This window comes from Pseudoalteromonas sp. NSLLW218 (genome assembly GCF_015864775.1).
GTDB lineage: Bacteria > Pseudomonadota > Gammaproteobacteria > Enterobacterales > Alteromonadaceae > Pseudoalteromonas.
This window is the reverse complement of record NZ_JADYWO010000003.1, coordinates 229,770-345,112: the sequence shown is the minus strand read 5'-3', so window position 1 is coordinate 345,112 and position 115,343 is coordinate 229,770. Positions and strand designations below refer to the sequence as shown.

The window sequence follows — 115,343 nt, the reverse complement described above, 5'->3', positions numbered from 1 at the left end:
TAGAAGTAACAGATGCGGTTATTGCAGCTGTTGGCAACGAGCGAACTGCACTTAGATTAACACCGGGTGCTTACTTTAATATGAGTGAAGATAACCGTGATAAAGCGGTATTTGACTACTTACTACCAGAACTAGAAAAAAGAGATTTAGCGTACTTACACGGCGGTATTTTTGACGACAGTACAGCGTTTGAGTCACTTGAGGGTAAAACTACATCTGAATTTTTACGTGCAGGCTACAAAGGTACATTAGTAGGTGTAGGCAGCTATAGTTTTGAGACAGCAAAAGAGGCCATTAACGACGCTAAGTTTGATTTAATCGCGATTGGTCGTCCACTTATTGCGAATCCTGATTACGTTAACAAAATTGCAAACGGTGAAGAACTAGTTCCGTACAGCGATGAAATGCTTGCCGAACTAAAATAAAGTACTATTTGTAAAAAGTTTAGAAAATAATTAAGACACTCAAGATAAAACCTTTGAGTGTCTTTTTTTGTACATATCCCCGCCATAAATCTCCCATATTTGTTTAACTTTTATGTAAATAAAGTTCATCCTCGTTGTCATATTTAAAATTCATACTGTGTCCGTTTTCATATTTCATAATTAAAATCAAACGGGACAACAATGTACGCTTTAAAAAACAAATCACTTTTGAGCATTGCTATTGCCATGGCTGTATCAACATCCGCTTACGCAAACGATAACGAAATTGAAGAAATTACAGTAACGGCAAAACCAACAAGTTACGCAAACAATGTTATTGAGCCTGCAATGCTTGAGCAACAAAGTTCGGTATCGAGCATATTATCGGTTATTGATAACTTACCGGGTATTAGTATTAACGAAGGTGATGCATTTGGTGGCGATGATTGGTCAACGACTATTACAATGCGTGGTTTTAGTATTGACTCAAACCAACAACAATTAGGTATGACTGTTGATGGTATTCCCAATGGTGGCTCTAATTATGGTGGCGGTGCTAAAGCTAATCGTTACTTGGAGAGCGAAAATTTAGCAACGGTAGAGGTTGGTCAAGGGACGTCTGACATTAAATCGGCTTCACTTGAAGCGCTTGGCGGTACATTTAATTTTGTAAGTAAAGCACCAAGTTTAGATAAAAGCACCACTTTTGCTTATACCTCAGGCAGTCACGATGCCACACGCTATTACGTTAAGCACGAAACAGGTACGATTTTTGATAATACACAAGCGTATGTAAGTTACTCGCAAACCGATACAAGCCGTTGGATTGGCTCAGGTAGTAATGGCGGGAAAGATAACCAACACGCTGAGCTTAAATTTGTAACTACGCTTACGGATTTAACCATTATTGGTCGTTTATCTTATGATGATGTAAGCGAGACAAACTACAATAGTGTAAGTATTGAGCAGTTTGAGCAAACACCAGATTGGGATCAGCTGACATGGAATTGGACTGGGGTCCCACATTTTGACCAAATGTTCGCAGAAGGCTGGGGTACGCTTCGCGAAAACACTCTAGCGTATTTAAAATTGGAATATGCACTTTCTCCAACATCACTTATTACCGTTAGCCCGTATTATCATAAAAATTCAGGGCGTGGGGATTGGATCCCACCGTATTTAACGACCCCTGTTGATGAAAATGGTAATCCAACAACTGAGGGCGGAACAAATGCTGGCTCTTACGGATTTGCTGATAGTGAAGGGAATCCGCTTGCACCAAACGAAGAATGTACGGCAAGTTTAAGCTGGCCATGGGAATCGGGTCCTGGTTTAAACCCAGCGTGTTACGACGATACAGCAACACCTGTTATGTCGTATCGCCATACGCATTACAAAAAAGACCGCCTCGGTTTAACGGCAAACTACCAAGCCACTTTTGGTATGCATGATATAGAAGCAGGTTTATGGTATGAACAAAGTGACCGTGAAGAATCTCGTGATTGGCACAAGGTAATTGATGCGCGTATTTATCATCACTTTGATAGCACTCCATACTGGACACAATACAAAAACACTTTTGAAACTGACACTCTAAAATGGTATGCGCAAGATTCAATGGCGCTTGGTGATTTTACACTTAACTTAGGTGTTAAAAAGTACCTTGTTGATATTGAAAAGTATGATCATTATCAAAATGCAACCACAGCAAAAATAAATAGTGATTCAGACATATTGTTCAGTGGCGGTATTTTGTATCAGTTAAATGACTCTACAGAGTTATTTACCAGTTACAGCGAAAATTTTGCGGCTATTAAAGACGGTGTACTAGAACGTGATAGCTCGGATTTATCAGCCATCGAGCCTGAAACCGCTGAGAATATTGACCTTGGTGTGCGCTATCAAAATAATGCGTTAAAACTAACAGCAACAGCGTATTCAATAGAGTTTGATAACCGTATTACCTTTATTGCACCTGGTAGCGATACAGGCGGTATTGATTACACAATAGGCACTAATGGCTCTTACTTAAATGTAGGTGGTATTGAGTCTAAAGGTTTAGAGCTTTCTGCAAGTTATATGCTTAATTCAGAGTGGAATATATATAGCTCGTATACAAATAACGACTCAGAGTACAAGGGCGACGCGCCAGGCTTTGAAGCAGGTGACAAAGTAATTGACTCAGTCGATGACTTATTCGTGCTATCGACAGACTACTACAGTGGGGATTTTCGTTTTGGGTTGTCGGCTAAATACACCGGCGAACGTGGTGAGGTTGACGGCTACACTGTGCTGGATTTAAATGCAGGTTACTCAGCAGAAGTAAATGCAGGCCCATTTAAAGCACTAGATATTGCATTTGTAGTTTATAACGTGACAGATAAAAGCTATCTAGCTGGCGGTACAGGCAATGGTACCACTTACTTTATAGGTGCTCCGCGTACAGCGGCAGTGACTTTAAGTGCTACTTTTTAATACTCAAAGTACGCAACTTATTATTCAATTATGTTAGTAAATCTCTTAACCAGAGTTCAGGTTAAATAGTAAATATTTTAAAGCCCATCACTGATGGGCTTTTTTAAAAGGTACACACATATTATGAACTCAGTAATAAAAGTAGTGGTATTTAGCTTAACTGTATTATTAAGCAATGCGGCTAATGCGGCGCAAAATGTAGTGCTGATAACGCTTGATGGAGTACGCTGGCAAGAAGTATTTAATGGGGCTGATAATAGCTTAATTAATAATACTGACTTTGTTAAAAAGCCAGAGCAATTAAAGACCCAATTTTGGGCAAAAACAGCGAATGAGCGCCAGCAATTATTAATGCCTTTTTTAACTCAAGTAGTGGCTAAAAAAGGGATTATAATTGGCGATAGAGCTAACGGCTCTACTATGTCGGTAAGTAACCCGTGGTATTTTTCATACCCTGGTTATAACGAAATACTCACCGGTGAAGTAGACGAAAATATAAATAGTAACAACAAATTGCTCAACCCAAATAAAACTATTTTAGAGCGTTTAGATAAGTTAACTGAGTTTAAAGGTAGCACAGCCTTATTTGGCAGTTGGGATGTATTTCCATACATTGTAAATACTAAGCGCAGTAACGTGTATGTAAATGCAGGTTTTATGTCAATTGAAGAGAATTTATTCACTGATGCGCCACTGTTAAATACGCTACAGAATGAAATCCCCAGTCCTTGGTATAACGTACGACTAGACAGTTTTACATATCGCTTTGCTAAAGCGTATATGTTGGCTAAAAAGCCTAAGTTGTTAGTGATAAGTTTAGGCGAAACCGATGACTTTGCGCATGATGGTCATTACGACCAATACCTTAAGTCGGCAAGGCAAAGTGACGCGTTTATAAAAGACTTATGGGCAACCATTCAAACTACAGCGGGTTATAAAGATAACACCACACTAATTATTACCACTGATCACGGGCGTGGCAATAATGCCAACGATTGGCAACATCACAGCTCTAAACGTGCACTTGCTGAGCTAGAGTTAGGTGCAAATACTTACCCAGAAGGAATTGTTGGCTCTGAACATATTTGGCTTGCAGCCATTGGTCCTGCAATAAGAGGCAGAGGCTTGATTAAAACTAAAAATGAGCTTAAACAAGCGCAAATAGCTGCGACCGTTTTAAAGGCGCTTGGGCAGAACCCAAATGAAATAAATTCAAATATGGCACCTGCTATTAGCGAGATTTTAAAATGAAGAACCTATTTAAACCATTGACCCTATCAGCCTTGGCGTTGAGTTTGGTTATTAGCGCGAATGTTACTGCCGCGCCATCTAAAATCCTGTTTGGTTCGTGTGGGCATCAAGATAAAAACATTCCCATATTTAATGCAATTAATAAAGAGCAAGGGGATTTGTTTATATTTCTGGGTGACAATATTTACGGCGATACCAACGATATGGATGTACTTGCCAATAAGTATCAACGTTTAGGGGCAAAGCCTGGTTTTAAAACGTTAAAAGCGCAAACGCCTATTATTGCTATGTGGGATGACCACGATTTTGGTCAAAACGATGCAGGTAAAGAGTATCCGCATAAAGAGCAATCACGCCAAATTATGCTTAATTTTTGGGATGAACCTGCAAACTCAGCGCGTCGCACTCGCCCTGATGGAATTTATACCTCGTACATGTATGGTGAAAATGAGCAAACCATACAAGTAATAATGCCTGATTTACGTTGGAACCGTGATGCGCTAAACCATGTAGGTGAGCTTGAATACTACACTAAGCGCAAACTTAATAACCAAGGCCCGTATAGTCCTAGTGAAGTGAAGGGCGCATCAATGCTAGGTGAAGCCCAGTGGCAATGGCTTGAGCAAGAGCTTAAAAAGCCCGCAGCAGTAAAGCTAATTGCCTCAAGCTTACAGCTTTTACCCGATTTTACAGGTTGGGAGTCATGGGCAAACTTTCCTGATGATAGAAACCGTTTATTTGCATTGATTAAAAAGCATAAAGTAAATGGGGTAGTGATTATAAGCGGTGACACACACTGGGGTGAAATATCTAAGTATCAGCAAAACCTTGATTACCCATTAATTGAGATGACCAGCTCTGGCTTAACTGAAAAGTGGAAAGACGTAAGCCCTAACAAACACCGAGTAGGGGACTTTACTCATAACGTAAATTATGGTGATTTAAGCGTAGACTGGCAACAAACAGATCCCGCTATTTCACTTAAATTAAAAGGCATTGATGGCGAAGTAATAATGCAAAGTGACTTTAGTTTATCAAGTATTAGCCCTTATAAATAAACTCACTACTACGCACAGTATATAAAATAGATGCTGTGCGTTTAAATTACTTGCTAACTCTCTGATTTATTAATACCAATTACCTGTTTGCGCTACCCCTAATATTGAAAATATCTTACACTGGTTTTATCTCAAGCAAGGTCAGTGTTATATGCTAAATATTATTCAATCAAACCGTATGGAAGCCCTGCAAGCGCAGTTCCACCAGCTGTTAAAAGTAAACCCATTGCAAAGCCCGTTCGACAAAGAAGTAGTGCTAGTGCAATCGCCGGGTATGTCGCAGTGGTTAAAAATAGGTTTGAGCGAAAACTTAGGGGTTGCAGCGCAGGTGGATTTTCCGCTGCCGTCGAGCTTTATTTGGCAGTTGTATCAGCAATTACTGCCAAATGTCCCTAAAGAGTCGGCATTTAACAAGCCCAACCTTGCTTGGAAACTATTTGCAATTTTACCAAACTGTATTGATGAGCCATTATATTTGCCGCTAAAAACCTATTTAGAGGGCGATATTGACGGGCAAAAAACTTTTGCGCTGTGCGAAAAAATAGCCGACGTGTACGACCAATATTTAATGTACCGACCACACTGGATAGCCACATGGGATAGCGGCAAAGATGAGCTTGATGATGTAGATGTAGCCATTGCACCATGGCAACCTGACTTATGGCGACGCATTGTAAAATTAAGCCAAGACCTTGGGCAAAGTCAATTTCATCGCGCTAATATGCAAGGGCAGTTACTTGCAGCGCTTGAGACTATGGATAATAGCTTACTGCCACAACGCATTAGCTTATTTGGTATATCTGCGATTGCCAGCTCCCAGCTAGACGTATTTGAAGCGCTGAGTAAAAAAACAGAGGTTATATTATTCTTTTTTAACCCAAGTGAGCATTACTGGGGCGATATTATAGATGAAAAAACAGCGGCTAAAATAAGCGCTAAATACGCTAAAATGCCGCTGGTGGAAGCACAACAAAAAAAACAAACCAATCCAGATGAAGAATACTACTTTATTGGTAATCCGTTGTTATCGTCGTGGGGTAAATTAGGCCGCGACTATTTTGAACAACTTGTACAGTTAGATGCCCGTTGGATTGATGGTTTTATTGATGTGTTTGACGACACCTTACTAGGGCAAGTACAAAGCGAGATTTATCAGCTTGCGTTTAAAGGTGAATCGCTGACCGATAACAAAGAGTGGTTTATAAACGACGAAGGTAAATTACCAATCAGCGCAACCGACACCAGCATTACGCTCAGCGATTGCCATACACCGCTCAGAGAAGTTGAGCGCTTGCACGACTACTTACTTAACTTGTTTAATCAAAACCCGGCGCTTACCCCCAAAGACATAATTGTCATGATGCCCGATGTAGGCACTTACAGCCCCTACATTGAAGCCGTATTTGGCGGGGCACAAGGCAGCCGTTTTATTCCATACGCATTGGCCGATTTAGCCATAGAGCAAGAAAAGCCCGTGCTTAGCTCATTTGCTAGTTTAGCTAACTTACCGTTTTCGCGCTTTGGTGTGTCGGATATTCTTGATTTACTGCAAGTAACGCAAATTGCCGAAAAATTTGGCCTTGAAGCGCACGAGTACGAGCAAATTCAATACTGGCTTGAGCGGGTGGGCGTAAAATGGGGTATAAATGCTGAGCATAAAAGCAGCTTTGATTTACCCGCTATTGATTTAAATACATGGCAACACGGGCTTAACCGCTTATTGCTTGGCATAGCGCAGCGCGACGAGCAATGCCCGTTTAATGGTATTTACAGCGCCGATGAAGTAGAAGGCATGGCGCTTGATACACTCAACAAGCTCGTGCACTTTATTGATGTACTGCAAAGCTTTAAAGAGCAGCTAACGCCTGATGATACGCTCACTAATAAAGCGCATATTTTAAGTGAGTTATTAAACGCGATATACGAAAGTGACAGCGATGACAGCTGGGATTTATTAGTACTTCAAAACGTGCTTGAAGAGTTACAAAAACACCACGACAATGGTGATTACAGTAAAGCGGTTTCGCAGCGTATTGTTAGTTACTTAATTAAACAAGGCATTCAAGAAAAAGGCGTTGGGCAGCGATTTTTGGTTGGGCAAGTAAACTTTTGTACGCTTATGCCCATGCGCGCCGTACCATTTAAAGTGGTATGCATGCTGGGCTTAAACGATGCTGACTACCCGCGTAACGTACAACCCATTGGTTTTGACTTAGTGCCTTACTCTAAAAAGCAAAAAGGTGACCGATCACGTAAATTAGATGACCGCTACTTATTTTTAGAAGCGCTACTGAGTGCCCGCGACAACTTATACATGAGTTACATTGGTCGCTCGTGTTTTGATAACCAACCGCGCATGCCATCAACGCTTGTAAGCGAGCTGTTAGAATATATTGGGCGTAGTTTTGTATTAAGCGAAAAGAGTGAAAAAGCGCTGCCCGCATGTCTAATTAATCAGCAGCATTTACAGCCCTTTAATAGCCATTATTATTTAGCAGACGAACAATCCAATACTGTGCTGAGTAACCACAGTTACAATCCAATTTGGCTGCCAAGTGAGTCAATTAAACCACAGCCGGTTATTGCACTTGATGTGACTGTGCCAGAACAGTTAGATCTCGATGTGTTTATTAAAAGTGTGTGCAGCGCACAAGAGAGCTTTTATCAACAAACATTAGGTTTACGCCTGCCACAATTTAACGAAGTAGCAAAAGACGAAGAACCATTTAGCCTAGATGCGCTGCGCCGTTATTTTTACCTTGATGAAATACTTAAAGCCAATATAAACGAGCAACCACTGAGTACCGAGCAAATACTGCAGCGGGGTGAGTTACCTCAAGCCAATGTAGGCAGTCTCATATTTGAGGGTATGGAGCACCGAGTTGACGCGCTTGCAGGGCAAGTTAAAGAGCACATTAAAGGCGGAAAAAGTGAGCCAATAGAAGTTTTGCTTACTATTGAAAATACCAAAATAGAAGGCTGGCTAAATCATGTTTATTTGCAAAAACAAGTGTTTTATCGCAGCGCGAGTATTAAAGCCAAAGATTTAATTAAAGGCTTTATTTATCATCTTGCAGCGCAAAGTATGGATCAACAAGTAGAAACATTGTTACTTGGGCTTGATAAGCAAATTACCTTTGCGCCAATTAATAAAGCTGATGCCGATGCACTATTAGCCGATTGGTTTGAGTTATACAAAGCGCTACGCAAAGAACCCGTGCCATTTTTTCCGGTAAGTGGTTATGAATACGTTAAAAGCGGCGGCGATATAACAAAAGCAATGAGCAAATTTAGCCCGCAATACATAGGTCGAGGCGAGGGCGAAAATCCGTATATTCGCTTGACGGTGCAATCGCTAAACGATTGCCAAGAAGAATTTATAAAATGGAGTGACAAATTGCTCACGCCTTTATTTGAACACGCAAAGGAGAGTGACCATGCAAGCGCTTAATCCTCTTACTATGCCGCTCATTGGCCAAAGTTTAATAGAAGCCAGTGCGGGTACTGGTAAAACCTATACAATTACGGGGCTGTATTTACGTTACTTGTTAGGCATGCAAATAGAAGGTGAGTTAAATACGCCGCTTAGCGTTGAGCAAATTTTGGTAGTAACCTTTACCGACGCGGCCACACAAGAAATTAAAGACCGCGTGCGCAGCCGAATTATTGCTGCGCGCGATGCACTGCTTGGGCAAGACCCAAACGACGAACTCATTGAAGGCGTAATTGCCAAAATTGATGATAAACACCGCGCCTTTGATTTACTCGATGCAGCTGCTAAATCAATGGACGAAGCCGCTATTTTTACTATTCATGGCTTTTGTCAGCGGATGCTAAAACAACATGCGTTTGAGTCGGGAGTGGCGTTTAATCTCGAATTTATTTTAGATGAGCGTGACATACTGCTCGAAACCATTAAAGATTTTTGGCGTGCGTTTGTATACCCACTTAATAAAGAACGCACCGATGCTATTTTAGATGTGTTTGCCGCACCCGAGGCTTTATTCGCTCAAGTGGCGAGCATTTTAAATAAAGCTAATGCGCACATTACGCCACAAATAAATTTAGATGATGTATGGAAAGCCCGTGACGAGTACATAACCCGTGTACCCGCATTTAAAAAAGCGGTGTTAGAGCAAGAGTTTATCGGTGCCATTAAAAGCTCGGGTTTAAGCGGGTCTAAAACGCCAGCACGAAAAGGCAGCCTTGGTGCGCTCGAGGCATTTTGTTTGGGCGGCGATTTGTTTTTTGAATTTGGCACTAACAAGTATTCGTTTGAAGTGTGGAGTACAGAAAACTTAAGCGATGCGAGCAATTATAAAAAAAATCAGCCATTATTTGTGCATCCATTACTGAGTCAGTTTGACGAGCTTGCCGCCCTTAATAACACCATAAACCAAGGGCTCAAAATAGCAGTTATACAACATGCAGCACGCTGGGTAAAAGCCGCAATAATTAAGCGCAAGCAAGAGCAAAGCGTTATCACCCCAGATGACTTATTGACCAATTTATACAGTGCGCTTAATAACGAGCAAGGCGACGTACTAGCACAAAAAATTGCGCAGTTGTTTCCGGTTGCCATGATTGATGAATTCCAAGATACCGATCCCATTCAGTACGGTATTTTTAGTAAAATTTATGGGCAACAAAATACCACGCTTGCCATGATAGGCGACCCCAAACAGGCTATTTATGGCTTTAGGGGCGCAGATATTTTTACGTATATTGGCGCAAAAGAAGCTGTACAGACTGATCAGCAATTTACGCTAGGTACTAACTTTCGCTCAAGCACCGATATAGTAAATAGCGTTAATAGTTTATTTGGCAAACACGCTAACAGCTTTATTTATAACGACGCCATACCGTTTAACGCAGTAGCTGCTAAAGGTAAAAAAGCGGAAGACTCTTTTTTAATTGATGGCAAACCCGCGACCGCATTCGAATTTAACGTATTTGTAGATGAAGCCGCAGACGAAAAAAACAAACCAACCAACAAAGGTGTAGGGCAAGCACATTTAGCCACTCATTTTGCTAATAAAATAGTGACCCTGCTTGAAAAAGCAAAACAAGGTAATGCCTGTATTGGCAGTACTCCTGTAAGCGCTGCCGATATTTGTATATTAGTGCGCGACCGTGTTGAAGCACAAATAATGAAAAAAGCGCTTAGCGAAGCCAAAATAGCCAGCGTGTATTTATCGCGCGAAAGTGTTTTTAGCCAAGAGCTTAGCCATCACCTACTTAACTTTTTAACGGCGCTGCATGGGCAATATGACGAGTCACTGCTGCGCGGTGTATTAGCTGGCCCGTTATTTTGTTTAAGCTATAACGAAATACACGCACTCGCCGATGATGAAAATAAATGGCAAGAGCATTTAAACTTTTTTGCACAGCTTAGCCACATTTGGAACAAGCAAGGCGCTATGGCTATGCTTGAGCGCTTAATGAGTCACAACCAACTTAGCGCTAAATGGCAAGGTTTAGGGTATAACGTAGAGCGTTGGCTGACGGACTTTAGGCATTTGGGCGAAATACTTCAACAAAAACAAATAGAGCTTGAAGGCACGCTACGTTTACTGCGCTGGTTTGCACAAAAGGTAAGCCAACAAGACGGTGAAACAGTACAAGTACGCCTAGAAAGTGACGCCAACTTAGTTAAAATTGTCACTATGCATGCCTCAAAAGGGCTTGAATACCCACTGGTATTTATGCCGTTTGCCAGTGGCTATCGCGAAACAAAAGAAGCGCTTTATCACGATAACGGCAAGCTAATTTACGATTTAAGTAAAGACGAAGATGCACTTCAAAAAGCAGAGCAAGAGCGCCTAGCTGAAGATTTACGCCTGCTTTATGTAGCTCTCACGCGGGCTGTGCATTTTTGTGCACTGGGTGTTTATAACATTGGGCAAGGGCAAAGTAGTCGCTTAGCTATGCAAAGTAGTGCACTAGGACACGTTTTATTTGCAGGGCTTGAGCTTGCCAGTAGCCAAACATGGCGCACGCATTTAAGTGAGTTTTGCGATGCTAATAGCGCGATGGGCTATCAGCAATTTACCTCACACACATTATTAGAGCAGGGAACACTTAGTTTTAATAATAGTGAAAGTGCGCAGCAAACATTAACTGTTAATAGTGTAACGGCAACTATTGAGCGTAATTGGCGAGCAACCAGCTTTAGTGCGTTGAGCTTTAAAAAGCATAGCGACCAATTAGCCCCAGGGCGAAGTGATGAAGATCACGAAAAAGACGAGTTCGCAGTGCAAGAGGACGAACTACCATCACCTTATAGTTTTCCTAAAGGGGCAAAGCCCGGTAGCTGTCTGCACGAAATATTTGAACAAATAGATTTTACTAGCCCAGTAGTTCATCCAACTAATACCGAGCAAAACTTATCTGAGGTAGTTAAGCGCAGCCTTGAAAAATACCACATAGGTGAGCAATGGCGAGAAGTGGCTGAAAAATGGGTGCTTGATGTTCTTGCGTGCCCCCTAGATAACAGCTCTCTAGAAAACAGCCTTCTTTCATTGGGTGTGCTTGCACCCAATGATTGCCTAGTCGAAATGGAATTTAATTTACCACTTGAGAGCTTAAGTGCACCTAAGCTAAACGAAATGTTGGTTAAACATTTTGGTTTTACGCAAAGTAAGCTTGAGTTTTCGCAAGTAAAAGGCTTGTTAAAAGGCTTTGTCGATTTAATATTTTGCTACCAAGGTAAGTATTATATTTTAGATTATAAGTCTAATTATTTAGGCAGTACGCCAGCTGATTACGAAGGCGATATGCTTGAGCAAGCGATGAGCAGTCATCAATATCATTTACAGTATTTAATCTACACGGTAGCGCTGCATCGTTTATTAAAACAACGTATAGCTGATTATTCAATTGAAACCCATTTAGGCGGCGTGTATTACACTTTTTTACGTGGAATGCCAGCAGGGCAAGGCGTGTACTTTAAAAAGCTAACTGTAGAACAAGTGATTATTTTAGATGGCTTATTTAGCCAAGGAGCCATGCTATGAGCGATTTAAATGAACAACCTGGCTTGTTTGACGATATTGATCAAGCGCCTAGCGATGAGCCTCTAAATATTCTTAAATCACAAAATGAGGTGGCTGTAAAATATTCAATTACCGAAGTGCCGTTACTTGAGTATTTATTAGTTGAAAAACGATTACGTGTAGTTGATGTTAAGCTCGCTGAATTACTGAGTACTAATGGCATAGAGCAAACACATAATGAACTATTTTATATTGTTTTATTACTGTGCTTATCGCAGCAAAGTCAGCACAGTTGTTTAACCTTAAATGAAGTTGATTGGAGCAATCCTTTTAACTTGCGCAAAGGTGACTTTAATAAACTCGATGGCAATGTACCCAGTACGCTAAGCCCGTTTAGTGATGACTTTGATGTACACACAGCGGTTAGTTATTTACAAAACCATGAAAGCGTTGGCGAGAGTAAGCCATTGCAATTATTTAACGAGCGACTTTATTTTTCGCGCCTTGCAGGTTATGAGCAAACACTTGCTGATAGACTATTAAGCATGAGCGAGCGAAAGCTCAATATTAATAATGAAGTATTAGCAGGGCTTTTAAATACCTATTTTCCTGCTGATTCAACTGTTGAAACTGATTGGCAAAAAGTGGCGTGCGCGATTGCGGCCACCAAAGGCTTTAGTGTGATCACGGGTGGCCCAGGTACAGGTAAAACTACCACAGTGACTAAGTTGCTGGCTATTTTGCAGTCACTTTATGAAACAGCACCCCTTAGTATTAAGCTGGTGGCCCCTACAGGTAAAGCAGCTGCACGTTTAAGTGAGTCTATTTTGGGCGCTAAAAATAAGCTCACAACGATTCCTGATGATATAAAAACACTGATACCGCAAAGCGCTCAAACGATTCATCGCTTGTTAGGTGTAAAACCGTTTACTAATAAATTTAGGCATAACAAAAGCAATCCGCTGCATTTAGATGTACTAATTATTGATGAAGCCAGTATGGTCGATTTATCGCTGATGGCTAAATTAATAGAAGCACTGCCCGCGCACGCGCGGTTAATACTCTTAGGTGATAAAGATCAACTTGCCTCAGTAGATACCGGCAGCGTAATGAGCGATTTATGCCAAGGTTTAACACTTGGACAAACGCCACGCTATTCGCAAGCACGTTGTGATGAGTTAAATAATTTATGCTTTAATAACGAGGCTAAACTTGCAGCGCAAAGTGCGAGTGAATTTAAACTCGCAGATTGCATTGCCTTTTTACAACACAGTTATCGATTTGACGCACAAAGCGGTATTGGTCAACTTGCACTTGCGGTAAACACCAATAACACCGGTATTTTAAATTACGTAGAACAAGAAAGTACTGAAGGGCGCTTTAACGATGTAATTTTAGATTACGACTTTGTAGCAAAACCGATTGAAAAACTCGTTAAAAGTGCAGCAAGTCATTATGCAAAATACCTTAACTTAATTGCCCAAGGTGCAGGTGTTGCACAAGTGCATGCTGCTTTTGCTAGTTATCAGCTTTTAGCTGCGGTACGAGAGGGCGATTACGGCGTGCATAGCTTAAATCAACGAATAGAGCGCGTGTTGCAACAGCAAGGTTTAATTACCGTAAGTCCTAATACTCACCACTATACGGGTATGCCTATTATGGTGAGCCAAAACGATTACCAGCTTAAGTTATTTAACGGTGATATTGGTATTTTAATGCCAGATGAAAGTAATCAACTCAAAGCCATATTTATTGATGAGCAAGGTAACCAACGAGCATTTTCGCCTGCACGACTCCCCGCACACGATAAAGTATACGTAATGACCATTCATAAATCACAAGGCTCAGAGTTTAACTACACCGCTATGGTATTGCCACCGCTAAAACAAGCGCGCATGGGTATAAACAGGCAATTAGTTTATACGGGTATAACCCGCGCTAAAAATACCTTTGAGCTGGTGGCTGATAAAAAAGTACTGCAATTAGCAATGAATAAAAGCGTATCAAGAGCATCTGGTTTATATGAAAGGCTAACTTTTTAAGCTGTTAGTAATAGCATAGCACCGAGACGGTTAGATAAATACATTCTCATTCATGTAGAAATTAATACGCGAAAGTGGTTAAAGTTCTTATTATTTATCGCGTTATGATAAATGTCTTCTATACTAAAATTAATTTTATATTGAATGTATTCGTAAGGATATTAATGTTTTTTTCTAAAAATAAACAAAATGAAATAGCCTCTTTAAAAGCAGAGCTCTATCCATTACAACAAGTGTGGGAAGGGCTTTACCGAGAGATGTTAGTACTGAACATTCTTTATGATGGCAGGATTTCGCACGCCAACGATAAATTTTTAGAAAACCTAGGCTATAGCGAAGATGAGCTAACTAATAACTCTTTTGATAATTTTATTACAGATTCGTCTCGACAATCTGTCGAATTTAAAAGCTTGCAACAAGCTATTAAAAAAGAAGGGCATTGGGGCGGTGCATTACAGGTTATGCGCAGCGATGGCAAAGCTGAATGGTTACGTTTAATAGTACATCCTGTAAAAGGTGAGCAAGATCAGTTGCTCTATTTTTCTATATTCGGGAGTGTACTTACAAAAACAATTACAGCTTCTCGCGAGCAAAGCGATACTATTAAAGCTATATATCGCTCTATGGCGGTAATTGAATTTGATTTAGAGGGCCATGTTTTAAAAGCAAATGAACAGTTTTTAGCTGCAATGGGTTATCAAGAAAGTGAATTAATAGGAAAACACCATCGCACATTTTGTGAGGCTTCAGAGTACAACTCCCAAGAATACCTGCAATTTTGGGATAAATTAAGAGATGGTCAATTTATTGCTGAGCGCTTTAAACGCGTAGATAAACACGGCAATATTGTTTGGTTAGAAGCGTCATATAACCCAATCTCAAATGACGCAAATGAGCTTTATAAAGTGATGAAGTTTGCCACAGTTATTACTGAACAAGTAAATCAAGAAATTGCAATCTCACAAGCGGCCGAGATTGCTTATAGCACCTCAACCCAAACGGATAAAAAAGCAGAACAGGGCGCGAGCGTTATACAAGACACTGTTGCAGTAATGACTGAGCTGGCTATTAACATGGAGCAAGCTGCGAATGAGATTTCAGCGCTTGATCAGCAGTCGCAGCAAATATCAAGTATTGTACAAAGCATTAGTAGCATTGCTGAACAAACAAATTTATTAGCATTAAATGCCGCAATTGAAGCGGCTAGAGCTGGCGAGCAAGGTCGAGGCTTTGCCGTTGTTGCAGATGAAGTTAGGCTGCTTGCATCGCGTACATCAAAAGCAACAGAAGAAATTGTAGAAGTTGTGCAACGTAATCAATCACAAACACAAAATACGGTTGCTGTAATAGAAAAAGGTAAAGAAAAAGCAGAGCAAGGCTTGGCGTTATCTAAAGAATCTGGTGAAGTGATGCAAGAGATCCAACAAGGCGCGCAAGAAGTTGTAAATGCGATTGGGCAATTTACCAGTGAGCTTAAAGCCAACGGTTAGATTAGCTTTGTCCTTATTCTATAGCGGGCACGTTTAATGGTGCTCGTTTTAATATTATACCTCAATATCCCCCTGAAACTCATTTAATAATTTCATATTTAACAACTATACCTTTGTTAACTCATTAATCAGTATGAAATAAATTCCCACCCTTCCTAAATGATAATAAGTTGTTGCATTTTTGTTCGTTGTTCCTAATACTAGTGAGCGCTTAGGCTGACAAGCTTACGCAGACCAACATGAATACCTTAAATGATAATAAAATATTAAGTACACAACATTAAGGAATTGAATGAACAACAAATACACACACAAATTAATTAAGCCAAGCCACCTAATCGGTGCGGGACTTGCTATGTTAATGAGCTTTTCTGCAGCGAGTAAAGACTACAAAATTATATTAATTCATGGCTTACAAACCTCGCAAATAACTAATAAATCGGGAAGTGATGTAATTAATGATGGTGAAACATATTGGCAATCGTACTGGAATAATCGTGCGGATGAGCGAATTGACTGGCCTGCTTATGAACGCGTTGAAGGTAAGATTGCTACCGATTGGGTATGGCCTAAATTAAAGCAAATTTCACGCTCTAATTTATGCAGTGATGGCTGTGTATTTGTAACACATTCAACAGGTGACTTAGTTGCACGCCATATTATTGATAATCAAGAAAACTGGTTAGAAAACGAAGGATTACAGCCGCTTAATATCGTGGCTACGTTTGATTTAGCAGGCGCGGGCGGTGGAAGTGAGCTTGCTGACGTCGCTGTTAGTGCTTTAACTGGCGCATCATGGAACTTTGCGGTCGATGCTGCACTCAAATGGTGGCTAGGAAGTGATGTAACCGAGGCCGTGGGCGTATTACACGATTTAAAAGTGAATAACGCCCGTAAAATATCACCATTTCCTGATGCACGTACACCTCGTTTACGCTTTGTGGCAGATGGTAATGCATACTTAGGATTAACCGGTGGATTTTTAAAAGGCAATGATGACTCGGTGGTTGCATCGCACTCTTCATGTGGTGCAAGTTCAGCTCGTTCATTTGGAAGTTGTAGTCAAAGTATTGATACTGATGGCCGTTTAAAATCGCAAGGTGATGCGGTAAATAGCTTTATGCCAAACCATTATCCAATGATGATGAGTGACAGTTATAGCCATAACGAAATACATAATGCCCAGCGCAAAGGTAATGTAACAATCGCCATGAATAACGTAAATGTTGAAGGTGACACGGTAGGGTTTAATACGTTTGATAAAACTACAGGTAGTTGGTTTTGGAAAAAACAATATCGTTATATTAAGGATTCAAATAATTTAAGCGCATCAGCACTTATTTATAATGTGATCCCATAACATGCAAGGCGTGTAGCTCAAAGCTATACGCCTTATAAAGGATTAAATTAACTAATGAAAAAATTTTATGTCGTTGCTTTAATTATTAGCGCTATTTTATTTTCGCTATGGTTTACAAGTAAAAATGACACTCATAAAGTTGTAGAGCCAGTGACAACGCAGGTTAAACAAGCCGCTAGCGTAGTTGATTTATCACCTGTAAAAGTGATTCCCATAGATGTACCTAAAAAAAATAAAACACAATCAAAAAAGCAAGTCGCGTTTAATGAAGACTTAACAAAAGCGGCGCAGCAAGTGGTTATGCAATACCAAAGCGCACTCAAATTTCCTCCTTATTCTCAACCATTAAGCCCACTAGATGAAGACCGATTAAAACCAAACCAGTTTTACCCTGTGTCGAGCCCTATTGACGAAAGTGGTGATGCTTTAACGTTAAGTATTAAGCAGTATCGTTTTGTATACCCAGAAGAAATAATAATAAGAGTAAGTGCTCAAGGACTTGGTAAAATAGTCGTTGAGCTTGCAAATACAGATACAAAAGAAGTATTAAATACTCATATAGGTAATGCACGTGAAGGTGAGGCAACTATCACCTTTAAAGGAGAGGATGATTACCCTCGTAGTTTGCAAGTGTTTGTAGAGGGTGATGTTGCTGGTAAAAAAGTCCCTGTAGTTGCACAAATTCAATACATGGCGCCGAGTGCGACTTTAACAGGTTTTGAAACTGCATATGCACAAGATGAAAACATGGTCGTGCCAGCTAATTTAACAGTGATAAAAAGCGGTTTGTATCGAGTTAGGGCTAACTTATACAGTGGCGATACACCACTTGCTCATTTAGTATCTAAAGAGCGGTTAGCACAGGGAAGCCAAACACTTAATTTGAAAGCTCACTGGTCGGTATTACCACAAGGTATTACAGATATGCGTTTAAGTGATTTTGTAATTGAGAAAATGTCCCCAAGCCCCGGTGAGCGTAACAGCTTTGGGAGTAGTGAAATAAGTCACTTTGATATTAACGATTTTTCGTACGATAGCTTGCAACAGTTGCCATACCAGGCTAATGCACAAGAAAAGTTAAGTTTAGAGTTTTTACAAGGTTTAGCTGAGAGTTAAAGTAAAGCTTAAGATTAAATTGGTAAATTAAAGGGTTTGTATATAAATACAAACCCTTAATTCTTTACTCTTAGCTAACTAAAAGTTAGCTAAGATTTATAGTAACTACACTTGGCACTTCTTGTTCATCAATTTCACTACTTACTGGTACTTTAGGTATGTCAGGTTTATCAAGGGCGATATCGCCACCATCAATTACTTCACCTGTTTGTAAGTTTTTAAAATCAAATAAGTCGGCATCAGCTAAATGTGAAGGCACTATGTTTTGCATTGCTGTAAAAATACTTTCAATACGGCCCGGGTGCTCCGCATCCCATTTTGCAAGCATTGCTTTTGTATGTTTACGCTGTAGGTTTTCTTGTGAGCCACAAAGATTACAAGGGATTATAGGGTAGCCTTGTGCAAATGCGTATTGGGCTATATCGGTTTCTTTGCAGTATGCAAGTGGGCGAATAACCATGTGCTCGCCATTATCACTCATTAATTTAGCCGGCATACTTTTTAGTTTACCGCCATAAAACATGTTCAAAAATAAGGTTTCAATCATGTCATCACGGTGATGCCCAAGGGCTATTTTAGTAGCGCCTATCTCATTTGCTGTGCGGTATAAAATACCACGACGTAAGCGTGAGCAAAGTGAACACGTTGTTTTACCTTCAGGGATAATATCGGTAACAATGCTGTAGGTATCTTCTTCTACAATTTTGTACTCAACATTTAGTTTATCAAGGTACTGGGGTAGTACATGTTCAGGGAAACCTGGTTGTTTTTGATCAAGATTTACAACAACTAGGTCAAACTTTATAGGTGCTACACGTTTTAAATGTTGAAGCATTTCAAGCATGGTGTAGCTATCTTTGCCGCCTGATAAACACACCATAATACGGTCGCCTTCTTCAATCATATTGAAGTCCATAACAGCTTGACCAGTTTGGCGACGTAAACGCTTTTGCAGCTTATTTAAGTTAAATTGAGCTTTAGCTTGATCTGAGTGTGACAATTACGCCCCCTAGTAAAACAATACAGCAAAGTTATTTGCTAAAAATAAAGGGGCGTATTATACCCAAACCACCTGAATATGCGAGTTTAGGATGTAATTAAAAGCAATTTAAACAGGGTATTTTTAGCAAGTAGTATATGAGCTGTTACTTGCTAAAAATCTTTTGGTTAATCTAGTTTTTTTGCAAGTGGGCTCACGTAACCATCGGGTTTGAGTGCCAGTACATCACAGTCTAGGCTATCAATTACATGCTCTGCTGTATTACCTACAAGAGCAGCACTTAAGCCGGTACGCCCAACGGTACCAATAACAACTAATTCGCTATTTAACCGCTTCGCTACATCAGGGATTACATCCTCTGGGAGGCCTTCTTCAATAAAACATTGCTCTGGGTTTAAATTAAACTCTGCAGCAAGTGCATTGGTTGATTCATGATGATGTTTTTTAACTGATTCGTTATAAAGCCCCGGGTTAAACTCAGGAATTTCGATTGCGATATTTATGGGCGTTGCAGGATAAGCATTAACTAAATTAAGTTTTGCGTTGGCAAGTTCACATAAAAATTGTGCGTCTTTAATAACGCGTTTATTAAGTGCTACATGCTCTTCATTTTCGCTAACTGCATTTACAGCAGCTAAAATATTACCGTTAGCAGGCCATGCCATTTCTTTTACAAATAAAACCGGAGCGGGGCATTTGCGTACTAAGTGCCAATCGGTCGGGGTAAAAATAACGGATTTAAGTGCACCATGTTGATGTGTGCCTTTAATTACTAAATCGTACTTTTCATCAATTACAGTATCAATTATGGCTTCGTAAGGGCGATTATGCCAAACCACTTGGGTTTCAATATTTATATCTTTGTAAGGAGAGACTAAATCGTTTAGCCATAGCTCACGATCTTTTAGTACAGCGTCACGCATTGCTTCGCGTTCATCGCCAGATAGCATGGTTGTCATTTCGTAAGAGAAGTCGTAAACCGTCATAAAAGCGGTAATACTTGCGCCAGACTTTTTAGCTAAATCTATTGAACGTGCTAAGCCGTGTTGATCGTCTTTGGTAGGGTCAATAACCGCAATAATGCGTTTAATAGTGTTCATATGCTACTCCATTTACATAACGGGTGTACATTTAGTGTAACGTAAATATAAAACAGTTAAAGGGGTAGCATATAAATTGTTGTTCTAAATCAAACTATTTAATTTGACGAGGCTTAACAATCGCCGCTGTTTTAGCCAAGGCATCATTATCTAAAATTGTAATAAATTTACCTTCTACTTTAATTAAGTCTGCTTTTTGAAAACGACTTAATAAACGACTAATAGTTTCTACAGTTAGGCCTAGGTAGTTGCCTATTTCACCGCGAGTCATCGTAAATCTAAATTCCTTACGCGAAAAACCACGCTCACCAAAGCGCTCAGATAAGTTATAAATAAAACTAGCTAGGCGCTCTTCTGCTGATTTTTTATTGAGTAGCAACAGCATTTCTTGGTCGTATGTAATTTCACTGCTCATTAAGCGCATTATTTGTTGGCGAAGTTTAGGTAATTTCCCTGATAGTTCGTCAAGAGTATCGAATGGGATTTCGCAAACCATTGACGTTTCAAGTGCTTGTGAGAAACTTGGATGAGTCATTTTATTTATCGCATCAAAACCAACTAGATCGCCAGCTAAATGAAAACCAGTAATTTGCTCATCACCTCGCTCTGATAATGTGTACGATTTAAATGAGCCTGAACGTACCGCATAAATAGCCTGTAAAGGTGCGCCTGATTCAAATAAGTAGTCGCCTTTATGGAGAGGTTTTTTTCGCTCAATAATTTCGTCTAGCTTGTCCATTTCTTGGCCATTAAGTGAAAATGGCAAACACAATTGACTAATACTGCAGTTATTACAGCTAATAGCACAATTACCTTTAGTACGGCTTTGAGAGAAATCCATAATTTAATCCGTTTAAATTTTTATTCACGACATTGTGTAGATTAATGTACCAACTTGTCGGTTGCAATAATCAATAAGTAGATACCATACCAAATTATAACACTGCCTAATACAATTCGGGTCCATGGATGGTTAATAATAGTATTTAGTTTTTGCGCTGCAACGCCTAACGTGATCATCGCGGGAAAAGTACCCAGAGCAAAGCAAAGCATAACTAAAGCACCATCTAAAGCACTAGGACTAGTCATCGCCCATGTAAGCGCTGAATATACTAAACCACAAGGCAGCCAGCCCCACAAAGCACCGTAACCTAAGGCTTTAAAAGGAGAGTTGATAGGCATTAAATATTTATTTAGTTTAACAATGTGTTGCCACACTAAAGTTTTGCCAATTCTTTCTAACCACTGCAAAGTAGGGCCCAAGCGCATTATATACACGCCAACGAGGAGCATAAAAATAGCAGCAATGAATGAAAGGGCTAAAGAAAAGGACGTATTTTGCCTTGCAAATTGGCTACTAATTCCTGCAACAAGTGCGCCTGCTGCCATGTAGCTCAGGGCACGTCCAACATTATAGGCAAATGAATAGGTAAATGTTTTGCGTTTGTCACTAGCCAATTGTAATGAGCTTGCAATACCGCCACACATAGCAATGCAATGACCGCTACCGATTAGGCCCATTAAAAATGCGCTGGTATAAAGAGGGTCAATCATTACTTTTATTATGTTGCTCTTTGTCGTCTTCAAACAAAATACTATGACCTTGCTTGTTTAAATCCGAAAACTGCTCACTTTTTACGGCCCAAAAAAATACGCCAATAGCAATAATGACAAATAAAATGGCAATAGGGATCAAAATGTAAATTATGCTCATAACTTTAATAGCCTTAGTGAATTACTAATCACAATAATTGAGCTGGCAGACATGCCAATAACAGCCATCCATGGGGCTACTAAGCCCAGCGCTGCCAATGGTAATATGGAAGCATTATACAATAAAGACAGCGCAAGATTTTGTTTAATAATACGTCTGGTTTGTTTGGCAACATTAAGTAAATGACCAATGGAGGCTAAATCGCTATTAAGAAGCACTACATCAGCGCTATTTTTTGATATGTCAGCACCGGTTTCCATAGCAATTGATAAATGCGCGCTGGCAAATACTGGGCTGTCGTTTATGCCATCACCGACCATAGCAACCACTTCGCTTTGTGAAGACCATTGCTCAACTGCGGTTTGTTTATCCTGTGGGGAACATCCTGATTGTACGCTTTCAAGTTTAAGCTGTTTAGCTACTTTTTGCCCTGCATCTGACGCGTCACCGGTCAACATATGACACGTTAAGTTTTGCGATTGAAGAGACTCTATAAGCTTTTTCGCATCGCTTTTTACTTTATCAACAAAGTAAAAACGTGCAACAACTTGTTTATTTATATATAAGCTTGCTTGTGCATTCGATTTTTTGCTATCAAACCAGCCACTTTTACCAATTGCGTAATGATGAGTTGCATCTTGTGCGCTAATTCCTAGCCCTGGATGTACTTCAACGTTATCAAGAGTATTATGAACGGGCGTGATTTCATCAAAAGCGCTGGCAATAGGATGCTCAGAATAACGCTCTAGCATGGCTGCCATATCTAGCACTTGCGTTTTTGTATATTTTTTATCGATTATATCTACTTCATCAAGGCTAAATTTACCTTGCGTAAGTGTGCCTGTTTTATCAAATGCAAATAAAGTGATTTGTGAGAGTGTTTCGAGCACATGTGCTTGTTTTATTAATACGCCTTTTCGAGTAAGTGTTGCCACTGCACATGTAAGCGCGGTGGGTATCGCTAAACTCAGCGCACACGGGCAGGTAGCAACTAAAACCGAAATGGTGATCCAAAATGCGTGCTCAGGATCAATTTGGTACCAGCCGATCGCTGTAAGTGAAGCAAATACAAGCAAACAAGCTATGAACCACTGCGCAACTTTATCAGTAATTTCAACTAGTTTAGGGCGCTTGGTTAATGCGTTATGTTGCAGGCGTATTATTTGATTCAAAAGTGTATTTTGGCCAATTTTATTAATTTTTATTTCAATAACGCCGTCGTGGTTAACGCAACCAGCATAAACATTGTGACCAATAAATTTAGTTACAGGTTGATGCTCCCCCGTCATCATTGACTCATCAACGGTGGTTTTACCTTTAATTAGTTCACCATCGGCAGGAATCGTTTCACCCGCTTTAATAAGTACTACGTCATTAAGTTTTAGTTTTTTGGCTGCAATTATAAGCTCTTCGCCACTTTCGTTAATGGTGCGGGCTGTTAATGGCAATAGTTTTTGTAAGTTGGCAGTAAACTCACTCGCTTTTAAACGCGCTCTAAATTCAAGATATTTACCCAACAACAGTAAAAAGGTAAACATGCACACAGATTCAAAATACACTTCGCCGACTTGCATAAATGTGGCGTAACAACTTGCACCAAATGCGCCAAAAATGGCCAGTGATACAGGTAAATCCATATTGAGCTGTTTTGCTTTTAAGCCATTTATAGCGTTGGTTAAAAAGGGCAGAGCACTATATAAAATAACTGGTGAGGCCAGTACTAAGCTGATCCATCTAAAATACTGCTCAAAATTACTGTCCATGCCTGAAAACATGCCAAAGTACATGGCAAATGCAAACATCATTACTTGCATGGTCATTAAACCGGCAACACCTAAACGGCGAATATAGGCTTTTGCTGTTTGTTGCTTTTGTTGGGATTCAGTATCGGCTTGAAACGGGTAGGCTTTATAACCAATCTTAGCAAGCGCAGTAATTATTTCGCTTAATGGGGTGCTGGTTTTATCCCATTGGATCATAGCGCGGTTAGTGGATGTGTTTACATCAACACGTTTTACTGAGATTAAATTTAATAGTTGTTTTTCGATAAGCCACGCACAAGCGGCGCAGGTTATACCTTCGACACTCAGTAATACTTCTGAGATATTATCGTTAGTGGCTATAAATTCGTCTTGAATGTCTTCGTTGTCATAACTTTTTATAAATGCGAGTTGCTCGGGTACCAATTGTTCCACTTTACCTGCACGTACGGTCCGATATTTGTAGTAATCGGTCATACCTTGGTCAACGATGTTTTGTGCAACAGCTTGGCAGCCAATGCAACACATTGGCTGGGCTTTATCGTCAATTATAACGCTTGCACTAAATCCGTTTGGCACATTTTCAAGGCAATGAAAACAAGAGTTAGACATAGTTATACTACTTATAATTAGGAGTAACTAAAACAGTTTGTTCGGTTGGTAACGTTATATTTTCTTTCATTTTCCAACTGCCATCTATAGGCTCAATAAATACTGAGTAGGCACCTGGTGTGTACTTATCAAGTAGTGCTGTAAATTCTTGATTGGCATTAGGGGTTAGAGTAGCGGTAAAGTCATGTGCTTTAATTGTGCGGTGGTAAAAAGAGAGTTTTAATACATGCACATTGCTGCTGTCGCCTTTTGTAAATTTAAAGCTTACGCGCTCATTGGTTACATTTAATCCGCCATGCAGATAAAGCGCTTTTGCTTTTTCAAACTTAGTAAGTTCTAAGTTGATTGCTTTACCTTTTTTGTAGTAGTCGTCAACAACCATATCTGGACCGTTACCTATTGCCGTAATAAATAGGCTAATACAGCCAATAATGGCCACTAACGGAAAAAAGATTAAAAACCAAGGCCAAAAATTCTTATACCACGGAGTAGGTTGCATAGTTGCTCTAAATTAGTTTAGGGAGGTTTATTTTATAGGATTTATACGTAAAAGACTAAAAAAAAGCCTCACAGTGGAGGCTTTTTTGATCTGGATTAATCTATTGAATTAAATAAATTAATTTATAAACATTTTATTAACCGCATGCTTATTTATCTTGCGATAAACTGTAAACATAGGCTGTTAATAAGTGAATTTTTTCTTCACCTAAAATGTCTTTCCATGCAGGCATTACACCAGCACGACCATGGTTAAGTGTTTCTTCAACTGCACGTTGAGAACCACCATATAACCAAATGTTATCTGTCAGGTTAGGCGCGCCAAATGGTAGGTTATGTGCAACCGACCCTTTACCGTCAGCACCGTGACATGCGGCACACATTGCAAACTTAGCTGAACCTGCTGCTGCATCTTTTTGGTTAACAGTACGGCCAGAAAGGCTTAGCACATGTGCTGTCATTTCTTTAACGCCTTGCTCACCAAGAGCATCGCCCCAAGCTGGCATTGCAGCTATACGACCATTAAGGAGTGTTTCTCTAATTTTGTCTGGTGTTCCGCCATATAACCAATCTTTATCAGTTAGGTTAGGAAAGCCGGTACCACCACGCGCATCAGAGCCATGACATTGCGCACAGTTTTGTGAGAACAAACGCTGACCAATTTCGATGGCTAATTGACCATCTGTTTGCTCGTGTTTGTCGCCATTTTCTAGAGCAACTTGCTGCGCTGCATCACCTTCAAACTTAGAATTAACTAAATCTAAAACCGGTACTTGTGCCAACTTATTAAAAATAGGACCGAAGCGTTCTTCTGCAGCTTCATACTCTTTATCAAGTTTAACAAAGCGACCTTCTGCTTTGGCCTCTGCAACTGCTTTTTTAGATTCAGCTAAAGACGTAATACCTTGGTTAGAACTCGTCCATTTACCTAAACCTTCCCAGTTGCCTAAACCTGGGTAAGCTGCAAGGTAATATACTGACCAAATAAAAGTTGCGAAAAACATGTAAGTCCACCATTTTGGTAGTGGATTATTTAGCTCTTCAATGCCGTCAAATTCATGTCCACAGCTTTCACCTTCTTTTACGCCAGCATAGTTTTTTAAGTTCCAAACTAATAGGCCAAAGATGATGCATAAGCATGCAAGGGTTAAAACAATAACCCAAATACTCCAAAAGCTAGTCATTTTTCAGACTCCTTTTCCTCGTTAGAGAGTGTGTTGTCATGTTTTTTTTCATCTTCGAAAATGGCATTAGCTGCGCTATCAAAACGGGTTTTGCTTCGCTTACTATATGCCCATGCAACAATCACAATAAACAATACTAAAATTACCAGAGTCAAAATGCCTCTGTATGTTCCGTAATCCATAATTTTTACTTCAAGTGGGTGCCAAGTTGCTGTAAATACGCGATTAGAGCTTGTATTTCTGTTGCGCCTTTGCCGTCATTCATAGCATTAACTTTATCAACATCAGCTTGAAGCTCTTCGTCGCTGCCATAACCTAAACCCGGATGTTTTGGGTTTTCTGGGTTAATAGCAAAAGTATCACGGAAAATTTGTAGTTTTTTCAGAGTAAGGCTGGTATCAACCGTATTCTCTGCTAACCAAGGAAAGCCTGGCATGTTTGACTCAGGAACCACAGCGCGTGGGTCAACTAAGTGAGCATAGTGCCAGTCGTCCGAGTAGCGCTTACCAACACGAGCCAAATCAGGACCAGTACGCTTAGAACCCCATAAAAACGGGTGATCCCAAACAGATTCACCGGCTACAGAGTAATGACCATAACGCTCAACTTCATCACGAAAAGGACGAATCATTTGTGAGTGACAGTTAGAACAACCTTCACGCACGTAAAGATCACGGCCTTCCATTTCTAAAGCATTAAGAGGGCGTAGGCCTTCTACTGGTTTAGTTGTATCGTCTTGGAACATTAGCGGAGTGATCTCAACTAGTGCGCCAAAGCTAATAGCAAAAACAGTCAGAATAGCCATAAGGCCAACGTTCTTTTCTACTATTTCATGTTTGTTTTGCGAATTTTTCTTGCTCATCATCTCACTCCGTTATGCTAATTGTGCTTGCGCGTCTAGTTTCAGAGATTCTTTCTCAGCTGAAATAGTGCGGTAAACGTTATAAGCCATAACTAACATACCTGTTACGATGAATACACCGCCTACAAAGCGCATGATATAGAAAGGATGCGACGCTTCTAAAGACTGCACAAAGCTGTACATTAATGTACCGTCAGCATTCACTGCACGCCACATTAGACCTTGCATTACACCAGAGATCCACATTGCAACAATATATAAAACAACGCCTACAGTGTGTAACCAGAAGTGGGTGTTAACCAATTTAACGCTGTACATACGACCTTGCGCGAATAACGCAGGAATTAAGTGGTAGATAGCACCAATTGAAATCATAGCAACCCAACCTAGTGCACCTGAGTGTACGTGGCCGATTGTCCAATCTGTATAGTGAGATAACGCATTTACAGATTTAATTGCCATCATAGGACCTTCAAACGTAGACATACCGTAGAAAGATAATGAAACAACTAAGAAACGAAGTACTGGATCGGTACGTAGTTTATGCCACGCGCCAGATAGCGTCATAATACCGTTGATCATACCACCCCAAGACGGTACGAATAGGATAATAGACATAACCATACCTAAACTTTGCGTCCAATCAGGAAGCGCTGTGTAGTGAAGGTGATGAGGACCAGCCCAGATATATAATGAAATTAGAGCCCAAAAGTGAACTACCGATAAACGGTATGAGTAAACTGGGCGACCTGCTTGTTTTGGTACAAAGTAATACATCATACCCAAGAAACCAGCAGTAAGTAGGAAACCTACAGCGTTATGACCGTACCACCACTGAACCATAGCATCTACCGCACCCGCATAGATTGAATATGATTTAGTTAACGACACAGGCACTGCCATACTGTTTACAATATGAAGTACTGCAACAGTGATAATAAAGCCAGCGTAGAACCAGTTAGCAACATAAATATGCGACACTTTACGCTTAATTAAAGTACCAAAGAATACAATAGCGTAAACAATCCAAACCACAGCGATTAAAATATCGATTGGCCATTCAAGTTCTGCGTATTCTTTTGAGCTAGTAATACCAAGTGGTAATGTAATTACTGCTAATACAATAACTAGCTGCCAGCCCCAAAATGAAAAGGCGGCGAGTTTGTCTGAGAAAAGACGCGTTTGACAAGTACGTTGTACGACGTAATAAGACGTCGCAAAAAGTGCACTGGTACCAAATGCGAAAATTACTGCGTTCGTGTGTAACGGACGTAGTCGAGAGTAAGTTAACCATGGTGTATCAAAGTTAAGTGCTGGCCAAGCTAATTGGGCAGCAATCAGAACCCCAATACTCATGCCAACGATGCCCCAAATCACTGTCATAATAGCGAATTGGCGTACAACCTTATAGTTATACTCAGTTTGTGATGCTACTGTTTGGCTCATTTTCTGGCTTCCGCTGCAATAAATGCGTTTAGAAATGAATTACCCACCTTTAAAAGTGGGGCCTACTATTTTCTCAAGCGTGTTATCTAAAACTTTCAATACATGAAAGCTTCAGAAAAAAAACTTGAGAAACCCTTATTTTTTGCGGGTGAAATGATAAATTTTTTGGCCTAAAAAAGATAGGTCAATTACATAAAATTATGACATCAATCAATGTTTGTGAGCTTGTTGTTTATTTTTTGATACAGTTTGTGCCTAATTTGGCTTAATAGTAACACTCACACTTGTTATTTGCAGTCGCGATTATTAGTATTTGCTTTTATTTAGTGCGAAATTGTTATGCTTATATATAAGTTAAGTTTATTCACCGCGGTATTTTTTTTATTAACAGCGTGTGATTTTTCCAAAAATACAGATGAAAAATTTCTAAAAAATGCCACATGCACAGCCAATTTGCCTTGTACTTTTTCAAATGATGTTAAAGTATGGTTAAGCGAGAAAACTCTTTCTCCCGAAACCCCATTTACTATTTTTAGTGATTTACCAATAAATATTACAATTGAAGATGCCAAGCTCAAAGGCATTACTATGTATATGGGTTACATTCCTCAGCAATTTAAAAAACATAATGGCCTGTGGCAGAGCAATACCATGGTTGGCATTTGTTCTGAGCAAAATATGCTCTGGAATTTAGAGCTAACAGTCAAAGATAATACAACCTCTTTAATACAAACACTAAATTACTCTTTTTATGTAACGTATTGAAGTTGCGACTGGAAGCTTCTGCATACAACGTACATTTTTGGTGTGAATTTGCTTTCTCATACATACGATTATTTGAGTGACTAGATCAATTAAATTATTTTTTTAGATTTTGAGACTTATAAACTTCAATGATAAATAAGTGCTCTCAAAAAGTTCAACTTTAATTGCGACTGAATAAAAAATCTAATCAAAAAACTTTCCAAAGTGGCTAAATAAGACTATTTAAGCACCAAGTATGCATAAATATGGTTATTAATTAACATTTAGTTTTGCGGTTTTAATAATGTGCTGTGATTAAGTTGTTAATTTGTCTGTTTTTGGTACACAGCTCAGTTAATTACATTTGATTACAAAGTGAATCACTTTGGTTTCAGATGTGTTTCTAATGTTTCTGTATTTTCTCATGCTTTTGTTTTTAAAGTGTATTTATTAATTAACACTGAAACATAATGTAACCTATGTACCTAAAATGTTTTATCCACATTATTGCTTGATATAAATTGAGCTTCCGTTAAGTTTTCGTTCAGTTAAAAGCGCCTAAGTTGCCCACCTGACTCACTATTCTAATAAAAAGTGAGCATTACCAATAAAGGTAAATTTCCAACAAGTAGGGTTCTTTCATGAAAAAATCAACTCTTGGTTTAGCTGTAATTGCAGCATTTCCAATGTTCTCAAGTGTGCAAGTTCTAGCTGCTGGAGACTCAGCACAAGCAATCGAAAAAATTCAAGTAACGGGTTCTCGCATTAAGCGCGCAGATATGGAAACCGCTAGCCCAGTTACTATAATCGGTGCTGACGATATCGCTGCTTCAGGCGCTGTATCAGTAGATTCTGTACTACAAAAAATGACCGCTACAGGCGGCGCAATGACAAACCCAGGTATCAATAATGGTTCTGGTGGTAATGCATCTATTGATTTGCGTGGTTTAGGTTCACAACGTACTTTAGTACTTGTAAACGGCCGCCGTATGATTAACTCAGGTACAGGCGCTGCTTCTACAGTTGATTTGAATACTATACCGGTATCTATGATCAAGCATATTGAAGTACTTAAAGATGGTGCATCTGCTGTTTATGGTACTGATGCTGTTGCGGGTGTTGTAAATATTATCTTAAAAGATAACTTTGAAGGTTTAGACCTTAATGTTAAATCAGCAATCACTACTGAAGGTGATGCAGATGAAACGTCTTTTGATATTACAATGGGTGGAAACTTCGGTCGTGGTAACGTTGTAATAGGTTTACAGTACACAGACCGTGGCGATGCTTCTCAGGCTGATCGTAGCTTTTCTGATTGTCCGTTAACTGAAGATGGCGATGGCAGTGCTCCATACTGTTCTGGTTCTTCTTACACTCCTAATGGCCATGTTTGGTCAGGTGATGAATCTTTGCAAGGTCAGGCTGATAATGGTTGGCACGACTTTGGTACTAGTGATGCCTACAACTATTCTCAATCTAGCTACTTATACACGCCAATGCGTCGTTTAAACCTTACTGGTATTGGTAGCTTTGATTTAACTGATGACACGCGTTTATACTCTGAGTTTACATACTCAAAACGTTGGTCAGAGCAGCAATTAGCGCCACAACCAGTATGGTTCGACTTTGACTACGCAGACTGGATGGGCGATTCTTTAATTGACCAAAATATTAACTACGGTGATGAAGTTTCTTACGGTCGCCGTATGGTTGACACTGGTACACGTGACTCATCTCAAGTAGTTGATACAGTTCGTTCTGTTATCGGTGCTGCAGGTTATTTAGATAATGGCTTAGAGTGGGATACATCAGTTATTTTTGGTCGTAATGACTCAGTAGATCGCTTAAGCAACCTTCACAATATGGGTTCAATTCAAAGCGAAATTGAAGCTGGTAACTTTAACCCACTTTCACAAGCTTCATGGTCAAGCAGTAGCTTTAGTGACTATGTTTACACTGAGCAAAACTCAGGCGGCAGTCAATTATTTATGATTACAGCTGCGCTTTCTGGTGAGTTAATGGAAGTACCTGCGGGCTTTGTAGGTTTTGCTGCTGGTCTTGAACGCCGTGAAGAAAAAGCGTGGTACACACCAGATTCGATCACTTCACAAGGTCTTGCGAATGACCCACGTGTTGATGCAACAAGCGGTCGTTTTGATGTAAACGAAGCATACCTTGAGCTTGCTATTCCTTTAGTAGCAGATGCTTACTTAGCACAAAATGTAGAATTAAGCGCTGCGATTCGTGCTTTTGATTACAGCACATTTGGTTCTGATGAAACGTGGAAACTAGGTTTAACATGGCGTGTAAACGACGAACTAATGTTCCGTGGTGTTCGCTCTACAGCTTTCCGTGCTCCTACAGTTGCTGAGTTATACTCAGGTGATTCTCCATCTTATGAGCAAGTTAGTTTTACAGGCGCACAAGATCAGGCTGAAGTAACCGTTGGTGGTAATGATGAATTAACACCTGAATTAGCTGATACAGTTACCGTTGGTGTAGTTTACGAACCAGAATGGTTTGAAGGTTTCTCAATGACGTTAGATTACTACGACATTGAAATCGAAAACGCTATTGCTACAGTAAACAACCAATACATTGTTGATTCATGTCTTGCATCAGATGGTTCTTTAGCGAATCAATCAACAGCACTTTGTAGTTCAGCAAATATCGATTTTAACCAAAGCACAGGTCGTATCGCGTTTAATAACCAACTACAAAACGTAGGTTATGAGCAAACAAAAGGTTATGACTTAAACTTAAATTACAAATTTGATTTAGCTGGTCTTGCTTGGAATACGTCATTAGATGTTACTTACCTTGACGAGTACACTGTTGATGTTATTGAATCAAGTATTGATTACGCTGGTTTAATTACTTCTGGTATCGGTGGTTATGCTGACGTAAAAGCAAACTTTGAGCTAGATGTTAAAGGTGATGCTTGGTCTGCTAACTACAAAGCACGTTACATTGCAGGAATGGATAGCTACAGCTGTTTAGGTAAAGAATCTACTTGTTATGCACCAACAACACCATCTGTTGTTTACCATGATGTGAGCGGTTCTTACTTTATCAGTGAAATGGTTTCGTTAACTGCTGGTGTAAATAACTTATTTGATAAGCAACCACCATACTACTCAGGTAACAACGATTCTAATACTGACCCGTACACATATGATGTACTTGGCCGTCGTGTATTTGCTGGTGTAAACGTTAAATTTTAACTAGCACATTAATCGTATTAAGGCTCAGTATTTACTGAGCCTTTTTTATTGAACAAAACAAAGGAGACAAGTACACTAAAACGATATTTTAGAAGGAGAACTGATTGTTAAAACAAGATGAAAACTTATCTTTTGTCATTGAACCAGAGCTTACTCCTCGTTCTGAACAGCGCATAGATCTGTATTTTTCTATCCCTAATGAAATGGGGATTAATCCGCAAACGCTCACCGAAGAATCTTACTTTAATAACCACTTTAAATCACATTTAGCCTACAACGCTAACAACATACACTTGCCTTTAGTACGAAGCCGCTTTGTTAGTAAAAACAAAGGTGAGCAGCAAGATTATCGTCAAAACCTTAATTTATTTTGTTACCAAGTACGTTTAGCCCTTGATGCCGACATTAAAGATGCGTTAAAAATTGATGAAGCAGAAGACTTTTATAAACGCGCTAACGAAGTATATGAACAAAGTGAAGGACTTCTAAAAAAGCTGCGTCGCTATACGCCAGATGATGAAAAACTACTGCCATTTTTTACCAATGCTGATAACTATTTAAGTTGGCATGTTGAGCAATCATTTTTAAAGCTTTTAGATGAAGGCCCACGTAGTAGCGATTATGCAAAAGAGCGTAACGATTTAATGCAGTTTTGTAAAAACGAAAATGCGTACCGGGCTGACAAAAACTATAATTCTGAAACCACAATGCAAGACGCTAATCGAATAACAAATAAAATGCGCTTGCTGCAACGCTTAATTGAGCATGGCGTTATATTACAGCGCCAAACACGGTTTCTTAACAGCTATCTTAAACGATTAGTTAAAGGCACTGTAACGGCAGTTATCATGGCATTCGTGATGGTTGTTATACTTAATGCCCGCTCAACGTTTACTGAAGTCACCGCGACGCTTATTTTAATTTTAGGGGTTATTTACGGGCTACGTGAAATATTTAAAGAAGATATTACGCGTATGATTTGGCGAGCTATTGTACAAGGGCGACCTAAGTGGAGATTTAGTTTTAAAAATAGTATTACTAAAGACAAAATAGCGAGTCAGCTAATTTGGCTTGAATACACACGCTTTAAAAAAATCCCTAAAGAAGTAAAATCTATATTTTCAAAACGTCGTCAACAAAATAAACAAGCTGCGCAGTGGTTACACTTTGCAAGTGAGACACGGGTAAGCGCGAAAGAATTTTTACCTGGTTACGATACCTTGCAGCAAACGCTACAATTTAGTCTTGCGCCATTTGCGCGTTATTTAAAACGTGGTGAAGGGAAGTTATATCATTTAGACAGTAATAAAATTTCTAAGCAGGCGGTTGAACGGCGCTACCAACTTAACATGGTGCTTGTGCTAACCGAGGAAGATAGAACACTTTATCAACGCTATAAAATAACGTTAAATCGAAGTAAAATCGTTAATATTGAACTTATCTACTCCAAAAAATGAATTTTAGTAATTAAAAAAGGGACTGATAAAATCAGTCCCTTTTTTTAATTTATTTATTAGCTAAACCATGTTTACTATATAAAGTTACTTTGTTTGATACTAGCGTGATCTCGATATTTTTTGCTTCGTCGCCCCACACACAATTAGTATGCAGTGTTTTTTCAACACAGTTGTCCGCAGTGCCTAAAATGGTTTCAACTTCAGTCTTATCCATACCTACTTTGATTTTTTCGTAACTCTCAAGACTTACCTTAGAACAAGCCGCAAGGCTTAATGTAGCTGCGATGATAAGGAGTTTTTTCATTGTTATATCCTACTTAGTATTAATGTTTGAATTTTCTGATTTGGACAATCATGCCCATTCGTGGGTGGTCAAAGTAATGTACTTCACCACTTATTACACGTCTAAACTGAGAAAAGCGGGCTGACTCTATATCGCCATTTTCTAGCTTTTGGCTAATATCAAAATTAGCTGTAATGTATAAATAATGTCGTAAGTGTATTTTAAATAAACCGTCTAGTTCCCATTCTGCTTTTGATTGATCCGGGTCGTTAAATAGTTCAGGTTGTGAATTTAATAAACTTACAAAATCAGGGTTTGAATAGCTAGGGGTTACGTTAGGGTCACTTTTAAGGTGTTTACCTGCGATTAAATGCATGCTTGGTGCCCGCGACTTACTTGCGCCTTCAAAGCGCCAGCCTGTATGTAGAATAGGTGTTAATCCTTTGCGATCTAGCTGTCGGTACTGCGCTTTAAATTGCAGCTGTTCTGGCGCTAATAAATAAGTTTGCTGCATATCATCTTTAGCGGGCGCTAGAGGTGTAACAGGTAGCTCATCATAGCTTTGTAGGTAGTTTGTACTGTCACCACATACACCCGATTGCGGGTTTGAATTAACTAATGAATCTGTAAAAGAGCGTTTTTGAAAACGCTCATCACCATCTATACAGGCTTGCATTGCTTGCTCTGTATAAAGAGGGGTCATTAAATCTAGAGAGTTTTTATCCTCAATAGCTTTGTGCTTAAGTGTAAAATCTTCTTGCAAATACGGAGCTGGGCGCTGTTTAAATACAAGCACCTCAACCTCAAACCAGCGTTCTGCAAATGCAGTGCTGCTAAACAAGCAGCATAAAATAACCAGCGATTTTTTTAGCAACATTAATGGCTAACCTTTTTTTCGAAATCTGCAATCATTGCAGTGACCATTTTTAAGCGTTCGCGAGCGTTAGCTTCACTAATTGCAAAGCGCAATTTATTTGCGCTATCCATTTTGTACACCTTAGGCGCACTTTGTATCAAACCAATGATGAAGCTAGGGTTAACCTTGGTATCTTGGCTAAATTCAAAATAACCACCTTTTGGGTTTGCTTCAATTTTTGTTATACCCAGATTACTGGCCTGCATTTTAAGCTGTTGCAAGCTGAACAAGTTTTTGGCTGCATCTGGCAGTAAACCAAAACGGTCTATAAGTTCTACCTGTAATTCGTCCATGTCGTCAAGGTTAGCACAACTTGCAACGCGCTTGTACATGCCTAAACGTGCATTTACATCGTGTATGTAGTCATCAGGTAATAGGGCAGCTAGTTTTAAATCTACTTCGGTTTGTTTTTGAAGTAGGTTTTCAAGCGTTGGCTCTTTACCTTCACGTAGTGCATTTACGGCCTGCTCGAGCATTTCCATATACAAACTAAAGCCTATAGTTTGCATTTGACCTGATTGATCGTCGCCAAGTAACTCACCGGCGCCACGAATTTCTAGATCGTGTGTAGCGAGGGCAAAACCCGCGCCTAAATCTTCCAATGATTCGATTGCTTGTAAGCGTTTACTCGCATCTTTAGAAAGTGCTTTGGGGTCACCTGTGAGTAAATAGGCATACGCTTGGTGATGGCTTCGGCCAACTCGTCCACGTAATTGGTGTAACTGTGCAAGGCCAAGTTTATCAGCTCTATCCATAATAATGGTGTTGGCTGTAGGTACATCGATACCGGTCTCGATAATCGTAGTACATACAAGCACGTTGTATTTTTGATGATAAAAGTCAGTCATTATTTGCTCAAGCTCTTGCTCGCGCATTTGGCCATGGGCTGAGGTTACGCTTGCTTCCGGCACCCATTCACTAATTTCTTGCGCAACACGCTCAATAGTTTCTACATTGTTATGCAAAAAGTAAACTTGACCACCGCGTTTAATTTCACGCAGTACGGCTTCGCGTATTAGTTCTACATCGCGTTGGCGTACAAAGGTTTTAACCGCTAAACGTTTAGCCGGTGGCGTTGCAATAATTGATAAATCGCGCATGCCGCTCATGGCCATGTTAAGTGTACGCGGTATTGGCGTTGCAGTTAGTGTGAGTATGTCTACATCGGCACGCAGAGCTTTAATTTTCTCTTTTTGGCGAACACCAAAGCGATGTTCTTCATCGACAATGAGTAAGCCTAAATCGTTAAACTTAATATCTTGCTGAATAAGTTTATGTGTACCAATAACTATATCGAGCTTACCGTTTGCCATTTTTTCAAGCGTATCTTTTTGCTCTTTAGTGGAGTTAAAGCGCGAAAGTACACCTACTTCAATAGGAAAATCAGCAAAGCGGTCTTTAAAGTTTTCATAGTGCTGCTGAGCCAGCAAAGTGGTAGGCACTAAAATTGCCACTTGTTTATCATCGTTAACCGCTACAAAAGCAGCGCGCATGGCCACTTCTGTTTTACCAAAGCCTACATCACCACATACTAAGCGGTCCATGGCTTGCTTTGATTGCATATCACCTAATACCGCTTCTATGGCGTTGCGCTGATCGTCAGTTTCTTCAAACGGGAAGCTATCGCTAAATTGGCGATATGCAGGGGCGTCTAGCGTAAACTTATTACCGGGTTTTGCTTGGCGCTGTGCATAAATGTCGAGTAATTCTGCTGCTACGTCGCGAACTTTTTCAGCCGCACGTTTTTTTGCTTTTTCCCATGCATCTGAGCCAAGCTTGTGCAGCGGGGCGCTAGCTTCTTCGCCACCAGAGTAACGGCTCAGCATATGCAATGCAGACACTGGCACGTATAGTTTAGCTTCACTTGCGTAAGTAATCGTAACAAACTCAGTAATTACACCTGCAGCATCAATTGTTTGCAAACCTTGGTAACGCCCAACACCGTGATCGAGATGCACAACAGGTTGGCCCTCTTTAAGCTCGGCTAAGTTACGTATTAGTGCATCTTGGCTGGCTTCGTACTTGTGCTTACGGCGTCTGCGCTGAGATACTTTTATACCTAGCAGTTCTTGCTCGGTAATAATAGATAGGCTTGGTTTAGTGCCAAGTACGACACTTTGTTCAAGCGGGCTTACTATTAAACCTACATCACTCGCGCTTTTTGTAAATTGTTCGAGTGTTTCAAATTCTTTAAATTTTAAACCGCTTGGTTTTAAAATGCTCAGTAATGATTCGCGACGACCATCGGATTCAACACTGAGTAATATGCGGCCTTTTTTCTTTTTTTGCTCTGCTACATAATTTATAAACGCGCCATAAGGTTCATGCTGCTTATGATCAATTCGAATAGCAGGCAGCTCGCTAACGCTTAAGTTTTTATTGCCCGCTTTAGTACCAAGCTTTGCAAGCGATAAACGAATACGTGCAAAATTGCCTAAATTAGAAAACAGCTCTTCAATAGGCTGATAAAGCGCATTGGGTTCTAGTAATGGGCGAAGTGGGTCAACTCTGCGGTTCTCATAGCGTACATTTACATCGTGCCAAAAGTTATCTGCCGCGTGCTCTAAATCGCCCAGTTGCATAACGGTAGTTGTTTCTGGCAGGTAGTCAAAAATAGTCGCGAGCTTTTCAAAAAACAACGGCATGTAGTATTCAATACCGGCAGGCCAGTTACCTTTGCTTACTTGCATGTATACAGAGTCTTGCTGCGAGCTTGCACCAAATTTTTCACGGTAGCTTATTCTAAAACGTTCAATATCAGCGTCGTTAGTAGGAAATTCATGTGCTGGAAGTAGCTCAATTTTATCTACTTTTTCATCAGAACGCTGCGTTTCTACATCAAATAAGCGAATAGTGTCGAGTTCATCATCAAAAAAGTCGAGTCTAAATGGATGCGGGCTACCCATTGGGTATAAGTCAACGATAGAGCCGCGTATAGCGTATTCGCCATGTTCCATTACTTGTTGAACATTTAGATAACCGGCTTGCTCTAAATTGTCACGAAAGTTATGTGTGTCTAGCTTGTCGCCCACTTTAAAGTTTATTGTCGAACCGTAAATAAACGAGGCCGGGGCTGTGCGCAACATTAAGGTAGATACAGGTACAATTAACACACTTTGTTGTTCTTTTTTTAAGGTGTTTAAAGTGGCTAACCGGGCTGAAATAATATCTTGATGGGGAGAAAAGTGATCGTATGGCAGAGTTTCCCAATCAGGAAATACCATTACTGGGTTATCGGGTAATAAATATTCTAGCTCTGTTTCAAGGCGCAGTGCGCTTGGTGTATCAGGCGTAACAATCAAGACTAAGTTGTCTTGCTGTTTAACGCCTTCAGCAATGGCAATACTTAAACCACTTCCGCTTAGCTGGCCCCATTGAATTTTATCTTTATGAGATTTTACCCAAGGCAAGGCTGCCCATTGCTCAAACGCCATTTATTACTCCATTTATAGTTGGCTCTTAGCAAGTAAGAGCCATCTTGAGTTAAGTTTACTTAGTCTCGATATATTTTTGTTAGGTCTTTATAGTGATCAATTCGTCGATCACGCAAGAACGGCCAAATACGCCTTACGTTTTCTGAGCGTTTTTGATCAATTTCAACCACTAAAATTTGCTCATCAGTATTATTAGCCTCTGCTAATAATTCACCTTGTGGGCCAGCAATGAACGAATTCCCCCAAAACGCAATACCATCGCTTTGCGCACTTGGGTCACTTTCATGGCCGACACGGTTACAGCTAATTACCGGTACACCATTGGCAACAGCATGGGCACGCTGGCTAATAACCCACGCATCTTTTTGACGAGTTTGCTCAGCAATGTCGTCGTTAGGATCCCAACCGATAGCGGTAGGGTAAATTAACACCTCAGCGCCTGCCATTGCCATTAAACGTGCAGCTTCAGGAAACCATTGATCCCAACATACTAGCACGCCTAATTTACCCACCGAGGTTTGAATAGGCTCAAACCCGATATCACCTGGGGTAAAGTAAAATTTTTCGTAAAAACCAGGGTCATCAGGAATATGCATTTTGCGGTATTTACCCGCAATACTGCCATCTTGTTCTAATACAACTGCGGTGTTGTGATAAAGGCCCGTAGCGCGCTTTTCAAATAAAGAAGCGACAATTACAATACTTAGCTCTTTAGCAAGCTCACCTAAGGCATTACTGCTAGGGCCTGGAATGGTTTCGGCTAAATCAAATACATCAACATTTTCGGTCTGGCAAAAATAGAGGCTTCGGTGTAGCTCTTGGAGTACAACCAGTTTTGCACCTTTTTGAGCTGCTTCACGAATGGCACTTATTGATTTTGCCATATTGTGCTGAGCGTTATCGGTATTGCTTTGTTGCACTAATGCAACGGTTAATTTTGCAGGGCTTGTCATTGTGCTGCTCCAGATAAAAATCCACGAGGTAATTGCATTGTAATACAGTGCAGGCTGCCAAATTGTTCAATTATTGGTTGGCAATTAACGCCAATAATAGTGTGTTGTGGGTATGCTTTTTGAACTTGAGCAAGAGCACGTTCATCATTGGCATCATTATACGTTGGCACAAGCACAGCATTATTAATAATTAAGTAGTTAGCGTAGGTAGCCGGTAAGCGTGTTTGCTCATTGTCATAAGCGGCTTTTGGCCACGGTAACTCAATTAAGGTATATGGGGTGTTATCCGCAGTTTTAAAGGTTTTTAGTTGTTTTTCCATTGCATCAAGTGCGCTAAAGTGCTCATCAGTTTTATCATCACACTGCACATATACAAGGGTATTATTTGGAGCAAAACGCACTAAAGTATCAATGTGGCTGTCGGTGTCATCGCCCGCTAAATAGCCATGATCAACCCATAAAAAACGTGTCGCGCCCAAGTGCTCTTTTAAAAGTACTTCTATGTCAGCAGGATTTAAATCTGGGTTGCGGTTTTTGTTAAGCAAACATTCGCTGGTTGTTAGCAACACACCATGCTCGTTTATTTCAATACCGCCACCTTCAAGTACCATATCGAGCGCTTGGTATTGGTTGTTTGTGCTACTTAGCTCTTTTACCAAAGTACGATTAATTTGATTATCTAATGCGCTTTCAAATTTATTGCCCCAACCATTAAAAGTAAAATCATATACTTTTAGTTGCTTTGGTGAATCAATAGCGGCGCAAGTAAGCGGACCATGATCGCGAGCCCAGGTATCGTTGGTAGGTGTTACTACAAAATGAACACGATTAAGAGAGACGTTAGCGCTATTTAGCAATGCTGTAATATGCATTTTTAGGGCACTGTTGTGCGCCACAATAACAAGCTGCTGTTGCGCTGTTATATGCTTAGCAAGCTCAATATATACAGGTTCTACACGTGCTAAATTATCAGCCCAATCGGTGTCTTTGTGAGGCCATGTAAGCATAACAGCGTCTTGCTCGGCCCATTCTGGTAAAAGTCTAAAGTTCATGAATTTTATATACTAATTAAGATGACGCTAGTTTAGCATTTTACATAAAGATGTCAGCTAATTATCACTGTTTAGGTCGGCCTGGTTTTGATCAAGTTCTTGACGTTTTTTAAGTTGGCGGGTTTGAGCATGTAAACTCGCTCTAACAATCAGTTCTTGGTCAGTGGTTCTAATTGCGCTAAAGAGCATGGTGTATTGATAATGTTCGCTATCTTGTTTTTCTACTGCCACAACTTCGGTGTAACAATAAACCGCAGAGGCTTCGTGGTGCAAAAATAGTTTTGTTCTAAACGCTTGGCCAATTGAGTGTACTTCGGGTGATGTAAAGCGAATACCGCCACCGCCGTAGCTATCACATTGAATTGCATTATCTTGCGCTTGTTCTGAGGCCAAAATATGGCTCATTATTAAATCTATTTTACGTGACTGGGCTTGTAAAAATGTAGCAAGCTCTTGTGCTATATCGCCCAAGTTACGCAGTGGGCGTAACGAGCTTTGCTCAAGTTCACTTACTTCATTTGCTAATCTAAATAGTGGGGGAATGTCGTCTTCTAGCTCAAGCTGCGATTTAGGAACTTGTTCGTTCGATACAGCGAATAAATTCACTCTTATACTTTCATTAATTTGAAAGTACTGCTCAAACTCACCTAATCTTTCACTATTCATTATGTTCTCCACCACGTATTTATTTAATAGTAGCGTTGTGAGTACTAAATTGCTAGCAGATAAAATAACTCATACTGGGCTAAATGCTTTGTTTACATTCAATTTTTAACATACTGATTATGAAAATAATTACACTAAGACATATTTAGGGGTAGTTATAAAAAAGCGGCCAATGTCATCCTAACATTGGCCGCTTGGGTATTGATTCATCAGCGCGTACTTATTTAAGTAGAGCGGCTAATTCATGTAAATCTTTCACAACGTGATCTGGTTTTTTAGCTAATGGGTAAAGTGCTTTACCTGGGCGTGCAATGAAAGTGGTTTGTAGGCCTGCTTCTTTTGCGCCAGCAACATCCCAACCATGGGCTGCAACCATCATTGCTTCATTTGGTGCTACGTTTAGCTTTTTAAGTACCCATTCATAAGCACGTAAGTCTGGTTTGTAAATTTTAATATCTTCAATGCTGTAACGCGCATCAAAGTAAGACATTAAACCAGCGCTTTCAAACTGTGCCTTTACACCTTTGTTTGAAGAATTTGTAAGGCTTACTAATTTATAGCCCTGAGCTCTAAGTTTTGCCAGTCCTTCTTTAACATCGCTGTGTGGAGGAAGCGTTAAAAGAGGCGTAACAATAGCTGTTTTAGCTTGTTCACTAGTAATATCAATATTGTTATTTTGAGCAACCATAAGAAGTGACGCCACCCCAATTTGCCCAAAGTCGTGATAGCTACCGCTTACTGTATCTACTAATGAATGGTGCAGCATAGTCGAAAACCAAAGTGGTAATAAATCTTCACGTCCGCCTAGTGCTTTACCAATAGAGGTACGCATTGACGTTAAATCAAGTAGGGTTTCGTTTACATCAAAAATAAGCACTTTGGGCTTTGCTTGTTCTTTTGGTTCATCAGCGACTGCATAACCAGATACAAGGCTTGTGCCTACAAGTAGTGAAAGAGTAAGTGTTTTTAACGATTTTAAAATAGACATTAGTTATTCTCCGATTCAAGTGCTGCCATAATATCAGTAGGTTCTGCGCGTAGGGTGTAGTCTTCGTTTAAAAATGCATATGTAATAACACCTTCTTGGTTTATCACATAGGTAGCCGGTAGCGGCAATTTAAAGCTTTTATCGCCGTAGTAGTGTTCAAAATCAATACCAAATTGTGTGTATAACGCTTGAATACGTTCATCAAGTGTAAACAATAGACCAAATTGCTCAGCTACTTTATTACTGATATCTGACAGCACATCAAATTCAAGGTCGTTTTTTTGTGCAGTTGAGAGAGTTTCATCAGGCAGTTGTGGTGATATTGCCACTAACTGAGCACTTTGAGTTTTAAATTGAGGTAAGTAGTCATTAAGTGCTTTTAGCTCTAAATTACAATATGGACACCAGCCACCACGATAAAAGCTAATAATTACCGGACCTTTTTTTAATAAATCCGCAAGCTCAATGTTTTCGCCGTTATGGTTGGCTAGGCTGAAGTTTTCTACCTTTTGACCAATTTGCAACGCATTGTCTTTAATATGCTGTGCAATAAGCTCTTCGTTTGTAGTGTTCATTAATGCTAAAACGTCAGCCGGTAACTTGGCATCTTTTTGTACGTTATAGGCATCTATTTGCGCTTTTAAACTCATGATTGAACCTCAATAATTAGACTATTTGCAATTATAGTGTTTTACATATTTAAATAAACATTGCAAAACTGAAAGCTTCATTCGAAAATGTTAAACATTGAAAAGTGCACAATGGCATCTTTATGTATAATTTAAGCGACCTAGAAACATTTATAGCAGTAGTTGAAAATAAAGGAGTGCTTGCTGCTGCTCGCGAGCAGCGTTTATCGCCTGCAACGGTAAGCCATCGCTTAAGTAAATTGGAGCGTGAGCTTGCAACAGTACTTGTTTTTAGAGATAGCCGACGAGTACGGTTATCTCCCGCAGGTGAAATATTTTATACGCGAGTTGGCGCTATAATTGAGGCATTGCACGACGCTGAGCATAGTATTGGTGCACGTAGCTCATCGGTAAGTGGTTTATTACGCGTGACTATGCCCCCTTGGATTTTTTCGAAATACGTAATGCCAAGGCTTAACGAGTTAGAGCAGGCCTATCCTGAACTAAAACTTGATTTTTTAATTACGGATCATTTTGTAAATGTGGTTGATGACGCACAAGATGTGGCAATTCGTGTAGGGCAATTAAATGATTCCGGTTTACTGTCGCGAAAAATAGTAAACAACAAACGTATACTTTGCGCAGCTCCTAGCTACATAAAAAAATATGGTATGCCTAAAAGCTTAGCTCAATTAAGCGAACACTATTGGGTTTGCCTGCCGTGGCAGCGCCAATTAAAGCTTTTTGATGAGCAGGGTAAAATACATACTTTTAATGCGAGAACACGCTTTACCATTTCTAATTCCGATAATATGACTCAAGCAGCTATTGCGGGTCATGGCATTGCAATTAAATCAATGATAGCTATTCATGAAGATATTAAAAATGGCATTTTAGTTGAAGTTATGCCCGGTGTAATGGCACAAGATGATGCTCCAGTTTGGTTTTTGCGTCCGCAAAATAGCTTAACTACCCGTAAAACCGATGTGTTTTATGATTTTATGAAATCACTATTTTTGAGCTGCGAATAAGCGCTTGAATGAGCGTTTTACTCCAGTTAACAACAAATAACCAGTAAGCTCGGCAAGTAAGGCAATTATAATGGCTGCAATAATGGCGGCTATTATAGAGTCTTTTTTTAAAATGATTTGACCTTCAAAGCGTTGCCACACTTGTTGCTTTACATCGCTCATGCCACTGATCAATGTAAAAATATATGGAGATTGCGCAAACCTATTTACAGCGATTTGTAAATCTTGTTGTCGCGTGTAAAGTGTACTGATATTGCTTGCACCTTTATTCACAATCCCATCATCAATATTTTTATAGTGTTTTATTAGCTTATCTAAATCATTATTAAAATACTTAGCGGCATCGTTTTTAAATGGTGCAATGGCATTTTTAGCTTCAATTAATTGGGCTGATAATGCTTGGCCAAAATCGCTTACAAATGCAGGAATTTGCACTCCAAGTAGTAAACCGAATGCAAAGAAGCTAAGTCGGATGTAATCTAAAAATTTACTCATTTATCTTCCTATCCATTTAAATAACCCAGAATTAACATTTGAGCTTGTTTTTATATCAAAAACTCGTAACCTGTCGGTAATAAAAATAACAACAGGTGTATGTTAAGGATGACGAAAAAAGTAAAGTTCACGTCAACATTTGTTGATATTTCTAAACAGCTCAAACGTTTTGTATCGCGCATAGTTCAACCCGACGATGTAGAAGATATTGTGCAAGAAACCTTTGTAAAAAGCTATGAAGCTGATTTAAAGCAAGACATTCAGTTTACCCGCAGTTATATGCTTAAAACAGCAAAACACCTAGCACTAAACCATATAGCAAAGTGGGACAACAAATTTAATGATTCGTTAGAAAATGATAACGAATTACCCGTACTACTCAAATCAATGAAGCTTGAAGATGAATACACATCTAAAGAGCGCTTCTTACTTTTTTGTAGAGCTACTGAGCAACTAAACTCATCAATTCGTAAATGCTTTATATTAAAAAAAGTTTATGGCATGAGCCAAAAAGAGATCGCAGATCAAATGCAGTTAAGCCAAAGCACTGTTGAAAAACACATTGCAAAAGGATTATTACAAACCATGTTGTACATGCGTGAACATGAGCAAAGCTCTCAAATACATCCTAAAGCTCAAGCACACCCTATATCAGTTAAGAGGGTCGCAGAATGAGTAATGTTCATCAATTTAATTCAAAAGATTTAATTTTAGAAAAGTCATGTGAATGGATAAGCGCTATTGATCGTGGTTTAACTGATGATGAAAAGGAGCAATTTAAATTATGGATGATGCAAAGCACCGCCCATCAAGACTCTATATATGAGCTTGCTCAGCTTTGGGATGAACTTTCGGTATTAAATGAATTAAGTCATTTATTTCCTCAGCGTAACAATACTAAAGCATCAAAAAATAAGTGGATGTTTTCTTACTCAATTGCAGCGAGCTTATTTGCAGCGTTAATGGTATGCAGCTACTTATTAATTAATTTAGAAAATGGCTATAACCAAGAGCTTGCAAAAGTTAATTACACTAAAATTTACAAAACAAAAGTAGGCGAGCAAGCAACGTATGTGTTGCCAGATGGCACCATAGTGCAGCTTAATACTAATAGCTTGCTAGAAGTTGCTTATAGCAAAGGCCGCAGGCAGTTATTACTTAGTCGTGGAGAAGGGCGCTTTAATGTAGCAAAAGATGCCACGCGTCCGTTTAGTGTTATGGCAGGCGACAAAAGCTTTACCGCACTCGGTACCGTATTCAATGTACAGCGTAATACCTCATCAGATTTAGAGCTTGTTGTTACCGAAGGCAAAGTGATGATCACCGACCCTAGTGTAGCGGTTGATGCAAATGACTTTAAAGATTATCAACTTGCAGATAACAGCACGCAAAAAATTCGTCAAATTAATGCCAACATTGTTACCTCAGGCGAAAAGGTAGTTATAGAGCAGAGTGTTACAAAGCCAATTACCCAATTATCAATGAACGACGTACAACGCGATTTGGCATGGCAAAATGGCATGCTTATTTTTAACGGAGAAGAGCTAAGCGATGCTTTAAATGAAGTAAGTCGTTATACCGCGACACGTTTTGAGCTTTCTTCAGCCGAGCTTGCCAGTATTAAAGTAGCTGGGGTATTTAAAGCGGGTGACGTTGAAGGTTTACTAGAAAGTTTACAAACTAATTTTTCGATTGATCATGAGCGTTTAGGTGAGCATGTAGTAACGCTAAAACACCATACAGAATCATAAGTAGACGTTATGCAAATCAGACTAATGTTAGATAAAGTTGCATCAATAAAGATTGAACGTAAAAAAAACATTAAAAAAAAGAGACAAAGCCATAGAGGATTTTTGTTTGTCAGCTGTTTATATAAGTTGCGCAGTAACCAAACGCATTTATTGAGTGGATTTAGTGTGCTTGCACCGGCTATTTTTAGCTTGAGTGTACAAGCAGCAACTCAAACCACTGGGCAAATGGTGCAATTTGATATAAAAGCGCAGCGAGCAGACAAAGCCTTAATTGAATATGCTAAACAAACAGAGCAAACCGTGGTGTTTTCTTATGAGTTGGCAAAGCAGTATGACGCAAATTCAGTTTATGGATTTTACACTCAACTAGATGCCCTAGAGGCATTACTAGGTGGGACAGAGCTCGATGCGGTTGTTGATCAAAATGGTTTACTGAGTATAAAACTCAAACAAATCAACAGGAATGATAACAACATGATGAAGCTTTCAGCGGTCAGTGCAGCAGTATTACCAGCTTTACTTGCAGTTAATTCGCAAGGTGTAAACGCAGCAGAAGAAGTCGCTCAAGAAAAAATTGAAAAAATTGCTATTGTCGGTAGCCGTGTAGCAGGACGTTCAGTTGAAGATTTACCCGTTCCAGTAGATATCTTAAGTGCAGAAGCGCTTGAAAATACAGGCCAAACAGAAGTTGGTCGTATGCTACAGTCTATCGCTCCTTCATTTAACTTTTCAAGCTCTGCAATTAGTGACGGTACTGATGCTTTAAGACCTGCGACACTTCGCGGTTTAGGCCCCGACCAAACATTGGTGTTAATTAACGGCAAACGTCGTCACCAAGCAAGTATTATTCATATTAATGGCTCTGTTGGGCGTGGTACTGCAGGTACTGATATGAATGCAATTCCAGCCTCTGCAATTAAACGCATTGAAGTATTACGTGATGGCGCTGCTGCTCAGTATGGTTCTGATGCCATTGCTGGTGTTATTAATATTGTACTTAAAGATGGTAGCGAAGGCGGTAAAGCGGCTATTAACTACGGCCAATATTCAGAAGGTGATGGCGAAACAATTAACCTTGATTTTAATAAAGGCTTTGCGCTAGGTGATGACGGTTATTTAAATACAACTATCAATTACCGTGACCGTGCACCGACTAACCGTGCAGGTTTACATGGCTCTTGTCAGTTTTACGGTTGTACAGAACTAAGTGACGGTACTTTACTTGCTGGCGATCCGCGTGAACTGACAGCCGATCGTGATACTTTTAGAATCGGTGATGCTGATTCTCAGCAGTTTGGTTTAACAATTAATACTGGTTACGAGTTAGGTGATGGCGAGCTTTACGGCTTTATTACTTACTCAACACGTGAAAACGAGTCGGCTGCATTTTTCCGTCATAATGCAAATGCAGGTGGTAACCCAGTACTACAAGATAACGATGCGACAATTCCGCTAGGTTTCTTACCAAAAATTAATACAACTATCGACGATATCTCATACAACTTTGGTTATAAAACTGAGTTTGATAACGATGCAAGTCTTGATTTGTCTTACACCTACGGTGAAAACAGCATTGATTATACGACAAGTGACACTATTAATGCCTCATACGCTAACTTTTTACGTTATGACCAAGGTTTGAGTGCAGCTGATATTCGTACAACTATCCCACGTGAAGCGTACGCTTACGGCATGGAATTATCACTGCAAACAATCAACATTGATTTTACGCAAAACTTTGATGATTATTCGTTAGCGATGGGTGCTGAAATTCGTACTGACGAATACCGTATCTTAGAAGGTAGTGAATATGCATACCGCGATTACGATACGACCAACGGTGTAAGTATTTATAACGGCTTAAGTGGTGGTGTTGGCTCTGAAGATGCATCAGGTGGTTCACAAGGTTTTGGTGGTTCGTCTCCTGCGTCATCAGTTGATGAGTCGCGTGATGTAATCTCATTTTATGTAGATGCAGAAGCTTATGTGATTGAAGATGTAATTTTATCGGGTGCACTTCGCTACGATAACTACAAAGGCTTTGGTGACACAGTAAACTTTAAGCTTGCTGGTAACTGGTCTGTAACCGACGATATTTCACTACGTGGTGCATTAAGCTCAGGTTTTAGAGCACCTTCAATGCAACAGCTTTACTTTAATAATGTAAGTACGCAATTTGTTGTTGATACTAATGGTAACCTAGTTGCAGAAGAGGTTGGTACATTTAGAAATGATTCAACACTTGCGCAAAGCTTAGGTATTCCAAAGCTTAAAGAAGAAAAATCACAAAACCGTAGTTTAGGTATTGTGTATAACGTTACAGATAATATTAATGTAACCGTTGATTACTATTCAATTGATATTGACGACCGTATTGTAATTAGTGACCGCTTAGGTAAAGGTTTATCTACAAGCCTTGATGCTGCATTAAATAGTGCGGGGGCTGGCGTAGGGCAGTTTTTCTTAAATGGTGCTGATACTGAAACTCGTGGTGTTGATTTTGTAGCAACGTGGAACACTGAAGGTTTAGGCGGTACGCTTGATTTTACACTTGCAGCTAACTTCACTAAAACAGATGTTGTATCGTTATTTTCTCCTGCTGGCTCAAGCCTTGAGACAGTAAGTGTAGACGATATATTTTCAGCGGAAGATATCTCTATTATAGAAGAGTGGCAACCAGAGGATCGTATTAACTTAAGTGCACTTTATCAACGTGATGATTGGACAGTTAACCTGTCACTTAATCGCTTTGGTGAGTACACAGTAGAAGATGGCGGACGTCAAACGTATGGCGCAGAAATTTTAACTGACGTTAAAGTTAACTACTTCGTTACTGAAGATTTGTCGGTAAACATTGGTGCAAATAACTTGTTTGACGTTTACCCAGATAAAAACGAAATAGGTAACTCTCGCTCAGGTACTATTGTGGATGCTAGTGGCAACACAGTAATAAGTAGCTCAGGTGTGTTTGACTACTCACGTCGCTCGGCTCCATTTGGATTTAACGGTGCTTACTACTACGTAGGTGCAGAATACCGTTTTTAATTAATAACCTCCCTTTCGTTATTTAACTCAAAGGGCCGTAAGGCCCTTTTTTTGTTTTAGCTTGGGCTGATTTTATTTAGAAATCAAACTTATTGAATAATCATCGTATTGCTTAATATTATTCATTACACTCATTAAAGTATTATGTGTACTGTTTTCGTCTGCGGTTATAAGTACCGAACTTATTTCATATTTAGCCGCGAACATCGCTAAATTAGACGTAACTTGCTCTAAATCAATTAACCTCCCTGAAAAATATACTCCGTTACTTTCATCAATTCTAAATAAAGCATTTTTAACAGGCTTATCTATTTGAGGGCTGTCGAGTGGTCGGTTTAATTCAATAGCCACAGGTTTTACAAAAGATGTAGTTACAATAAAGAAAATTAGTAATATGAACACTATGTCTAACATCGGGGTCATATCAACATCAGCATTATTTTGCAGTTTACTTAGTTTACTTTTCATATTGGACCTTATTTTTAATTAAATGCTGTGGCGCCACAGCAAGGTTTTAGGTACCTAATAACAAAATTAGCACAGCAAAAATAAAGCGTGGTTAAATAAACATTCTAATAACATTAAATTTTTGTATTTATTATGTATTTAAAATGTGGCGAAATAAGGTGGTGTTTATAGCAATCTGCTTATATATGGGGTCTATTTAGCATCGTTATAGAGTAATTTAATTCGTTAAATTGCTTAAGGGTTTATACAGATTGGTATTAGAGGCAATAAAAAACCCAGCGCTAGGCTGGGTTGTATTTATGAGTTATGTAAGCTTACTGCTTTTGCATACGGCTCATTTCTGCATGGCAGCTTTGCATCGTTAATAATGTTTTAGCCAGTGCTGCTTCGCAATCAGCTGGTTGCGGTTTATCCATAGCGGCTTTAATTTCTTCAAGCGTTTTATCTTCTACTTCTTCAAGCTCTTTAACATACGTGCTGTCATTATGTGAAGTGAAAGTAGTCAATAGGGCTGTATATGCACGTCGTGCTTCAACTGCGAAAGATGAACCATCTTCGCGTTCGCCTTTTTCATTAATTGCATATGGCTGCAAGCGCTCAACACTCACTTTTCGGGCATCTATCATACGCTGAAAAAGTGCGCCAATAGCAGGGTCTTCAACTTTTTCCTGTGCTTTTTGATAAAAATCGATGCCGCTGTTCATAACTTGAATGATGTCAGTAATATGATTTACTTCTGATCCTTGATGGGTGTTCATAATGACCTCTTTTATTAAATTAATGTATAGTTCAATTTAATAAAAGCAATGTACGTTCCACGTTTTTATTTTTATGTAGTCATTTGATTTTATTGGTTTAATTTTATTACAGGAAGGGGCTAAGTTAATGAGGAAAGTATTAACCTAGCAATTTTTACATTGTATTGTGTAATAAAGTTATTTTAGCTCTTCAGCTACCTCAGCTACTTTTTGGCGTAACCAGATATGGCTCGCATCGCGATGCAGCAGTGGGCTCCAAATCATATCAAGCTCAAAAGGAGGAATTGGAAACGGTGGCTCTAAAATTTTAAGCCCCGGATCATCTAAGTATATATTTGCGGCTTTTGAAGGAAGAGTCGCAATCAAATTTTTCTCTTTAGCTAAATGAATAGCTACATGGTAATTACGTGTAAAAGTGGCAATGTTACGATGTTTACCAAAGTGGGCAAGTGCTTCGTCAACCCAGCCGAGTTTTTGCACATCTTTAGGGTCCATGCCCACACCTACACCAAAACCTGTTTTACTCACCCATATATGGCGTGCTTTTAAGTAGCTGTCGAGGCTAAAGCTCTCAATAATAGGGTTGTCGGCCTTAACTAAGCAGCAAAAACTGTCTTTCCAAATACGTTTATGATGAAAAGACTGAGGTAAGTTTTCAAAGCGGTTGATTGCCATATCTACTTTACCGTTTTCTACGTCATGAAAGGTTACGTCACTTGGTGTGAGTATATCTAAAGTAGTATCGGGGGCTTCTTCGTGTAGTTTACTTAAAAGCTTTGGCGCTAACGTACTTGCAGCGTAATCACTGGCCATTATTCTAAATACACGTTTACTCTGGCTTGCCTCAAATTCTCTATTAGGTGCTAGAGTTTCTTCAAGCGTCATTAATATGCCACGAATAACGGGTTGTAACTCTAAAGCGCGCTCTGTCGGGACCATACCATCGCTGGTACGAACTAAAATAGGGTCGTTAAATAGGTTACGAAGTCGTTTAAGGCCATTACTCATTGCGGGTTGCGTAATACTCAATTGATTAGCAGCGCGTGTTACGTTGCATTCTCGAAGCAATGTATCGAGATAAACGAGTAAATTTAAATCTATTTTACTTATATTCATTGTGTGTGTCCTTTAGCGCTTACCAGTGGTGAATAAATCGCTGTGCTGTCGGGTATGGGTAAATATGACTTACCTGACCATTTTTTATATTTTGTTGTGCCTGCTTCCAAAAGCTAACATCTATAAGCTCTGGATGAGTGCTGAGGAAAAACTTTTTATACATAGGGTTAGGCATTACAAAGGTACATAACTGCTCTGGAAATACGTCTTGTGGTGCAACAGAGTAACTTTGCTCATCCATTAAATAATCATCGTAACTCTTTGCTTTTGGTAATGCTCTAAAGTTCATATCGGTTAGGTATTGAACTTCATCGTAATCGTAAAAAATAATACGTTTGTGCTTACTTACACCAAAGTTTTTTAAGAGCATATCGCCAGGAAATATATTAACGGCAATCATTTCTTTTAAGGCTTGCCCGTATTCTTCAATTGCGTCAGCGGCACTTTCTTCATCAGCATTTTCTAAAAATAAATTGAGTGGTGTCATGCGCCGTTCAATATACAAATGCTTGATGATCAACCATTCGCCTTCAATTACCATTGATGAGCCAATTGTTTTATGCAATTGCGCAAGTAAATTACTATCAAAACGTGCCAAAGGAAATACGACGTTAGAATACTCTATGGTGTCGGCCATTCTGCCAACGCGATCATGGTTTTTTACTAGTTGATAGCGCTTTAATACCGTATCACGGCCAAAGGGCTTACTTTCACCAAATTTGTCTTTTATTATTTTAAAAACATAACCAAATGAGGGGAGGGTAAATACCATCATCACCATACCTGGTGTACCCGGAGCAATTGTAAACTCATCACTTGAGTGAGATAAGTGATTTAAAAACTCTCGATAAAACTCAGTTTTCCCCTGCTTATGAAAACCCACTGCATTATAGAGCTCAGCAAGTGTTTTGTTTGGCATAAGCTGATTCAAAAACCGGACAAGTGCTGAAGGCGCATGAGTCTCTACCATAAAGTAGGCACGGGCAAAGCCAAAAATAACACGCATTTGAGATGACTTAGTTAAAAGTGCATCTAAATACAATCCGTTATCTTCATCGTGTAATACGGCGATTATAAAAGGCTGCACACCACTTTTTGAAACAACACGACCTACTATATAAGCAGCTTTATTACGATAAAAAGGCGTGTGCAAAATATCAAAGCGCATTTGCCAAGGTTGGTGATGTGTATCGGGTGCTTGTTTATAAAATGCTTTAACAAGAAGGCGAATATCACGCTCTAAATTTACAAATGGGGCTTTAAAATCAAAATGATTAATAATGCGCTTTATTGTTGGCTTTAGGCCATCAACTACTGGAAAGTATGTCCTATATTCGGCCTCAACAGGTACTGAAGGAGCATCTTTCAAAGTTGCTTCTACAAATATAAAGTCATTATGAAAATAGCGCCTATGGTACAGCCGGCAAAATACAGAGTTATAAAAGGTTTCGGCTAGTTCAGCTTGGGGATGAAAACATAAAAAATGCTGGTATATCTTTTTAACTTCAAGCCATAGGCTTTCATCAAGTTGCTCTGTTGGGGTTTCTTTTTTTAGCGCTTGCGTAGTTTCGTTAACACGATCATCATAATAGCTGATACGCAAACGGCTTATGTCATTAATTGCTTGCCAATCTTTTTTTGCAAAGGCGAGGGGAGCTTTGGCCGTTGTTTTTTGAAATAGTTGATAGTGCCTTTTAAAACCCGTTAAAATTAATTCAGCAATATGGCGAGGCTGCATTTGCACTCCTTAATAGTCCCTAGAGCTTATACTCTATTGTGTTAAGGGTATGTTATTTTAAGTTTAAAACCAAGATAAATATTGCTCATTAATTTGGAGTGATTTATTGGTATTGATCTATCTTTTTTTCGAGTATTTTAATTTGTTTAGTAATAACAGATACATCTTTTTTATACTCTTTATTAATTACTTTTAGTTTTTTAGTAATGTCTTTGGTAATACGGTTTTTGTCTTCAACGGCTAGAATATGATTTAACCGTTCTTGTTGTTTATATTCAGCACGCTGCTTATTACGATCAAGTATAGTTAGTTTGTGGTTATTACTACGTAACTCAGCCTGTAAACCTGACAGGAGTTTTTCACGTTCAAGTTCGTTCAGTTGTTTAGTGTAATCAACTTTGGGGCCTGAATACTGATTACCTGTTGTGTTAACTTTATAAGCTGTTGCTTCGTCGTCACAGGGCAGTTGAGAAAAGATTGTGCCTTTCTCTGTTACACATTTATAGTAAGTGGTATCGCTAAAGCTAAAAAAACTAATAAGTAAAAAGCCAGAGTGGACAATATAACGAGAAGTTTTAAACATACATGTCATCCTTGATTTTTATATCTAACAACAATATAAAACTATAACCTAGCTTGGTGGTATAGCAAGCTAGGTTAGGATAACGGCTATTGGGTGAAGGTTTTAAGCTTTTTAATACTCTGCACTAAAAATGGTATATCTAAACCTTGTTCAATAGAAAACCCCTCAGCGGCAGAGATATTTTTAAAGTTACCATCTGAATCTATTAAGGTAATCCTATCTTTTTTATAGGCTATAACGACACCCTGAGAGTAGTTAACGCCCATATCATCTTTTTTCTTGTATAAATTAACGCCCAGCATTGTTTGCTTGGCAATGGCTTTACAATTTAAATATTGGCCAACACTTGTGGCAATTAAATCGCTAGGTTGAATAAGTCCATCTACTTTAGAAATACGTTTGTCGGAGCTATATAAAGTTGATGTTGTTACTACTTCTTGCTTGTTATTGGCAAGACTAAAAGCAAAAACCTGGGTTTTATCATCTCGTACAACGGCATTATCGCTACTTTTAATAACTCTAATTGCGCTAGAGCTGTGGGCTTGATCATTTATAAAACTAAGTTCTTCCACGCCCGTTACTTCAATGCTGCGGCGCTGACTTTGCCAAGCAGGAAGAGTTTGCTCTCTTAAAATTGCTGCTTTATAAAAAGCTGGCAAACCATACACTAAGCTAAATAGCATATCGTCATGATTAGTTGGCTGTAAAAACTGCTCTGTTTTGTGCAAATTTTTATTATCGGCAACAAATTTAGCGAGTTGTTGCTGGGTTTCAAATACAAAAATATCTACATTGGCTTGTGTGTAGTCTTCACACTTATCAAGCGGGCTTGGCATTTGATAACTAATATTTTGGTTATTAATTTTTACGTTATGTGCCTGCTTATAGCTTTCTATATCAAGTAAGTCATTTTTAGCTAATAAACTTTTAGCGGTAGTAGGGTATGAAAGTGGTAATACATTATCTTGCTTCGTTACATCAAAGTTTAAATTTGCGTCAGCCCAGATATGAATGCTGTGGCTAAGTGAAAAACACACTATTAAAAATGAAATTGCGTAACGTGCAAATTTATATTGTTTTAGGCGCTCAAGGTGTTGCCATGTGTAATTACTCACAAGTAGCTGAAAGCCTAAAATAAGTAATACAATCCCACTGGCTAAAATGGTTGTTAAAGCAGGTGAACTGGTTAAACGATGCCACAGTAGAGAAATAATCTCAGGTAAGGCAGATATACTTAGGTGATAACCCAAATTAACGTAAACATAAGCATCAAGGGTAAGCAGTGACGCGCCTAGTGTGGCTATTACAGCCGCCATGCCTCGTATATGTCGTGGGTAGGGGAATATTAAACTAAGCGGAAATACCGTCAGCACAAACGCTAAAAAGGCGATAAAACTAGTGTGGCTTAACCACGTTACTAGCATATAAGTAATGCCCATAAAGCTTGTTGGTGGCGAGTCGGCAAATAAGTAGCTTAAGCTAATAAATAGCGCCAAGCCAATATTGGCAAAAGTAAACCAATGGCCCCAGCTTAATAGCTGACTCGCTTTTGATGAAAACTGATTGTGCTGCGATAAATTCATAGAGTTTATTTAACCGACTGTGATAGAGCTTTTGCAAAGTTCTCAGTTACGGCTTGTCTTTTCCCTGTTGGTACATGCTCTTTTAAGATATGCGTGATAGAATTTCCTAAACACATAAGGCTTAAATCTACTGGCGCATTGTGTTTAGTTAGCACATCAATAAGCTGATCGACGATTTGTTCTACTTCTTCATTAGAGTATTTTGATAAGATTGGCATCAGTTGGTTCAATAAAATAGTTATATTCTCGTATTTTAACACTAGAGGCGTGAAAAACAAAGATGACAACAGACGTTAAAAAATTAGTCGTTCATTATGTAGACAAAAAAGACGACGATACGCAAATTCACCTTCGAAATGATGAGATGGTAATTAACGATAAAGTAGCCGTTTTTATCGAACAATTACATCATGCATATAATGGTAAACCTGGTAAAGGTTACTGTGCTTTCAGTGGTGATAAAAACAGTGTTGTAGCCTCTGCAATGCAAAGCTACCGTAACGATGAGCTAGGCTTTTGGCATATGACAGAGCAAGCTTCAACGGTTTTAAAAGAAGAACTTGATAAGTACGCTTTTAGTGAAACAGGTTATTTAGTATTTTGTCATTATCAGTATGTTGCTACCGATTACATGTTAATTGCGATGATTAACATTAAAGAGCATTACTCTATGACCTCAGAGCTTGATTTAGCGGCTTCTCGCCATTTAGACATATCTCGTATGCAACTCGCTGCTCGTATCGATTTAACAGCGTGGGATACGCAAGCAGAAGATAATCGTTATATTTCATTTATTAAAGGACGTGCGGGTCGTAAAGTTGCTGACTTTTTCTTAGACTTTTTAGGCTGTGAAGAAGGTATTGATTCAAAACAGCAAAGCCAAGTAATGCTTAGCGCAGTAGAGGATTATTTATCAGAGCAACAGTTTGATAAATCAGAAAAAGACGATTTACGTAAGCAAGTATTTGATTACTGTAATGATTGCGTAACCACAGGCGAAGATGCAAGTGTGAGCGATCTATCTGCAACGCTTACAAAAGGCGATGACAGCCCGTTTGATAGTTTTTGCAAAGAGCAAAGCTATGACTTGGAAGAAACTTTCCCCGTTGATAAAAAAACAGTAACCAGTATGGTTAAGTTTTCAGGCCTTGGCGGTGGAGTTAGTGTAAGCTTTGAACGTAAGCATTTAGGTGAGCGTGTTACCTATAACGAAGCAACCGATACGTTAGTTATTAAAGGTATTCCGCCAAACTTAAAAGATCAGCTACAACGTTTTATGGAAAATGAAAGCGAGTAAATTTCACAAGTTGAAAAGCTGATTTAAGAGCGCGATATTTATATCGCGCTTTTTTGTATCGGTATATAAATTCGTTGCATCGGAACAAAACCATTAAATGATTTATTTCACAAAGAGAAGTGAAAGAGGAGTAAATGAGAAAACACAAGCTAATCTTATTCACGGTTTTAAATTTCGGCTGAAGTCGTAAAGCTTGCTTACGCGAGAAGCAACGCTTCTTTTTATTTAATTTTTTTGCTAACAAAACCACTAAAAGATCTATTTCACAAAGAGAAGTGAAAGAGGAGTAAAAGAGAAAACACAAGCCATGCTTTATTGGCAGGCTTAGCCTTTTTACTACCTCTAAAAGCGCAGCGTCTCTTAACCTCTTTGTGAACAAATTACTTTTACGGGCTTTGCCCATCACGCCAACAAGTTGAGCGTCTACTCGTTAATCTTATTCACGGTTTTAAATTTCGGCTGAAGTCGTAAAGCTTGTTTACGCGAGAAGCAACGCTTCTTTTTATTTAATTTTTTTGCTAACAAAACCACTAAAAGATCTATTTCACAAAGAGAAGTGAAAGAGGAGTAAAAGAGAAAACACAAGCCATGGTTTATTGGCAGGCTTAGCCTTTTTACTACCTCTAAAAGCGCAGCGTCTCTTAACCTCTTTGTGAATAAATCGCTTATTATGAGCGTGAAGAAACTTTAATAATTATTCAAAGCATGTAAACAAAAAAGCCCCGCTATTTATTAAATAGCGGGGCTTTTTAATAAGTGTTAGTTATTAATCAACACTCATTGTTTTAGTCATTGCAGAGCTTGCACGACCAGCAGGTTTGATAGAACCCGCACGTAAACCACTGTCTGGCACTAGTTCACGTTTATCGTGAGCCATTGCTACAGATGTATGCTTTACTTCGCTATCAGCTACAGGAGTAGGCTGTGCCATTGGCGCACTTGCAGACCCTTGAGTTACCGATGTTTTAACATGCGGTGCTGATTTCTCTGCTTTTGCTGGAGCTTCAGTTACTACTGGAGTTTCAACTTTAGCTGGCTCTTCAGTTACTACTGGCGTTTCAACTTTAGTCGGCTCTTCAGTTACTACTGGCGTTTCAACTTTAGTCGGCTCTTCAGTTACTACCGGAGTTTCAACCTTAGCTGGTGCTTCAGTTACTACTGGCGCTTCAACTTTAGCCGGCTCTTCATTTACTACTGGCGCTTCAACTTTAGCTGGCTCTTCAGTTACTACTGGCGTTTCAACTTTAGCTGGCTCTTCAGTTACTACTGGCGTTTCAACTTTAGCAGGCTCTTCAGTTGCTACTGGAGTTTCAACTTTAGCAGGCTCTTCTACAGCTTCAACTTTTGCTAAGTCTTCAACCGCGACGGCTTGTTCAATTTGCTGCGCTGCATCCACAGGTGTTTCTTCAGATTTAGCTTTAAGCTCTGCTTCATATTCTGCAGCAGCTTGATCAGCAACTGGAACAAATGCAGGGGCTTCGTCAGATTTAACTTCTGCTTCACCTTCAGGACGTCGACGACGTTGGCCTGATGCACGAAGATGACGAGGAGAACGGCGTGAACGAGTACGTGTTTGCTCTTGCTCGTCTTCAGTAGTTGCTGTTTCATCGTTAGAATCAACAGTGTCAACTTTCTCTTCTTTAATGTGCGCTGTTTTTTCTGCCGGAGCTTGTGTTTGCTTTTCTGCAACAGGTGCTTGCTCTTGAACTTGTGGAGTGTCAGTCACTACCGCTTGTTCAGGTGTTTGCTCTGTTGAGTTAGCTTGCTCAGCGTTTTCATCTTGCAGACGTACTTTTTTACGTATGTTACGACGTTGACGGCGAACTTTAGGCTTTTGCTCTTTAGGCTCTGCAGCTTGAGCTGGCTTAGAATCAGTTTCTACTTCTACTGCTGCTTTTGCAGGAGCTTCGGTTTTAACTTGATCTTTTTCTTCGCTTTTATGCTCTGGGCGCTTACGAGAGTTAGGGTTACGACGACGCTTATTACGGTTCTCGTTTCTCTCTTGAGTCTCGGTGCTTGCTGCTGGTGAGTCAGTTTTAACTTCCTCTTCAGCTGCAGGGCGCTCGTTGCGTGGTTTATTAGTGCGCGGGTTATTGTTACGACGACGTTGATTGTTATTACGACGACGATTATCGTTACCACGACGAGCGTTATTACGCGCTTCTTGCTGCTCTTTTTCTACAGCTTCTTTTTTATCTTCTTCAGATTCACTTGCAAATAACGACTTAAACCAATTACCAATAGCAGCTAGTAAGCCACCTTCAGTTTTAGTTTGTACAACAGCCGCTGGTGCTACTGCTTTAGCTGGAGCTGCTTGTGGAGCTGGAGTAGAAGGCATTACTACGCCTTTCAACATTGGCTCTTCACGTACTGGAGTACTTGGTGATTTTGACATCTCAAATACTTCAGGCTCTGGTGCAACAACTTGTCCGTAGCTTACTGTTTCAAGTGTTTCGTCTTTACGTAAACGCATAACTTCGTAATGTGGTGTTTCCATATGTTGATTTGGAATAATCACTACGTCACATTTGTGATGCTTTTCAATGCGGTGAACACTACGACGTTGCTCATTTAACAAATAAGCGGCAACGGCAACAGGCACTTGTGCATTTACTTGTGCTGTGTTGTCTTTAATTGCTTCTTCTTCAATTAAACGAAGAATAGAAAGAGCAATTGATTCGTTTGAACGAATAGTACCTTGACCACTACAACGTGGGCATGGACCTTGGCTTGCTTCACCTAATGAAGGACGCAAACGCTGACGCGACATTTCAAGTAAACCAAAGCGTGAAATTTTACCAATTTGAACGCGAGCACGATCTGGGCGAGCAGCATCTTTTAAACGATTTTCTACTTCACGCTGATGGCGTGGAGGCGTCATATCGATAAAGTCGATTACAATTAAACCGCCTAAGTCACGTAGACGTAATTGGCGTGCAATCTCATCGGCCGCTTCTAAGTTAGTATTAAGTGCAGTCTCTTCAATATCGCCGCCTTTAGTTGCTTTAGACGAGTTGATATCGATAGATGTAAGTGCTTCAGTTGGGTCAATTACAATTGAACCACCAGAAGGAAGACGTACTTCACGCTGGAACGCAGACTCAATTTGGCTTTCAATTTGGTAATGCGTAAATAAAGGAGTGTCGCCTTGATAAAGCTTAACACGGCTCATAAAGTCAGGACGAAAACGCTCAATGTGCGCTTTAGCTTCTTCAAAAACACGTGGTTTATCAATTAAAATTTCGCCAATATCGCGACGTAAATAATCGCGTATTGCGCGGAAAATCACGTTGCTTTCTTGGTGAATTAAAAACGGTGCTTTAGCACTGTCAGCTGCTTGTTTAATTGCATCCCAATGTACTAATAATGCTTTTAAATCGTAGTTAAGTTCTTCAAATGACTTACCAACACCCGCTGTACGAACAATTAAGCCCATACCTTTAGGAAGTTCTAAACGACCTAATGCTTCTTTTAGTTCAGTACGCTCATCACCTTCAATACGACGAGAAATACCGCCAGCACGAGGATTGTTAGGCATAAGAACTAAATAGCTACCAGCAACACTGATAAAAGTAGTTAACGCTGCGCCTTTTTGGCCACGTTCTTCTTTATCAACTTGTACTATAACTTCTTGACCTTCTTTTATTACGTCGCGGATGTTTGGGCGACCATGAAAAGTGTAACCTGCAGGGAAGTAAGTACGTGCAATTTCTTTTAAAGGAAGGAAACCATGACGGTCAGCACCGTAATCAACAAATGCTGCTTCAAGAGATGGTTCAATGCGAGTGATTTTGCCTTTATAAATATTGGCTTTTTTCTGTTCGTGACCTGGGCTTTCGATATCTAAATCATAAAGGCGCTGGCCATCAACCAGTGCTACGCGCATTTCTTCTTGCTGCGTTGCATTGATTAGCATACGTTTCATATTGTTACTCTACTTATTTATGTCGCTGACATGACGATGTTTTTCTCGCCTGTTCAGTTGTCCCTATTTTTAGAATGTGCAGCCTCACGACTGGGTCTTTAACGGAACGGCTCTGTTTCTCGTATGCAGTATTTTAAATGCTGGCAAACAATAGCGATTATTATCGCTATTAAATTCTTAATGGTGCTAAAACTGTCGGCTTTTCAGCTACGTTTACAAGTTTTACCCAGAAGTCGGCCTGTCATATTAATCTTACTAAATATCATTCATATTAGGCGCGTAGGGCTCATTAAGTTGGTGAGCAATACATACTGATGTATCGCTAATATCCGTTTTAAGAGCAAAAATCGCTGCCGATGTTAATGAACGCTTATTTATTAGATTTTTTTAGTTCTAAATAAGCTGCTATACGGTACTACAATAATTGAGCTAGTGCTGAACGACGTTTTTTACGTCGTCACTATCAGACAAATTATCTGTTCATTGCTTTCTCTAGCACGTTAAAAATCGCTTCATGTTCAAACTTAACCAGCAATATATTACGCGCATTGCCGTTAATTGATCGCACGTGTTAACTGAGGAGGCATAAAAGCTTTGGAAAACTTAACTCGGATCTGTATGATCGGCTACCCAGAATGTGCATCACGAATGTTTTAATGTGTTAAAAAGCACCGTTGTTATTTGCAAATACTAAATATTTGCGCTGCTGATTATCCCACTATTATTACAGTGTTAGCAACTAAATTATTTTACTTAAATTAGTGATTAGGCAATGTCAGAAAAAAACGACTTACAAGTAACTTATGTCACGATCAACGAAGACCATTTAGGTCAGCGTATTGATAACTTTCTTATTACCCATTTAAAAGGGGTGCCTAAAAGCGCTATTTATAAACTTTTGCGCAAAGGTGAGGTACGCGTTAATAAAAAGCGTATTAAGCCTGTATATAAACTGCAGCTTGACGATGTACTGCGTATTGCACCTATCAGAGTTGCTGAGCGTGAAGAGTTTGTACCATCAAAGTTAGACAAAGTAACTCGCCTAGAAAACGATATTTTATTTGAAGATAAATACCTTATCGTCATAAATAAACCTTCAGGTATGGCTGTTCATGGTGGCAGTGGTTTAAGTTATGGTTTAATTGAAGCACTACGCGCACTTCGCCCAGAAGAGCGCAGCCTTGAGCTAGTTCATAGGCTTGACCGTGATACATCGGGTTGTTTACTTATAGCGAAGCGCCGTTCGGTGTTAACAGCATTGCATGAACAACTTCGTGAAAAAACAATGGAAAAAAATTACTGGGCACTTGTAGAAGGGCAGTGGGACTCTAAAACTAAAAACGTAACCGAAGGGCTACGTAAAAATACACTTAAGTCGGGCGAGCGCGTAGTACGTGTAGATAACACTGAGGGAAAACCTTCACATACTCGTTTTAAAGTACTTGAACGTTTTAACGATTGCTCACTTGTACAAGCATCGCCTGTTACAGGGCGCACGCACCAAATTCGTGTGCATACGCAGTGTAAAGGTCACCCAATAGCATGCGATGATAAATACGGCGATCAGGGTTTTGATGAATCTATGCGTAAAGTTGGTTTAAATCGATTATTTTTACACGCACACGATTTAACTTTCTATCACCCTAAAAACGAAACAACCATGCGTATTGAAGCACCGCTAGATAAAACGCTTAAAAATACACTACTAAAACTACGAGATGCGAAACTGTGATAAAAGTAGCCCCAATTAAAAAATATAAGCTCGTCATTTTTGATTGGGACGGCACTGTTATGGATTCAGTGACTAAAATAGTTAACTGTATTCGTAGTAGCGCAGAGTCACTTAATATAGTGCCACCTAGTGATGAAGCCATTAAAAACATTATTGGTATGTCGCTTGAAAAAGCAATTGACGTTTTATTTCCTGATAATGTAGCGCAGCACCAAGCGTTAATTTCAGGTTATAAATATCAATACAGTGTGGATACTACTCCCACGCCTGTATTTGCTAATGTTGTCGGCGTTTTAAATGCATTAAAAGAGCAGGGCATTGTTTTAGCGGTTGCAACAGGTAAAGGTAGAGGTGGGTTAGAGCGTTTGCTTGATCAAAGCCAACTTAGACATTTCTTTAGTGCAACGCGTACAAGCGACGAAGCGCAATCAAAGCCCTCTCCAGATATGTTGTATCAATTGCTTGAAGAACTTGGCATAAGCGCTCAAGACGCTGTAATGATTGGTGACACTCAAATAGACATGACCATGGCAAAAGCTGCTGGCATGGATAGAATTGGTGTAACAATGGGTGTACATAACGCACAGCAGCTAAATAAGCTTAGCCCTGTTGCAACAGTAGATAACTATCTGCAGCTGCAACAGGTTTTGCTTGGCTAATTTATTTAACTAAAACTTGTTTTGAGCAGTAAGTACATCAATACCAAACTCAGTCAGTAGCTGGCTGAGTTTAATTAATGGTAATCCAATTAAGCTATTAGGATCGTCTCCGCTTAGTTTTTCAAATAAACAGATGCCTAACCCTTCACTTTTAAAGCTGCCAGCACAATTATAAGGCTGCTCAGCATCGCAATAAGCACTAATTTGTACATCACTAAGGATTTTAAAAGTAACATCAAAGGGTTCAACACACGTTTTTTTAGTGCCAGTTACAATATCGTAAACACAAAGCCCAGTTAAAAATGTTACAGTATTACCGCTAAATAAATTTAGTTGTTTTACGGCATTTTGTTTATTATGTGGTTTACCTAAAATTTGATTATTAAACACAGCGACTTGGTCTGATCCAATAGCTAACCCTTTGTTAAAGTGTTTATTAGCCGCTGAGGCTTTTAATTCACTTAAACGCTTAACCAGTTCGGTAGGTGTTTCGCATTCAAGTGCTGATTCGTCAATGTCTGGTGAAAACGTATCAAATGGTAAATTAAATTTTTGTAATAAAGACTGCCTAAAAGGCGAGCTTGACGCTAAAATGAGTGGATGCTTCACGGACTGTTTTCCTACGATAATTCAGATTGAGTTAGGATAAATCAGATCCGAGAGTAAAACACGTTAAAAACCAAGTAAAAATGGTTTTTTACTTTGACTAACAAACTAACTATCTATATGATGCAGCCCCTATGCAAAAGGTGAAAATTCCCATCACTCTTCATCCAGGCAAAGCAGCGCAGCACCGTTTAAAGTATGACGGAATTGTACCGCTTGAAAAACTTACTCGTTTAGAGAAAGTTGTGCAGGAAGAAGTAGGTGAAATAGCGGTAAAAATACATTGCAAAAACGATGATCAAGGTTTCGCTGTGATTAGAGGCAATTTGTCCACACACGTTACTGTCATTTGTCAACGTTGTAATGGTGATTTAGGGTTGGATTTGGTTCAAGACTTTGCATACTCACCAGTAGGTGAAGATACAGAGTTAGATATTTTTCCAGAAGACTACGATGAAGTAGCGCTTGATGAAAATGGTGAAGTTAACGTTTTTGATTTAATTGAAGACGAGCTAATTTTAGCAATTCCATTAGTGGCTACCCACAACGAAGCTTCATGCAGTTATTCAGCAAAGCCTGCCAGCTTTGGTGTATTAAAGGCGGAAGATGATAAACCTAATCCATTTGATATTTTGAAACAACTTAAGAAAGATTCTTAGGAGAAGACTATGGCTGTACAAAAAAGCAAAAAGTCTCGTGCAAGACGCGGCATGCGCCGTTCACACGATGCGATCAGTGGTCCAACTTTAACTGTAGATCAAACATCTGGTGAGACTCATCGTCGTCACCATGTGACTGCAGATGGTTACTACAAAGGCGTTCAAGTAATTTCTAAATAAGAGATTACTTATATGCTGAAAGATCTAACCATAGCGTTAGATATGATGGGGGGCGATTACGGCCCCCGTTCATCTATTCCTGCTGCCGTTTGTGCGGTAAATGCTCATGCCAATTTAACTCTCATTTTATGTGGCAATGAACACGTTATATCTAAAGAACTCGAATCTCTCGATTCTCTACCTCATCCTAGACTCATAATTCGTCACTGTAGTGAAATAGTCACTAATGCCTGTGAACCTGCAATTGCTGTGCGTTCAAAAAAAGACTCATCTATGCGTGTTGCCCTAGATTTAGTTAAATCGGGCGAGGCTCAAGCATGTGTTAGTTCAGGTAATACCGGCGCTCTATTTTTTATGGCTCACTATGTATTAAAAATGCTGCCAGGTGTTAAACGTGCCGCACTCATTTCATCTGTTCCTACAGAGCTTAAAAACCCAGTATATTTACTCGACTTAGGTGCTAATGTGCATTGTGATGCGCAAATGCTCTATCAGTTTGGCATTATGGGCTCTATTGTTGCCGGACAAGCACTTGGTTTGGACAATCCTCGCGTTAGTTTATTAAACATTGGTGCTGAGGACATTAAAGGCCACGACGACATTAAACAAGCTGCACAACTAATGCAGCAAAGCCCACATATAAATTATATTGGTTACAGCGAAGGTAGTGATATTTTTTCGGGTAAAGCTGATGTTATTGTATGCGAAGGATTTGTTGGCAACGTGGCACTTAAAACATGCGAAGGCATTGCCAAGCTTATTATGAATAAGTTTACAACCGCACTCGAAAAGCACCTTTTATATAAATGTATGGCGTTTATGTTGCGTCCAATAATAAAAAAACTCTATAAAAGGGTGAACCCCGACCAGTATAACGGTGCTTCTCTGGTAGGATTGCGCGGTATTGTCGTTAAAAGCCATGGAAATGCGTCAGCTAAAGCATTTCAAGCAGCTATTGATGAAGCGGTAAAAGAGGTTGAACGTCAACTTCCTGATAAAATAGCCGCTATTTTCGAAAACACACATTCTAAAGACACGGCGGTTAATCAATAATTGATGTGCCGTGTATTTCATTATTTATTTGTTTAATTAAAAAGAGCAAAGTATGGCACAAAAAATTGCACTTCTATTCCCAGGTCAAGGCTCGCAAAGCGTTGGTATGTTACAAGAACTACTAGAGAGTTCTGACATTGTTAAAGCAACATTTGCAGAAGCGTCAAATGCACTGGGTTACGACTTAGCAGAGCTAGTTCTTAATGGCCCAGAAGAAAAATTAAATCAAACCCACCGCACACAACCTGCATTACTAACTGCAAGTGTTGCTATTTACCGTGATTGGTTAGCAGCTAACCCAGATGCCGACGTTGTTATGGCGGGTCACAGCCTAGGTGAATACTCAGCGCTAGTATGTAGCGACGTATTAAGCTTGAGCGAAGCCGTAAAGCTTGTTGAAAACCGTGGTTTATACATGCAAGAAGCCGTGCCAGCAGGCGTAGGTTCAATGGCCGCTATTATTGGCCTAGGCGATGAAGAAATTAAAGCGGCTTGTGCTGCCTCAGCGCAAGGTGAGGTTGTATCGCCAGTAAACTACAACTCTCCTGGTCAAGTTGTTATTGCAGGGCATAAAGCGGCAGTAGATAGAGCATCGCAAGCATGTAAAGATGCCGGTGCTAAACGTGCATTACCACTTTCGGTTAGCGTACCTTCACATTGTGAGTTAATGAAGCCAGCAGCTGAAAAGCTTGCAGCAGATTTAGCCGCTTTAACATTTAATACACCTAAATGTGATGTAATTAATAATGTTGATGTAAAAGCTGAAACGTCAGCTGATGCAATTAAAGATGCATTAGTGCGCCAGCTTTACAGCCCAGTTCGCTGGACAGAAACAGTACAAGCCCTGGTTGCGCAAGATGTAACACAAAGCTACGAATTTGGTCCTGGTAAAGTATTAACAGGACTTGCTAAACGAATTGATAAAGCAATGATCTGTGGCTCAGTAAACGACGCCGCTTCAATTGATGCAGCTAAATAAGAGTATATAAAATGTCTAATTTATTTTCATTAGAGGGCAAAGTTGTCCTAATTACTGGCGCCAGCCGTGGTATTGGTAAAGCAATTGCAACAACATTAGTTGCACAAGGTGCAAAAGTTGCAGGTACTGCGACAAGTGAGTCAGGCGCTGCTAAAATCAGTGAGTACCTAGGTGACAGTGGTAAAGGTTATGCATTAAACGTAACCGACCCAGCATCTATTGAAGCAACACTTGCTGCAATAAAAGCTGATTTAGGCGATATTGACGTACTTGTAAATAACGCAGGTATTACACGTGATAACTTATTAATGCGTATGAAAGAGACTGAGTGGGACGATATTATCGACACTAATTTAAGCTCAGTTTTCCGTTTATCTAAAGCGGTACTTCGTCCAATGATGAAGAAAAAGAAAGGCCGTATTATTAACATTGGCTCAGTAGTGGGTACTATGGGTAATGCAGGTCAGGCTAATTATGCAGCGGCTAAAGCGGGTGTAATTGGTTTTTCTAAGTCACTAGCGCGCGAAGTTGCATCACGTGGTATTACCGTTAACGTAATTGCACCTGGTTTTATTCAAACAGACATGACTGATAATTTAACTGACGAGCAAAAAGCAGCAACACTTGCAAATGTTCCAGCAGGGCGTTTAGGTCAACCTGACGAAATTGCGGCTGCAGTATGTTATTTAGCATCTGACGCGGCTGCGTATGTATCAGGCGAAACTTTGCATGTAAATGGCGCGATGTACATGGTTTAATAACCATAGTACCTAAATTACTGCTTGATAAAGTTAAGTAAGTTACCTCAAAAACATTGAATTATTTGTGAACTTGCTTTAAACATACTTGAAATCGCTGCGAAAATAAGCGATAAAAGACAAAACACACACTCAGAGGTTTGACCAGACAATTATTTATGGTCAAATCATTGAATCAGAGAATTATGCCGCGTAAACTACGCGGCAATCTGAAAATAACGCATCGGCGTTTTTAATAAAGGAAAGAAGAATGAGCGATATCCAAGAACGCGTAAAGAAAATTATCATTGAACAACTAGGTGTTAAAGAAGAAGAAGTTAAAAATGAATCTTCTTTCGTAGATGACCTAGGTGCAGATTCTCTTGATACTGTTGAACTAGTAATGGCTCTTGAAGAAGAGTTTGATACTGAGATCCCAGATGAAGAAGCTGAGAAGATCACTACAGTACAAACTGCTATCGATTACGTTACAGCACACGCTGAGTAATTAATCGCACGTTAAAGGCAGCATCCGCTGCCTTTAATTTTTTATATCCAAACCACCTCAAAGTTCATGATTCAAAACTTAAATCTCGATGCTCAATTTTAGCTAAAAATTAATTTTGATTGTGTTATGCGTTTTTAATCTATTTTGGGACTAGCACTTTGAGGTAGCTTGGGTATGATCACCCCCTTGTAAAATATCCCTTATTGGAGGCAAACCGTGGCTAAACGTCGAGTCGTCGTAACTGGCTTAGGAATGTTGACGCCGCTAGGTAATGATGTTCAATCAACCTGGCAAGGCTTATTAGATGGTAAAAGTGGCATTCAAACAATAACGCACTTTGATACATCAAAATTTGGTACTAAATTCGCGGGTTTAATAAATGACTTTGATGCAACTGCATACATGTCAGCGAAAGATACTAAAAAAATGGACTTGTTTATTCAGTACGGCATTGCAGCGGGTGTTCAAGCCTTTAAAGATTCAGGCCTTGAAATCACCGAGCAAAACGCAGCACGCATTGGTGTAGCTGTAGGTTCAGGTATTGGTGGGCTTACGTTAATTGAAGAAAACCACATTAAGCTATTAAATAGTGGTCCGCGTAAGTTATCGCCATTTTATGTGCCGTCTACCATTATCAATATGATCTCAGGTCATTTATCAATGATGCATGGACTTCGTGGTCCAAATATTTCAATTGTAACTGCCTGTACTACTGGTTTGCATAATATTGGCCATGCAGCGCGCATGATTGCCTACGGTGATGCAGATGCAATGGTTGCTGGCGGTGCAGAAAAAGCGTGTACCCCAATTGGTATGGGTGGCTTTAATGCTGCACGTGCACTTTCAACACGTAACGACGATCCACAAGCGGCTTCTCGCCCTTGGGATAAAGACCGCGATGGCTTTGTGCTTTCTGACGGTGCTGGTGTTGTTGTGGTTGAAGAGTACGAACATGCTAAAGCACGTGGAGCTAAAATTTATGCTGAGCTTGTAGGCTTTGGTATGAGCGGCGATGCGTATCACATGACATCACCACCAGAAGATGGTGCGGGCGCTGCACTTGCAATGCAAAACGCACTAAATGATGCGCAAGTAAACGCTGAGCAAATTGGTTACATTAACGCACACGGTACATCTACAAATGCAGGCGATAAAGCAGAAACTGCCGCTGTTAAGTCTATATTTGGTAATTCAGCCAAAGATGTAATGGTAGGCTCGTCTAAATCGATGATGGGTCACTTGTTAGGTGCTGCTGGCTCGGTTGAATCGATTATTTCGATTTTATCGCTGACAGATCAAAAAGTGTCGCCAACTATCAACCTTGATAACCCAGACGAAGGGTGTGACTTAGATTATATTGCGCACACTGCACGTGATGCAAAGTTAGACTTTGCACTGTGTAACTCGTTCGGTTTTGGTGGTACTAATGGCTCGTTGCTATTTAAAAAGGTATAATCTTTTTTAACAACGAATCAAATTATAAGAGCTCAGTTGTTTAACTGGGCTTTTTTTATATGCCAAACAAAATGCAAACAATAATAGCAGCAGATCAAAATAGCACTTTAAGTACGCGTGACAGGGGCTTAAATTACGGTGACGGCTTTTTTACAACCGCTAAGGTTGTTGATGGGCAAGTACAGTATTGGGCTCATCATAAAGCGCGTTTGATTGAATGCGCACAGCGTTTGGGTTTTCCTGAGTTAGACTTTAATAGCCTTGAAAATCAAATTGCCCTGCATATTAAAGCTGCACCACTGAATGTGCTTAAAATACTTGTAACGCGAGGCGAAGGCGGACGTGGTTATGGGTTGCCAAGTGAGTGCAATGTTACTATTTTATTGAGTGTATTAGATTACCCTAGTAATTACGAAGCGCTTGCTAAAAAGGGTGTAACTCTCGAAATAAGCCCGATTAAATTAGCGGCGCAGCCATATTTAGCGGGTCTTAAAACATTAAACCGACTTGAACAAGTGCTAATTAAAAAAGCGATGCAAACGCAAAACTGCGACGATGTGTTAGTGCTTGATTACAGTAACAATGTAATTGAAGCTTCAGCAGCTAATATTTTTGCGATTAAAAATAAGTGTGTGTTTACGCCATTGCTTGATGAGTGCGGAATAAAGGGCGTTTATCTACAATCGTTATGTGATAAATTGCCTGTTGAATTTAAACGCGTAAAAGTAGAAGATTTAACCCAAGCAGACGCCGTATTTGTGTGTAATAGCTTAATGGGAGCAGTACCTGTTAAAAGTATTGAGCAACAGGTATTTAATACAGATGACAGCCACGCATTATTAACTAAATTATTAGCCAAGGAGGCTGAGTGTTAAAAGTTATTTTATCGGTACTTTTTTTAGCTGTTATAACCACTGCTATTGGTTACCAGCAATTACAAGCAACAATAAATAGCCCGCTAAAAGTAGCCCAAAACACACAATTTGAAGTTAAGCATGGCACTGGCTTTAATAAGTTATGTCAGCAATGGCAAGCTAATAACTGGGTAGAAAGTTGCTGGCGTTATCAAGTCATTGCAAAATTAGATCCCACACTTACCGACTTAAAAGCGGGGCTTTACGAGCTAACAGCCGATAGCGTTATTAATAACGTAAAAAAAATTAACCAAGGCCAGCAAATCAATTTTAGTTTTACCATTATTGAAGGGCAAAACTTACGTGAAGTACTAAGTGCTATTAAAAAAGCCGAGAATTTACAAAATGATTTAAAAAGTGATGAACTAAGTACACAAATACTGGGCAATAATACGCACTTAGAAGGCTGGTTATTCCCCGATACTTACCATTACCATAATAACGATACAGCGAGCAGTTTATTAAAACGTGCAGCGCAAAAAATGCAGCAAACGTTAGACGACGCTTGGCAGCAACGTGCAGCTGATCTCCCTTACAAAACTGCATACGAAGCACTTATAATGGCCTCAATTATTGAAAAAGAAACAGGCCTTGCTAGCGAACGTCCACTAATTGCATCAGCGTTTGTTAATAGATTAAACACTAATATGCGCCTACAAACCGATCCTACCGTAATATACGGACTAGGCGCCGATTTTGATGGCGATATTAAATACAAAGATTTACGCGATTATACGCCTTACAATACGTATCGTATTAATGGCTTACCGCCAACACCGATTGCTATGCCATCTAAAGCCGCTATTTTAGCTGCAGTTAATCCGCCGCAAAGTGAATATGTTTACTTTGTATCAAAAGGCGATGGTAGCCACCAATTTTCAACCACGTTAAAGCAGCATAACGCGGCAGTTAAAACGTATATATTAAATAAAAAGAATTAAGTTTTTATGAAATCAAAATTTATAGTAATTGAAGGGCTAGAAGGCGCAGGTAAATCAACCGCTATTTCGTTATGCCAAGACTTTTTAAACAAACAAAAAATAGACTTCATTAATGTCCGCGAACCTGGCGGCACGCCACTGGCTGAATCGCTTCGTACGCTTGTAAAAGCAGAGCACGAAGAAGAAATTGCCTTTGAAACCGAGTTGCTTATTATGTACGCAGCTCGCTCGCAGCTAATGCACAATGTTATTACCCCAGCGCTTGATAAAGGCCAATGGGTACTTGCCGATCGTCATGATTTATCGTCCCAGGCGTATCAAGGTGGCGGGCGTGGTATTAGCTCAAATACATTAGCTTCACTTTCGTCAATGGTATTAAAGGGCTTAAAGCCTGATTTAACTATTTACCTTGATATTGACCCAGTGATAGGCCTTGAACGTGCAAAAGGGCGTGGTGAGCTAGACCGTATTGAGCAAGAAGCCATTGAATTTTTTCAACGTACACGTATGCGTTATGTTGAACTAGCTAATGACGACAACACCATTAAAACGGTCGATGCAAACCAAAGTATTGATAAAGTACATCGCGATATAACCAATGTACTGCATTCATTTTTTGAAGGCCTAAAATAATATGCCATTGCCTTGGCTACATGATACTCAAGCACGTTTAGCGCAAAGTTATCGTGCAGAGCGTTTTCATCATGCGCAATTATTTTGTGGGCCTGTTGGCGTAGGTAAATTTGAGTTAAGTGATGAGCTTGGCAATGCTTTGTTATGCCAAAATATAGCTAAGCAAGTAGCTGCGAAAAACAGTATGCTAACACCTTGCGGACAGTGTAAGAGCTGCTTACTTACTCTTGCGGGTACTCATCCCGACAAGCGCTTAACGCAAGTTGATGGACAAAGTATTGGTGTAGACGATATACGTGGTATTAGTGATTTTATGAATCACTCTGCAGCGCAAAATGGCAATAAAGTAGCAATAATCGAAAATTGCGAAAAAATGACCACAGCAGCAGCTAACGCATTATTAAAAACACTTGAAGAGCCAACTAATAGCCGCTTTTTAATATTAACGACAAGCCAACCAGAACAGCTTCCTGCAACTATTTTAAGTAGATGCGCTAAAAGTGACGTAAAAATAACTAATACAGCACTTGCCCAGCAATGGTTAGAAACATTAGATATTCCTAACTATAGTTGGTTAGCACTTTTTTATAACCAACCGCTGCAAGTAAAGCATTGGCAACAGCAAGACCAACTAAAAAATATTGATACACTTTATAAGTTTGCAACTGAGTTTAAACAAAGCCATAATTTCAAAGCGTTAGTCGATATAATAAATAAACAGCCTGAGCTTGTTCGTATATTTACTTTGTTTTTAAGCGTGCAACTAAAGCAGCAATTACTGCAAGGTATGAGTTTTGACGCTTATCAAAGTGCGCAAAATGCATTAGGCGAGTTTTTACAAAATAACACACAAGTACTTGGCCTTAATTTACCGCTTGCTGTATCACGATTAGCATACACATTGCGAAATTCTTAAAAGGATTAATCATGCAAGAATTACTAGTAGACATAGACGATTTAGACGAGTTATACCGTTGTTATATGCCTTACTTAAAAAAAGGTGGCTTATTTGTACGTACTAATATGCGTTACGAAGCAGGGCATTCATTAGCACTTAGAGTTACCTTGCCCGATGCCTTAGAAGATGATGTAGTAACAGGTAAAGTGTCGTGGATCACGCCACAAGGGGCACAAAGCTCTAACCCTCCAGGTATTGGTATTAGCTTTTTAGACGATAAAACAAACCTAAACGCTAAAATCGAAAAGCTACTTGGGACTATGTTAAACTCAGGCGATCAAACATATACCATGTAGTTATAGGGTCGGTTTTTCATTGAGATTAACACCGCCCTATATTGGGTTCTTTTAATTGCTAACATAATAAATTAAACGAACAAATTTAAACCCTGAACATAATACAGGCCTTATAGTGATTGTAGATTCTCATTGCCATTTAGATCGTCTTGATTTTGATAAATTAGACTTAAACCTTGACCAAGTTCTTGATAAAGCGCGTGCAAAGCAAATAGAGCATTTTTTATGTGTAAGCGTAACGCTTGATCAGTTTCCAAGCATGCTTGATAAAATTAAGCATTACGACGATGTATCAGCCTCATGCGGTGTACATCCACTTGATCAAAAAGACGCCCTTAATAAACAGCAACTAATCGACTTAGCCTCACACGAAAAAGTTGTTGCCATTGGCGAAACGGGTCTTGATTACTATTATTCAAAAGATACTCACGCAGTGCAGCAAGCCAGCTTTGTTGGGCATATTGAAGTGGCTAACGAATTACAAAAGCCGTTAATTATCCATACTCGTGATGCCCGCGCCGACACAATTAACTTAATGCGTGAGCACAAAGCCGAAAACTGCGGTGGCGTACTGCATTGCTTTACTGAAGACTGGGATATGGCAAAAAAAGCCATAGATATGGGCTTTTATATTTCTATTTCGGGCATTGTTACCTTTAAAAATGCTATTGAATTAAAAGAAGTAGTAAAACAAATACCGCTAGATAGATTACTAATAGAAACCGACTCGCCTTATTTAGCGCCGGTACCGCATCGTGGGCAAACAAATCAGCCAGCGTACGTAGAAGATGTTGCTTATTACATTAGCGAACTTAAAGGCATTAGCTTTAATGAACTTGCTAAAGCGACTACCGAGAACTTTTATTCTTTATTTAAATTAGCAGCTAAAGGCTAAATACATGATTACTCACACGGCAAACCTTCCTATTTTACTAATGGGGCCAATGGTGCGCCGTGCAGAGCAAACTGGAGTCTGCATTCAGTTTGCTACCTCCAAGCCTGCAAACTGCCAAATAACACTTATAAATTACGAATGTTATAGCGATCAACACACTGTTTCTTTAGGGGAACATTTGTACCTGCATTTCGTGATTATAAAGCCAGTAGATAATAAACTTCCCGTAGATAGCTTATTAAGCTATGAACTCATAATTGACGATACAGCAATTGATTTATCGCCGTGGCGCTATAGCAATCAAACAACGCCTGCATTTGTAATTCCCAATAAACTCAGTGATATTTTGCATGGCTCGTGCCGTAATGCACATCATCCAGCAAAAGACAGCTTAGTGTCTGCAAGTCAATGGCAAAATACTCAGCGTGGTAATAATAATCAAGGCGCGCAATTGCTATTACTCAGTGGTGATCAGGTTTATGCCGACGACGTAGCTGGCCCCATGTTATTAGCTGTTCATCAGTTAATTAAAGCCTTAGGTATTTATAAAGAGCAACCACTTGCTATTGAGCTACCCGACGATATAAATGAGCAACTTTATAATCGCCATGTGTTCCTACCAAAAACGCCGTGGCAAAAACGCTCAAAGTTAGGTGTTGGTTACTGGCTAAAAAAAGACGAACCTCACTTTTCAAGTGTAAAAGCATATAACCACCTTATCCACTTTGAAGAATATATAGCACTTTATTTATTAAATTTTAGTGCTGCTGCTTGGCAATGCGTTGATACACAAAACACAACGTATCTAGGTCAAAGCGAGCAAAACAAAATTATTTTTAACGCTGAAAAAACAGCATTGATTGATTATGCAAAAGGCTTGAGTGAAGTAGAGCGGTTGTTTGCCAATGTATCGACATTAATGATGTTTGACGATCACGATGTAACCGACGATTGGAACCTCACCGCAGGGTGGGAGCAAGCTATAAATGAAAATCCAAGTAGTAAACGAATCATTAATAACGGTTTAATTAGTTATTGGCTATTCCAAGGAATGGGGAACGATGCACTAAATAAAACGGGCGAGCTACTAACACCTTTTAAGCAAAGCCGTACTGCTAATAATTTATGGCAGTTTAAAGCATTTGATAAACCACTAAACGATTTTAGCTTTTGGCATTACGAACTGACTACAATACCCAAAGTAGTGGTGCTAGATACGCGCACGCACCGCTGGCGAAATGAGCAAAACTTTAATGAGCCTTCAGGTCTACTTGATTGGGAACGCCTCACAGAGCTTGAAGAAAGCCTATTAAGCCACGACCAAGTTATTATTGTATCGCCAGCTCCTGTATTTGGTGTTAAATCAATAGAAGCCATTCAAGCCATGTTTAACATATGTGGCCAACCTCTCATGGTAGACGTAGAAAACTGGATGGCACACGAAGGTTCAGCCAAAAAGCTACTCGATACTTTTAGACGAACCGACACCCCAAACGAAACCCTGATTTTATCGGGAGACGTGCATTACTCATTTTGCTTTTCGGTGCAAAAGCGTTTTGGCGATCATCCCAATCGAATTTGGCAACTTACCGCCAGTGGTATTAAAAACGAGTTCCCGCGTAAGTTAATAAACATTCTCGATAAGCTCGACTCAATTTTATACGGCCCAAAAAGTCCCTTAAACTTTTTTACCAAACGTTGGCATATGGAAGTAGATAAGCACCAAACCATAGGCGAAGGGCAAAAATACTTAGTGAGCGACTCAGCTATTAGTTTAATAACACTAGAGCAAGGAAATTTAGCCCGCTACCAGTTAATACACGGTGAAGGGCATTTAACCGAGTTTGATTTAGAAGAACAGTAATTCTTAATCAATAATTAAATAAATTAAAGGCCTATTTGCACAAAGAGAAGCGAAAGAGGAGTAAATGAGAAGACACAATGCCAATCAGAATACAGTTTCGGTGTTTATTTTCTTCTCTAAAAGCGCAGCGCCTCATAACCTCTTAGTGAATAAATTACTTATAACGGAGTAAGGTTGTTAAGAAAGCAGCGCTTAATTTATTTAAAAATAAGCTAAAGATCTATTTTCACAAAGAGAAGCTAAAGAGGAGTAAATGAGAAGGCATAATACCAATAAAAAACGTGTTTGGTGTTTGTTTTCTTCTCTAAAAGCGCAGCGCCTCATAACCTCTTAGTGCATAAATTACTTATTACAGGCTTTGCTTGTCACGCCAACAAGCGGAGTTTTTCAAGTTAACCGTGAATTGTTGGCATAGACGCTGAGCTTGCTCGCGTGAGAAGCGCAGCTTCTAATCACTCTATATTAGGTAATTGCTTGGCTTTGTATTTAACCATGTTCTTTTCGGCTTCGTTTAGACGCAGGTAATTTACTACTTAATATTGCCAAGCATAAAATAGTCATAAACAACATTGAGTTTGCACCCGCTTGTAAAGAGTAATCTACCAACGAATGCAGCAGCATATCTATAACTGCAATGGCACAACCAAAAGAAACGCCTTGAAACAACGCTGTTTTACGTTTTCGCATAGTCGCTATACATAACCATAAACAATAAAGTATAAGTGAGCCCAGTGCAGCTGTAGTGGGTATACCCAGCTCTACTGCAAACTGTATGTAATCGTTATGAGCATTATCGTAATAACCCGAATAAGGCTCAGACTGATACGCCGGAAACGCAGTATAAAATGTCCCCCCACCAGAGCCCAACAAAGGCTTATCTAAAATAAGGGGTATTGAATCACGTACAACTTCGTCACGGGTTTCTGATGAAATACTGGTTTCGCTAATACGCTGTTTAACTTTTTCTACATCAAATATAGCACCAATGATAATCAAATCGATTATAAAAAAACTTATTATAAGTAGTTTGAACGCTTTAGGTTTTTGCCTGTAAATAAAAAACGCGAGTAAGCTAACAACCATTAATGCAATAAAAAACGCTGAGTTACCCATACGGCTACGGGTTAAAATAAGCGCCACAATAATAATAATTAACGAAATACGTAAAATTATTTTTGAGCTTAAAAGTATTTCAGTCCACGCCCGAAGTGTTTGTTTTAATGTTTGTTTATAGTCGCTAGTTGAGCGTTTTAGCTCGCTAACTAAAACACCAATACCTAAACACAAACATAAAGCTAAAAAGTTAGCCAAAAAGTTAGAGTAAGTAAACGTACCAATAGCACGCTCGGTATGTTTATAGCCAAATAATGGGCTAATTATATCTGGCGATAAATTTAAATAAGTGGCATATAAAGCCTGAAAAACGCCTGCACTTATAATTGCATATATTAAATTTTTAATACGCTTTTCAGTATTACAATAAATAAATAGTAGCCAGCAAAATAAAATCATAAAACTTGTTTTAATAAGCATTTGTTTAGTCTGAAACGGGTCAACGCTTACGGTAAATATTTGTACAGCGCATACGCCCGCAACTATACTGAGTACAGTAAATAAGGGCCAAGAATATAAAGGAGGGTATAAAGGGTGCTCGTTATTAATACTGCTGTAAACTAAATGGATGAAAAAGGTAGCACTAATTAATATCCCCATTGCTAAAATTGCCCAAGGGCGGTAACTACCTAATGGTAAGGGCAGCAAAAATAAAATTGCGCAGAGTAAAAAAAATATAAAACGATTCACAGGATTCTCTAAACTAAGAGCCTAAAAAGAAGGGCTAAAAAAATAAGCCATATAAAGTAAAACGCAGCCAAAAGGCTGCGTTTTTATTATTTTATTAACGGTTAGTTACCGACTTCAGATATACCTGCATCGCCACCAGTGCCGCCGGCACCTTGAGGTACTGCAGTTGTTGGTAAAGTAACAATTACCGGAGCAGCAGGAGCTGGTGCGCCACCGGGGCCAGCTGCTGTTGCTTCAGAGGCAACAGTGGCATCAACGCCAGCGGTAATAGCAGCAAGTGTAACGGTATCGCTGTCAACGCCAGCGGCTACAAGTGCAGCTAAAAAATCAGCAATAAGTGGGCTATCAGCACCAATAGCGCCTACAACTACAGTCATCATAGAATCAACTTGGGCAGCAGTACAATTTGTACATACGCCTTTAATAGCCGCTACTAAGTCTGCTTTAAGCTGATCTGGAGCTGTTTCAGCGGTTACGCTATTTAAAACGTTGACTAAATCAGTCATGCCTTCAGTTTGTACTACTGCATCAGTATCCGTTTGTGCATAACTTGGTAAAACTGTAAGTGCAGATGCACCAGCTATTAAGCTGGCTAATATAAATGATTTCATCTCTTGTCCCTTGGTCGAGTATTAATTACAAAATTTTAGCGCATCGGTGCAAAAAGTAAACTCTTTATTTTCGCCATTATCATTAGTTTTTATTATTTTGGTTGGCGGCATTATTAAATTGCCCTGTACGCCATCGCAACCTAAATCTTCAAGTACCTTTAAAGTTTCAGGTTTTTCAATTAAACAAGCTAAAACTTTAATACCAAAGCCATGACAAATATTATTAACGGTTTGAATAAAAAATTGGCTTTGAGTGTTATCTAATAAATCTTGAATGTAGCTACCATCTATTTTTATATATTCTATATCCAACCCTTGCAAGTATCTAAACGAGGTTAAACTAGTACCAAAGTGTTCAATACACACACTTATGCCAATATCTTTTATTGCATCAATATGTAAAGAGGCAACATGCACATTATAAAGCAAGCTAATTTCATGTAATTCAAAAATCAAGTTTGTTTTAATAATTGCTTTAGTGTGAGCATAAAGAGTAAGCCATTCAATAAAGTCAGTTGAATACAACGAAGCCTTACTAATATTTAACGCAAATGTATCGTCTGGGTGTTGCTCTTTAACGTTTACAAAGTTACGAATTATTTTTTTGTCTAACTCTTCGGTTAAGTTAAGCTTTTCGGCCATAGCAAATAAATGGCCATTATTAACCTTTTCGCCTTCATGCGTAAAATGAGCAAACACCTCAAAATAGCACTGCTTGTTTTGTGAGTTGGTGCGTTTAACTGGCTGCACCGAAAAACTAACTTCACCAGTAGCAATAATTGACTGAATAAGCGAACGCCACTCTTTAACACTAAACAAAGTATCTCTATCTACTTTATTTACAGCCGAATCGCCAATAGTACAGCCAGTATCAAGCGCCGAAAGCACACTCCCGATAGATGAGCCTTTATCAACACTTACTAACGCTAAGTTAGCAAAACCATTCACGTGTAAGCTGTTTTTCTTTTTACTAAAGGCATCATTTATATCGAGGCGTGTTCTACTTAAAAATTGCATATCGAATGGGACTAAAGCAATAAAAGTACTACCGTTAAGTCTAAATATTTTAGAGTTGATTAAAGCACCAATCACATTTTGCAAAGTAACGCTTACATCATGTACGTGCTCGTCACCATCTTGGTAACTTACAGTTTGGTTAATATTAGCAAGTGAGGGGAGAGTAATCATCATTGCAGTGATTGGAGTGTCGCTAGTAATGGTGTCAACCACTGAGTTAAAGTGGTTCTCAAACGAACGGCGGTTACCCAGTCCTGTGAGTGAGTCTACATATACTTCATCGGTAAGTGCTTGTGTTTGCTTTGTTAAAGAGTCAAAGGTGCTTTGCAGGTTCATTACCATATTATTAATGGCTTTAGTCACAGTACGTAGCTCGCGCGCAACAGGTATTTCGTCGTTTAATGTAAAGCGTTTACGCGTTACCAAGTGAGCTTGGTTTTCTACTGCTTTTAAAGGTTTAAACACAGCACGTAATATCAAATATGCTACAGCAAGCGACGCTACTAATAATAATAAAGAACCATAAAAGCTGCGTTTAGTATGTTCCCATAGCGTTAAATACGATTGCCCAACATGGCTTGTTACTTCAAGCACTCCCGCCATGATCCAGCCATTGTTTAATTCTGATTGCATAGTAGGGGCGTTGAGCTTTACTGCTGTAATAAACCAATTAGGTACAGACTCAACGCGTTTTGGGCTTGTTAGGTTAAATACCACGTTACTATCGGCGTTAGTAAATTTTATTTGTTTGTAATAACCAGAGTCAAAAATAGCGGTTGCCATGGTTTGGGCAATCATTAAGCTATCTTCTTCAAGGTAGGGCGAAATAGAAAGCCCTAAGCTTGTTGCTGTATCTTGCGCGTGGCTACCCATTTGCGTTTGTAAGTATTGGCGAGTGGTATCAACGTCAGTAATTACGCGTACAAAAAACGAAAGTACCGAAATCAATATAATAAGGCCATATACTTGGGTTTTTAAACTTAATCCATTTTTAAAAAGTCGAGACATAACTCGGTGTTCCTTTATCACTTTTGGCGGGCGCAAGCTCACCTTGTTCAATTCGCTCTAGCATGGTGTTCCAGGCAGAAACACCACGGCTATTTTTTACTTTATTGCCTAACCCTTTTGATTTAGCTAACCATAAACCTTGGCCATTAAAACTATATATAGGTGTTAAATCAGGGCGTTTATTAGCGGGCAGTAGTTTAGTATTAAAGTTACCTAAAACAAAGGGGATTTGATTAGGTGTTTCAATATATATCAGCACCATGTGAGGTTGATTAACTGTTTTTTGACGTACATACATTAAACGTACTTTATCTTCGGGTACGCCAAGCGCTATTAACGTAAAGTATTTGGCAATTACGTAGTCTTCACAATCACCCATACCCACACCTAAGCTTTCAAGCGGGGTAGCCCAATAATCTTTTTGGTGCCAAAGCTCATCATCGGTTTTGTATTTAATGTGCTTATTAAAAAAGTCATTCACCAAATGGATTTTTTGCCATTCACTTTTATCAGCCGATTCATCTATAAAACTTAGCCAGTTTTTAATGCGTTTATGTCCTTCATCACCATACTGTTTTTGAGCGCGCGCAATTATATCGCTATTGCGTAAATACAAAAGCATATCTTGTGCGCATACAAAAAAAGACACTAATAATAAAATGTAAAACCCTAAACGCACAAATGTTCCTTCAAGTCTGTGATCCCTAATAACCAAACAAGCCTAGTATAGTATTGGTAGCTTTGGAAAGGTAGATCACTATAAAGTATGAGAGCACTAAAATAGTGCAATGCGACCCAATGTTGTGCAACATAAAATTAACAAAAAAACAATCAAAAAGTACTCTTTAATTATTGAGTGCACTATTGTGTTGTGTATAATAGCAAGCTCACACGGCATGTGAAACGCTCGAAAAGGAATTTTAGTTTAGCAGTTCCTTTTTTATTGTTTAACAAAAATAATGAAAGGAATTAAAGTGAAAGTTTTAAAAGCAGTATTGCCTGTAGCTGGTCTTGGTACGCGTATGTTACCAGCCACAAAAGCCATCCCTAAAGAAATGCTCCCTCTGGTAGATAAACCTTTAATTCAATACGTAGTTAACGAAGCCGTAGCAGCTGGCATTAAAGAAATTGTGCTCGTTACACACGCTTCAAAAAACTCAATTGAAAACCATTTTGATACAAGCTTTGAGCTAGAAGCCACACTAGAGGCACGCGTAAAACGTAGCCTGCTAGAAGAGGTTCGCTCAATAGTGCCAAAAGATGTAACCGTAATTTCGGTTCGCCAATCGGCACCACTAGGCTTAGGCCATGCTGTTTTAGCAGCGCGCCCAATTGTTGGTAATAACCCATTTGCAGTAATGTTACCTGACGTAATTATTGATAAATATAAATCAAATTCAAAAACTGACAATTTAAGCCAAATGATCGACCGATTCGACAAAACGGGCTACAACCAAGTAATGGTAGAGCCCGTACCTCAAGAGCAAGTACATCAGTATGGTGTAGTTGATATCGCCGGTAAAAAAATAAATGCCGGCGAAAATGCTGCAATTAAAAACATGGTCGAAAAACCGAATAACGATGAAGCACCGAGTAATTTAGCTATTACAGGGCGTTATGTTGTATCTACAGCAATTTGGGATTTACTAGAATACACCCCACCTGGTGCAGGCGGCGAAATACAACTTACCGATGCATTATTACAATTGCGCCACCTAGAAACGCTTGAAGCCTACCACCTAAAAGGTAAATCTCATGATTGTGGTTCTAAATTAGGTTATATGCTTGCCAATGTAGAATATGCAATGCAATCAAGTCATATGGGTGAAGAATTTAGTCGGGAAGTTAAGGCTTTATTATCTTAATTCATTAGCCAAGTATTTATTTAAGTTGCAGGTTAATAATTGAAAAATTCATCTACTATTGGAAAAAAGTTTTTAAGTACGGCTTCGCTACAAATAGTCAGTAGAGGGTTGTCTGTGCTTGCGGGACTTATATTAGCACGTTATTTAGGCCCTGAGGAATATGGTCTATATACATATATTTTATCTATTATAGCTATCGTTACTATTCCAGTAATTGCTGGTCTACCACAGCTCTTAATAAGAGAGGTAGCGCACATAGAAGTAGAAGAAAATTGGGCTGATTTAAAGGGATTATTTAGGTGGTCTTCAGGCTTTGTAGTTTTGATTTCATCACTTGTGATGTTGGCTGTTTTGCTTGCACTATTATTTGAGCTTGTTACGGAAACTACGGCTCATTTACTTTGGTTTGCTATGTTATTAATTCCTATAAAAAGCTTTTCATCGAAGCAAGGAGCTATATTAAATGGTTTGAGTAAACCTATACTAGGACTACTTCCTGAATTTATATTAATGCCTTTCATGGCTATATTTATTTATACATTTTTTATTCTTTTTAATACAGCTTTTACAGCGTTGCTATTGATTAAAGTGCAAATTTTTACATCAGTATTAACGATGTTGCTGGGGCTATATTTAATTCATAAAAATACGCCAAGAGAAATTTTTAAAGTTGAACCTAATTATAGTTTTAAAAAGTGGAATCGCGCATTACTTCCATTCTCTCTAATGTTTTTTATTAGCACTATGAATTCTGAACTGGCTAATGTGGTATTGGGATATTTTAAGGAAAAGGAAACAGTTGGTTTTTTTAAAGTGGCTCTTCAGGGGATTACATTAGTTACATTGGGCATGACCGCTGTGAATAGTATATTAGGACCTAAAATAGCAAAAAGCTACCGGAAAAATAATATTGCTGAGGCTCAAGAGTTACTAAAAAAATCTGTACGACTTAATGTTTGCTTTTCTATTCCTATTGCGTTGTTATTAATTGTTTTTGGTGAATGGTTGATAACGATCTTTTTTGGGGAAAACTTTAAGCCGGCCTATCAAATATTATGTATCTTATGTGTAGGGCAAATAATAAATATTTTTCTGGGGTCTGTAGGTTTGGTGTTAAATATGACAGGTAATGAAAGAAATTCATTAAAATCATTGTTTATAACATTAGTAATTAACATGATACTGCTTTTTACATTAGTCCCTATTTATGGCTCTGTTGGAGCTGCACTTTCCGTTTCTATTAGTTTAGTTATTTGGAATTTGTTAATGAGTTTTGAAGTTCACAAATTAACAAAACTTAAGACTTGGCTTACATAGCTTTATATATAAAAGGTTTTTAATGACTAGTTTAAAGAGGTATAAAGTGATTGAATTATCGATAATTATTCCAACTTACGGTAGGGCGAATAAAATTAAAATTGCGATTGATAGTGCAATTATTGATTGTGATTTTGAAGTTATTGTTGTTGACGATAATGGAATAGGCAGTAAGCAGCAAATCGAAACACAAAAAGCTTTAGAGGGCTATATTAAAGCAGGTTTAATTAAGTACCTTCCGCTTAAAGATAACTCCGGTGCTTCACTTGCTAGGAATGTCGGAATAGAAGAAGCAAGTGGTAGATATATTACTTTTCTTGATGATGATGATTATTTTTTACCTGGTGAACTAATTGCAAAATTAAATTACTTTAAAAAAGAACGACCTGACTTTGATATATGTGGTAGTGATATGAAAGTAAAGGAAAAAAATGTTTTTATTGAAACCGGTGATGAAAAATTTATAGGTGAGAATGCAAAAAAATTTTTATTACATGGGAGCTCATATACTTCCATGATAATGATAAAAAAGTCGTCTATTCAAAAAATTGGTGGCTTCTTAATAACACCTTACTTACAAGATCATACTCTAATGTTAAATGCATACATCAATGATCTAAAAGTATGTGTTTATAACAGGGCCACTTTTGTTCATACAATACATGAAGGAGGCACGATAACTAATGGCACTCGCCCTATAAGAGGGGTTGAACTGAGGTGTGAATTAGAAAGAAAGCTGAGTGGTAAGTTGGTCTTAGATAAAAAAGATGTTAGAGATTTGTATTATCGCTGGAACACGATCGAGTTTTATAGAAGGTGGCTTGAGTCTGGAAGAAGTTTGTCTTTATTAAAGTTTTTGTTAACAAAGATTTTTTTCTATTCAAATTCTAAAATTGATTATGTTGATTCATTTAAGCTTTTAATAAAGTTTTTAATAAAATACCAGTATTATAGTAAGTAAGAAGAAAATATTTTGAAAAGTATTATTTTTAAAAAAGAATCATTGTTTATTTTCTTTGCTTTTTTTGTTGCAATTATCCTCCCATTTTACATCGGTTTTTTGAGTATATTTGCTTATGTAATTAGTAAGAAAAAAGAATGGATACACGTATTTTATATTAGTTTTTTACTATTGTTTTGTAATATGAACCTTCACAAAGAAGTGTGGGCATTTGGTGATTTTTTGGGAGTCGGAAATGACCTAGGTTGGTACTCGACGCAGTGGTTCTCATTTAATAATTATGAACATGGGTTTTCAAGTATATTCAACGAAGATTATTTGATTTTTATAAATGATGGTTTTTTGGTTCAGCCTAAGATTACTGAGCCTGTTTATCACAGCTTCTCATATTTTTTTTCAAAACTAACTGATGGTAATTTTACTTTTTACACCTATTTTTTGACCTTTTTCATATATTTTCCTGCTTGTATCGTGATATACAGAGTGTTGAGTATCTCGCGTGCGAGTGAGGTTTTGATCGCATTGACGTTAGTTTTTTTTATTTTCTACTCAATGAAGTTTACAAACATGTTTAATATGATAAGGCATTATTGTTCAGGTTCTTTTCTGATATTAACTTTATTTTTTTTGTATAATAAACAACTTCGTTGGGCTTTTATTTTTGGGGTCGTTGCTTGCTTAACACACAATGCAGCTGTTATTGTTTGCGCTATATATTTTGTAGTTTTTAATATTGATAGGTTGCCACTTAGAAATGAAAAAATTAAAATTATATACATATTTTTAGCATCATCAGTTGTTTCTCTATTATATATGTCTGTGTATTTTGCAACCTTTACGAATTATGAGGAGTTAGATGACAGAGGGTCAGGTTTATTATTCAAGTTTTTAGATGTAATTATAATAATCTTATCTTTTTTTTGTTATAAATATAGAAGCAAGTCTTATCTAGATAATTTATGGCCGTATTATATAGGTATGATTGTTTTAATATCATTTATGCATCTAACTAGCTTTTTACAACTTCGGTATTATGCATATTTTGATTACTTTAGATGGATAGGTGTAGTCTATATTTTTTCTTTTATACTCAGGTATACTAAGTTGAAGTTACTCCTATTTTCAGTTTCATTTTTATTTTTTGTTTCATTTTTATGGGTAAGAATATATATATCTGATTTTGACTTTGATGGTCTTTTTCATAATTATTTTATCATAAAAATTTAATTTTTTATTTTTTGGGTGCTTAATGAAAACTCTTTTGTTAACAACATGTATTTGTAGTGTAGAAAATTTTAAAGATTTACGAAGATTAATAATATCACTAAACAAGGTGGACTCAGTTTTTTTTACTCATTATATATTACTTCAAGATGTTGATAATGTAGATTTTGATGAGAGTGAATTTATGACTTTAGCTGTTAACTATAAATTAGTTATTGAAAGAAGCTCTAGTATAATTTCATTATCTAAAGCTAGAAACTTGCTGATCGGTATGGTGAAAGAGTCTTATACTTTAGAAGAATTTGATTTTATATCCTTCCCAGATGATGACTGTTGGTATCCAGATGGTTTTTGGAATAATTTTGTTAATATTGAGAAAGAGTATAGCGTTGATCTTTTTTATACTGACTTTTCTTCAACACCTGCATTGATTGATTTCCTTCCTAATCAGCACAATACATCAAATTTAATTCGTTACGCTTCATCTAATACGACTATTTATAAATCTGAAGTATTTAGCAAGGTTGTTTTTTTTGATGAAGATTATGGAGTAGGCGCAAAGAATAACGGTGGTGAAGATCTGGATTTTGCAATTAGAGCTAGTTTGGAATCGAATAACCCTTACTTTGTTAATTCTCCTCTTATAGGACATCGCAATCCTTTACCTGAGTTTAGATATAAATATTTTAAAGGTTCATTTGGAATACTAAAAAAGCATAAGTTTAAAAATAAAAGCCTTTTTTATCATTTTGCTAGAAAATTTCTAATTGGTATTGTTTTTTTATTTAATAGAAAGATAAAATTTTCTGATTTTAAAGTTACTTCCTAGAGGTTTTATGGATCCTATCCTAAAAGTTATGACATTAGTCGATGAAAACGAATTGGATGTAATGTTAGACGAATTAAGTAAAACGAAAAAGGCCGTGTCACTAGGCTTTTTAAATCAACATGGATATAATTTAATACTTCAAAAAAAAGAGATTGAAGACTCTTTTTTGAATTTAGATTATTTATTGAGAGATGGCAAAGGTATCGAGTTAGCTTGTAGATATAATAAAATATCTCCAAAGCTTAATTTGAACGGTACAGATTTCATCCCTTTGTTGATTGACCGATTGTTGAAATTAGAAAATAAACCAGCATTTTTTGCATATGGTACTAGCAGTCCCTGGCTCGAAAAGGGGGCTCAAAGTTTGTTTAATGATAGTTTTGTCCATTGTCTCGATGGCTTTCAAGATTTACCAACTTATAAAGAGCATTACTTAAAAAATAAAACAAACGGATTAGATGTGATCGTCCTCGCAATGGGGATGCCAAAGCAAGAGATATTAGCATCAATGCTTAAAGCAATAGCTGTCAGCAAGACAATAATAATCTGTGGCGGAGCGATATTAGACTTTCAAGCGGGAAAAGTACGACGTTGTCCAAAAATGTTTCAGCAGTTAGGCCTGGAATGGTTTTACAGGCTTCTCAATGAGCCTAAAAGATTGTTCAGTCGATATGTAATTGGTATACCGCTCTTTTTTAAGAATGTTTTTATTTCAAAACTAAAATAGAACTATTCTTACTATGTATAATTGCTTTTTAGATTATGAATAAGTGTTTGAGATTTTTCTGCTTGTAAAGGCCAAGGCTTACTTACATAATTTCAATATTCAAGATTGAGCGAGCTTATTATTTAGTATAGTTTCTAGATATTATTCTTTATTACTCGTAACTTTGATGCTTCTCTTTTACATAAAATTATAGTTAGGAAAGTTATTATGTAAAAAGTAACAGTGGTTTAAAGTTTTATGCTAGTTTTATCTTGTAAATATAGTGTTGTATTTATGTTTAATAATTTCAACGGTTAAGTTTATGATAGGTTAATCTTAGTTTTAACATATTCATTTCTTTCCTGAGAAACCATTTAATAAAAATTTCACTTTATCGATTCTCTCAACAAACCGAATATGAAAATAATAAATAGGAAAATAAGTGAGAGTTACTATTAGAGAATATTCAAACCACGCAGGGTATGGTGTTTTAGAAAATATAAAAGCATATAAAACAATGATCAATGGTTGATGAAGTAAATAAATTGTATAACTAGCTCTTGATATTTTCCCCATTAATAATGACTCTCTACTTCCAATTCTATAAAAAAAGGCTATTGCTGAAATAGTGAGCAATGTTGAAATGTACTTTGTAATTACTTTATTTCCGATGCTGTCAAGGTGAAAGTAATAGTCTCGTAAATTTAATAAAATAAGAATGCTTAAAGTGCAAAGTATTACAGTTTTGTAGTTAAGGGCCTTTATAAAAGAATTAATATTTTGATAAGCGATGCAACCCAGTAGGAAATAACAAAAAAAATAAAGTAATTTATCTATTGAAAAAAATAGAAAGTTTCCTTTGTAAATGAATTTACTTATGAATAACCCTGCGCACGAAATAATTGGCACTGCTATTAACCCTATCATTAAAAAATTTAAATTTTTAGCCTTTTTAATTGTGTTTCTGAATAGGTAGCTAATTATGAAGTACAAAGACAGATTACCTAGGAACCAAAGGTGTCCTAACCATTCTCCATAAAGAATATATTTAAAGTTGTTTGAAAATGAAAAGTTGTAACTAAAAAAGTTCATAATAGGATTTATGAATAAGCCACAAAATAACAAGGGTATAAGAACTCTTTTTAATCTATCAGCGAGAAAGTTATTTTTATTTTTTGTTAAGGCTAAAATAAAGAAAAATCCTGAGATTAAATAAAACGCTTCCATTCTGAATAGGTGGAGGTAATTAGTTATTTTAGTTATTAATGAGGAGGTTTCTGTCGATAATACTCTCCAATCATTATCAGTAGAGTAAATAAGGCCTACATGATAGAAAATACCAAGAATCATAAATGTTGAGCGGCAAAAATCTAGACCATGGTAGCGTGTTTGTAGATTTGTTTTCATACATATTCCTTGTATAAAATTGATTTCCTCCACAAAGTATACCTCAAAAAAGTGTGTTTTGTTGTTTTTATTTGTTTAATTAAGTTTCCATTTGTTTGGTGGTGTTTATGTAGTTATTTTAAGGAATTAGTTGAGTTTACAGTGGTCATATATTATTATATAAATAGTTTTGTTTAAGTACGTTTTTAAAGCCTCTACTTTATAAATAAGGATTTTATAGTATGACTTCCACAAGGACGTTTAAGTCAAATGGGTCTTCTGATGCGAGTTTTTATCGCTTGTTTGATATTTTCTCACTATTCCTAGCCTTCCAATGTTCTGCTTTATTTTATAATTTCGAGCTTACTCCCTCTTATATGATATCGTCTTTAAGTGTTGCTTTAAGCTTTTTGTATTTCGGTGAAATATTTTCTGCTTATCGCTCTTGGCGGGCTGGTAAATTTAGAACCATGGTATTGTGTGCTTGGGGAGCTTTATTTTCTGCGTTTATCGTCTTGTTTCTTATATCGTTTGCTTTTAAGTTTACCGAGTCACTCTCCCGAATTGGATTGAGCTTATGGTTTTTGTTAAGTGTTACCTACTTATACGCATGGCGTTTTGTAGTGCATTTATACAAGCGCCATCGTCGTAAATTAGGTTTGAATTTGCGCAATGTCGCAATTGTTGGAGCAACAGAATCAGCGGTCAACTTGTATAATGAAATAACTAAAAATGATGAGCTTGGCTTTAATTTTTTAGGTTTTTACGACGACCGCCAACCAGAGCGCCTGTTTGAGAATTCTACTAAATATGATGTAGCGGGGCGAATTCAAAATGCAGTAGATGCAGCCCGTGATGGTGAAATTAGCGTTTTATATATTGCTTTACCTATGAAAGCTGATAAGCGTATAGCTGATATTTTGCGTCAGCTGGGTGATACAACGGTTGATGTGCATATAATTCCTGACTTTTTAATATCTAACTTAATACATGCCCGTATTGAGCATGTTGGTGATGTTGATACATTAAGTGTATTTGAATCGCCATTTATAGGCGCGCGTGAGTTTATAAAACGCACTGAGGATATAATAGTAACCTCTATTATTTTAATGCTTATATCGCCTATTTTAATTGCAATTGCTCTTGCTGTTAAATTTACTTCTAAAGGGCCTGTAATATTTAAACAGGATAGGTACGGATTAGATGGCCGTAAAATTAAGGTTTGGAAGTTTCGCTCAATGAGTGTTACAGAAAACAGTGCAGTGGTTACACAAGCTACAAAAAATGATACGCGTATTACACCGCTGGGTGGTTTTTTACGCCGTACTAGCCTTGATGAGTTACCACAATTTGTAAATGTTTTAAAAGGCGATATGTCTATTGTAGGGCCAAGGCCGCATGCTGTAGCACACAATGAGGAATACCGTAAAAAAGTAGAGTTTTACATGTTACGGCATAAAGCTAAGCCTGGCATTACAGGTTGGGCGCAAATTAATGGCTGGCGCGGTGAAACCGACACGCTTGATAAAATGGAAAAACGTGTGGAATTTGATTTACATTATATTAAACACTGGTCGTTATGGTTTGATGTTAAAATTATTTTTATGACAATTTTTAAGGGATTTAAAAATGCAAATGCATACTAAAAAAATCACTGTCTCTATGTTTGCCTTGTTTAGTGTTGCGATAGCCCCCCCCGCAGCTGCTAATTTAAAGCCAGGCAGTTTTATAACTAAAGATGGCGCCGAGATAACGCCAACGCTGCAAACAGGCTTAAGCAGTAATAATAACTTTTTCAGTACACCTGATAATGAAGAGTCGCGTTTAATCTGGACTATTGCTCCTAATATAAAGGCAGCGATTGAAGATGGCCCAGATAGTTACAAGCTTGATTTAGGTACGAGCAGCTCTTTACATAATAAAGATAGTGCTGATAATTTTACCCAAGTTAATATAGGTGCTGGTGTACATAAAGAATTTACCAGTCAACATCGTTTAGATATTAACGGTGATGCAGATTGGCTATACGAGCCGCGTGGTAGCGGCTTAACAGAAGGCTTGGGTGATGCAGTAAATGAGCTTGTAAAGTATCAGCAACAAAACGTCTTAGTGCGTTACGAATACGGCGCACAAAGCTCAAAAGCTCAAGTTGCTTTAAAAGCTGGCTTTTTTAGTAAGAAATACCAAAACTTTAGAGAAGTATCGCAATATCGTGATTATGACAAATCGTTAATTGGTGTAACTGGTTACTATAATACCCAAGCATCTACACGTACATTTTTAGAAGTTAAGCAAGAAAATTACCGTTATGATTTTTTACAAGCTAATGGTATTTCACGCGATAGTGATGATGTAAAAATACTACTTGGTATGGAGTGGGAAGCAACTGCACTTACTTCAGGCTCATTTAAACTAGGTTACCAAAATAAAGACTTTGACTCGAGTGAACGTGAAAACTTTAGCGGTTTAAGTTGGGAGGCGGGTGTAAACTGGCAACCACTTAGTTATTCTACCGTGCAATTTACAACAAGCCGCGCGGCAAAAGATCCGTTAGTGCAAGGCGATTACATAAAAGAAAGCACATATGGAGTTAATTGGACACATAGCTGGAGCGATTATTTGAGCTCACTTGCTGGTATTAATTACACTAACGAACAATATACGGGTGATATTGGCCGTAAAGATAAATCAAAAAGTGCTCGTTTAGGTCTAAATTACGTTGCAAGTAATTTCGGGATGGTATCTACTTATGTAGACTTTATTGATAAAGATTCTACTCAAAGTGCAATAGAGTTTGACCGTGTGATAGTGGGTGTTAATTTCACCTTTGCTTTAAAGGCTAACTAATGAAGTTTATTTTTAGTTTAACGCTGCTAGTTTTAAGCAGCGTTTGCTTTGCTCAAACTGCGCAGAGTTACGTAATCGGTGCTGGTGATAAGGTTGAAATAAAAGTATTTGGCCAGTCTGATTTAGAGGTTAGTGCACTCTTAGGTAATAGTGGTGAGGTCAATTACCCATTTTTAGGTAAAGTAAAACTTGCAGGGCTTACTACCTCTGAGATTGAACAAGTTATAACACAAGGCTTACAACCTGATTATTTAATAAACCCCAATGTATACGTTCAGGTTATCGAATATAGACCTTTTTATATTCATGGTGAAGTTAAAGAACCTGGAGCCTACCCTTATCAACCTGCGATGACAGTTAACCAAGCTATAGCATTAGCTGGCGGTTTAACTGAGCGTGCCTCTATTGATAAAATATACATATTTAAAGAGCAAACCAAACAGCAGCAACTAAAAGGTAGTCTAAATAGCCAAATTGCAGCGGGCGATACCATAAAAATAGAACAACGCTTGTTTTAAGCAGTTTACAAGGCAGTTATTAATGAACCAAAAAAATCAAAATTTAAACTATAATGAAGAAGTTATCGAGTTGAATTCTTACATTAATGTAATTAAATTTGCCAAATGGCGCATTTTGGGTTTTGCCATTGTTGCTACTTTATTAGCTATCATGGTTTCACTCACTTTAATCCCTAGATATATAGCAACGGCCACATTACTTATAGAAGCAGAACAGGCAAAAGCAGTCAGCTTTCAAGAAGTATACGGCCTAGATTCCAATCAAAAAGAATACTATCTTACGCAGTTTGAGGTGATTAAGTCCGATAGTATTGCCCGAGAGGTGATTACTAAGCTTAATTTGAAATCGCATACAGACTACATCGCTAAGCCATCTGCTTTAAGTGAGCTTAAAAGAGTAATAAAAGAGCTTTTCCCCTTTTTAAATAAAAAAGACTCTGAGATTTTATCAGAAAGTGATAAGGCTGAATTTGAAATGCTTCGCCTTCTTTCGACCTTTAAGGCTAACTTATCAATTACCCCAATTCGCAAAACCCAACTAGTAGAGGTTAGTTTTGAATCAAGCGATCCTAAACTAGCTGCACTTGTGGCTAACACCGTTGGTGAAGTTTATATAGAAAGCCAGATGCGTGCAAAAATGGGCATTACCCAACAAGCTTCTAGTTGGTTAAATACGCGTTTATCGCAACTGCGAATTCAGCTTGATGACTCAGAAGTACGCTTACAAGCTTATCGAGAGAAACAAAAATTAGTTGATATTGAAGGTATAGCGGGGCTCGCTACACAAGAGCTTGAGCAAATTTCTCAGCAACTAATTGTAGCTAGAAATGAGAAAAATAATCTTGAAAGTATCAACCGAGTTATTACTGAATACGGTAATAATAACTTAGAACTTTTGGGTAGTATGCCTGAGATTACTTCGCATAAAGTAATACAAGACGTGAAACGTGAGGTTATTTTAGTTGAGCGTAAACTAAGTGACTTAGGTGAGGTTTATGGCCCTAAACACCCTCGTATGATCTCTGCTCAAGCTGAGCTTGCAACGGTAAAAAACAATCTAAATAAGCAAATTAAGGGCCTTATTACCGGTATTGAAAAAGAGCTAAACCGTATTACGCGCACAGTGAGTGCGCTTGAACGCGATTTAGTTAAAATACGTGCTGAGTACCAAGACATTACACGTAAAGAAACCCAATATAACCAATTAAAGCGTGAAGTTGAGACTAACCGCAATATATTTAATACGTTTTTATCTCGCTCTAAAGAAACTGAAGTAACAAGCGATTTTAGCTCTGCTGCTGCACGTTTTACCGACCGTGCCTATGCTCCAAACAAGCCAGCAAAACCAAATAAAAAGCTTATTATTATTTTAGCTTTTATCGCTAGTTTTGGTTTTGCAGTAATTATGAGCTTTATATTTGACGCACTTAACGATACTGTTAAAACCAAAAATGACGTTGAAAGTAAGTTAGCTCAGCGTATGATTGGCTTATTACCATATGTACCAATGCCTAAGAAGAGTGTTTTTCCGATTCACGCATATCTTGATGATAATTACAGGCGTTTTGCTGAATCGGTACGCACGTTCAGAACTAGCTTGTTATTAACACAGTTAGAGCGCGACCATAAAGTAATTGCAGTTACATCAAGCTCACCGGGTGAGGGTAAAACAACGACCTCAGCTAATTTAGCTATGTCGCTTGCTCAAATGGGTAAAGTATTATTAATTGATGCAGATTTACGGAAACCAAGTATTGCAAAGCGCTTTGATATTCCGGTATTTCACCCAGGGTTAAGTAATTTAATTGTAGGCACGGAGCAATTAAGTGAGTGTGTACATGTTGATGTGCAGTCAGGCGTGGCAATAATGCCAAGTGGCCAAATACCTAGTAACCCGTTAGAGCTTTTATCTAACGCGCGCTTTAGTGAAGTAATTGATGGCTTAAAAGCTGAATATAACCATATAATTATAGATACACCACCAACACAAGCTGTGAGCGATGCGTTAGTTGTTGCGCAAAGTACAGACTCGGTAATTTATGTTGTTAAGTCAGATATTACGCGAATTAAACATATTAAGGCGGGTATTGAGCGTTTGTTTGAATCTAAAGCTCATGTTGCAGGTATTGTGCTTAACCAAGTAGATATGAGTAAAAGTAAAGACGAGCATAGCCATGGTTATTACGATTATTACGATTACTCGCAAAAACCTGAACAACCTAATGCATAGTTAAGTACAAATCTATGATTGATATTCATTCCCATATTTTGTCAGGCATTGATGATGGCGCTAAAGATTTAAATGAATCTTTAGCGCTATTAAATATTGCACAAAATGATGGAATAACTCATATGGTTGCCACGCCACATATACATATTGGGCGATTTAATAATTCGGCCTCGCAATTGTTTAGTGAGCTTGCTAATCTAAAAACACAGGCTGTAGTAAATAATATTTGTATTAAACTGGCTGTTGCAGCTGAAGTGAGGCTTGATGTAGAACTAATGGGTTTAGTGCTTGGTAATAAACTCCCGTTTATTGGTACGCTTAATTCAGTAAATTATTTACTATTAGAACTGCCGCACTCGCATGTACCCCAAGGTTACGATAAGTTTATAAATTGGCTAGCTAAACAAAATATAAAAGTAATTATTCCTCACCCTGAGCGTAATCGCGATATTCAGGCTAATCCTTTTTATATTGACCGTTTAAAACAATTAGGGTGTGAGTTTCAATTAACGGCTTCAAGCATTGATGGTGCATGGGGTGAAACTGCAAAAAATATTAGTATAGATATGCTTAAAAAGGGTTTAGTAACTTATGTTGCATCTGACGCCCATTCAGTTAAGCGTAGGCCGCCCATTTTGAGTAAAGCTAAGCAAATAGTGAGCGAGCTAATTGGTCAAAATGACGCACATGATTTGTTTTTTACTAACCCTAAGCGTCTAACCGAGTCGTTGTTTAATGAGTAATTTAAATACAAACCGCCTCACACAAATTGCCATACTTGCAGTTATTACATTAGTTATAGGTTATCACAGCTTACAAAGTATGCATGCAAATACATGGTATTTTAATGCACTCAATATTTTAAAGCAGCCTGAAAACACCATTACTCTTGAAGAGCTAGAGCTTGCAGATAAGGCAATTACATATGCAACAAGTCAAGACCCTTCACAGCCTCATTACTGGCAGTTAAGTGCTTATATAAAAATACACAATCTAGCTGTAACTAGCGAGCAAAATAAGAATAAGCTTATGGTTTATCAACAAGCAGAAAAAGATCTATTAAAGTCATTAGAGGTAAGGCAAACATGGTCAGAAACGTGGATTGCACTGGCACAAGTAGTTAGTTATCAAGAAGGGCCGACAGAGCGCGTATATGAGTATATTCAGCAGGCTAAAAAATTCGGGCCGTACAAGCTTGATGTGCAGCTTGGTATTATTCAAATAGCGCTAATGAATTGGCAGCAACTCCCTCCAAAGTATAAAGCATTGTATGTTGCTGAACTAAATTTAGCCGTTAAATATGGTTATAAATTCTATCAAGTTTTTGAGGTTGCTAAGCAAGTTGATGCTTTGCCAATTCTTTGTTTATCTTTACAATTTGGTAAGGCGTTTGAAAACGTAAGACTTAGTACTGTTTATGGAAGAAACTGCGAATAAAAATGCCCAAAGGCTGATAAAAACCTCTGGGCTATAAAGTGACTCTAAAATGAGCCTAGCGTTAACTAAAAAACTTTCTGAATCTTATAGGGAGAAGAAGAAAGTACTCTAAGTATAGAGCAAAAATAAAATTGAGCATTATGTTTGGATTTTTCTACCTAAATTTCTATGGTTTTAATTATCAAAAGTAGTTTAAAGGGATTCGCTACAATGTATGAACGTTTTAAAATAGATACCTTAAGAGGTCTAGCATGTGTACTGTTAATTGCATACCATGTCATAGGGTTTAACGCCGAAACTGGACTTAAACTATCAGAAGGGACTTTAAGGGATATTAATGACACTCTGGTATTTATTAGAATGCCTTTATTTACATTTCTATCAGGTTTAGTTTATGCTTTTTGGCCTTTTAGCTCTGGTGGTACAAGTTTTATATATAAAAAAGTAAGACGTTTGTTATTTCCGATGTTATCGGTAGGCACTATTTTTGCTCTATTACAGGCGCTCACACCAGGGGCTAATAGTAATGAAATTGATTGGTTGACCTTGCACATTAAGCCAGTAGCACATTATTGGTTTATTGAGTCTTTATTTATAGTTTTTATTTTTGTTCTAATATGCGAAAAATTGAAGATTTTTGATAGGTTTGATAAATTTATATGTGTGTTTATTTTTTCTATAGTGCTTTATATATCACCGGTGAATTCTGATTACTTTTCTTTTTCTGGTTTTATCTATTTATTGCCATATTTCCTGTTTGGTGTGTCACTCGTACGATTTGATTTTTCCGTTAATATTTCTGATGTTTGGAGGTTAGGTCTTTTATTGATTCTAATTTTTATAATTACTCTAATATTTAAAGGAATAGTCCCATATTTTGAACAGCGTTCTCTTTCTAGCTTTATACTTGGATGTTTGGGTTGTTTAATATTACTAGTAGTTGGCATTAGATTTAGGCCCCTAGCTTGGATAGGTTCATATTCCTATTCAATATATCTTTTCCACGTTTTTTTTACTGCTGGAACCAGAATTTTTTTACATAAATTGAATATATATGATGTAGAAATAATATTTTCTATAGCATTGGCTACAGGCCTATTACTGCCAATATTGACAGAAAAAATTTTAGAAAGGAATTATTTTACTAACTTGGTATTATTAGGTAAGGGAAATAAAAAGAGACCTGTAGATCATAGTTAGCTAAAACTAAGACTTTAACCCCAACTTATTAGCCGTGTATTTTGCACTAGATCTCGCGGCAGTTAGTTTTTAATTTTTTTTGCCATTTTCCTAGCCCAATTTGGCAACCACACAGCGTTAATACTACTTCAGCTATTGTTTGAGTTGCTTCAGTTAAGCGTATATCTTTACCTTGAAAGTAATCATTTGCTTGCTCGTTATTTAAAGCAAATATATTGATATTACACTCATTGCCAAATACGGTTGCAAATTCGTGCGTTAGCTTTCGCCGTTTTTATGAATAATGCCAAGTTTAATACCTAAACGTGCGTACTTAATTTTTATTTTGCACGGCCTCAAATCCCTTAGGAAATAACCAAATTTCTTTATCACGCTGCATTAAGTTGCCAGGTAGGTTAGTTAACCCAAAGTGCTTTTTAAATTTAGCAATAAAAAAGCCTTCGCTATCGAATGTTTGAGCCATACATGTAAATAGCCTTCACTTGTGGTGTCTTTACCTGCACCTTCAAATAAATCATTTAGTGACTCAAGCGCCACCTGCCTTTAATGCATAAAAAGCGCTTTTAATTAAGTCTTTTGAACTTGGACAATTTGTATGTTTAATTCTAATGACTAATTTTTAAGAGTATTGCGCTAACTAAAAGATTTCGAAACCTTTGGGAGAAGTAGAAAGTTATGTATTTTAATATGTGCACTAATTTATTAAGTATATTAAATTGTAAGATGTACCTAAATTAAAATTCACTATTAAACACTTCATTAAACATTGGTGTAAGGAGCTTATTACCAAATTCACTTAAATGATCTCCATCGAAATAAATTGGTCTATTATTTATTTCAGCTATACACTTATTATTTTTACACAAATACTTCGTTGGATCTAAAGTTTTAACTTGCTTGCCTTTGGCTAAGTCATTGATTATATCTAAAATGTATTTATTTCTATCTAAATATAAACTGTAGTTTATTGAGAGATCATCACCTTTTATATTCATAAGTAAATTTTTAGTCAATGTTTTAGGTATATTTTTTCTCATTTCAGGTATTGGTTGCAATATGTAGACAGGGTGATTTTTAACTAATTCATCGAAGGTTAGTTTTAAATTTTCTTTTAATTCTTTATAGAGTGAATGAGTAAATTTATCCTGTGGTTTTGTAAAATAAATTGATGGCTTTTTATCCAGTGCATTATTGATTCTTTTAGGGTTTGTTTGTCCGTATAAATATACACCAGTTCTTGCTACCCAGAATACAGGTACAGAGTGATAATTTTCTTTTAAGAATTTACTTCTTTTATTATTTTCTTTGTAGCATTCATCGCCGCTTTTAGTTGATAACGCATTTAGAATAAACGGGCAGGCTGATTTAGTAATAGCAATTATCCCCTCATTATCTAAGTTAAAAATAGTTGATAGTGAAGTTGTAATTGCTTCAGCATGACTATCGCCAATAATAATAGCTCTAACATTCGATTTATTTCCGATATAGCAAACTAGTTCTTTTGAATTAATACAATTATAGGGATTCATATTGGTAGCTTCGTTACTTGCTGTTATAACTTCTTTCGAGTAGTGGTGTTCTGCACCGTTTGTAATGTAGATGAAGCCACTCAGAAATCCAACTAATACAGTTGCTTGTATAGGCTTGTATGTGAACGCATCACCGAAGCTATTCAAGGCATTTTTAAACTTTAACTTCTCTATATAATTACAACTCAAGTACCCTAAAATTACTGATAAAATAATACCTATATATATGAAGTTTTTACTTAATGAAAAATAAGCGATAGCTACTACTATTGGCCAATGCCACAGGTAGATTGAATAAGACCAAGCTCCTACCTTTTGAAAAAGTAAGTTTCCAGTGATAAAGCTATTTTTTGAATTCGCTTGTATTATTAGAAAAGCTCCTAACACTGGAAATATCGCCAAATAGCCCGGCCACGGTGTATCTTTTGTAACAAAGAAATATGAGCCTAAAATAAATAAAACACCAATGATCTCCAAAACTTTATTTTTTTTATTCCCAAACCTACTAGGATATAGGTAAGCAACCCCACCAATCATCATTTCCCAAGCTCGAGATGGAAATAAGTAATATGATGCATTAGGCCATTTGTAAGTAACCAATACACAGAAAACAAACCCTATTACAGTGCCTAATAAAAGCATCCTTTTGGTCATTTTGAGTGATAATACTTTGCTTGAAAGTACTAAAATAATTGGGTAAATAATGTAGAACTGCCATTCAACGGATAGAGACCAAGTATGAAGAAGCCACTTTTCATGTGATGAGGAGTCAAAATAGCCAGATTCTAACCAGTAAATGTTATTGGATATGAAGCCTACGCTGCTAACTGCATGTTTGCCTAGAGCTTTGTACTCAGTAGGGGATAAGAAGAACCAACCGAAAATTAATAATATAATGCAGAGAAGAGCGAGCGCAGGAATAATTCTATTTGCGCGTGCAACATAGAACCTTAAAATAGAAAATTTTTGTTGTTCTAATCCTTTAAATATTATCCCTGTCATTAAAAAACCGGAGATAACAAAAAATACATCTACACCTGCAAATCCACCAGGCATCCAAGATGAGTTAAAATGAAATAAAACAACAGCAATAACTGCTATGGCCCTTAAGCCATTAATATCTTCCCTGAACTGCAAACTAGTATTCCTTATTTGATATACATTCTTTGTAAGTGAGACGGAGTAATGACGTTAGTAAATTAATGATCATTAATTTTATGTATTAGCTCAGCTAGATACGAAGTTCATTTAAATGCTTTAGTATTATATGGTTAATATATTGTAAAGTATATCCATTAAACCCAACTTATTAACTGCGTATTTTGCACTAAATCTCGCGGTAGTGAATTTTTGATCTTATTTTTTTGCCATTTCCCGAGCCCAATAGGGCAGCCACACAGCGTTAATACCACTTCACCTATTGTTTGAGTTGCCTCAGTTAAGCGTATATCTTTGCCTTGAAAATAATCATTTGCTTGCTCGTTATTTAAAGCAAATACATTAGTTTTACACTTATTGCCAAATACGGTTGCAAACTCGTGCGTCAGCCTTACGCCATTTTTATGAATAATTCCAATTTGAATACCTAAGCGTGCGTACTTAATTTTGTTTTGTACGGCTTCAAACCCCTCAGGAAATAACCACAGTTCTTTATCACGTTGCATTAAGCTGCCAGGCAGGTTAGTTAACCCAAAATGCTTTTTAAGCGATTGCGTAAACGCGGCGCTTTGTTTTTTATCAACCTCGTTAAACGGAAACGCACCTTTTTTAACAGTTTGATTTGGGTTATCGCAACTTGCGTGTTTTTTAAATTTAGCAATAAAAAAGCCTTCGCTGTCGAAGGTTTGCGGCCATACATGTAAATAGCCTTCACTTGTGGTGGCTTTACTTGCACCTTCAAATAAATCACTTAGTGACTCAGGCGTTATATAGTCGCCAAATTCACTCAGTAAATAATCGCACACTTGTTGGTTTTCGAGCGGGGTAAGTGTACAAGTTGAGTAGACTAAGGTGCCACCTGGCTTTAATGCGTAAAATGCACTTTTAATTAAGTCTTTTTGTACTTGGGCTATTTGTATGTTTGATTCTATTGACCAATTTTTAAGTGCGTCGGCATCTTTACGTACTGTGCCTTCGCCAGAGCAGGGTGCGTCTAGCAATATGCTATCAAAGCATTCAAACATGTAGTTGCCAAATATAACGCCATCAAAATGCGAGAGCGCACAGTTGCCTACTCCCATGCGCTTTAATGTAGCGCTAAGTACTTTTAGGCGCGATGACGAAAGCTCGTTTGCAACAAGTACACCTTGGTTATTCATAAGTGCTGCTAACTGCGATGTTTTAGAGCCCGGCGCTGATGCCATATCAAGGACGAAATTATTTTGAGAGTCTGCGAGTTCAATACTTTGCTTTAATGCGATAGGCGGCAGCATTGAGCTTGCTTCTTGCACGTACATAGCACCACTTAGGTGTAAGTCGGTATTACCTAGGGCTAGGTTTTGCTCTTCATCTTCGGGACGTTCTAACCAAAAGCCTTCACTGCACCAAGGGATTGGCGTTAGTAGCCAATTTTTTTCAGTTGCACGTTTTACAAATTCTTCAATGCTAATTTTTAACGTATTAACGCGGATAGATTTTCTGAGTGGCCTGCGACACGCATTTAAAAAGTCATCTAAGTTTAGATGCGCTGGTAAATAGGTTTTTACGTCGTCAATAAAGTGCTCAGGAATAAAAGTGTTGGCGTTCACGCGTTAGCTCATACTATAAAAATAAAGCGCGATAATAGCATTTATATAACGCATTTTCAGTGCTTAAAAACGTAACATCCGATTTATTGTCATGTCGACACTTTATTGGTTCGGCCTATTTTAAAGCGTGTTTTATACGACTTTAGATTAATAGTGTCGACAATGGGTGTGTTTTTTAGCCATTTTGATAGGTTTAAGGGTTGACATGATTTTTTAATAAGCCCATAGTAACCACATTAATTGTCGACAATCTAAAAAATAACTTATGACACACACATTTTTAAACGAAGCGCCTATAACTACCGCATCAGATCAAGTATTTGTAGATATGCGCCGTGAGATTGTTGAGGGCAGCATAGTTCAAGGCAGTAAAATATCAGAACCTGAGCTTGCCAAACGTTATGGTGTAAGCCGTGCAACGCTTAGAGAGGCGTTAAATCGCCTAGAAAGTTGCTACCTTGTTGAGCGTAAAGCTAACGTAGGTTGCCGAGTAGTTGCTCTTACCGCTGAGCGCTTGATTGAAGTGTACCAAGTTCGCAGCTCACTTGAAGGCTTAGCATGTAGGCTTGCTGCCGACAATATGGAACCCGAAGAAGTAAAAGGCTTAAAGCAATTACTTAATCAGCACCTACAAACACAACGTGTTAAAGAGGGTGAATCTTATTACCAAGAAGCCGGCGATTTAGATTTTCATTATCGTATTATTCAAGGCAGTAAAAACGCGCATTTAATTCATTTACTGTGTAATGAGCTTTATCAATTAATACGCATGTACCGTGTACAAATGGGTATGGTGGGGCCGCGTGTATCAAAAGCGTTTGATGAGCATTTAGCTATTATTAACGCCATTGAAAACCACGACGGTGAACTGGCCGAAATGCTTATGAAACGCCACATCAGTGCATCGCAAGCAAATATTCAAACCAAATTTGATGTATACCAATCAATATGAGTATTCGAACAATTTAACGGATTAAATCGCTCCGTAACGTCGTTAAAAATTTTTTATTTAGAACCACTAAACATAAAAATTATTGCCTAGTTACAGAACGATTTTCTTATCGTTAAATAAACCTCATACCCATACAGATTGATATTAGTCGCAAAAAAACTGCTAAAAGTTAAGTAGAGCAGTTAAACAGTCATAATTACAGATTAAAACTATAAGTTACTCCACGTAGCAACCGTTCAAAGTGAGGAGAAAGTAATGTCAGCAGGATTAAAGTTTAAACACGCTATTGCCAATAACCGCCCGTTACAAGTGGTAGGTACTATTAACGCCTACACAGCGATGATGGCAGAAAAAATGGGCCACCAAGCTATTTATCTCTCAGGTGCCGGTGTGGCAAATGCCTCGTTTGGTATGCCTGACTTAGGTATGACAAGCCTTGATAACGTGCTTGAAGATATTCGCCGTATTACGGGTGCGAGTGATTTACCGCTGTTAGTTGATGCCGATACCGGTTGGGGCGGCGCGTTTAACATTGCACGTACAGTAAAAGAAATGACTAAAGCGGGTGCAGCGGGTTTTCATATAGAAGACCAAGTAGCCCAAAAGCGCTGTGGCCATCGTCCTAATAAAGAAATTGTAAGCCAAGGTGAAATGGTTGACCGCATTAAAGCGGCGGTTGATGCAAAAACCGATAGCGATTTTTATATTATGGCCCGTACTGATGCATTTCAAAAAGAAGGTTTAAATGCTGCTATTGACCGTGCAGCTGCCTGTGTTGAAGCCGGTGCTGACGCTATTTTTGCAGAAGCCGTACACGACCTTGCTGATTACCAAGCATTTGCAAAAGCGATTAACGTTCCAATTTTGGCAAACATTACTGAGTTTGGCCAAACACCTATTTACACAAAAGAGCAGCTAAATGATGTAGGTGTTGAAATGGTGCTTTACCCATTAAGTGCATTTAGAGCTATGAACAAAGCGGCACTTAACGTGTATTCAGCAATTTTAAATGAAGGCTCGCAACAAAGCCAAATTGAAAATATGCAAACGCGTTCTGAGCTTTACGACTTTTTAGATTACCACACGTACGAGAACACACTCGATACCCTTTTTTCATCAAAATCTGACAAATAATAACTATTAAAATAGATACCACACACAAATTATAGATAGGAGAAGATCATGGTAGATAAAGCATTAGGCGGCGCGGGTTTACGCGGACAAGTGGCTGGTCAAACAGCATTGTGTACTGTTGGACAAAGTGGTTCTGGTTTAACGTATTGTGGTTACGATATTAGCGAACTTGCCGAAAAAGCACAGTTTGAAGAAGTGTCTTTTTTACTTTCACGCGGTGAGTTACCAACCACAAGCGAATTGGCAGAATATAAAGCTAAACTTAAAAGTTTACGCGGCTTACCAGATGCACTTAAAACTGTGCTTGAAAATATACCTAAAGACGCGCATCCAATGGATGTAATGCGCACGGGCTGCTCAATGTTGGGTAATCTTGAAATGGAAAATGACTTTAGCGAAGCCAATGATGCAATCGACCGTATGGTTGCTGTGTTCCCAAGTATTATTTGTTACTGGTACCGCTTTACACACGACGGTGAACGCATTGAAACACAAACAGATGACGACTCTGTTGGCGCGCATTTTTTAACGCTGTTACACGACAAAGCACCAAGCGAGTTATTTGCACAAGTGATGAACGTTTCACTAATTTTATACGCAGAGCACGAGTTTAACGCATCTACCTTTACGGGACGTGTGTGTGCATCAACGCTTTCTGATATTCACTCTTGTGTAACAGGTGCGATTGGTACGTTACGTGGACCATTACATGGCGGCGCCAACGAAGCGGCTATGGATATGATTCAAGGTTTCACAAGTGTTGAACATGCTGAGCAAGAAGTAATGGGCATGCTTGAACGTAAAGACAAAATAATGGGCTTTGGTCATGCGATTTATCGCGAATCTGATCCACGTAATGTAATTATTAAAAAATGGTCTGAAAAACTAGCGGCTGAGGTAGGCGATACAGTGCTTTACCCTGTGTCTGTTCGTTGTGAAGAGATTATGTGGCGCGAGAAAAAACTGTTTTGTAATGCCGATTTTTTCCATGCATCTGCTTATCACTTTATGGATATTCCGACTAAATTATTTACGCCAATATTTGTAATGAGCCGCGTTACTGGTTGGACTGCACATGTAAAAGAGCAACGCGCTAACAACCGTATTATCCGCCCAAGTGCCGATTACACAGGGCCTGATGCACGCAGTTACACACCAATAGAGTCAAGAAGTTAATTATTTTTAACTAAGGTGAGCCAATGGCTCACCTTTTACGGCTTTAATGCTTTATATAATAAAAACAACTACAAACCTAAAGCCTTTCTTGAAAAATACCAATTGCACTCTCAATAAAATTGGTATTACATCCGTCACCAAATTAGCGAACCTTTACCATGACCATAATTAATAACACCCAATACCGTAAACCTTTACCGGGCTCAAATGTCGACTACTACGATACGCAAGAAGCCGTAGATGCAATTAAGCCAGGTGCATACGCCACGCTACCTTATTCATCACGTGTATTTGCCGAAAACCTAGTACGCCGATGCGACCCTGCCATGTTAACCGATGCACTTAATCAGCTAATTGAGCGAAAGCAAGACTTGGATTTTCCGTGGTATCCGGCGCGGGTAGTGTGCCACGATATTTTAGGGCAAACAGCGCTTGTTGATTTAGCAGGGCTTCGTGATGCAATTGCAGCCAAAGGCGGCGACCCGGCAAAAGTGAACCCGGTAGTACCCACACAGTTAATAGTGGATCATTCGTTAGCGGTAGAGCATGCCGGTTTTGATCCTGACGCATTTGAAAAAAACCGCGCGATTGAAGACAGACGAAATGATGACCGTTTTCACTTTATAAACTGGACTAAAACTGCGTTTAAAAATATTGACGTTATTCCACCGGGTAACGGCATTATGCATCAAATTAATCTTGAAAAAATGTCGCCGGTTATTCAAAACCGAGATGGCATTGCATTCCCCGATACACTTGTAGGTACCGACAGCCACACGCCACATGTTGATGCGCTGGGTGTTATTGCTGTGGGCGTAGGCGGGCTTGAAGCTGAAAGCGTAATGCTTGGTCGTGCTTCTTATATTCGTTTACCCGATATTGTAGGTGTTGAGCTAACAGGCAAGCGCCAACCAGGTATTACAGCTACCGATATTGTGCTAGCTATTACTGAATTTTTACGCGGGCAACGTGTTGTTTCTACTTATTTAGAGTTTTACGGTGAAGGTGCCGACGCGCTTACTCTTGGCGATAGAGCAACTATTTCGAACATGACACCTGAATTTGGCGCAACTGCAGCCATGTTTTATATTGATGATAAAACCATAGATTACTTGCGTTTAACAGGTCGTGAAGAAGAGCAAATTGCCCTTGTAGAAAACTACGCAAAAACAGCAGGCCTTTGGAGCGATAGCTTAAAAACTGCAAAATATGAGCGTGTACTTAAGTTTGATTTATCAAGCGTTGGGCGCAATATTGCGGGTCCATCGAATCCACACCGCCGTGTATCGACAAGCGATTTAGCTAAAGAAGGTATTTCGGGTGTCGTTGAAAATGAAGAAGGCTTAATGCCAGATGGCGCATGTATTATTGCCGCTATTACTAGCTGTACTAATACGAGTAATCCACGCAATGTAATTGCCGCTGCACTACTTGCCCGTAACGCAAATGCTAAGGGCTTAATGCGTAAACCTTGGGTTAAAACCTCATTAGCACCGGGCTCAAAAGCAGTGCAATCGTACCTTGAAGATGCAAACTTACTAACAGAGCTTGAGCAACTGGGCTTTGGTATTGTGGGCTTTGCGTGTACAACTTGTAACGGCATGAGCGGTGCGCTTGACCCTATTATTCAAAAAGAAGTAATCGATCGCGATTTATACACTACAGCGGTACTTTCGGGCAATCGTAACTTTGATGGACGAATTCATCCTTACGCTAAGCAAGCATTTTTAGCGTCACCTCCTTTAGTTGTTGCGTACGCCATTGCAGGTACTATTCGCTTTGATATTGAAAAAGGGATACTAGGGCAAGATCAACAAGGCAACGATATTACGCTTAAAGATTTATGGCCATCAGATGAAGAGATTGATGCAGTAATTAAGCAAAGCGTTAAGCCAGAGCAGTTTAGAAAAGTATACGAGCCGATGTTTAATTTAACCGTAGATTACGGTGAAGATAACGACCCACTTTACGACTGGCGCCCAGAAAGTACGTACATTCGTCGCCCGCCTTATTGGGAAGGTGCACTTGCTGGTGAGCGCACAATGACCGGTATGCGTGCGCTTGCTGTACTTGGCGATAACATCACAACGGATCATTTATCGCCATCAAACGCGATTATGGCAAGCAGTGCCGCTGGCGAGTACCTGACTAAAATGAATGTGCCAGAAGAAGACTACAACTCGTATGCAACGCACCGAGGCGATCATTTAACAGCGCAGCGCGCAACCTTTGCTAATCCAAAGCTGCTTAACGAAATGGTGCTTGACGAAAACGGTGATATTAAACAAGGTTCATACGCACGATTAGAGCCGCAAGGCACTAACACACGTATGTGGGAAGCAATCGAAGCCTACATGGAGCGTAAACAGCCGCTTATTATTGTAGCCGGTGCCGATTACGGTCAAGGTTCGTCGCGCGATTGGGCGGCAAAAGGTGTAAGGCTTGCAGGCGTTGAAGTAATAGCAGCTGAAGGTTTTGAGCGTATTCATCGTACTAATCTAATTGGGATGGGTGTTTTACCACTTGAATTTAAAGCAGGCACAACCCGTAAAACTCTAAAGCTGGATGGCAGCGAAACGTACGATGTAGCAGGTGATTTGAAACCAGGTGCTACTGTTAATTTAATTATTACCCGTAAAGACGGTGAAGTACTTACTGTGCCTATGAAGTGCCGAATAGATACCCAAGAAGAGCTTTCTATATATGCTGCTGGTGGCGTGTTACAACGCTTTGCTCAAGACTTTTTAGAAGCAACGCAATCTGCATAAGGGCAAATATTATGTTTAAACCGCAAATTAAAGTGCCTGCAACCTATATGCGTGGCGGCACCAGTAAAGGTGTTTTTTTTAATTTAACTGACTTGCCAAAGCCTGCTCAAGTAGCAGGCGAGGCGCGGGATAATTTATTACTGCGCGTTATTGGCAGCCCCGATCCGTATGCTAAGCAAACAGATGGCATGGGCGGCGCTACATCAAGTACTAGTAAAACTGTAATCCTAAGTAAAAGTGAGCAAACTGATCACGATGTGGATTACTTGTTTGGTCAAGTGGCGATAGATAAACCGTTTGTGGATTGGAGCGGTAACTGTGGCAACTTAACGTCAGCAGTGGGTGCTTTTGCTATTAGTAATGGTTTGGTCGATAAAAGCAGATTACCTAATAACGGTGTTGCTATTGTGCGTGTGTGGCAGGCTAATATTAAAAAAAGCATATTAGTGCATGTCCCTATGACCAATGGCGAAGTGCAAGAAACCGGCGACTTTGAGCTCGATGGCGTTACCTTTGCAGCAGCTGAAGTAAAACTTGAATTTATAGACCCCGCTGATGGCGATGGCGCGTTATTTCCAACCGGTAACGTAGTTGATGACTTAAAAGTACCGGGTGTTGGTACTTTAAAAGCAACAATGATAAACGCAGGTATTCCTACTGTATTTATTAACGCCGCTGATATTGGCTATACCGGCATAGAGCTGCAAGACGATATAAATAATGATGTTGCAGCGCTTGAAAAGCTCGAAACCATTCGTGCTTACGGCGCTGTTAAAATGGGCTTAATAACTAACATTAATGAAGCGCAAGCTCGTCAACATACGCCAAAGGTTGCGTTTGTTGCCGCTCCTTTAGATTACAAAGCGTCTAGCGGTAAAATTATTGAAGCTGAAAATATCAACTTATTAGTACGCGCTATGTCGATGGGTAAATTGCACCATGCCATGATGGGCACAGCTGCGGTTGCTATTGGCACTGCTGCAGCAATTGAAGGCACACTCGTAAATATAGCTGCTGGTGGCGGCGCATTGAGTGAAGTTAACTTTGGTCACCCATCAGGTACGCTAAAAGTAGGTGCTGAGGCTAAAAATATAAATGGTGATTGGCAAGTTATCAAAGCAAGTATGAGCCGAAGTGCGCGTGTATTAATGGAGGGGGTTGTAAGAGTGCCTTACTAACCAGTGCCTAAGTTAAGCACAACTAAACATTTATTTTAGTTAAGTAAACAAGTTTTATAAACGTTTGCTTAGCTAAAGTAAAACCGACTAACCTTTGATATAAACAATCCTTTTTTATTAATTTTTCGAATTATCCTCTTTTTTAGCACTCATCCATCGCATTTACTTGAAGAATATAATTAACAAACTAGATTATATGTAATATTCATTTAATAAAGTGAATATATTGTATCAATATGTGCTGGTTCTTTATGAGTGTCTATAGGTTATTGAATAATAGAGATGCTGATAAAGAAGTAGCTCATAGAATAAAGATAAATACTTCTATAAAATGTATAAATATGTAGCATAACTACATAGCTTAATGGTATTTTTAATGTTCTGGTAACAAAGGTTATGATTGTGTACTTTTTTAATGCTTTTTAAACATAAAAGCTTACACAAGCCACTATCAACTAAACTAATTTCTGATACTCATTCCAGGCTATCAAGGAGAAATAAATGGTAAAGCGTACGATCAAATTTACACCTATTGCAGCTTCAGTTGCACTTACATTAGGCTTAACAGCATGTGGTTCGGACAATGACAGAAACATTCCTGTTACACCTGTAGAAGCTTTTACTGCAACAGGTGATGCACAGTTCAACATTGAAGTAACGGGTAAAGCTGTTAAAGGTTCAATGAAAAGTGCAGTAGTAACTGTAATGACTTTAGATGCATCTGGTCAAAGCGTTCCTGTTGCGTTTCGCTCAGCTGCTTCAGCAGAAGCAGAGTCTTTTTCTGAAGAAGCTCTATCACAAGATGCTGCAGATGCTGCAGTAGAAGCAAGCAAAATTGCGGCTAACCCTGAAGTGCTAACTGATGAAAGCGGCCGTTACAGCATCTACCTAGATGATGACTTTACTGGACCAGTTTACATTACAGTTAAAACATCTGCAGAAGGCGATGATAGCTTTTTACGTTGTGACGCTTATGTAGGTTGTGGCGATTACGATGTAGCGCCAGAAGCAGATGATGTAAATGATGGCGATACTGCGATTGAGTTTGGCGAATGGTACAAAACTGACCTAGAGCTTTCAGTTGTTAAATTTATCCCAGCTGTTGAAGCAGATACATCTGGAGTAAGTGGTGCAGCTGGCGATCTTAATGTTGCAAGTTCTTACAAAGCTAATGTTACTTTCTTAACATCGTTAGTGGCGGCTCTTCTTCTTGACTCAGGTTCAAGTGTAGATGAAGACGCTATTGCTACAGCTAGCCTAAATACTGTTGTACAAGTAATGGGTCAAGACGCAGCACTTTTACTTTCAGCTATTATAGGTGATTTATCTAACGGCGGCGCTGTAGATTTAAGTGACGTTGATGGCGAAGAAGAACTTACAGACGGTATTTTAGCAATTGCACAGCTTTCATCTTCAATTCAAGGTTTACCTTCAATTGGTGATGTAATGAGCAGTATTGCTGCAGGTATTAAGTCTGGCCAGTTTAAAGGTAATACTGACGCTGGTATTGCTGCAATAGCTACAATGTTACAAACAGCTATTACAAATACTGCAAATATTTTTGTTGCTGTAGCAACGGGTGATGAAACTGCAATTGAAGACGCTTTAAAAGCGGCATTCACTGCTAACAACCCTAGTGCAACACAGGCACAAATTGATGCATTTGCAGCTAACTCAGTAGGTATTGCAGCAAAAGCAAAAGCTGCTAAAGATAAAGCTGTTAAAAATGGTGCAGCAACTGATGCAGGTCTTGCGGCCGCTGCAATAAAAGTTAAAAAAGCACTAGAAGTAATTGGTTGTACTGGCGCAGAATGTACAGTTGGAGATGACTTTTATACCGCTCTAGCAGCTGCTTTAACAGTAGAAATTACAGCTTCTCAAACTGCACTTACTACATTAGAAATGAACATTGAAACAGCTCAAAGTTCACTTGCAGATGTTCAAGCAATGGGTGGCGACGCTCTTACAGCTGATAACGCAGCTGCATTTGTAAGCGCTGTTACATTACTTAAAAACGAAGCTACTACAGCTGATTTAACAGCTAAAGCGGGTTCTATTTTTGTTAAATCACAAGGCTATGTGACTGCTGCAAATGCTTTAGTTACTCAAAGCTCTGATTACCAACAAATACTTGATTCTGCAACGTTGTTACAAACAGATGCGTCTGTAGCTGTAACTGACACAGTTGCATACGACTTAGCATTAGCTGCACTAGTAGCTGAAGCAGAAGCTGCGATTGAAACGTTTGATGTTGCTCTTGCTGCAGCAAAATTAGTTGCTGAAGACACTGCAGACGTTGCTGATGAGAAAAAATCAGTAGCAGACACAGCTGAAGCGGCTTCTACAAGCGCACTTGCTAACGCAGAAGGTGCAATGGTAGATACAGCTGCGAATGCAACTGAAGCTCTTGAGCTTGCAATGACTGCTGTTACTGCTGCGTCTGATTTTGCTGCTGCTGTTGATGCACTTGAAATTGCTATTGAGCAAGCACTTGTTGCTGCTAATGCTTACCTCGACCTTGAAGGCGAAGGCGCACAAGCAATGATTGATGCGCTTACAGCAATGCAAACAGCTGCTGTAGCTCAAGGTGAACTAGCTAGCGAGCAATTTGTAACAGCTTATAACTTACAACTTGCTGCTGAAACTGCAGTTGCTAAACTTGAAGTACTAACTTCTGTTAAAGCTACATCAGAGTCATTATCGACTATGACTGTGCTTACTGGCACAGGTGCTGATGCAGTTGCTGATGCAGCAGACGTTCTTGCAGACGTAATTGATGAATTAGCTGAAATGGGTAATAACTCAGGTACAGGTACATCAACTCGCAATGCTGATTGGGACTATGCTTACAGCTTAGATGATCTTACGTTAATGCTTAGCAATGCTACTACAGGTGAGATGATTAATGCAGCGGCTTCTTATGAAGGCGACAAGCTTGTTGTTGCTTGGGGTGCTACATTAAAAGGTGAGAATGACGTATCTGTTGAACTTGTTACTGCTGGTACACAAACACAAGCACTTACAGATTGTGTTGATTTTGCAGCTGGAACTATTGATGCTACTCAAATCGATTCATGTTTAGTATTTACTTTTGATGGCGCAGTGACTGCTGATAATGTAGATGATGCAGAAATCTTAATGACTGAAACCACTAACCATGTTGAAATCATGGATGGCGATTCTGGCTTTACTGGTATGTTAAGTCTTACTGCTGATGATGCAACAGATTCAGGCTCTATTACATTAGAGGGTGTTTCTGGTGATGTAGACTTTAAAGTAATGACTACATTCATCGACAGCGACATGGAAGAAGCAAGTGCTTTAGATATTACAGTAAATAATGCAATGGGTTACACATTGTCTATTACTGGTAATGAAAGTGCAGGTTACACTGGTGACGTTATGGCTATGTACAATGAGATGATGATGTCTTTTGGTACTGCAGCTAAAACAACTAATGGTCTTTCAATTACTTACATTGATGGTGATGTAGTTGATTACACTGATGTTGATTTAATTGATTCATCTAAGTAATATTTAAACTATAAAAGGGGAAAGCAATGCTTTTCCCTTTTTTTATAGAAAGCGATCAAATTATGAAAAAAAAAATTCTCTTGTTAGGATTTTCAACAGCTCTTATTTCTCCTCTTGCTTCCGCAGATAACCAATTTCAAATATTTACTCATTTTGACGCAGAAATTTATACTGAAGCACAACCAGTACAAGCCTTTGTAGATGATTTTGATGCACCATTAAAATCGGGTGACAGTGCATTTACCTATAATATATTTGAAGTAGGTGTTGGCTACGGTAATTTTAAAGTAGGTTTACAGAGTCGTTACGACTATGTTCTTAACTTTGATCCTGATACAGCTAAATATACCCATACTGAAAAAAATGATTTAGAGTTTGAAGACAGATTTTATACTTATTACCTTGATGCTAAACAAGCAACCTCTAATGGTGTGTTTGTATCTTATGACTTTAAATTTTTAGATAAAAATGCATTAACAATAACACCTAAACTATCTGTTTTTGCTAGCTCGCATTATCAAGACGCGATTGTAAATGGTGAAATTTATAGTGATGAAGTTGAAGGTGCTGTAACGGTTGATTACAACTTTTCAAAAGATATATTATTTAAAAAGTTTTCACCTTCAGAAAAACCTGAAGGCCTTGGCTATAGCCTAGATATTTTTGCTGATTGGCAAGTAAACGATGAGCTTCAGGTTGGCTTTAGCGTAAAAGATTTGCTCTATAAAACAGAGTATGAAGACAGTGGCTCCGTAAAAGGGCAAACTACTGAAATTCCATTTAGCGAAGATGACAACGGCGATATTATTACTCAGCCAACAGTTTCATTAAAAACATCTGCATTTGGAAATACGGTATCTCATGATTTCGAAATGGAAATGCGTCTACAAGCATTTGCTGATTACAGAATAAACGATCGGTTTTCAACTCAGTTAACTTTAAAACGATACGACAAAGACACGTTTAGCCAATTAAAAGGCCGTATTCACTTTTGGGATCATTGGAGAGTGCAAGCAGGCTACGAAACAAAAAGTGAAGCATTTTTAGTTGGTATAGAAAACGAATATTTTGGTCTTAATTTACAAACTGATAGCCTAGATTTAGATAAAGCCTATTATGCGAATGTGAATTGGTACGTGAACATTAAGTTTTAAGGAATGAAGATGTTAAAACAAATTATACCTTTAGGGGTAGCTATTGCATTAGTAGGTTGTGGTTCTTCATCAGACAGTGACAGTTCAGAATCTGTTGCAGTGAGTGAAATTGCTACATCTTCTTCTGTGAGTTTTTATGTATCTAATTGGCAATCACCACAGGGCACGCTTAATGTTTTAGATAGCGATGGGGTGGTGCAAGAATCAATTGAAGTCGAAAACATTAATACTGTGAGTGTAAGTGTAACTCCACTTACTTTTAATAGTTTTGAGTTTATACCGAGTGATATGGCTCTACCTTGTCCGCGCTTTACAGGTTGTGGCAGAACAGTCCGTGGTGATGTAAATGACTTAAACGCAAACCGTTTAATCGACTACCAAGAATTGACAGCCGTTACTCTTAATTACAAAGCAGATGCATTTAGTGCACCGGGTGTAAATACGGTTTATTTATCGCCATTAAGTAAAGCAATTACAGATGAAGGCTTTAGTGCTACGCAAGCTAGTTTATCAGCCACGCCTTTTTATCATTTAACGCACAGCAATTTAAATGCAAGTGTTGAAGCAGAAATGGTTACTAATGCATTTACTTACGCAGCAATTTTAGCTGGTGTTGCTGATAGTACGTTTAGTGTTGAAAGTGCTTTTAATGCATTTACTAACTCAGAGACTGACCAACAGGCATGGGAAGATTATAGCGATTTAGCAGCGCAGTATGTTACAGATAACTTATTTAGCGACCAAGGAAATGGATTACTACCAAACGTTGCAGGTCAAGTTAAGCAAACGATCGCAAGTGTAACTACATTTACAAATTGGCAGGCTCGCTCAACAGAAGTTCAAAGCTTAGATTCAAGAGAGTTACTTGTTGATACACGAAATATTATAGGTGCTGCAAGACTTCAAGAAAAAAGCTATTCAGATGAATTAGACGTAAAATTTGCTGAGCTTGAAGATGCGTTTGATGAAGACACACAAAGAACCCTTGATGCACTTACTAATGCTTTAAACGAAGTTATTACAAATTATTCACCACTAGCTGATGGCTCTACACCATCAGGACAATATAAACTTCGTGACTTAGATATTGATTACAGCCAATCACCTTATACTTGGGCTATAACTGGCACATATGATGAGTTACCTATAACAATTGATTTATCAATTCCCACATTTAGAGTAAGTGGTGTGTTAGGTAATAAAATTGAAGGTATAATGAGCGCTACTGTTACAAATGGTACTACGGTATTAAGTGTTGATGTAAGTGAGTTGCTGATTGAGTTTGATGGCATAGATGCTCAAAGTGAATTAAACCCAGAAGCCGATACAGGTATTACACAGGTAACTACGAATGTAATTATCGATAAAGCCGCTGGTAAACTTGAAGGCGATTTATCACTAAACTTAAATCGTTTTGTTAATTCATTAGGTGAAGAGTCTACAACGTTATCTACTTTTGATTTTAATGGTGATTACGTGAGCGACATTCAAAACACTGCATTTCATATCACAGCAGTAGAGGCTTCGCCTTTTATTGGTGAAGATAATGACGATTTAGCATTTACTTTTGAGCTGGATTTTCCGTTGAGTGGTGCAAGCGATTTTAAGTTTGCTTACGTGGGCGATGTTGAAAACTTATCAGAACTTACCTCTACAGATATATTTGTTAGCATAAAAAATCGTGCGTTAGATTTACGTATTCGTGATGTTAGTGGCAACATTAATCTAATAGCGAAAGGCGAAAATGGACGTTGGTTAGATGTAAAGCAAAAGGGTCGTAATTACAGTGGCGGTTTATATTTTGGTGATACTAAACTAGCTGATGTTACTGCAGTACGTGGTATTCCTGGTGTTTTATTTCCAAATGGTGAGTTTGAATCATTATTTTAACCACTTGATTAAATATTTTAAACGCCTAGCATTCGCTTAAGGCCGAACAGTTAAGAAGCGTTTTAACGATTAGTTAAGTGGCTTTAGAAATATTCAAAATCCGATATTAGTTTTCTAGTATCGGATTTTTTATTGCTTGTTATATTAGTTAAATGCGCCTGAATCAAGGTAGCTGCCGATCCCGAGTGTAAACATCCAAAGCCCCCATAAGCTATGCTCAATAACACACACGACGGTTGAGCGGCTTTGTGCATAGGTATAAGCAAACAGTAGTCCGCCTAAAAATGCCAAACCTACTGCAATCCAATTTGCATACACAATATGCGCCAACGCAAATACACTCGCACTAACTAGAATACGGACTGCTTTTTTGGGCATGATGCGCTTATAACGATGAAAAAAATATGTTCTGAATATTAACTCTTGAGGAATAACCGACAGTATTGGGTAGAGCAACAACAGTAAAAGCCAATCATTAAACGAGTTGCGGGGAAGGGTAAACCAGTTTCCTTGATGAATAATCCCGTAAAACATACCTGAAAACAACGCACCTAAAAAAAAGAAGCTAAACACACGTTTTTTAACAGCAGAAAACTGCCCAAGGCTTGTGAGTCTAAAACGTTTAAAATGGGGATCGCCCAGTAGCAACATACAACACACACTCATAAGTATAATAAGCGCAGGAATAAGCCAGTTAGCTAAATGCTCGCGTAATACAAAGCCCAGCAA

General features: G+C 38.6%; 92 protein-coding genes and 1 pseudogene (2 of these 93 cut by a window edge). 55 read left to right on the top strand and 38 right to left on the bottom strand.

Annotated features, from left to right (window positions below):
• The 10 genes from I6E80_RS06300 to I6E80_RS06255 form a co-directional block, all read left to right on the top strand.
• Positions 1-425, top strand: the final stretch of a protein-coding gene (locus I6E80_RS06300) for an alkene reductase (protein ID WP_076923808.1). Its footprint begins 619 nt before the window's first position; the window shows 425 of its 1,044 coding nt (coding positions 620-1,044); its start codon lies beyond the left edge, outside the window; its stop codon occupies positions 423-425.
• Positions 426-626: 201 nt separating this feature from the next.
• The gene (locus I6E80_RS06295) at positions 627-2,900 is read left to right on the top strand and encodes a TonB-dependent receptor (protein ID WP_197185103.1); all 2,274 of its coding nucleotides are present in this window, start codon (positions 627-629) and stop codon (positions 2,898-2,900) included.
• A gap of 123 nt (positions 2,901-3,023) precedes the next feature.
• Complete coding sequence (locus I6E80_RS06290) at positions 3,024-4,151, top strand: alkaline phosphatase family protein (RefSeq protein WP_197185102.1); 1,128 nt, start codon at positions 3,024-3,026, stop codon at positions 4,149-4,151.
• On the top strand, positions 4,148-5,209 hold the full coding sequence (locus tag I6E80_RS06285) for an alkaline phosphatase D family protein (RefSeq protein WP_197185101.1): 1,062 nt from the start codon (positions 4,148-4,150) through the stop codon (positions 5,207-5,209). The genes I6E80_RS06290 and I6E80_RS06285 overlap by 4 nt, the downstream gene beginning before the upstream one ends.
• A 151-nt stretch (positions 5,210-5,360) precedes the next feature.
• On the top strand, positions 5,361-8,660 hold the full coding sequence (recC, locus tag I6E80_RS06280) for an exodeoxyribonuclease V subunit gamma (RefSeq protein ID WP_197185100.1): 3,300 nt from the start codon (positions 5,361-5,363) through the stop codon (positions 8,658-8,660).
• The gene (gene recB, locus I6E80_RS06275) at positions 8,647-12,225 is read left to right on the top strand and encodes an exodeoxyribonuclease V subunit beta (RefSeq protein WP_197185099.1); all 3,579 of its coding nucleotides are present in this window, start codon (positions 8,647-8,649) and stop codon (positions 12,223-12,225) included. The genes recC and recB overlap by 14 nt, the downstream gene beginning before the upstream one ends.
• Positions 12,222-14,246, top strand: a complete 2,025-nt coding sequence (gene recD, locus I6E80_RS06270; RefSeq protein WP_197185098.1) for an exodeoxyribonuclease V subunit alpha — start codon at positions 12,222-12,224, stop codon at positions 14,244-14,246. Before recB ends, recD begins: the two co-directional genes overlap by 4 nt.
• Positions 14,247-14,410: 164 nt before the next feature.
• Positions 14,411-15,736, top strand: a complete 1,326-nt coding sequence (locus tag I6E80_RS06265) for a PAS domain-containing methyl-accepting chemotaxis protein (protein WP_076923815.1) — start codon at positions 14,411-14,413, stop codon at positions 15,734-15,736.
• 292 nt (positions 15,737-16,028) lie between these two features.
• The gene (locus I6E80_RS06260; RefSeq protein ID WP_024599149.1) at positions 16,029-17,096 is read left to right on the top strand and encodes a hypothetical protein; all 1,068 of its coding nucleotides are present in this window, start codon (positions 16,029-16,031) and stop codon (positions 17,094-17,096) included.
• A 54-nt stretch (positions 17,097-17,150) separates the two neighbouring features.
• On the top strand, positions 17,151-18,212 hold the full coding sequence (locus tag I6E80_RS06255) for a hypothetical protein (protein ID WP_197185097.1): 1,062 nt from the start codon (positions 17,151-17,153) through the stop codon (positions 18,210-18,212).
• 85 nt (positions 18,213-18,297) lie between these two features.
• Here the strand turns inward: I6E80_RS06255 and ttcA are convergent, their stop codons facing one another.
• From ttcA to ccoN, 11 genes are all read right to left on the bottom strand, one after another.
• A complete protein-coding gene (gene ttcA / locus I6E80_RS06250; RefSeq protein ID WP_024599147.1) occupies positions 18,298-19,212 on the bottom strand; it encodes a tRNA 2-thiocytidine(32) synthetase TtcA in 915 nt (304 codons plus the stop codon).
• 167 nt (positions 19,213-19,379) lie between these two features.
• Positions 19,380-20,312, bottom strand: a complete 933-nt coding sequence (gene uspE, locus I6E80_RS06245) for a universal stress protein UspE (protein WP_024596436.1) — start codon at positions 20,310-20,312, stop codon at positions 19,380-19,382.
• A 94-nt stretch (positions 20,313-20,406) separates the two neighbouring features.
• Positions 20,407-21,153 carry an FNR family transcription factor gene (locus I6E80_RS06240; RefSeq protein ID WP_024596435.1) on the bottom strand — a complete coding sequence of 249 codons (747 nt, stop codon included), beginning with the start codon at positions 21,151-21,153 and terminating at the stop codon, positions 20,407-20,409.
• Between the two features lie 41 nt (positions 21,154-21,194).
• Positions 21,195-21,866: a sulfite exporter TauE/SafE family protein gene (locus tag I6E80_RS06235; protein WP_024596434.1), complete on the bottom strand. Its 672-nt coding sequence runs from the start codon at positions 21,864-21,866 to the stop codon at positions 21,195-21,197.
• Positions 21,859-22,026 carry a cbb3-type cytochrome oxidase assembly protein CcoS gene (gene ccoS, locus I6E80_RS06230; protein WP_002963071.1) on the bottom strand — a complete coding sequence of 56 codons (168 nt, stop codon included), beginning with the start codon at positions 22,024-22,026 and terminating at the stop codon, positions 21,859-21,861. The genes I6E80_RS06235 and ccoS overlap by 8 nt, the downstream gene beginning before the upstream one ends.
• Positions 22,023-24,398 (bottom strand): heavy metal translocating P-type ATPase, encoded by a 2,376-nt coding sequence (locus I6E80_RS06225; RefSeq protein WP_024599144.1) that lies wholly within the window; start codon positions 24,396-24,398, stop codon positions 22,023-22,025. The genes ccoS and I6E80_RS06225 overlap by 4 nt, the downstream gene beginning before the upstream one ends.
• A 7-nt stretch (positions 24,399-24,405) precedes the next feature.
• Positions 24,406-24,897 (bottom strand): FixH family protein, encoded by a 492-nt coding sequence (locus I6E80_RS06220; RefSeq protein ID WP_024599143.1) that lies wholly within the window; start codon positions 24,895-24,897, stop codon positions 24,406-24,408.
• Positions 24,898-25,045: 148 nt separating this feature from the next.
• Positions 25,046-26,080, bottom strand: coding sequence for a cytochrome-c oxidase, cbb3-type subunit III (gene ccoP, locus I6E80_RS06215; protein ID WP_197185096.1), 1,035 nt, complete (start codon positions 26,078-26,080; stop codon positions 25,046-25,048).
• On the bottom strand, positions 26,077-26,262 hold the full coding sequence (locus I6E80_RS06210; RefSeq protein ID WP_010554061.1) for a cbb3-type cytochrome c oxidase subunit 3: 186 nt from the start codon (positions 26,260-26,262) through the stop codon (positions 26,077-26,079). The genes ccoP and I6E80_RS06210 overlap by 4 nt, the downstream gene beginning before the upstream one ends.
• 5 nt (positions 26,263-26,267) lie before the next feature.
• On the bottom strand, positions 26,268-26,942 hold the full coding sequence (gene ccoO, locus I6E80_RS06205) for a cytochrome-c oxidase, cbb3-type subunit II (protein ID WP_024599141.1): 675 nt from the start codon (positions 26,940-26,942) through the stop codon (positions 26,268-26,270).
• Between the two features lie 12 nt (positions 26,943-26,954).
• On the bottom strand, positions 26,955-28,388 hold the full coding sequence (gene ccoN / locus I6E80_RS06200; RefSeq protein ID WP_007585649.1) for a cytochrome-c oxidase, cbb3-type subunit I: 1,434 nt from the start codon (positions 28,386-28,388) through the stop codon (positions 26,955-26,957).
• A gap of 339 nt (positions 28,389-28,727) precedes the next feature.
• Here ccoN and I6E80_RS06195 point away from each other — a divergent pair, with 339 nt between their 5' ends.
• The 3 genes from I6E80_RS06195 to I6E80_RS06185 all read left to right on the top strand — a co-directional run bounded on the left by I6E80_RS06195 (position 28,728) and on the right by I6E80_RS06185 (position 33,813).
• Positions 28,728-29,153 (top strand): hypothetical protein, encoded by a 426-nt coding sequence (locus I6E80_RS06195; protein WP_197185095.1) that lies wholly within the window; start codon positions 28,728-28,730, stop codon positions 29,151-29,153.
• Positions 29,154-29,773: 620 nt separating this feature from the next.
• Positions 29,774-32,356, top strand: coding sequence for a TonB-dependent receptor (locus tag I6E80_RS06190; RefSeq protein ID WP_197185094.1), 2,583 nt, complete (start codon positions 29,774-29,776; stop codon positions 32,354-32,356).
• A gap of 104 nt (positions 32,357-32,460) precedes the next feature.
• Complete coding sequence (locus I6E80_RS06185; RefSeq protein WP_024599138.1) at positions 32,461-33,813, top strand: hypothetical protein; 1,353 nt, start codon at positions 32,461-32,463, stop codon at positions 33,811-33,813.
• 49 nt (positions 33,814-33,862) lie between these two features.
• Here the strand turns inward: I6E80_RS06185 and I6E80_RS06180 are convergent, their stop codons facing one another.
• The 8 genes from I6E80_RS06180 to I6E80_RS06145 all read right to left on the bottom strand — a co-directional run bounded on the left by I6E80_RS06180 (position 33,863) and on the right by I6E80_RS06145 (position 42,755).
• Positions 33,863-34,117, bottom strand: coding sequence for a lipoprotein (locus tag I6E80_RS06180; RefSeq protein WP_024599137.1), 255 nt, complete (start codon positions 34,115-34,117; stop codon positions 33,863-33,865).
• A gap of 19 nt (positions 34,118-34,136) precedes the next feature.
• Positions 34,137-34,973, bottom strand: a complete 837-nt coding sequence (locus I6E80_RS06175; protein WP_197185093.1) for a peptidoglycan binding protein CsiV — start codon at positions 34,971-34,973, stop codon at positions 34,137-34,139.
• Positions 34,973-38,446, bottom strand: a complete 3,474-nt coding sequence (gene mfd / locus I6E80_RS06170; RefSeq protein WP_197185092.1) for a transcription-repair coupling factor — start codon at positions 38,444-38,446, stop codon at positions 34,973-34,975. The genes I6E80_RS06175 and mfd overlap by 1 nt, the downstream gene beginning before the upstream one ends.
• Before the next feature lie 59 nt (positions 38,447-38,505).
• Entirely contained in the window at positions 38,506-39,399 is an 894-nt protein-coding gene (locus I6E80_RS06165) for a carbon-nitrogen hydrolase (protein WP_197185091.1), read from the bottom strand.
• The gene (locus I6E80_RS06160) at positions 39,396-40,451 is read right to left on the bottom strand and encodes an agmatine/peptidylarginine deiminase (protein ID WP_197185090.1); all 1,056 of its coding nucleotides are present in this window, start codon (positions 40,449-40,451) and stop codon (positions 39,396-39,398) included. The genes I6E80_RS06165 and I6E80_RS06160 overlap by 4 nt, the downstream gene beginning before the upstream one ends.
• A 57-nt stretch (positions 40,452-40,508) precedes the next feature.
• A complete protein-coding gene (locus I6E80_RS06155; RefSeq protein ID WP_197185089.1) occupies positions 40,509-41,117 on the bottom strand; it encodes a PilZ domain-containing protein in 609 nt (202 codons plus the stop codon).
• A gap of 220 nt (positions 41,118-41,337) precedes the next feature.
• Positions 41,338-42,105: a haloacid dehalogenase type II gene (locus I6E80_RS06150; RefSeq protein WP_024599132.1), complete on the bottom strand. Its 768-nt coding sequence runs from the start codon at positions 42,103-42,105 to the stop codon at positions 41,338-41,340.
• Entirely contained in the window at positions 42,105-42,755 is a 651-nt protein-coding gene (locus I6E80_RS06145) for a peroxiredoxin-like family protein (RefSeq protein ID WP_170071102.1), read from the bottom strand. The genes I6E80_RS06150 and I6E80_RS06145 overlap by 1 nt, the downstream gene beginning before the upstream one ends.
• A gap of 122 nt (positions 42,756-42,877) precedes the next feature.
• Between I6E80_RS06145 and I6E80_RS06140 the strand changes: the two genes are divergently transcribed.
• Positions 42,878-43,765 (top strand): LysR family transcriptional regulator, encoded by an 888-nt coding sequence (locus I6E80_RS06140; protein WP_024599130.1) that lies wholly within the window; start codon positions 42,878-42,880, stop codon positions 43,763-43,765.
• Here the strand turns inward: I6E80_RS06140 and I6E80_RS06135 are convergent.
• Positions 43,745-44,260 (bottom strand): DUF2937 family protein, encoded by a 516-nt coding sequence (locus I6E80_RS06135; protein ID WP_024599129.1) that lies wholly within the window; start codon positions 44,258-44,260, stop codon positions 43,745-43,747. The two genes, I6E80_RS06140 and I6E80_RS06135, sit on opposite strands and share 21 nt — an antisense overlap.
• A gap of 108 nt (positions 44,261-44,368) precedes the next feature.
• On the opposite strand from I6E80_RS06135, the gene I6E80_RS06130 reads away from it, so the two are divergent.
• Genes I6E80_RS06130 through I6E80_RS06120 form a run of 3 tightly spaced genes read left to right on the top strand, consistent with a single transcriptional unit; the run spans position 44,369 to position 49,056 of the window.
• Positions 44,369-44,935 (top strand): RNA polymerase sigma factor, encoded by a 567-nt coding sequence (locus I6E80_RS06130; RefSeq protein WP_024599128.1) that lies wholly within the window; start codon positions 44,369-44,371, stop codon positions 44,933-44,935.
• Positions 44,932-46,011 carry a FecR family protein gene (locus I6E80_RS06125; protein WP_024599127.1) on the top strand — a complete coding sequence of 360 codons (1,080 nt, stop codon included), beginning with the start codon at positions 44,932-44,934 and terminating at the stop codon, positions 46,009-46,011. Before I6E80_RS06130 ends, I6E80_RS06125 begins: the two co-directional genes overlap by 4 nt.
• A 9-nt stretch (positions 46,012-46,020) precedes the next feature.
• Positions 46,021-49,056, top strand: a complete 3,036-nt coding sequence (locus I6E80_RS06120) for a TonB-dependent siderophore receptor (RefSeq protein ID WP_024599126.1) — start codon at positions 46,021-46,023, stop codon at positions 49,054-49,056.
• Between the two features lie 72 nt (positions 49,057-49,128).
• On the opposite strand, the gene I6E80_RS06115 is transcribed toward I6E80_RS06120, so the two are convergent.
• The 7 genes from I6E80_RS06115 to I6E80_RS06085 form a co-directional block, all read right to left on the bottom strand.
• Entirely contained in the window at positions 49,129-49,524 is a 396-nt protein-coding gene (locus I6E80_RS06115) for a biopolymer transporter ExbD (RefSeq protein ID WP_076923830.1), read from the bottom strand.
• Between the two features lie 314 nt (positions 49,525-49,838).
• Entirely contained in the window at positions 49,839-50,282 is a 444-nt protein-coding gene (locus I6E80_RS06110) for a PA2169 family four-helix-bundle protein (protein WP_024604016.1), read from the bottom strand.
• 177 nt (positions 50,283-50,459) lie between these two features.
• Complete coding sequence (locus I6E80_RS06105; RefSeq protein WP_076923831.1) at positions 50,460-51,398, bottom strand: LysR family transcriptional regulator; 939 nt, start codon at positions 51,396-51,398, stop codon at positions 50,460-50,462.
• 19 nt (positions 51,399-51,417) lie between these two features.
• A complete protein-coding gene (aceK, locus tag I6E80_RS06100; protein WP_197185088.1) occupies positions 51,418-53,136 on the bottom strand; it encodes a bifunctional isocitrate dehydrogenase kinase/phosphatase in 1,719 nt (572 codons plus the stop codon).
• 103 nt (positions 53,137-53,239) lie between these two features.
• A complete protein-coding gene (locus I6E80_RS06095; protein ID WP_197185087.1) occupies positions 53,240-53,719 on the bottom strand; it encodes a DUF4124 domain-containing protein in 480 nt (159 codons plus the stop codon).
• Positions 53,720-53,805: 86 nt separating this feature from the next.
• On the bottom strand, positions 53,806-55,302 hold the full coding sequence (locus I6E80_RS06090; RefSeq protein WP_182194355.1) for a DUF3413 domain-containing protein: 1,497 nt from the start codon (positions 55,300-55,302) through the stop codon (positions 53,806-53,808).
• Between the two features lie 5 nt (positions 55,303-55,307).
• Positions 55,308-55,520: a DUF1414 domain-containing protein gene (locus I6E80_RS06085; protein WP_007375276.1), complete on the bottom strand. Its 213-nt coding sequence runs from the start codon at positions 55,518-55,520 to the stop codon at positions 55,308-55,310.
• Positions 55,521-55,582: 62 nt separating this feature from the next.
• Here I6E80_RS06085 and yejK point away from each other — a divergent pair, with 62 nt between their 5' ends.
• Positions 55,583-56,599 (top strand): nucleoid-associated protein YejK, encoded by a 1,017-nt coding sequence (gene yejK / locus I6E80_RS06080; protein ID WP_076923835.1) that lies wholly within the window; start codon positions 55,583-55,585, stop codon positions 56,597-56,599.
• Between the two features lie 766 nt (positions 56,600-57,365).
• On the opposite strand, the gene rne is transcribed toward yejK, so the two are convergent.
• Positions 57,366-60,524, bottom strand: a complete 3,159-nt coding sequence (gene rne / locus I6E80_RS06075) for a ribonuclease E (protein WP_197185086.1) — start codon at positions 60,522-60,524, stop codon at positions 57,366-57,368.
• A 772-nt stretch (positions 60,525-61,296) separates the two neighbouring features.
• Here rne and rluC point away from each other — a divergent pair.
• Both rluC and I6E80_RS06065 read left to right on the top strand, forming a co-directional pair.
• Entirely contained in the window at positions 61,297-62,256 is a 960-nt protein-coding gene (rluC, locus tag I6E80_RS06070; protein ID WP_076923837.1) for a 23S rRNA pseudouridine(955/2504/2580) synthase RluC, read from the top strand.
• A complete protein-coding gene (locus I6E80_RS06065; RefSeq protein WP_331459327.1) occupies positions 62,253-62,915 on the top strand; it encodes an HAD-IA family hydrolase in 663 nt (220 codons plus the stop codon). The genes rluC and I6E80_RS06065 overlap by 4 nt, the downstream gene beginning before the upstream one ends.
• A gap of 9 nt (positions 62,916-62,924) precedes the next feature.
• Here I6E80_RS06065 and I6E80_RS06060 read toward each other — a convergent pair whose 3' ends face one another.
• On the bottom strand, positions 62,925-63,524 hold the full coding sequence (locus I6E80_RS06060; protein ID WP_170071095.1) for a nucleoside triphosphate pyrophosphatase: 600 nt from the start codon (positions 63,522-63,524) through the stop codon (positions 62,925-62,927).
• Between the two features lie 131 nt (positions 63,525-63,655).
• Here I6E80_RS06060 and yceD point away from each other — a divergent pair, with 131 nt between their 5' ends.
• The 14 genes from yceD (at position 63,656) to I6E80_RS05990 (ending at position 75,593) form a co-directional block, all read left to right on the top strand.
• Positions 63,656-64,180 carry a 23S rRNA accumulation protein YceD gene (gene yceD / locus I6E80_RS06055; RefSeq protein ID WP_007375269.1) on the top strand — a complete coding sequence of 175 codons (525 nt, stop codon included), beginning with the start codon at positions 63,656-63,658 and terminating at the stop codon, positions 64,178-64,180.
• A gap of 9 nt (positions 64,181-64,189) precedes the next feature.
• On the top strand, positions 64,190-64,360 hold the full coding sequence (rpmF, locus tag I6E80_RS06050; protein WP_002962381.1) for a 50S ribosomal protein L32: 171 nt from the start codon (positions 64,190-64,192) through the stop codon (positions 64,358-64,360).
• Positions 64,361-64,372: 12 nt separating this feature from the next.
• Positions 64,373-65,413, top strand: a complete 1,041-nt coding sequence (plsX, locus tag I6E80_RS06045) for a phosphate acyltransferase PlsX (protein ID WP_170071094.1) — start codon at positions 64,373-64,375, stop codon at positions 65,411-65,413.
• A 52-nt stretch (positions 65,414-65,465) separates the two neighbouring features.
• Positions 65,466-66,392 carry an ACP S-malonyltransferase gene (fabD, locus tag I6E80_RS06040; protein WP_076923840.1) on the top strand — a complete coding sequence of 309 codons (927 nt, stop codon included), beginning with the start codon at positions 65,466-65,468 and terminating at the stop codon, positions 66,390-66,392.
• An 11-nt stretch (positions 66,393-66,403) separates the two neighbouring features.
• Positions 66,404-67,150 (top strand): 3-oxoacyl-ACP reductase FabG, encoded by a 747-nt coding sequence (gene fabG, locus I6E80_RS06035; RefSeq protein ID WP_076923841.1) that lies wholly within the window; start codon positions 66,404-66,406, stop codon positions 67,148-67,150.
• Between the two features lie 250 nt (positions 67,151-67,400).
• On the top strand, positions 67,401-67,637 hold the full coding sequence (gene acpP, locus I6E80_RS06030) for an acyl carrier protein (RefSeq protein WP_002962377.1): 237 nt from the start codon (positions 67,401-67,403) through the stop codon (positions 67,635-67,637).
• A 216-nt stretch (positions 67,638-67,853) separates the two neighbouring features.
• Positions 67,854-69,092, top strand: coding sequence for a beta-ketoacyl-ACP synthase II (gene fabF, locus I6E80_RS06025; protein ID WP_076923842.1), 1,239 nt, complete (start codon positions 67,854-67,856; stop codon positions 69,090-69,092).
• 59 nt (positions 69,093-69,151) lie between these two features.
• Entirely contained in the window at positions 69,152-69,967 is an 816-nt protein-coding gene (gene pabC, locus I6E80_RS06020) for an aminodeoxychorismate lyase (RefSeq protein ID WP_197185085.1), read from the top strand.
• The gene (gene mltG, locus I6E80_RS06015; protein WP_197185084.1) at positions 69,961-70,947 is read left to right on the top strand and encodes an endolytic transglycosylase MltG; all 987 of its coding nucleotides are present in this window, start codon (positions 69,961-69,963) and stop codon (positions 70,945-70,947) included. Before pabC ends, mltG begins: the two co-directional genes overlap by 7 nt.
• A gap of 6 nt (positions 70,948-70,953) precedes the next feature.
• The gene (gene tmk, locus I6E80_RS06010) at positions 70,954-71,580 is read left to right on the top strand and encodes a dTMP kinase (RefSeq protein WP_007585737.1); all 627 of its coding nucleotides are present in this window, start codon (positions 70,954-70,956) and stop codon (positions 71,578-71,580) included.
• Between the two features lies 1 nt (position 71,581).
• Positions 71,582-72,496 (top strand): DNA polymerase III subunit, encoded by a 915-nt coding sequence (locus I6E80_RS06005; protein ID WP_154903349.1) that lies wholly within the window; start codon positions 71,582-71,584, stop codon positions 72,494-72,496.
• An 11-nt stretch (positions 72,497-72,507) separates the two neighbouring features.
• A complete protein-coding gene (locus tag I6E80_RS06000) occupies positions 72,508-72,834 on the top strand; it encodes a PilZ domain-containing protein (protein ID WP_002962367.1) in 327 nt (108 codons plus the stop codon).
• A 115-nt stretch (positions 72,835-72,949) separates the two neighbouring features.
• Positions 72,950-73,729, top strand: coding sequence for a TatD family hydrolase (locus tag I6E80_RS05995; protein WP_197118215.1), 780 nt, complete (start codon positions 72,950-72,952; stop codon positions 73,727-73,729).
• A 4-nt stretch (positions 73,730-73,733) separates the two neighbouring features.
• Entirely contained in the window at positions 73,734-75,593 is a 1,860-nt protein-coding gene (locus I6E80_RS05990) for an alkaline phosphatase D family protein (RefSeq protein WP_197185083.1), read from the top strand.
• Positions 75,594-76,079: 486 nt separating this feature from the next.
• On the opposite strand, the gene I6E80_RS05985 is transcribed toward I6E80_RS05990, so the two are convergent.
• The 4 genes from I6E80_RS05985 to I6E80_RS05970 all read right to left on the bottom strand — a co-directional run bounded on the left by I6E80_RS05985 (position 76,080) and on the right by I6E80_RS05970 (position 80,711).
• Complete coding sequence (locus tag I6E80_RS05985; protein WP_197185082.1) at positions 76,080-77,396, bottom strand: O-antigen ligase; 1,317 nt, start codon at positions 77,394-77,396, stop codon at positions 76,080-76,082.
• 101 nt (positions 77,397-77,497) lie between these two features.
• Positions 77,498-78,007: a hypothetical protein gene (locus I6E80_RS05980; RefSeq protein WP_076923848.1), complete on the bottom strand. Its 510-nt coding sequence runs from the start codon at positions 78,005-78,007 to the stop codon at positions 77,498-77,500.
• Positions 78,008-78,028: 21 nt separating this feature from the next.
• Positions 78,029-80,032 (bottom strand): EAL domain-containing protein, encoded by a 2,004-nt coding sequence (locus tag I6E80_RS05975; RefSeq protein ID WP_197185081.1) that lies wholly within the window; start codon positions 80,030-80,032, stop codon positions 78,029-78,031.
• Positions 80,016-80,711, bottom strand: a complete 696-nt coding sequence (locus I6E80_RS05970; protein ID WP_076923850.1) for a transglutaminase-like cysteine peptidase — start codon at positions 80,709-80,711, stop codon at positions 80,016-80,018. The genes I6E80_RS05975 and I6E80_RS05970 overlap by 17 nt, the downstream gene beginning before the upstream one ends.
• Before the next feature lie 295 nt (positions 80,712-81,006).
• Between I6E80_RS05970 and galU the strand changes: the two genes are divergently transcribed.
• The 6 genes from galU to I6E80_RS05940 are packed head-to-tail and all read left to right on the top strand — an operon-like array spanning position 81,007 to position 86,955.
• On the top strand, positions 81,007-81,897 hold the full coding sequence (gene galU / locus I6E80_RS05965; protein WP_197185080.1) for a UTP--glucose-1-phosphate uridylyltransferase GalU: 891 nt from the start codon (positions 81,007-81,009) through the stop codon (positions 81,895-81,897).
• Between the two features lie 39 nt (positions 81,898-81,936).
• Positions 81,937-83,214, top strand: coding sequence for a flippase (locus tag I6E80_RS05960; protein WP_197185079.1), 1,278 nt, complete (start codon positions 81,937-81,939; stop codon positions 83,212-83,214).
• Between the two features lie 22 nt (positions 83,215-83,236).
• Positions 83,237-84,175, top strand: coding sequence for a glycosyltransferase family 2 protein (locus I6E80_RS05955; protein WP_197185078.1), 939 nt, complete (start codon positions 83,237-83,239; stop codon positions 84,173-84,175).
• A gap of 12 nt (positions 84,176-84,187) precedes the next feature.
• The gene (locus I6E80_RS05950) at positions 84,188-85,402 is read left to right on the top strand and encodes an EpsG family protein (protein ID WP_197185077.1); all 1,215 of its coding nucleotides are present in this window, start codon (positions 84,188-84,190) and stop codon (positions 85,400-85,402) included.
• Positions 85,403-85,424: 22 nt separating this feature from the next.
• Positions 85,425-86,228: a glycosyltransferase family 2 protein gene (locus I6E80_RS05945; RefSeq protein ID WP_182755992.1), complete on the top strand. Its 804-nt coding sequence runs from the start codon at positions 85,425-85,427 to the stop codon at positions 86,226-86,228.
• 7 nt (positions 86,229-86,235) lie between these two features.
• Positions 86,236-86,955: a WecB/TagA/CpsF family glycosyltransferase gene (locus I6E80_RS05940; protein ID WP_197185076.1), complete on the top strand. Its 720-nt coding sequence runs from the start codon at positions 86,236-86,238 to the stop codon at positions 86,953-86,955.
• A gap of 330 nt (positions 86,956-87,285) precedes the next feature.
• Here the strand turns inward: I6E80_RS05940 and I6E80_RS05935 are convergent, their stop codons facing one another.
• Complete coding sequence (locus I6E80_RS05935) at positions 87,286-88,341, bottom strand: acyltransferase family protein (protein WP_197185075.1); 1,056 nt, start codon at positions 88,339-88,341, stop codon at positions 87,286-87,288.
• Positions 88,342-88,562: 221 nt separating this feature from the next.
• Here I6E80_RS05935 and I6E80_RS05930 point away from each other — a divergent pair, with 221 nt between their 5' ends.
• From I6E80_RS05930 to I6E80_RS05900, 7 genes are all read left to right on the top strand, one after another.
• Positions 88,563-89,966: an undecaprenyl-phosphate glucose phosphotransferase gene (locus I6E80_RS05930; RefSeq protein WP_197185074.1), complete on the top strand. Its 1,404-nt coding sequence runs from the start codon at positions 88,563-88,565 to the stop codon at positions 89,964-89,966.
• Positions 89,950-91,167 carry an outer membrane beta-barrel protein gene (locus tag I6E80_RS05925; RefSeq protein ID WP_197185073.1) on the top strand — a complete coding sequence of 406 codons (1,218 nt, stop codon included), beginning with the start codon at positions 89,950-89,952 and terminating at the stop codon, positions 91,165-91,167. Before I6E80_RS05930 ends, I6E80_RS05925 begins: the two co-directional genes overlap by 17 nt.
• Positions 91,167-91,685 carry a polysaccharide biosynthesis/export family protein gene (locus tag I6E80_RS05920; protein ID WP_197185072.1) on the top strand — a complete coding sequence of 173 codons (519 nt, stop codon included), beginning with the start codon at positions 91,167-91,169 and terminating at the stop codon, positions 91,683-91,685. Before I6E80_RS05925 ends, I6E80_RS05920 begins: the two co-directional genes overlap by 1 nt.
• 22 nt (positions 91,686-91,707) lie before the next feature.
• Positions 91,708-93,915: a polysaccharide biosynthesis tyrosine autokinase gene (locus I6E80_RS05915; RefSeq protein ID WP_197185071.1), complete on the top strand. Its 2,208-nt coding sequence runs from the start codon at positions 91,708-91,710 to the stop codon at positions 93,913-93,915.
• A 14-nt stretch (positions 93,916-93,929) separates the two neighbouring features.
• Entirely contained in the window at positions 93,930-94,658 is a 729-nt protein-coding gene (locus tag I6E80_RS05910) for a tyrosine-protein phosphatase (RefSeq protein ID WP_197185070.1), read from the top strand.
• Positions 94,651-95,352: a VpsP family polysaccharide biosynthesis protein gene (locus I6E80_RS05905; protein WP_197185069.1), complete on the top strand. Its 702-nt coding sequence runs from the start codon at positions 94,651-94,653 to the stop codon at positions 95,350-95,352. Before I6E80_RS05910 ends, I6E80_RS05905 begins: the two co-directional genes overlap by 8 nt.
• A gap of 210 nt (positions 95,353-95,562) precedes the next feature.
• Positions 95,563-96,552: an acyltransferase family protein gene (locus I6E80_RS05900; protein WP_197185068.1), complete on the top strand. Its 990-nt coding sequence runs from the start codon at positions 95,563-95,565 to the stop codon at positions 96,550-96,552.
• Positions 96,553-96,614: 62 nt separating this feature from the next.
• Here the strand turns inward: I6E80_RS05900 and yebU are convergent.
• The 3 genes and pseudogenes from yebU to rsmF all read right to left on the bottom strand — a co-directional run.
• A pseudogene (gene yebU / locus I6E80_RS05895) lies at positions 96,615-97,176 on the bottom strand (16S rRNA (cytosine(1407)-C(5))-methyltransferase RsmF); the annotation flags it as partial.
• Between the two features lie 110 nt (positions 97,177-97,286).
• Positions 97,287-99,218: an acyltransferase family protein gene (locus I6E80_RS05890; RefSeq protein WP_197185067.1), complete on the bottom strand. Its 1,932-nt coding sequence runs from the start codon at positions 99,216-99,218 to the stop codon at positions 97,287-97,289.
• 158 nt (positions 99,219-99,376) lie between these two features.
• Positions 99,377-100,828 (bottom strand): 16S rRNA (cytosine(1407)-C(5))-methyltransferase RsmF, encoded by a 1,452-nt coding sequence (gene rsmF / locus I6E80_RS05885; protein WP_197185066.1) that lies wholly within the window; start codon positions 100,826-100,828, stop codon positions 99,377-99,379.
• Between the two features lie 265 nt (positions 100,829-101,093).
• Here rsmF and I6E80_RS05880 point away from each other — a divergent pair, with 265 nt between their 5' ends.
• The 8 genes from I6E80_RS05880 to I6E80_RS05845 all read left to right on the top strand — a co-directional run bounded on the left by I6E80_RS05880 (position 101,094) and on the right by I6E80_RS05845 (position 114,614).
• Positions 101,094-101,780, top strand: a complete 687-nt coding sequence (locus I6E80_RS05880) for a GntR family transcriptional regulator (RefSeq protein WP_007582477.1) — start codon at positions 101,094-101,096, stop codon at positions 101,778-101,780.
• A 255-nt stretch (positions 101,781-102,035) separates the two neighbouring features.
• Positions 102,036-102,914, top strand: a complete 879-nt coding sequence (prpB, locus tag I6E80_RS05875) for a methylisocitrate lyase (RefSeq protein ID WP_076923873.1) — start codon at positions 102,036-102,038, stop codon at positions 102,912-102,914.
• A gap of 48 nt (positions 102,915-102,962) precedes the next feature.
• Complete coding sequence (gene prpC / locus I6E80_RS05870; RefSeq protein ID WP_197185065.1) at positions 102,963-104,090, top strand: 2-methylcitrate synthase; 1,128 nt, start codon at positions 102,963-102,965, stop codon at positions 104,088-104,090.
• A gap of 158 nt (positions 104,091-104,248) precedes the next feature.
• Positions 104,249-106,858 carry a Fe/S-dependent 2-methylisocitrate dehydratase AcnD gene (gene acnD, locus I6E80_RS05865; RefSeq protein ID WP_197185064.1) on the top strand — a complete coding sequence of 870 codons (2,610 nt, stop codon included), beginning with the start codon at positions 104,249-104,251 and terminating at the stop codon, positions 106,856-106,858.
• 11 nt (positions 106,859-106,869) lie between these two features.
• Positions 106,870-108,036, top strand: coding sequence for a 2-methylaconitate cis-trans isomerase PrpF (gene prpF, locus I6E80_RS05860; RefSeq protein WP_197185063.1), 1,167 nt, complete (start codon positions 106,870-106,872; stop codon positions 108,034-108,036).
• 501 nt (positions 108,037-108,537) lie between these two features.
• The gene (locus I6E80_RS05855; RefSeq protein ID WP_197185062.1) at positions 108,538-111,570 is read left to right on the top strand and encodes a hypothetical protein; all 3,033 of its coding nucleotides are present in this window, start codon (positions 108,538-108,540) and stop codon (positions 111,568-111,570) included.
• Positions 111,571-111,632: 62 nt separating this feature from the next.
• Positions 111,633-112,724, top strand: a complete 1,092-nt coding sequence (locus I6E80_RS05850) for a hypothetical protein (RefSeq protein WP_024599342.1) — start codon at positions 111,633-111,635, stop codon at positions 112,722-112,724.
• Positions 112,725-112,733: 9 nt separating this feature from the next.
• Positions 112,734-114,614: a hypothetical protein gene (locus I6E80_RS05845; protein WP_076923878.1), complete on the top strand. Its 1,881-nt coding sequence runs from the start codon at positions 112,734-112,736 to the stop codon at positions 114,612-114,614.
• Between the two features lie 144 nt (positions 114,615-114,758).
• Here I6E80_RS05845 and I6E80_RS05840 read toward each other — a convergent pair whose 3' ends face one another.
• Positions 114,759-115,343, bottom strand: the 3' portion of a protein-coding gene (locus I6E80_RS05840; RefSeq protein ID WP_197185061.1) for a CPBP family intramembrane glutamic endopeptidase. Its footprint extends 57 nt past the window's final position; 585 of the gene's 642 nt are visible here — the last part of the coding sequence; the start codon falls outside the window, past its right edge — the gene reads right to left on this strand; its stop codon occupies positions 114,759-114,761.

Excerpts from the sequence above, each read along its gene's own strand:
- rne (WP_197185086.1), bottom strand. The coding sequence starts at position 60,524 with ATGAAACGTATGCTAATCAATGCAACGCAGCAAGAAGAAATGCGCGTA.
- I6E80_RS05930 (WP_197185074.1), top strand. The coding sequence starts at position 88,563 with ATGACTTCCACAAGGACGTTTAAGTCAAATGGGTCTTCTGATGCGAGT.
- tmk (WP_007585737.1), top strand. The coding sequence starts at position 70,954 with ATGAAATCAAAATTTATAGTAATTGAAGGGCTAGAAGGCGCAGGTAAA.
- I6E80_RS05945 (WP_182755992.1), top strand. The coding sequence starts at position 85,425 with ATGAAAACTCTTTTGTTAACAACATGTATTTGTAGTGTAGAAAATTTT.
- prpF (WP_197185063.1), top strand. The coding sequence starts at position 106,870 with ATGTTTAAACCGCAAATTAAAGTGCCTGCAACCTATATGCGTGGCGGC.
- recD (WP_197185098.1), top strand. The coding sequence starts at position 12,222 with ATGAGCGATTTAAATGAACAACCTGGCTTGTTTGACGATATTGATCAA.
- yejK (WP_076923835.1), top strand. The coding sequence starts at position 55,583 with ATGACAACAGACGTTAAAAAATTAGTCGTTCATTATGTAGACAAAAAA.
- I6E80_RS05905 (WP_197185069.1), top strand. The coding sequence starts at position 94,651 with ATGAGTAATTTAAATACAAACCGCCTCACACAAATTGCCATACTTGCA.
- I6E80_RS06190 (WP_197185094.1), top strand. The coding sequence starts at position 29,774 with ATGAAAAAATCAACTCTTGGTTTAGCTGTAATTGCAGCATTTCCAATG.
- I6E80_RS06195 (WP_197185095.1), top strand. The coding sequence starts at position 28,728 with ATGCTTATATATAAGTTAAGTTTATTCACCGCGGTATTTTTTTTATTA.
- I6E80_RS06220 (WP_024599143.1), bottom strand. The coding sequence starts at position 24,897 with ATGCAACCTACTCCGTGGTATAAGAATTTTTGGCCTTGGTTTTTAATC.
- I6E80_RS06285 (WP_197185101.1), top strand. The coding sequence starts at position 4,148 with ATGAAGAACCTATTTAAACCATTGACCCTATCAGCCTTGGCGTTGAGT.
- I6E80_RS06120 (WP_024599126.1), top strand. The coding sequence starts at position 46,021 with ATGCAAATCAGACTAATGTTAGATAAAGTTGCATCAATAAAGATTGAA.
- uspE (WP_024596436.1), bottom strand. The coding sequence starts at position 20,312 with ATGAACACTATTAAACGCATTATTGCGGTTATTGACCCTACCAAAGAC.
- I6E80_RS06115 (WP_076923830.1), bottom strand. The coding sequence starts at position 49,524 with ATGAAAAGTAAACTAAGTAAACTGCAAAATAATGCTGATGTTGATATG.
- I6E80_RS06160 (WP_197185090.1), bottom strand. The coding sequence starts at position 40,451 with ATGAACTTTAGACTTTTACCAGAATGGGCCGAGCAAGACGCTGTTATG.
- mfd (WP_197185092.1), bottom strand. The coding sequence starts at position 38,446 with ATGGCGTTTGAGCAATGGGCAGCCTTGCCTTGGGTAAAATCTCATAAA.
- I6E80_RS05925 (WP_197185073.1), top strand. The coding sequence starts at position 89,950 with ATGCAAATGCATACTAAAAAAATCACTGTCTCTATGTTTGCCTTGTTT.
- ccoS (WP_002963071.1), bottom strand. The coding sequence starts at position 22,026 with ATGAGCATAATTTACATTTTGATCCCTATTGCCATTTTATTTGTCATT.
- I6E80_RS06095 (WP_197185087.1), bottom strand. The coding sequence starts at position 53,719 with ATGTTTAAAACTTCTCGTTATATTGTCCACTCTGGCTTTTTACTTATT.
- fabD (WP_076923840.1), top strand. The coding sequence starts at position 65,466 with ATGGCACAAAAAATTGCACTTCTATTCCCAGGTCAAGGCTCGCAAAGC.
- I6E80_RS05920 (WP_197185072.1), top strand. The coding sequence starts at position 91,167 with ATGAAGTTTATTTTTAGTTTAACGCTGCTAGTTTTAAGCAGCGTTTGC.
- I6E80_RS06105 (WP_076923831.1), bottom strand. The coding sequence starts at position 51,398 with ATGAATATAAGTAAAATAGATTTAAATTTACTCGTTTATCTCGATACA.
- I6E80_RS06260 (WP_024599149.1), top strand. The coding sequence starts at position 16,029 with ATGAACAACAAATACACACACAAATTAATTAAGCCAAGCCACCTAATC.
- I6E80_RS05935 (WP_197185075.1), bottom strand. The coding sequence starts at position 88,341 with ATGAAAACAAATCTACAAACACGCTACCATGGTCTAGATTTTTGCCGC.
- I6E80_RS06290 (WP_197185102.1), top strand. The coding sequence starts at position 3,024 with ATGAACTCAGTAATAAAAGTAGTGGTATTTAGCTTAACTGTATTATTA.
- I6E80_RS05850 (WP_024599342.1), top strand. The coding sequence starts at position 111,633 with ATGAAAAAAAAAATTCTCTTGTTAGGATTTTCAACAGCTCTTATTTCT.
- I6E80_RS05900 (WP_197185068.1), top strand. The coding sequence starts at position 95,563 with ATGTATGAACGTTTTAAAATAGATACCTTAAGAGGTCTAGCATGTGTA.
- I6E80_RS05990 (WP_197185083.1), top strand. The coding sequence starts at position 73,734 with ATGATTACTCACACGGCAAACCTTCCTATTTTACTAATGGGGCCAATG.
- acnD (WP_197185064.1), top strand. The coding sequence starts at position 104,249 with ATGACCATAATTAATAACACCCAATACCGTAAACCTTTACCGGGCTCA.
- plsX (WP_170071094.1), top strand. The coding sequence starts at position 64,373 with ATGCTGAAAGATCTAACCATAGCGTTAGATATGATGGGGGGCGATTAC.
- yceD (WP_007375269.1), top strand. The coding sequence starts at position 63,656 with ATGCAAAAGGTGAAAATTCCCATCACTCTTCATCCAGGCAAAGCAGCG.
- I6E80_RS06295 (WP_197185103.1), top strand. The coding sequence starts at position 627 with ATGTACGCTTTAAAAAACAAATCACTTTTGAGCATTGCTATTGCCATG.
- I6E80_RS06155 (WP_197185089.1), bottom strand. The coding sequence starts at position 41,117 with ATGAATAGTGAAAGATTAGGTGAGTTTGAGCAGTACTTTCAAATTAAT.
- I6E80_RS05955 (WP_197185078.1), top strand. The coding sequence starts at position 83,237 with ATGACTAGTTTAAAGAGGTATAAAGTGATTGAATTATCGATAATTATT.
- I6E80_RS06090 (WP_182194355.1), bottom strand. The coding sequence starts at position 55,302 with ATGAATTTATCGCAGCACAATCAGTTTTCATCAAAAGCGAGTCAGCTA.
- aceK (WP_197185088.1), bottom strand. The coding sequence starts at position 53,136 with ATGCAGCCTCGCCATATTGCTGAATTAATTTTAACGGGTTTTAAAAGG.
- I6E80_RS06125 (WP_024599127.1), top strand. The coding sequence starts at position 44,932 with ATGAGTAATGTTCATCAATTTAATTCAAAAGATTTAATTTTAGAAAAG.
- I6E80_RS06235 (WP_024596434.1), bottom strand. The coding sequence starts at position 21,866 with ATGATTGACCCTCTTTATACCAGCGCATTTTTAATGGGCCTAATCGGT.
- I6E80_RS06135 (WP_024599129.1), bottom strand. The coding sequence starts at position 44,260 with ATGAGTAAATTTTTAGATTACATCCGACTTAGCTTCTTTGCATTCGGT.
- I6E80_RS06175 (WP_197185093.1), bottom strand. The coding sequence starts at position 34,973 with ATGTTGCTAAAAAAATCGCTGGTTATTTTATGCTGCTTGTTTAGCAGC.
- recC (WP_197185100.1), top strand. The coding sequence starts at position 5,361 with ATGCTAAATATTATTCAATCAAACCGTATGGAAGCCCTGCAAGCGCAG.
- I6E80_RS06110 (WP_024604016.1), bottom strand. The coding sequence starts at position 50,282 with ATGAACACCCATCAAGGATCAGAAGTAAATCATATTACTGACATCATT.
- I6E80_RS06140 (WP_024599130.1), top strand. The coding sequence starts at position 42,878 with ATGTATAATTTAAGCGACCTAGAAACATTTATAGCAGTAGTTGAAAAT.
- I6E80_RS05910 (WP_197185070.1), top strand. The coding sequence starts at position 93,930 with ATGATTGATATTCATTCCCATATTTTGTCAGGCATTGATGATGGCGCT.
- I6E80_RS06145 (WP_170071102.1), bottom strand. The coding sequence starts at position 42,755 with ATGAGTTTAAAAGCGCAAATAGATGCCTATAACGTACAAAAAGATGCC.
- ccoP (WP_197185096.1), bottom strand. The coding sequence starts at position 26,080 with ATGACTAGCTTTTGGAGTATTTGGGTTATTGTTTTAACCCTTGCATGC.
- I6E80_RS05980 (WP_076923848.1), bottom strand. The coding sequence starts at position 78,007 with ATGAAATCATTTATATTAGCCAGCTTAATAGCTGGTGCATCTGCACTT.
- I6E80_RS06210 (WP_010554061.1), bottom strand. The coding sequence starts at position 26,262 with ATGGATTACGGAACATACAGAGGCATTTTGACTCTGGTAATTTTAGTA.
- I6E80_RS06000 (WP_002962367.1), top strand. The coding sequence starts at position 72,508 with ATGCAAGAATTACTAGTAGACATAGACGATTTAGACGAGTTATACCGT.
- I6E80_RS06225 (WP_024599144.1), bottom strand. The coding sequence starts at position 24,398 with ATGTCTAACTCTTGTTTTCATTGCCTTGAAAATGTGCCAAACGGATTT.
- I6E80_RS06180 (WP_024599137.1), bottom strand. The coding sequence starts at position 34,117 with ATGAAAAAACTCCTTATCATCGCAGCTACATTAAGCCTTGCGGCTTGT.
- rluC (WP_076923837.1), top strand. The coding sequence starts at position 61,297 with ATGTCAGAAAAAAACGACTTACAAGTAACTTATGTCACGATCAACGAA.
- recB (WP_197185099.1), top strand. The coding sequence starts at position 8,647 with ATGCAAGCGCTTAATCCTCTTACTATGCCGCTCATTGGCCAAAGTTTA.
- prpC (WP_197185065.1), top strand. The coding sequence starts at position 102,963 with ATGGTAGATAAAGCATTAGGCGGCGCGGGTTTACGCGGACAAGTGGCT.
- prpB (WP_076923873.1), top strand. The coding sequence starts at position 102,036 with ATGTCAGCAGGATTAAAGTTTAAACACGCTATTGCCAATAACCGCCCG.
- I6E80_RS06085 (WP_007375276.1), bottom strand. The coding sequence starts at position 55,520 with ATGCCAATCTTATCAAAATACTCTAATGAAGAAGTAGAACAAATCGTC.
- I6E80_RS06005 (WP_154903349.1), top strand. The coding sequence starts at position 71,582 with ATGCCATTGCCTTGGCTACATGATACTCAAGCACGTTTAGCGCAAAGT.
- I6E80_RS05940 (WP_197185076.1), top strand. The coding sequence starts at position 86,236 with ATGGATCCTATCCTAAAAGTTATGACATTAGTCGATGAAAACGAATTG.
- rpmF (WP_002962381.1), top strand. The coding sequence starts at position 64,190 with ATGGCTGTACAAAAAAGCAAAAAGTCTCGTGCAAGACGCGGCATGCGC.
- I6E80_RS06240 (WP_024596435.1), bottom strand. The coding sequence starts at position 21,153 with ATGGATTTCTCTCAAAGCCGTACTAAAGGTAATTGTGCTATTAGCTGT.
- I6E80_RS06255 (WP_197185097.1), top strand. The coding sequence starts at position 17,151 with ATGAAAAAATTTTATGTCGTTGCTTTAATTATTAGCGCTATTTTATTT.
- ccoN (WP_007585649.1), bottom strand. The coding sequence starts at position 28,388 with ATGAGCCAAACAGTAGCATCACAAACTGAGTATAACTATAAGGTTGTA.
- acpP (WP_002962377.1), top strand. The coding sequence starts at position 67,401 with ATGAGCGATATCCAAGAACGCGTAAAGAAAATTATCATTGAACAACTA.
- I6E80_RS05975 (WP_197185081.1), bottom strand. The coding sequence starts at position 80,032 with ATGTCTCGACTTTTTAAAAATGGATTAAGTTTAAAAACCCAAGTATAT.
- I6E80_RS05915 (WP_197185071.1), top strand. The coding sequence starts at position 91,708 with ATGAACCAAAAAAATCAAAATTTAAACTATAATGAAGAAGTTATCGAG.
- I6E80_RS06265 (WP_076923815.1), top strand. The coding sequence starts at position 14,411 with ATGTTTTTTTCTAAAAATAAACAAAATGAAATAGCCTCTTTAAAAGCA.
- I6E80_RS05845 (WP_076923878.1), top strand. The coding sequence starts at position 112,734 with ATGTTAAAACAAATTATACCTTTAGGGGTAGCTATTGCATTAGTAGGT.
- I6E80_RS06165 (WP_197185091.1), bottom strand. The coding sequence starts at position 39,399 with ATGACAAGCCCTGCAAAATTAACCGTTGCATTAGTGCAACAAAGCAAT.
- I6E80_RS06130 (WP_024599128.1), top strand. The coding sequence starts at position 44,369 with ATGACGAAAAAAGTAAAGTTCACGTCAACATTTGTTGATATTTCTAAA.
- I6E80_RS06150 (WP_024599132.1), bottom strand. The coding sequence starts at position 42,105 with ATGTCTATTTTAAAATCGTTAAAAACACTTACTCTTTCACTACTTGTA.
- fabG (WP_076923841.1), top strand. The coding sequence starts at position 66,404 with ATGTCTAATTTATTTTCATTAGAGGGCAAAGTTGTCCTAATTACTGGC.
- I6E80_RS05855 (WP_197185062.1), top strand. The coding sequence starts at position 108,538 with ATGGTAAAGCGTACGATCAAATTTACACCTATTGCAGCTTCAGTTGCA.
- I6E80_RS05880 (WP_007582477.1), top strand. The coding sequence starts at position 101,094 with ATGACACACACATTTTTAAACGAAGCGCCTATAACTACCGCATCAGAT.
- pabC (WP_197185085.1), top strand. The coding sequence starts at position 69,152 with ATGCCAAACAAAATGCAAACAATAATAGCAGCAGATCAAAATAGCACT.
- ccoO (WP_024599141.1), bottom strand. The coding sequence starts at position 26,942 with ATGAGCAAGAAAAATTCGCAAAACAAACATGAAATAGTAGAAAAGAAC.